Source organism: Streptomyces tsukubensis, from assembly GCF_003932715.1.
Classification (GTDB): domain Bacteria; phylum Actinomycetota; class Actinomycetes; order Streptomycetales; family Streptomycetaceae; genus Streptomyces; species Streptomyces tsukubensis.
The window spans coordinates 1-115,343 of record NZ_CP020700.1; the positions used below are offsets into that span (position 1 = coordinate 1).

General features: G+C 72.9%; 71 protein-coding genes and 1 pseudogene (1 of these 72 running past the window's edge). 29 read left to right on the top strand and 43 right to left on the bottom strand.

Features of this window, described 5'->3' with window-relative positions:
- Positions 1-307 precede the first annotated feature (307 nt).
- Entirely contained in the window at positions 308-1,372 is a 1,065-nt protein-coding gene (locus tag B7R87_RS00005) for a methyltransferase (protein ID WP_078901984.1), read from the bottom strand.
- 1,054 nt (positions 1,373-2,426) lie between these two features.
- Here B7R87_RS00005 and B7R87_RS00010 point away from each other — a divergent pair.
- Complete coding sequence (locus B7R87_RS00010) at positions 2,427-3,269, top strand: DUF11 domain-containing protein (protein WP_006344585.1); 843 nt, start codon at positions 2,427-2,429, stop codon at positions 3,267-3,269.
- Between the two features lie 81 nt (positions 3,270-3,350).
- Positions 3,351-4,190 (top strand): MerR family transcriptional regulator, encoded by an 840-nt coding sequence (locus B7R87_RS00015; RefSeq protein WP_006344586.1) that lies wholly within the window; start codon positions 3,351-3,353, stop codon positions 4,188-4,190.
- 32 nt (positions 4,191-4,222) lie between these two features.
- Here B7R87_RS00015 and B7R87_RS00020 read toward each other — a convergent pair whose 3' ends face one another.
- From B7R87_RS00020 to B7R87_RS00035, 3 genes are all read right to left on the bottom strand, one after another.
- Positions 4,223-4,807 carry a hypothetical protein gene (locus B7R87_RS00020; protein ID WP_006344587.1) on the bottom strand — a complete coding sequence of 195 codons (585 nt, stop codon included), beginning with the start codon at positions 4,805-4,807 and terminating at the stop codon, positions 4,223-4,225.
- A complete protein-coding gene (locus tag B7R87_RS32995; RefSeq protein ID WP_006344588.1) occupies positions 4,804-6,174 on the bottom strand; it encodes a hypothetical protein in 1,371 nt (456 codons plus the stop codon). The genes B7R87_RS00020 and B7R87_RS32995 overlap by 4 nt, the downstream gene beginning before the upstream one ends.
- A 91-nt stretch (positions 6,175-6,265) precedes the next feature.
- Positions 6,266-6,970, bottom strand: a complete 705-nt coding sequence (locus tag B7R87_RS00035; protein ID WP_006344589.1) for a DUF1345 domain-containing protein — start codon at positions 6,968-6,970, stop codon at positions 6,266-6,268.
- A 473-nt stretch (positions 6,971-7,443) separates the two neighbouring features.
- On the opposite strand from B7R87_RS00035, the gene B7R87_RS00040 reads away from it, so the two are divergent.
- The gene (locus B7R87_RS00040; protein ID WP_006344590.1) at positions 7,444-8,367 is read left to right on the top strand and encodes an LLM class F420-dependent oxidoreductase; all 924 of its coding nucleotides are present in this window, start codon (positions 7,444-7,446) and stop codon (positions 8,365-8,367) included.
- Between the two features lie 24 nt (positions 8,368-8,391).
- Here B7R87_RS00040 and B7R87_RS33000 read toward each other — a convergent pair whose 3' ends face one another.
- A complete protein-coding gene (locus B7R87_RS33000) occupies positions 8,392-8,532 on the bottom strand; it encodes a hypothetical protein (RefSeq protein ID WP_187144650.1) in 141 nt (46 codons plus the stop codon).
- Between the two features lie 130 nt (positions 8,533-8,662).
- Between B7R87_RS33000 and B7R87_RS34010 the strand changes: the two genes are divergently transcribed.
- Positions 8,663-8,794, top strand: a complete 132-nt coding sequence (locus tag B7R87_RS34010) for a hypothetical protein (protein ID WP_269847447.1) — start codon at positions 8,663-8,665, stop codon at positions 8,792-8,794.
- A gap of 232 nt (positions 8,795-9,026) precedes the next feature.
- Positions 9,027-9,281: a DUF6332 family protein gene (locus tag B7R87_RS00050; RefSeq protein WP_006344591.1), complete on the top strand. Its 255-nt coding sequence runs from the start codon at positions 9,027-9,029 to the stop codon at positions 9,279-9,281.
- 679 nt (positions 9,282-9,960) lie between these two features.
- Here B7R87_RS00050 and B7R87_RS00055 read toward each other — a convergent pair.
- The 3 genes from B7R87_RS00055 to B7R87_RS00065 all read right to left on the bottom strand — a co-directional run bounded on the left by B7R87_RS00055 (position 9,961) and on the right by B7R87_RS00065 (position 12,214).
- Complete coding sequence (locus B7R87_RS00055; protein WP_006344592.1) at positions 9,961-10,743, bottom strand: ABC transporter permease; 783 nt, start codon at positions 10,741-10,743, stop codon at positions 9,961-9,963.
- Positions 10,740-11,741 (bottom strand): ATP-binding cassette domain-containing protein, encoded by a 1,002-nt coding sequence (locus B7R87_RS00060; RefSeq protein WP_187144511.1) that lies wholly within the window; start codon positions 11,739-11,741, stop codon positions 10,740-10,742. The genes B7R87_RS00055 and B7R87_RS00060 overlap by 4 nt, the downstream gene beginning before the upstream one ends.
- Before the next feature lie 104 nt (positions 11,742-11,845).
- Complete coding sequence (locus tag B7R87_RS00065) at positions 11,846-12,214, bottom strand: DUF1048 domain-containing protein (protein WP_006344594.1); 369 nt, start codon at positions 12,212-12,214, stop codon at positions 11,846-11,848.
- Positions 12,215-13,220: 1,006 nt separating this feature from the next.
- On the opposite strand from B7R87_RS00065, the gene B7R87_RS00070 reads away from it, so the two are divergent.
- The 6 genes from B7R87_RS00070 (at position 13,221) to B7R87_RS00095 (ending at position 30,941) form a co-directional block, all read left to right on the top strand.
- A complete protein-coding gene (locus B7R87_RS00070) occupies positions 13,221-13,469 on the top strand; it encodes a phosphopantetheine-binding protein (protein WP_006344595.1) in 249 nt (82 codons plus the stop codon).
- Complete coding sequence (locus B7R87_RS00075) at positions 13,466-14,716, top strand: cytochrome P450 (protein WP_006344596.1); 1,251 nt, start codon at positions 13,466-13,468, stop codon at positions 14,714-14,716. The genes B7R87_RS00070 and B7R87_RS00075 overlap by 4 nt, the downstream gene beginning before the upstream one ends.
- Positions 14,713-15,450 (top strand): thioesterase II family protein, encoded by a 738-nt coding sequence (locus B7R87_RS00080; RefSeq protein ID WP_006344597.1) that lies wholly within the window; start codon positions 14,713-14,715, stop codon positions 15,448-15,450. The genes B7R87_RS00075 and B7R87_RS00080 overlap by 4 nt, the downstream gene beginning before the upstream one ends.
- A 141-nt stretch (positions 15,451-15,591) precedes the next feature.
- Positions 15,592-24,441 (top strand): type I polyketide synthase, encoded by an 8,850-nt coding sequence (locus B7R87_RS00085; protein ID WP_157997752.1) that lies wholly within the window; start codon positions 15,592-15,594, stop codon positions 24,439-24,441.
- 1 nt (position 24,442) lies between these two features.
- Positions 24,443-27,628 (top strand): type I polyketide synthase, encoded by a 3,186-nt coding sequence (locus B7R87_RS00090; RefSeq protein WP_006344601.1) that lies wholly within the window; start codon positions 24,443-24,445, stop codon positions 27,626-27,628.
- A 97-nt stretch (positions 27,629-27,725) separates the two neighbouring features.
- Positions 27,726-30,941 carry an AMP-binding protein gene (locus tag B7R87_RS00095; protein ID WP_130585361.1) on the top strand — a complete coding sequence of 1,072 codons (3,216 nt, stop codon included), beginning with the start codon at positions 27,726-27,728 and terminating at the stop codon, positions 30,939-30,941.
- A 143-nt stretch (positions 30,942-31,084) separates the two neighbouring features.
- On the opposite strand, the pseudogene B7R87_RS33300 reads toward B7R87_RS00095, so the two are convergent.
- Positions 31,085-31,333, bottom strand: a pseudogene (locus B7R87_RS33300) (phytanoyl-CoA dioxygenase family protein); the annotation flags it as partial.
- 636 nt (positions 31,334-31,969) lie between these two features.
- On the opposite strand from B7R87_RS33300, the gene B7R87_RS00105 reads away from it, so the two are divergent.
- Both B7R87_RS00105 and B7R87_RS00110 read left to right on the top strand, forming a co-directional pair.
- Complete coding sequence (locus tag B7R87_RS00105; RefSeq protein WP_006344604.1) at positions 31,970-33,019, top strand: methyltransferase; 1,050 nt, start codon at positions 31,970-31,972, stop codon at positions 33,017-33,019.
- A 126-nt stretch (positions 33,020-33,145) separates the two neighbouring features.
- Positions 33,146-34,228 carry a prephenate dehydrogenase gene (locus tag B7R87_RS00110; RefSeq protein ID WP_040912648.1) on the top strand — a complete coding sequence of 361 codons (1,083 nt, stop codon included), beginning with the start codon at positions 33,146-33,148 and terminating at the stop codon, positions 34,226-34,228.
- A gap of 100 nt (positions 34,229-34,328) precedes the next feature.
- Here the strand turns inward: B7R87_RS00110 and B7R87_RS00115 are convergent, their stop codons facing one another.
- The 11 genes from B7R87_RS00115 to B7R87_RS00165 form a co-directional block, all read right to left on the bottom strand.
- On the bottom strand, positions 34,329-35,489 hold the full coding sequence (locus tag B7R87_RS00115; protein WP_006344606.1) for an alpha-hydroxy acid oxidase: 1,161 nt from the start codon (positions 35,487-35,489) through the stop codon (positions 34,329-34,331).
- A complete protein-coding gene (gene hppD / locus B7R87_RS00120; protein WP_006344607.1) occupies positions 35,482-36,555 on the bottom strand; it encodes a 4-hydroxyphenylpyruvate dioxygenase in 1,074 nt (357 codons plus the stop codon). The genes B7R87_RS00115 and hppD overlap by 8 nt, the downstream gene beginning before the upstream one ends.
- Before the next feature lie 46 nt (positions 36,556-36,601).
- Positions 36,602-37,948 carry an aminotransferase-like domain-containing protein gene (locus B7R87_RS00125; protein WP_045852696.1) on the bottom strand — a complete coding sequence of 449 codons (1,347 nt, stop codon included), beginning with the start codon at positions 37,946-37,948 and terminating at the stop codon, positions 36,602-36,604.
- A gap of 286 nt (positions 37,949-38,234) precedes the next feature.
- Positions 38,235-38,987 carry a thioesterase II family protein gene (locus B7R87_RS00130; RefSeq protein WP_006344609.1) on the bottom strand — a complete coding sequence of 251 codons (753 nt, stop codon included), beginning with the start codon at positions 38,985-38,987 and terminating at the stop codon, positions 38,235-38,237.
- A 40-nt stretch (positions 38,988-39,027) separates the two neighbouring features.
- The gene (locus B7R87_RS00135; protein ID WP_006344610.1) at positions 39,028-43,995 is read right to left on the bottom strand and encodes a non-ribosomal peptide synthetase; all 4,968 of its coding nucleotides are present in this window, start codon (positions 43,993-43,995) and stop codon (positions 39,028-39,030) included.
- Positions 43,992-51,812 (bottom strand): non-ribosomal peptide synthetase, encoded by a 7,821-nt coding sequence (locus B7R87_RS00140; protein ID WP_006344611.1) that lies wholly within the window; start codon positions 51,810-51,812, stop codon positions 43,992-43,994. The genes B7R87_RS00135 and B7R87_RS00140 overlap by 4 nt, the downstream gene beginning before the upstream one ends.
- Complete coding sequence (locus tag B7R87_RS00145) at positions 51,809-59,593, bottom strand: non-ribosomal peptide synthetase (RefSeq protein ID WP_006344612.1); 7,785 nt, start codon at positions 59,591-59,593, stop codon at positions 51,809-51,811. Before B7R87_RS00145 ends, B7R87_RS00140 begins: the two co-directional genes overlap by 4 nt.
- 42 nt (positions 59,594-59,635) lie before the next feature.
- Complete coding sequence (locus B7R87_RS00150) at positions 59,636-60,823, bottom strand: NAD(P)/FAD-dependent oxidoreductase (RefSeq protein ID WP_040912655.1); 1,188 nt, start codon at positions 60,821-60,823, stop codon at positions 59,636-59,638.
- A gap of 71 nt (positions 60,824-60,894) precedes the next feature.
- On the bottom strand, positions 60,895-61,128 hold the full coding sequence (locus B7R87_RS00155; protein WP_006344614.1) for an acyl carrier protein: 234 nt from the start codon (positions 61,126-61,128) through the stop codon (positions 60,895-60,897).
- Positions 61,125-62,729, bottom strand: a complete 1,605-nt coding sequence (locus B7R87_RS00160) for an amino acid adenylation domain-containing protein (protein ID WP_006344615.1) — start codon at positions 62,727-62,729, stop codon at positions 61,125-61,127. The genes B7R87_RS00155 and B7R87_RS00160 overlap by 4 nt, the downstream gene beginning before the upstream one ends.
- A 118-nt stretch (positions 62,730-62,847) precedes the next feature.
- Positions 62,848-63,063, bottom strand: coding sequence for an MbtH family protein (locus B7R87_RS00165; RefSeq protein WP_130585363.1), 216 nt, complete (start codon positions 63,061-63,063; stop codon positions 62,848-62,850).
- Positions 63,064-63,611: 548 nt separating this feature from the next.
- Here B7R87_RS00165 and B7R87_RS00170 point away from each other — a divergent pair.
- On the top strand, positions 63,612-64,469 hold the full coding sequence (locus B7R87_RS00170; protein WP_233168726.1) for an LmbU family transcriptional regulator: 858 nt from the start codon (positions 63,612-63,614) through the stop codon (positions 64,467-64,469).
- Positions 64,470-64,536: 67 nt separating this feature from the next.
- Here the strand turns inward: B7R87_RS00170 and B7R87_RS00175 are convergent, their stop codons facing one another.
- Positions 64,537-65,181: an FMN-binding negative transcriptional regulator gene (locus B7R87_RS00175; protein ID WP_040912663.1), complete on the bottom strand. Its 645-nt coding sequence runs from the start codon at positions 65,179-65,181 to the stop codon at positions 64,537-64,539.
- Between the two features lie 305 nt (positions 65,182-65,486).
- Here B7R87_RS00175 and B7R87_RS00180 point away from each other — a divergent pair, with 305 nt between their 5' ends.
- Positions 65,487-66,839 carry a lysine N(6)-hydroxylase/L-ornithine N(5)-oxygenase family protein gene (locus B7R87_RS00180; RefSeq protein WP_006344618.1) on the top strand — a complete coding sequence of 451 codons (1,353 nt, stop codon included), beginning with the start codon at positions 65,487-65,489 and terminating at the stop codon, positions 66,837-66,839.
- A 148-nt stretch (positions 66,840-66,987) separates the two neighbouring features.
- The gene (locus B7R87_RS00185) at positions 66,988-67,356 is read left to right on the top strand and encodes a hypothetical protein (protein WP_130585364.1); all 369 of its coding nucleotides are present in this window, start codon (positions 66,988-66,990) and stop codon (positions 67,354-67,356) included.
- A 120-nt stretch (positions 67,357-67,476) separates the two neighbouring features.
- On the opposite strand, the gene ddaH is transcribed toward B7R87_RS00185, so the two are convergent.
- Positions 67,477-68,325, bottom strand: coding sequence for a dimethylargininase (ddaH, locus tag B7R87_RS00190; RefSeq protein WP_006344619.1), 849 nt, complete (start codon positions 68,323-68,325; stop codon positions 67,477-67,479).
- A 289-nt stretch (positions 68,326-68,614) separates the two neighbouring features.
- Complete coding sequence (locus tag B7R87_RS00195) at positions 68,615-69,088, bottom strand: nuclear transport factor 2 family protein (RefSeq protein WP_006344620.1); 474 nt, start codon at positions 69,086-69,088, stop codon at positions 68,615-68,617.
- Between the two features lie 397 nt (positions 69,089-69,485).
- Here B7R87_RS00195 and B7R87_RS00200 point away from each other — a divergent pair, with 397 nt between their 5' ends.
- A complete protein-coding gene (locus tag B7R87_RS00200) occupies positions 69,486-70,238 on the top strand; it encodes a thioesterase II family protein (RefSeq protein ID WP_045852701.1) in 753 nt (250 codons plus the stop codon).
- Positions 70,239-70,258: 20 nt separating this feature from the next.
- Here B7R87_RS00200 and B7R87_RS00205 read toward each other — a convergent pair whose 3' ends face one another.
- The 5 genes from B7R87_RS00205 to B7R87_RS00225 all read right to left on the bottom strand — a co-directional run bounded on the left by B7R87_RS00205 (position 70,259) and on the right by B7R87_RS00225 (position 76,657).
- Complete coding sequence (locus tag B7R87_RS00205; protein WP_006344622.1) at positions 70,259-72,433, bottom strand: condensation domain-containing protein; 2,175 nt, start codon at positions 72,431-72,433, stop codon at positions 70,259-70,261.
- Between the two features lie 442 nt (positions 72,434-72,875).
- Positions 72,876-73,268, bottom strand: a complete 393-nt coding sequence (locus tag B7R87_RS00210; RefSeq protein WP_130585365.1) for a hypothetical protein — start codon at positions 73,266-73,268, stop codon at positions 72,876-72,878.
- Between the two features lie 394 nt (positions 73,269-73,662).
- A complete protein-coding gene (locus tag B7R87_RS00215; protein WP_040912676.1) occupies positions 73,663-74,484 on the bottom strand; it encodes an AfsR/SARP family transcriptional regulator in 822 nt (273 codons plus the stop codon).
- Between the two features lie 404 nt (positions 74,485-74,888).
- Entirely contained in the window at positions 74,889-75,755 is an 867-nt protein-coding gene (locus B7R87_RS00220) for an AfsR/SARP family transcriptional regulator (RefSeq protein WP_040912678.1), read from the bottom strand.
- Positions 75,756-76,018: 263 nt separating this feature from the next.
- Entirely contained in the window at positions 76,019-76,657 is a 639-nt protein-coding gene (locus tag B7R87_RS00225; RefSeq protein ID WP_006344625.1) for a ScbR family autoregulator-binding transcription factor, read from the bottom strand.
- 733 nt (positions 76,658-77,390) lie between these two features.
- Here B7R87_RS00225 and B7R87_RS00230 point away from each other — a divergent pair.
- Complete coding sequence (locus tag B7R87_RS00230; protein WP_130585366.1) at positions 77,391-78,371, top strand: ScbA/BarX family gamma-butyrolactone biosynthesis protein; 981 nt, start codon at positions 77,391-77,393, stop codon at positions 78,369-78,371.
- Positions 78,372-78,446: 75 nt separating this feature from the next.
- On the opposite strand, the gene B7R87_RS00235 is transcribed toward B7R87_RS00230, so the two are convergent.
- Positions 78,447-79,124 (bottom strand): ScbR family autoregulator-binding transcription factor, encoded by a 678-nt coding sequence (locus B7R87_RS00235; protein ID WP_006344626.1) that lies wholly within the window; start codon positions 79,122-79,124, stop codon positions 78,447-78,449.
- Positions 79,125-79,286: 162 nt separating this feature from the next.
- Here B7R87_RS00235 and B7R87_RS00240 point away from each other — a divergent pair, with 162 nt between their 5' ends.
- Positions 79,287-80,306 (top strand): NAD-dependent epimerase/dehydratase family protein, encoded by a 1,020-nt coding sequence (locus tag B7R87_RS00240; RefSeq protein WP_130585367.1) that lies wholly within the window; start codon positions 79,287-79,289, stop codon positions 80,304-80,306.
- 31 nt (positions 80,307-80,337) lie between these two features.
- Here B7R87_RS00240 and B7R87_RS00245 read toward each other — a convergent pair whose 3' ends face one another.
- A complete protein-coding gene (locus B7R87_RS00245) occupies positions 80,338-81,498 on the bottom strand; it encodes a cytochrome P450 family protein (protein WP_006344628.1) in 1,161 nt (386 codons plus the stop codon).
- Positions 81,499-81,855: 357 nt separating this feature from the next.
- Between B7R87_RS00245 and B7R87_RS00250 the strand changes: the two genes are divergently transcribed.
- Positions 81,856-82,875 (top strand): ScbA/BarX family gamma-butyrolactone biosynthesis protein, encoded by a 1,020-nt coding sequence (locus B7R87_RS00250; RefSeq protein ID WP_006344629.1) that lies wholly within the window; start codon positions 81,856-81,858, stop codon positions 82,873-82,875.
- 21 nt (positions 82,876-82,896) lie between these two features.
- On the opposite strand, the gene B7R87_RS00255 is transcribed toward B7R87_RS00250, so the two are convergent.
- The 3 genes from B7R87_RS00255 to B7R87_RS00265 all read right to left on the bottom strand — a co-directional run bounded on the left by B7R87_RS00255 (position 82,897) and on the right by B7R87_RS00265 (position 85,011).
- Positions 82,897-84,129 carry a serine hydrolase domain-containing protein gene (locus B7R87_RS00255; protein ID WP_006344630.1) on the bottom strand — a complete coding sequence of 411 codons (1,233 nt, stop codon included), beginning with the start codon at positions 84,127-84,129 and terminating at the stop codon, positions 82,897-82,899.
- Positions 84,130-84,319: 190 nt separating this feature from the next.
- A complete protein-coding gene (locus B7R87_RS00260; protein ID WP_040912688.1) occupies positions 84,320-84,679 on the bottom strand; it encodes a DUF1048 domain-containing protein in 360 nt (119 codons plus the stop codon).
- Positions 84,680-84,681: 2 nt separating this feature from the next.
- On the bottom strand, positions 84,682-85,011 hold the full coding sequence (locus tag B7R87_RS00265) for a PadR family transcriptional regulator (RefSeq protein WP_006344632.1): 330 nt from the start codon (positions 85,009-85,011) through the stop codon (positions 84,682-84,684).
- Between the two features lie 318 nt (positions 85,012-85,329).
- On the opposite strand from B7R87_RS00265, the gene B7R87_RS00270 reads away from it, so the two are divergent.
- Positions 85,330-85,632: a hypothetical protein gene (locus tag B7R87_RS00270; protein ID WP_006344633.1), complete on the top strand. Its 303-nt coding sequence runs from the start codon at positions 85,330-85,332 to the stop codon at positions 85,630-85,632.
- A 90-nt stretch (positions 85,633-85,722) separates the two neighbouring features.
- On the opposite strand, the gene B7R87_RS00275 is transcribed toward B7R87_RS00270, so the two are convergent.
- Positions 85,723-85,977 carry a hypothetical protein gene (locus B7R87_RS00275; RefSeq protein ID WP_130585368.1) on the bottom strand — a complete coding sequence of 85 codons (255 nt, stop codon included), beginning with the start codon at positions 85,975-85,977 and terminating at the stop codon, positions 85,723-85,725.
- 389 nt (positions 85,978-86,366) lie between these two features.
- The gene (locus B7R87_RS00280) at positions 86,367-87,362 is read right to left on the bottom strand and encodes a WD40/YVTN/BNR-like repeat-containing protein (RefSeq protein ID WP_006344635.1); all 996 of its coding nucleotides are present in this window, start codon (positions 87,360-87,362) and stop codon (positions 86,367-86,369) included.
- A 552-nt stretch (positions 87,363-87,914) separates the two neighbouring features.
- Between B7R87_RS00280 and B7R87_RS00285 the strand changes: the two genes are divergently transcribed.
- The 3 genes from B7R87_RS00285 to B7R87_RS00295 all read left to right on the top strand — a co-directional run bounded on the left by B7R87_RS00285 (position 87,915) and on the right by B7R87_RS00295 (position 93,653).
- Positions 87,915-90,767, top strand: a complete 2,853-nt coding sequence (locus B7R87_RS00285; RefSeq protein ID WP_130585369.1) for a helix-turn-helix transcriptional regulator — start codon at positions 87,915-87,917, stop codon at positions 90,765-90,767.
- 217 nt (positions 90,768-90,984) lie between these two features.
- Positions 90,985-92,340 (top strand): KamA family radical SAM protein, encoded by a 1,356-nt coding sequence (locus B7R87_RS00290; protein ID WP_006344637.1) that lies wholly within the window; start codon positions 90,985-90,987, stop codon positions 92,338-92,340.
- Positions 92,337-93,653, top strand: a complete 1,317-nt coding sequence (locus B7R87_RS00295; RefSeq protein ID WP_006344638.1) for a pyridoxal phosphate-dependent aminotransferase — start codon at positions 92,337-92,339, stop codon at positions 93,651-93,653. The genes B7R87_RS00290 and B7R87_RS00295 overlap by 4 nt, the downstream gene beginning before the upstream one ends.
- A 299-nt stretch (positions 93,654-93,952) precedes the next feature.
- On the opposite strand, the gene B7R87_RS34015 is transcribed toward B7R87_RS00295, so the two are convergent.
- Together B7R87_RS34015 and B7R87_RS00305 are read right to left on the bottom strand one after the other, a co-directional pair.
- On the bottom strand, positions 93,953-104,620 hold the full coding sequence (locus B7R87_RS34015; protein ID WP_130585370.1) for a type I polyketide synthase: 10,668 nt from the start codon (positions 104,618-104,620) through the stop codon (positions 93,953-93,955).
- A gap of 87 nt (positions 104,621-104,707) precedes the next feature.
- Positions 104,708-106,309 carry an AMP-binding protein gene (locus B7R87_RS00305; RefSeq protein ID WP_006344644.1) on the bottom strand — a complete coding sequence of 534 codons (1,602 nt, stop codon included), beginning with the start codon at positions 106,307-106,309 and terminating at the stop codon, positions 104,708-104,710.
- A 222-nt stretch (positions 106,310-106,531) separates the two neighbouring features.
- On the opposite strand from B7R87_RS00305, the gene B7R87_RS00310 reads away from it, so the two are divergent.
- On the top strand, positions 106,532-107,485 hold the full coding sequence (locus tag B7R87_RS00310; RefSeq protein ID WP_006344645.1) for an ACP S-malonyltransferase: 954 nt from the start codon (positions 106,532-106,534) through the stop codon (positions 107,483-107,485).
- Positions 107,486-107,573: 88 nt separating this feature from the next.
- On the opposite strand, the gene B7R87_RS00315 is transcribed toward B7R87_RS00310, so the two are convergent.
- Positions 107,574-107,822 (bottom strand): acyl carrier protein, encoded by a 249-nt coding sequence (locus B7R87_RS00315; RefSeq protein WP_006344646.1) that lies wholly within the window; start codon positions 107,820-107,822, stop codon positions 107,574-107,576.
- A 143-nt stretch (positions 107,823-107,965) separates the two neighbouring features.
- Between B7R87_RS00315 and B7R87_RS00320 the strand changes: the two genes are divergently transcribed.
- From B7R87_RS00320 to B7R87_RS00335, 4 genes are all read left to right on the top strand, one after another.
- Positions 107,966-109,468 carry an amino acid adenylation domain-containing protein gene (locus B7R87_RS00320; RefSeq protein WP_006344647.1) on the top strand — a complete coding sequence of 501 codons (1,503 nt, stop codon included), beginning with the start codon at positions 107,966-107,968 and terminating at the stop codon, positions 109,466-109,468.
- A 165-nt stretch (positions 109,469-109,633) separates the two neighbouring features.
- Positions 109,634-110,563 (top strand): ABC transporter ATP-binding protein, encoded by a 930-nt coding sequence (locus tag B7R87_RS00325; RefSeq protein WP_006344648.1) that lies wholly within the window; start codon positions 109,634-109,636, stop codon positions 110,561-110,563.
- 47 nt (positions 110,564-110,610) lie between these two features.
- Positions 110,611-111,396 (top strand): ABC transporter permease, encoded by a 786-nt coding sequence (locus B7R87_RS00330; protein WP_006344649.1) that lies wholly within the window; start codon positions 110,611-110,613, stop codon positions 111,394-111,396.
- Between the two features lie 24 nt (positions 111,397-111,420).
- On the top strand, positions 111,421-112,671 hold the full coding sequence (locus B7R87_RS00335) for a sensor histidine kinase (protein ID WP_006344650.1): 1,251 nt from the start codon (positions 111,421-111,423) through the stop codon (positions 112,669-112,671).
- A 37-nt stretch (positions 112,672-112,708) separates the two neighbouring features.
- On the opposite strand, the gene B7R87_RS00340 is transcribed toward B7R87_RS00335, so the two are convergent.
- The 5 genes from B7R87_RS00340 to B7R87_RS00360 form a co-directional block, all read right to left on the bottom strand.
- Positions 112,709-113,575 carry a 4'-phosphopantetheinyl transferase family protein gene (locus tag B7R87_RS00340; RefSeq protein WP_006344651.1) on the bottom strand — a complete coding sequence of 289 codons (867 nt, stop codon included), beginning with the start codon at positions 113,573-113,575 and terminating at the stop codon, positions 112,709-112,711.
- Positions 113,576-113,592: 17 nt separating this feature from the next.
- Positions 113,593-114,153, bottom strand: a complete 561-nt coding sequence (locus tag B7R87_RS00345) for an anthrone oxygenase family protein (protein ID WP_006344652.1) — start codon at positions 114,151-114,153, stop codon at positions 113,593-113,595.
- A 199-nt stretch (positions 114,154-114,352) separates the two neighbouring features.
- On the bottom strand, positions 114,353-114,796 hold the full coding sequence (locus B7R87_RS00350) for an acyl-CoA thioesterase (RefSeq protein ID WP_006344653.1): 444 nt from the start codon (positions 114,794-114,796) through the stop codon (positions 114,353-114,355).
- 18 nt (positions 114,797-114,814) lie between these two features.
- The gene (locus B7R87_RS00355; RefSeq protein ID WP_006344654.1) at positions 114,815-115,189 is read right to left on the bottom strand and encodes a YybH family protein; all 375 of its coding nucleotides are present in this window, start codon (positions 115,187-115,189) and stop codon (positions 114,815-114,817) included.
- Positions 115,190-115,233: 44 nt separating this feature from the next.
- Positions 115,234-115,343 carry the final stretch of an FAD-binding protein gene (locus tag B7R87_RS00360; protein ID WP_006344655.1) on the bottom strand. 1,384 nt of this gene lie beyond the right edge of the window, so 110 of the gene's 1,494 nt are visible here — the last part of the coding sequence; the start codon falls outside the window, past its right edge; it ends in the stop codon at positions 115,234-115,236.

The window sequence follows — 115,343 nt, forward strand, 5'->3', positions numbered from 1 at the left end:
TCGGGGTCTCGTAGCTCGGGCACGCCGCCCTGTGCGGTGATACGGCGGAGGCTGTTGTCCGCAGCCACGCTTTGGGGTGGGCGACCGTGAGCCCGGGGCGGCACAGGTGCATGAACGCGGTCTGGGCTGCGTCCTGGGCTTCGGACCATGTCGCGCCTTGGAGTAGCAGGAAGCGGACCAGCGCCGGGTATTGGCTGTCGTGCAGGACTTCGGCGGCGTCCCTGCCCGGCTGCCCGGCGGTGTCCGGTTCCAGAGGCGGGGCGAGGATGCCCGCGCAGGTCAGGGCTGGGCGCCGGCACGGGCTCGGTCAGGGGGTGGGGGTGTCCGAGGCGGTGGCGACCACGATGGACAGCACCGCCGGGGTGGGGACCACTCGGTCGAGGCGTAGTCCGGCTGCGGCGAAGAGGCGGGAGAAGTCGGCCTCGGTGCGTTCCCGGCCGGTCAGTGACGCCATCATCATGAGGTCCAGTGTCTTGGCCTGATGAGGCGTGTCGTCGTCCGGGATCACCGCGTCGATGACGAGGATGCGGCCGCCTGGGGCCAGGGCGGTACGGCAGTTGCGCAGGATGGTCAGGCACTGGTGGTCGTCCCAGTCGTGCAGGATCCGTTTGAGCATGAGGACGTCCCCGGTCGGTACCGAGTGGAAGAAGTCTCCTTCGGTGGTCTGCCAGCGGCCGGCCGGGTCGGCTCCGCCGGGCACGGGGGTGGCCAGTCCGTGGCCTGCCAGGACATGGCCTTGGTCGTGGAGGATGCCGCGCAGTGCGGGCCCGTTGGCCAGGACCTGGCGCAGCAGGCCTCCGTAGCCGCCGCCGATGTCGACGACGGTGGCGTCTTTGGGGAAGTCCCAGCTCTGCGCGATGGGTCCGTTCTCTGCGTCCGACATGGATGCCATGCCGGTGTGGAAGACGGCGGCGGTCCGGGTGTCTCGGGCGAAGTGTGTGAAGAAGTCGGTGCCGAAGATGGTGTCGAAGGCGGAGCCGCCGTCGGTCAGGCATCGTGTCATCTCGCCGGCGGGGCGCCACATGGTCGGATCTGTGAGCATGAGTACCGCGGCGCGGGCGGACAGTTGTGCCTCGGTGCGCAGGGCGTCGCCGTCGGCGGTGAGGCTGAAGCGTCCTGCGTCGTCCTGTTCGAAGAGGCCTCGGGTGGCCAGTAGTCGCAGGACCCGGTGGAGGCTCTGTTCGTCGGTGCCGGTGGCCGCCGCGAGTTCGGCCGGGGTGCGGGGGCCGTCGGTGAGATGGTCCGCGACGCCGACGGCCGCGGCGGCGCGTAGTGCGGCCGGGTAGAGGAATTCGAGGGCCTGCGCCACGATCAGGGCGTTGCTGCGGCGTTCTTCCGGTGTCCCGTCCACCGGGCGTGTGCTGTCTGTCATCCGGTTGCCTCCAGAGCAGTGTTCAGGGGTCGGTGGGTATCGCCGGGCCAGGATGGCAGTGCTCTGTGCCGTGGGGGTTCGGTTCCCGCCACCGGGCGGTGGCTTCGGTGGGCTGGGCCGGTGGGCTCTGGGGTGAACCCTCGGTGAGTCGGGAGAGAGCGTTCCGTGTTGTTCGGGCGGGCGTCCGGGGGACGGGTCGGTGTGGGGCGCGGTGGGGTGGCGGGTCATCCGGGGGTCTGCTGTCGGCGGTGCGGTTCCGGATGGGACACATGTCCTCGGGTTCACGCGGAAGGAGAGGGCTCCTGCTCCGCCCTTGCGGAGAGTTCATTCGTCACACTTCACCCCATGCGGTGGTGGGCAGGGTTTCCCGCTCCCGGCCGGCAGGCCGCCGTGTCCCCCTTCTGGTATCGGAGAGTGACCCATGCTTTCTACCCGCTGGCGCAGAGTCCGGGGCGGTCTTGCCCTGGCCGCTCTCGCCCTTCTCGGACTCGGTACCACGCCCTCCGCGAGCGCCGCTGTTCCCTGCCGCCGCGGGAACGGGCCGCTCCGGGTGTGAGCGGCGATCATATTGCCGGGGTCCGGCTCATCGGCTGCCTGCGGGAAACACGGCGGAGTGACGACGGTGCCGGGGCCGACGAACGGGATGCGAAGCACCGGCCCACGGGCCTGGGGATGCGGCCAGACATAGATGTCATGCGGTCGGTAAGCGGCCCAATCCGATCAATTGTGGAATTCCCTGTTCGAGAGCTGCCGGTCTGCTGTCAGTCTGGCGCGGTCGCCGCAGGCCGGGCTTCTGCCGCGGTGATGAGCGATGCGCGGTCCGTGTTCCGGGTGGTCGGTGATCCCGGCGGGCATGCCGCGCGGGCGTGACCGCACCGCCGCTGGTTGTCGGGGTCCGCCGGGTCCCGCCCGCGGTTGGCGCGCAACCGAGTGAAGGGGACCTTCATGTCCTCGAACACCACCCCGGTACCCCGTACCTGCGGGATGGCGCCGCAGAGCCGGGACCCGCAACCCGGGCGCGGGGCGGGGGCCGCTGCGCCGTCTGCGCCGACGGGTGCCGGCCGCGCTGGCGGCCCTGGCACTGGCGGCCGGAGCGGGACTGGCCGTTCCCCAGGCCGCCCACGCCGTTTCCAGCATCAGCGTCTCCTCCACCACCGTCGCCGCCGGCGACACCTTCACGATCAGCTTCAACGGCACCGCGGACGTCGATACGCCCGGCGCCGGTGAGAACTTCTACGCCGGCTCCTCCACCCTCGGCCGGCTCTCTGATTTCACGACCATCGTTGCGTGCACGGGCAACACCGCCCCCTGCACCAGTACCTTCGGCATCGGCCAGCGCGTACCGCTGGGCGACCTGACGGCGGGCGGCGCGTTCAGCGGAACGATCACCCTCCGGGTCAACCCCGAAACCCCGGCCGGCTCCTTCGTCCTGGGCTACCAGCTCTACGGCAACCGCGGCGGCGAGGCCACCGTGTACGAGCCGGCCATCACCGTCACCGACCCGCCGCCCGCCGACCTCGCCGTCGGCGTGACCGCGCAGCCCCACCTGGGCATCCTGGTCCCCTACCTCACCTACACCCTGACCGCGCACAACACCGGTCCCGACGCGGTCACCTCCGCCACCGTCACCGCCACCCTGCCGCCCGGCGCCTCCGCCACCGGCCTCCCGGCCGGATGCACCACCGGCACCGGAACCGTGACCTGCACCTACGGGACCATCGCCAACGGGGCCGGCGCGGCCAAGTCCTTCCGCGTACCCCTGCACCTGTTCTCCCTGGGCCAGGTCACCGTCACCGGGACACGCACCGCCTCCACCCCGGCGGACCCGAACCCGGCCAACGACACCGACAGCGCCACCTGCACCGTCGTCTCCGTCCTTCTGGCGACCTGCCCGTAGCCCACCCGGGAGGTTCGTTGCACATGCCGTAGCGGCATGTGGTGTTGTCGTGGCACCACAGCACGAAAGGCTCCATCTGCGATGCATCTCCCCGTTACGCCGCCCCGCCAGGTCAAGATCGGTGCTGCTGCCGCTTTCGCCGGGACCACCCCGCGCGCTGTCCGCCACTACCACCAGATCGGTCTGCTGCCGGAACCCGAGCGGGGTGGGGACGGCCGCCGCCTCTACGGCTATGACGACATGGTCCGCCTGTTGTGGATCCGCAGAATGGCGGAGGCCGGTATCGGTCTGGACGATATGCGGGCTGCCTTCGGCGACTCCGCGGATGTCGGGGAGATCCTGGGCCGGCTGGAGGAATCCCTGGCCGTCCGGGAGAGCGAGATCAAGCGTCAGCGTGCGGCTGTCGCGCGTCTGCGGGCCGTGGGCAGCCCGCTGGGTCTGTTGTCCGAGGCGGTGACGGACCGGCTCGGTCATCTGCCTCCCGGTGCTTTGCGTGCCTCTGATCTGGAGGCTCTGCTGGTTACGGAGCGGATCTTCGGGCCGCTCGGCTCCGCCGTACAGGCCGGTGTGTACATCGTGCTGGCCACCCACCCCGGCCTGCGGGCCGAGCAGGACCGTCTCGACGAGGCCGAGGCCGCCCTCGACGACGGCGTCGACCCCCATGACCCGCGCGTCGAGGAACTCGCCGTACAGCAGTACGCCCATCACCGGGCCGTTGTGCAGGCCATGACGGCGGCCGGGCTGGATGCGGCCGATGACGAGCTTTTCGAGACCTATGATGCCGACCCGGCGGAGGAGGAGAGGGAGATGAGTGCTTTGGAGGCCATCACCAAGATGCCGTACGACTTCTCTCCTGCCCGGATGCGTTGTATGGAGCGCTTGGCGGAACTCGTCGGGCAGGACGACTGTGCGGACGGTTGATCGCCTGTGGCCGGCCCGCCGGGACAGCGGTGTCAGGCTCCGATTCCGATGGCGCTGACGTAGGCGTAGGCGGCGAAGTCGGAGTCGAGTTCGGAGATGACGTCGTCCCAGATGTCGTCGAGGGTGTCGAGGTCGTCGGCGGCCCAGGCTCTGATGGCGTCGTCCCAGATGTAGCGGGCCTGGATGGAGCGGTCGGAGAGGGGGCGGCGGTGCTTCTCGGGGACGGTGCTCTGGTCGACGGGGAAGATTTCCATCCGGCGGCCGTGGCCGTTGTTGTCGAGGATGCGTTTCAGTGCGCCGGAGCGGACGATGTTCCGGCGGCGTCTGTTCCTGTAGGCGGTGTCGACGGCTTCGCGTTTGGCTGCGGAGGGGGTGGTGCCGCGTTCCCAGGAGCGCAGCAGGCGGCGGGTGATGCCTTGGGCGGCGAGTTCGGTGCGGCCGGCGGGGCTGTCGAGGTAGCGGAGGCGGGCTTTGAGGCCGCGGGTGGTGGTGACGGGTGAGGTGATGCCTCCGGCGCGGGCGATGCGGTCGATCTCGGCGTGGAGGGCCTGGGCTCCGCGTACCCCTTGGGCGTTGTGTTTCTGCCATTCTCCCCACAGGTCGGATGCGCCGCTCACGCTTCATCCTTTCCGAGGGTGTAGGTGTATTTGGGTTTGACTTGGGAGAGTTCGCGGCCTTGTGCGAAAACTGACTGCCATTCACCGGCGATGTGCAGTTCGTCGGTTCCTGACATTTCCACGACGGTGAGTCCTGCCGTGTGTGCCCTGTGGGCCTTCATCCATAGGTTAGCAAAGGCCTGGGAGCGGATGATGTGCATCCAGTCGGGCCGGCGGATTTCCCGGTTCGCCGTCGATTCTCCGATGGTGGAGACGAACTTGGAGTACATGGCCTTGATGTATTCGAGCGTCAGGTCGTCGCCGGTTTCGATGGCGGTCTTCCGGGCGTCGGCGAGGGCCCGGCGCATTTTTTCCAGCAGTCCTTCGCTGGCTCCGGAGGTCCATGATTCGTGGATCACCGGCATCTCGCACAGGCCCTGCCGGGCGCAGCGCAGGAGGAGTCGGAGGGTGGGTTCGGTGATCCAGAGGGGTCCGGGTTCCTGGCGGGCGCCGAGGGGTGAGGGGAGGTCGGTGAGGGTCCAGTGGGGCGGGGTGATGCGGTGGACTCCGGCGCGTTTGGGGTCGTGTGCGGCGTCCTGCGAATGGGTGAGGCGGCCGATGGGGAGCCAGGTTTTGAGGGCTGCGAGGTAGGCGCCGTTGATGTCGAGGGTGGTGACGTCGAGGTGGATGTGTCCGGCGCGGGCGGCTTGGTGGAGTTCGGTGGAGCGCCATTTGGGGCGGCCTTCCCAGATCTGGTCGGCGCCTTTCTGGGAGCGCTTTTGCAGGATGTCCTGGGTCGGGGGGAATTCGGTGTGTTCGTAGCGGCCGCCGACGCGGGAGGCGGCGAACAGGGTCATGACGTCGGGGATGGCCCGTTTGACGAGTGCGGTGCGGGCGGTGTCGGGGTTTCCGTTCGCGGCGGTCAGGTGCTGGTCGACGGTGGTGCGGATGCGGTCGGTGAGGGGTCCGGCCGGTGGCGGGTGGTGGGGTACGGCGCGGGCGGGGGGCGGTACGGGGGCGGGGATCGGGGGCGGGGCAGTCGGATCCGCTGCCGTGGAAGACGGTGCGGGCGGGGTGGTGTCGGCCGGGGCGGGAGCGGCCTGGGCCACCGGGATGGCGGTCTGGGTTGTGGTGGCTGTGATCCGGTCGGCGGGGAGTGCGGCGGTGGCGTGGGTGGGGCCGGCGAGGAGGTCGAGGACCGGGATGTCCCAGTGGGCGGAGAGGGCGTCGACGTCGCTGAGGGTCCACGCGGTCTTCCCGCTCTGTTTGCGGCTGATCTGGAGCTGGCTGAGGCCGGTCCCGGCGCCGACGTCCGTCTGGCGCTCCCGTGTGAGCTGCATGATCGCGGCCACCGTGAGCCTGAGGGTGGCCTCCGTACTCATCACCATGGGGCAACCCTACCGGTGGGGTAGTCCGTATCTGCATGCGGAACTCTGTTTTTGAATGGCGCATGCTTCCGGTTCGGGTTTCCCGGGGGCTTCAGGCCAGGACGTTCACGGCCCTGGCGATGACGAGTCCCAGGATCATCAGGGAGAGAACGGACTGGACGGTCATGACGATTTTTGCCCAGGGGGCGAGCGGCATGACGTCGGTGGGGCTCAGCGCGGTGGAGTTGGTGAAGGCGAGGTAGAGGTAGTCGACGTAGCGGGGGCGCCAGTGCGGGGCGTTCAGTTCGGGGCTGAGCTGCTGGGGGAAGGCGAGTGCCGGGGTGGGGGGCATGTGGTGGGCGCGGGCGGCCGGTCCGCCGCTGTCGAGTTCGAAGTAGAGGAGTGAGAACGCGAGGACTGTGGAGATCCAGACGCTGCCGCCGACCAGGAGGAGAGCGTCGGCGGAGTTGGTTTCGGCTCCGCCGTGGATGATGTCGTCGATCAGCCGGGCGGTCGACCAGATGGCGCTGCCCGCGAGTACGACGACCAGGACGACGGCGACCGAGCGCAGGATGGCGGAGCGGCGGCTGATCCGGCCGGGGTCGCCCGAGACCAGGGCCACCAGCAGCAGGCCCTCGGCGAGAGGGAGTGCCCAGCGGGGGCCGAGGCGCAGGTCGTCGGGGAGCAGCAGGGTGAGTGCTGCGGAAGCAGCGACCGCCGCGGCCATCGGCCAGCGGCTCTCGGTGCGGGCGGCAGGCTCCGGGCGCGGCTCCGGTGTGTTTCTGCGGTGCGTGTCCGGCGAGTCCCGTCCGGTCACGGATGTTCCTTTCCCGGGTCCGGTGGCGGTTCAGGCCGCATGGCCGTGCCGGGCGTTGGGGATACTGCCGGCTGCGGTAGGTGCCGGGCTCATGTCCCACTCCTCCGGGGTGAAGACGGGCAGGGTGTCCTCTCCGGCAGTTTTCACGGCCCTGCCGGGCCGGGGGCCGGTGCGGGACGGCACGGCGCCGGAGCCCGGATCCACCGTAGACCGGAGTCGTCGGAGGCTGTGGCCGACACGCTTTTTGCGGCGGCTGCGGGTTCGGGGCCGTTCGGGGCCGTTTGCTGTCCGTGCGGCGGGCGGCGGTGGGCGGTCGGGCGGTGAGGGCGGCGGGCATCGGCCCGGTCCGCCACCGGAGCCTGAGGCCCGCGGCGCGGGGCGGGGCGGCGCGGGGCGGCCGCCGTCACACGACTGCAAGGAGACCGTCACACGAGGACCGGAATGCGCGGCCCGGCGGCGCTGGTTTCCCCGGTATGACGACAGGAATAGCGCTCAACGCGGCCGACGCCGGGAATCAGGTCGACGCCTGCGTGCAGCTGGGACACGAGGCCGCGGCCGCCGGGCTGCGGTCGGCCTGGTTCGGCCAGACCTTCGGTGCGGACTCGCCCCTGCTCGCGGCGATCGTCGGGCGGGAAGTGCCCGGCCTGCAGGTGGGAACGTCGGCGATCCCGGTTTTCGGCCGGCACCCGCTGCTCGTCTCCAGTCAGGCGCAGACCGCGCAGGCGGCGACGCACGGCCGCTACCATCTCGGGCTGGCGCTCGGTACCAAGTTCCTGACCGAGACGGGCTTCGGTATCCCGCATGAACGGCCCGTTGCGCGCCTGCGTGAGTTCCTCACCGCGCTGAGGCAGCTGACCGAGACGGGGACCGCCGACTTCCACGGCGAACTGCTCACCGCGACGACCCCGATCCCCGCGCGGGTGCCGGGTGCCGAGGGCGGTGTGCCGCTGCTCGTTGCCGCGATGGGTCCCCAGGCGCTGCGCGCCAGTGGTGAGCTGGCGGACGGGATCCTGCCCTTCCTGGCCGGTCCTCGGGCGCTGGGCGAGCACATCGTTCCTGCGGTCACCGCGGCGGCGGAGGCGGCAGGCCGGCCGGCGCCCCGGATCGTCGCCCTGGTCTACGGTGTGGTCACCGACGATGTCGACTCCGTGCGGGAGAAGGCCGCCGAGCAGCTTGCGTTCTACGAGCAGTTCCCGTCCTACGCACGGGCCATCGGGCTCTCCGGCGGCCGACGGGGCGTCGATGTGGCGGTGATCGGTGACGAGCGGACGGTCGCCGCGGAGGTGCGGCGTTACCGGGATGCCGGGGCGACGGAGGTGGTGTTCTCGGGGACGGACATCGCCGGGGAGTCCGACCGGCGCCGGACCTGGGCGCTGCTGGGGCAGCTGGCGGGCTGACGCGTCGGCGGGCGTGCTCCGGTTTCACGGGCCGCCGTGGTCCGCGGTCGCTGTCCGGCCGGCGGTACGGGTCCGGGCGGTGCCCGGTCGCGGTGGATCCGGCGCCGTCTGCCGGGCTCGTTCCTCCTCGTCGTACGTGTCGTAGGCGGCGGACTGCTGCTCCACCGAGAAGTCTTCGAACGCGCCTTCCGATTCGAGCTCGCGGAGCCGGTCCAGTGCCTCCGGCGCGGACGGCGAGGGGTGGGCCGCGAGGTGGGCCTTCGTCGTCTCCGGTCCGTGGCCGAGGAGGAGTTCGATGTCGATCGAGCACGCCGCGTCGAAGCCGGCTTCCCTTGGCGTTCCAGACGAGGAGGGCGTCGTCGAGGTCGCCGCTGTTGAACAGCTGGACGCAGCAGAGCTTCATCAGTTCGGTGTCGCCCCGCCCTGAGCGCGCCGTTCGCGTTCCGTGTGCTCGCCGAGGAGTCCGCGGATCTCGTCGAGGTGCGCGCGGGCGGGGCGGAGCCGAAGCGGCGCAGGCTCTCCTCGTCGTCCATCGGTGGTCTCACCTGGTCGTCCGGCACCGGCGGTGGCCCACGTCCCTCAAGGGCATCCGGTGCCGGAGGCCCGGCTCTGCGGCCGGGCCGGGCGTCGCGGGCCGGCCGTGATGTGAGACTTGCGGGATGGACATGGGGCGTGAGTCGCGGTGGGAGAAGGATGCAATGACGGTGGAGATTGTTTTCGCCCTGGTGACCGGCGTCGTGCTGGCCGCGGGTGTCTTCGCCGTTGCTGTGGCTCTCGTGTCGGCTTTCGGCGTCCCGGATCCGGTCAGGAAGGACGTGCTGGTGGGGGGTGCGCTGCTCGGGGCGGCGGCCGGGGTGTGGCGTCTGGTGCGGGTGCTGCGGCGGTTCGACCGGCAGCGGCGGTTGGGCCGCTGACCGCGGTCCTCGGGGGTGCGGTGTCAACCGCTCCGGACAGGGGGCGATGTACGGGTCCGGACGGCCTTCGTCACCGGCTCAACGGCGGGACCTTCTGCGGCGGTTCGCAGGAATCGGCACCCCCCATGGTTCACGGTGGCAGCACTACCGAGGGCCCGACGGACCCTGGCCGCGATGCACGGGTCCCGCCGCCGGGTGCCGGCACACACCGTACCGATCGTGCGGGCCCGGTCCGGCTGTCCGGCTGTCCGGGGGGCTGGTCTGCGGCCGGTGGTACCGGCGGCGCTCCGGAGTGCTCGGACGCGAGGCGCTCGATGTCGGCTGCCGGGCCTGTGGGGCCGGGCGTACTGTCCCGGCCGGGTGCCGGTGTCCGTGTCCGTGGGAGGGGTTGTGTGTTCCGGCTCCGGGGGCGGTATGGCGGGGTTCGACCGTGGCGCGAGGGCGGGGCGGGATGCTCGGGGTGTGTTGCGCCGGGCAGGGCCACGAGCCCTCGCGGGGCAGCACATCCGCCCGCCGGCACCCCATGTCCCCCGAGGGTACCGGCGGGCTCTTCGCTGCCCCGCCGGTTTTTCCGCCGGTCCTTCCGGGGCTCTGCTGTGTTTCGGGGCCGGGGACGGCGGCCGGGCGGGGTACGCCGGCAGGGGCCGGTGTACCCCGCCCGGGCGGAGGGTTCGCGGGGTTACTTCGGGTCGCGGTTGAACTGTGCGGTGGACCAGCGGTAGCCGAGGAGGATCAGGCCGGCGCACCAGGCGGTCGCGATCCATCCGTTGCTGCCGATCTCGGTGCCGAGGAGGAGGCCGCGGAGGGTTTCGATGGCGGGGGTGAAGGGCTGGTACTCGGCGATGGGGCGGAACCAGCCGGGCATGGTGTCGGAGGGGATGAAGGCGCTGGAGATCAGCGGGAGGAGGATGAGGGGCTGGGCGCTGTTGGCGGCTGCTTCGGCGTTGGGGCTGGCCATGCCGATGCCGACGGCGATCCAGGTGAAGGCGAGGGCGAAGAGGGCGAGGAGTCCGAAGGCGGCGAGCCATTCGACGGGGGTGGCTTCGGTGCGGAAGCCGATGGCGAAGGCGACGGCGCCGACGAGGACGACGCTGGCGATGCACTGCAGGACGCTGCCGATGACATGTCCGATGATGACGGAGCTGCGGTGGATGGCCATGGTGCGGAAGCGGGCGATGAGGCCTTCGCTCATGTCCATGGAGATGTAGACCGCAGCGCCGATGACGGTGCTGCCGATCGTCATGAGCAGGATGCCGGGGACGATGTAGGCGATGTAGTCGGAGCGGTCGGCGCCGCCGATGCCCTTGCTCATCACGTCGCCGAAGATGTAGACGAACAGCAGCAGCATCATGATCGGTGCGAGCAGCAGGTTCAGTGTCCCCGACGGGTAGCGGCGCGCGTGGAGCAGGTTGCGGCGGAGCATCGTGGTGGAGTCGCGGACGGCGAGGGAGAGGGCGCTCATCGGGCGTTCTCCTTGGGCTGGGTGGGGACGGTTGCGGGGGCGGTGAGGGCGAAGAAGACGTCGTCCAGGTCGGGGGTGTGGACGGTGAGTTCGTCGGCTTCGATGCCGGTGGAGTCGAGCCAGTCGAGGATGGAGCGGAGTTCGCGCTGGCTGCCGTCGCTGGGGATCTGGAGGGCGAGGGCTTCGTCGTCGCGGGCTGCTTCGCGCAGGGCGGCGGCGGCGTTCTTGTAGGTGGTGGGGTCGGTGAAGCGGAGGCGGACGTGTCCGCCGGGCACGAGGCGCTTGAGTTCGTCGGCGGTGCCCTCGGCGGCGATCCGGCCGTCGTTGAGGACGGCGATGCGGTCGGCGAGCTGGTCGGCCTCTTCGAGGTACTGGGTGGTGAGGAAGACGGTGACGCCGTCGGCGACGAGTCCGCGGATGATCTGCCACATGTTGTGGCGGCTGCGGGGGTCGAGGCCGGTGGTGGGTTCGTCGAGGAAGATGATCCGGGGGCTGCCGATGAGGGTCATGGCGATGTCGAGGCGGCGCTTCATGCCGCCGGAGTAGGTGGAGGCGGGCTTCTTGGCGGCTTCCACCAGGTCGAAGCGTTCCAGCAGGGCGGCGGTGATGCGCCGGCCCTCCTTTTTGGTGAGGTGGTGCAGGTCCGCCATGAGGAGCATGTTCTCCTCGCCGGTGATGAGGCCGTCGACGGCGGAGAACTGTCCGGTGACGCCGATGGCGGCGCGGACGGACTGGGCTTCGGCGGTGATGTCGTGGCCGGCGACGTGGGCCCGGCCGCCGTCCGCGGTGATGAGGGTGGAGAGGATCTTCACGGCGGTCGTCTTGCCCGCGCCATTGGGGCCGAGCAGTGCGAAGACGGAGCCTGCCGGGATGTGCAGATCGACGCCGTCGAGAACGGTTTTGTCGCCGTACGATTTGCGCAGGCCGACGGCCGACACACCGGCCGGCGGGGCGCCACCGCCACTCTTTCCGGACGTGGGCATGACAGACGAAGGCATGGAGCCCTCCCACTCGAGGCCTGGGGTAACTGGGGTTAAGTGAACCGGGGACGGCTCCCCGGGAGCCGGTGCCGGCGGGGGCGCGGGCCGCTGGTGGGCGGCCATCAGCGGCCCTTGCCGCCGGCGTCCGCGATGTCGCCGGCCAGCCGCTTGCGCGCCCGGCCGGGGACGTAGCCGCCTTCGGTGTAGTTCCGGGCGAAGGCCTCGGCGAACTCCACCGGGTCCTCCCCCACGACCGCGCCGACCGGGATTCCGTCGGCCGCGGCCTGCTCGAAGAGGTCGGCGAGGTCTTCGAACATCGACGCGTTGCTGTCGGCGTCCACCGGCACGAAGTGCATCAGATAGCGCTCGACCGCTTCGGCCGCCGCGCGGTGGCCGGCGGGGAGTTCCCCGATGCGCGCCCGGTAGGCGCGCCAGCGCTTCTTGGGCCCGATCACCTTGGCCATGAAGCCGCCCGTTTCCGTATCGGACATGACTGCCTGCCCTTCGCGGAGCTGTTCCTGTCGTTCCGTGAGGAAGCTCCACGTCCTCCAGAACCCTTCGGGGCACTCCTGTCACCGGATGTCCGGGGAGTGCGGTGTGCGCGGCGGCCCCTTCTGCCGAGGGGGTTTCCGCACCGGCGGGGCCGTGTGCTCCCCGGCCGTGCGGAGCGCCGCATCTCGCTAGTCGGCGTCGCTGACTACTGGTACACCGTAACACTGACTACCGGTACCTAGCAAGACGGAATAGCAGGTGGCGGGAGCACGTTCCCTCACCGGAGGAAGGCCTCGCCGCCGGCCCCCTTCTCGATGCGGTACGTGCGCAAGGCGCGGGCCTTCGCGAGCGCGCCGGTGTCTCCCGTGTGCTGCGCGGCCTCCCCGTACCAGTCGTGGACCGCGGCGGCGTGCGGGCGCCGGGCGGAGCGGAAATCGGCGAACCGGCGAACCGGCGGAATCCAGGTCGTACGCGTCGATGGGGAGCGCCGCGAGCCTCTGTGACCTGAGCAAGACGGCCCCCTCCTCTTCAGCGGTTCGGTCGTCCGGTGTCCCGGTGGCTTCCGGGCCCTTTTCCCGCAGGTCACCGTAGCTCTTCCGGTATTCGGCGGCGGAAATGCCGAGTCCGTCTGGATTCCGCCTCAAGTGTTTTTCGAGCCGGGCCCGGGCAGATGTTCCGGTCCGGGCTTATCCGCCCCCGCACCGCACGGGGTGAAACCCGTCCGCCGCCGGGCGGGCGGCTGTCCTGCCGGGCGGGACACACGGTGCCCGCCGGTGTGTTCGGTCCGGAATCCCTTGTGCGGGCCTTCTCCGGCCGATTACCTTGGCGTCGCAATGGCCTCCGGGTTGCCGGTAATTCACCGGACGAATTCCCCGGACTCTCTTTTCAGCCATTCGGACGATCCGTCCCGCCGCGGGGCAGCAGAGAAAGGAAGGGCCGGCTATGGAATTGTCACCGCAGGTTTCCCGGCGGTGCCCGGCGGACGGGGCTCCGGAATCCCGGGCCGTGTCCGCGGACGCACCGGATTCACTCGTGCAGGAGGTCGCGGCACTGTGGGCGGAGTATCTCGGTTCCCGTGAAGTCGGTGCGGACGACGACTTCTTCGCGCTCGGCGGCAATTCCCTGACCGGAATAAAGATCATCGAACGGGTGGCCCGGGACTACGGCGTCGAACTGTCCGTGCGGGGCTTCTATCTGGCGCAGACCCCGGCGCGGGTCGCCGGGCTGATACGGCAGCTGAGGGCGGCGGCGTGAGGCTGACGCCGGGCGGCGGGCGGGGTATCGACCCCGGGAGCGTCGACCTGTTCGACCTGGACCTCTACGCCTCCGGCGATCCGCACCCGGTCTGGGACGAGATGCGCGCGAAGGCCCCGCTGCACCACCAGGTCCTCCCCGACGGGCGGGAGTTCTGGTCGGTCACCCGCTACGACGACGTGTGCCGCGTGCTCGGCGACCACCGCGAGTTCACCTCGGAGCGCGGCACCGTGGTCACCCATCTCGGGGTGGACGACGTCGCGGCGGGCACGCTGATGACGTCCACCGATCCGCCCCGGCACACCGAGGTCCGCAGGCCGCTCGGCACCCGGCTCACCGCACGGGCGGTGAAGTCCTGGGAGGACAGGATCCGCGGGACGGTGGTGCGCTTCCTCGAACCGGCGCTCGACGGGGAGGTCTTCGACCTGGCCGAACAGGCGCTGCTCCTCCCGGCGATGGTCACGGGCCCGCTCCTCGGGATCCCGGAGAAGGACTGGGAGGAGCTCGTCCGGCTGACCGCGATGGTGACGGCCCCCTCGGACCCGCACTTCCGGCAGGGCAGCGAGGCCGCGACCCTGGCGATCTCCCACCACGAGCTGCTCGCCTACGTCAAGGAGTGGGCCGGCGCCCGGCGGGCGGACGGGCGGGAGGACGACAGCCTGCTCCACCACCTCATGAGCGTCCGCCCCGGGGGCATGCCGCTGACCGACGAGGAGATCGCCCTCGACGGGTACAGCATCCTGCTGGGCGCCAATGTGACGACGCCGCACACCGTCTCCGGCACGGTGCAGGCCCTCGCCGAGCGGCCCGAGCAGTTCGAGAAGGCCCGGGCGGACCCGTCGCTGATCCCGAACCTGGTGGAGGAGGGGCTGCGCTGGACGTCGGCGGCCTGCAACTTCATGCGGTACGCGGTGGACGACGTGGAGATCGCCGGGGGCACCGTGCCCGCCCGGGGGGCGGTCGTCGCCTGGATCGGGTCGGCCAACCGGGACGCGGCCCGGTTCCCCGACCCCCACCGGTTCGACATCACGCGCAGCGGCGCCAAGCGCCAGATCGCGTTCGGGTTCGGGCCGCACTTCTGCATCGGGGCGCCGCTGGCCCGGATGACCCTGCGGATCTTCTTCGAGGAGCTGACCCGGCGGTTCGGGTCGATCGGTCTCGCCGGTGAACCGCAGCACCTCCGGTCGTACTTCATCGCCGGGATGACGCACCTGCCCATCGTCGCCCAGAAACGAAGGACGCCATGACTTCCGCCGTCACCACCGCCACATCGCCGTGGTTCGTCCGGCCGCGGTCCGCGGACCACCGCGCGCAGCTGTTCTGCTTCCCCTACTCCGGGTCCGGGGCCTCGGCCTTCAGCGCCTGGCCGGCCGCGGTCGGCGGCGCCGAGGTCAGCCCGGTGCAGTTTCCCGGCCGGGAGAACCGGCTGGCGGCACCCCACTACGGCACCTACGAGAACCTCGCCGCGAGCCTGGCCGAAGAGCTGGTGCCGCGCCTGGACCGGCCGTTCGCGTTCTTCGGGCACTGCGCGGGCGCACTCGCCGCGTACGAGACCGCGGTCCGGCTCGCCGAGCGGGGGCTGCCCGGTCCCGCCCGGCTCTTCGTGTCCGGGCAGCCCGCGCCGCACGACGCCTCGCGGGACCGGATGCTGGCGATGACGGAGCCCGAACTCCGTGCCGAGCTGGAGTCGGTCGTGCGCGGCCGGGGCATCGAGCCGCGGCCCGACATGATCGACGTGGGCCTGGCCGTACTGCTGCGCGATCTCGCCGCCGCCGGCGAGTACCGGCGCCGGGAACCGGCCGCGGTGGGGTGTCCCGTGATCGTCCTGCACTGGCGGGACGACCCCGAGGTGAGCCCCGCGCAGCTGAGGGGGTGGAGCGCCTACTCGGATTCGGTCGAGTTCCGGGCGATCGACGGCGGACACCACGACTTCATGAGCGCGCCGGACGCTCTGCAGGAGCTGCTGGGTTCCTGGCACTGACCCGGACCCGCGGGCAGTGCACCGCGGCGGGGCAGGGTCCGGGCCCCGGGGGCCGCGGCGGCAGCGGTGTTCGCGGGCCGGCCGCGGGCGGCCCGCCCGCAGCCATGTCCGTTCTTCGAGGAACTGTTTGGGGAGGCCCTGGTGCAGGACACCGACGACTACCGGTCCGGCTCGCCACGCGTCGCCGGTGACGCACGGACACCGCACGACGGGGTGCAGGAGCCGCAGGACACCGCCCCTGAGCCCGTCGCCGTCGTCGGCCTGTCGTGCCGCCTGCCCGGAGCCCCGGACCCCCTCGCCTTCTGGCGGCTGCTGCGCGAGGGCCGGAGCGGAATCACCGCTCTGCCGGCATCCCGCCGGGAAGCGGCACCGGATCCCGGGGCGGCCGGCCCGGCCGCCCGGGGCGGTTTCCTCGGCGACATCGCCGGTTTCGACGCCGACTTCTTCGGCATCTCCCCGAACGAGGCCGCGATGACTGACCCCCAGCAGCGTCTGATGCTGGAGCTGGGCTGGGAGGCGCTGGAAGACGCCGGCATCGTCCCCGCGGACCTGGCCGGGACCCGTACCGGAGTCTTCGCGGCCGCGATCTGGGACGACTACGCGACCCGGCTCCACCGGCACGGAACCCGGCACCTCAGCCGCCACTCCGTCACCGGGCTGCACCGCGGCATCATCGCCAACCGGCTCTCCTACACCCTCGGCCTCAACGGCCCCAGTCTCACCGTCGATTCGGCCCAGTCCTCGTCGCTGGTGGCGGTGCACCTGGCAGCGGAGAGCCTGCGCTCCGGGGAGTGCACCCTCGCACTCGCGGGCGGGGTCAACCTCGTGGCCGCCCCCGCGAGCACCGTCGCCTCCACCCTGTTCGGCGGCCTGTCACCGGACGGACTGTGCCGGACGTTCGACGCCCGGGCCGGCGGCTACGTGCGCGGTGAGGGCGGCGCCTGCCTGGCCCTGAAGACCCTGTCCCGGGCGGTGGCGGACGGCGACCGGATCCACTGCCTGATCGACGGCAGCGCCGTCAACAACGACGGTGCCACGCCCGGTCTGACGGTGCCCGGCGCACGTACCCAGGAAGAGGTCGTCCGCCGGGCCCACGCACGCGCCGGGACCCGCCCCGGGGACGTCCAGTACGTCGAGCTCCACGGCACCGGGACTCGGGTGGGCGACCCCGTCGAGGCGGCGGCCCTGGGCGCGGCGCTCGGTGCCGGCCGCCCGGCCGGTGATCCGCTGCTCGTGGGGTCGGTGAAGACCAACGTCGGCCATCTGGAGGGCGCGGCGGGCGTCGTCGGCCTGCTGAAGACCATTCTCAGCATCCGCCACCGCGAGCTGCCGCCCAGCCTCAACTTCGAGACGCCCAGCCCCGCCATCGCCTTCGGGGAACTGCGGCTGCGGGTCCAGCAGGACCTCACGCCCTGGCCGCGGCCCGGCCGGCCGCTGGTCGCGGGCGTCAGTTCGTTCGGCATGGGCGGTACCAACTGCCATGTCGTCGTGCGCGAGTGGACGGGTGCCCGCGGGGAGAAGGACGCCGAAGGGGCCGTGGGGGGCGGGCCGGTGGTGGTGACGGACGGGACGCTGCCGTGGCCGCTGTCCGCGAAGACCCCGGCCGCACTGCGGGACCAGGCACGCCGCCTCCTGGACCACCTCGACCGCAACCCCGGGGCGGGTGCGGCCGAGACCGGCCACGCACTGGCAGCCGGACGCTCCGTCTTCGACCACCGGGCCGTCCTCACCGCAACCGGCCCCGACGGCTTCCGCACCGCGCTCCGCGCCCTGGCCGACGGCGAACCCTCACCCCACGCCGTCACCGGCACCGCCCCCGCCCGGACGGGCGGGACGGTGTTCGTCTTCCCGGGGCAGGGGTCGCAGTGGGCGGGCATGGGGGTACGGCTCATGGCCTCCAGCCCGGTGTTCGCCCGCAGCCTGGCCGACTGCACGGCGGCCCTGGAGCCGTACACCGGCTGGGACCTGATCGACGTCCTCCACGAGAGGCACGGCGCACCCGCGCTGGAGGGTGACGATGTGGTGCAGCCCGCGCTGTGGGCAGTGATGGTGTCCCTGGCCCGGCTCTGGGAGCACCTCGGGGTCGTCCCCGACGCGGTGGTGGGCCATTCGCAGGGCGAGATCGCCGCCGCCCATATCGCCGGGGTACTCACCCTGCAGGACGCCGCCCGCATCGTCGCCCTGCGCTCCCGCGCCCTCGCCGAAATCGCGGGAGAAGGCGGCATGGTCTCCCTGCCCCTCTCCCCCGCCGACACCGCACAACTGACACAGCGGTGGGAAGGCCGGCTGGCCGTCGCCACCGTCAACGGACCCTCCGCCACCGTCGTCGCCGGCGACCTCACCGCCGTCGGCGAACTCCTCACCCACTGCGAGAACGAGAACATCCGGGCGCGCCGGGTGCCGATCGACTACGCCTCGCACACCTCTCAGGTGCATCCGCTGCGCGGGCGTCTGCTGGAGGTTCTGGCGCCGGTGCGCCCGCGGGAGGCGGAGACGGCGTTCTACTCGACGGTGGGTGACCGCGCCAAGGGTGCGCTGAGCGACACCACGGTGATGGACGCGGCCTACTGGTACGACAACCTTGCTACGGCGGTGCATTTCGAGGGGGCGGTACGGGCCCTGCTGGACGACGGGCACACCCTGTTCGTCGAGGTCAGCCCCCACCCCGTCCTCACCCACCCGCTCCGGGAGTCCGCCGAACACCACACCAGCAGCACCAGCAGCACGGGCAGTACGGGCGGCGGGGCCCCGGCCACCATCACCGTCACCCCGACCCTGCGCCGCAACGACGACACCTGGCACCGCGTCCTCACCTCCCTCGCCACCACCCACACCCACACCCCCACCAACTGGAAACGCTTCTACCCCACCACCCCACCCACCCACCCCGACCTCCCCACCTACCCCTTCCAACGACAGCGCCACTGGGTCGATCTGCCCGGGGACGGCCCCGCCCCGGCAGACACAGACGCAGCCGCAGCCGCCGGTACGGGCGCCGGGCGGGCCGCGGAGACCGGGCCGGCTGCCGGGCCCGGGGCGCGGACGCCGCTCCTGGAGCGGCTGCGCAGCGCACCGCGTGCACGGCAGGAGCAGCTTCTGACCGACCGGATCCGCGCCGAGGCCGCGGCGGTCACCGGGCGGGCCGCCTGGCAGACGGTCGGCGGCGACCGTACGTTCCGGGACCTCGGCTTCGACTCCTTCGCCGCCGTGGAACTGCAGAACCGTCTCACCGGCCTCACCGGGCTGCCGCTGCCGTCGACGCTGCTCTTCGACCACCCCACCCCCGTGGCCGTGGCCCGCTTCCTGCTCGCCGGGCTCCTGGACTCGGGGCGGCCCGGTGCCGCGGCGGGCTCGTCCGCGCCGGCCGCGGCGGGTGCGGACGAGCCCGTCGCGATCGTGGGGATGGCCTGCCGCTACCCGGGGGACGTCTCAGGCCCGGAGGACCTGTGGCGCCTGGTCAGCGAAGGCACCGACGCCATCACGGGTTTCCCCGCCGACCGGGGCTGGGACACCGGCGGGCTCTTCGACCCGGATCCGGAGCGGCCCGGGACCTCGTACACCGACCGGGGCGGTTTCCTTTCCGGCGCGGGAGCGTTCGACCCCGCGTTCTTCGGGATCAGCCCGCGCGAAGCGACGGCGATGGACCCGCAGCAGCGGCTGCTGCTGGAAACCTCCTGGGAGGCCCTGGAGCGGGCGGGCATCGACCCGGCCGCCCTGCGCGGCAGCGCCACCGGTGTCTTCGTGGGCGCCATGACGCAGGAGTACGGTCCCCGTCTGCACGACGGCGCGGCCGGGCTCGACGGCTATCTGCTGACCGGGAACACCGCGAGCGTCGCCTCGGGCCGTATCGCGTACACCCTCGGTCTGCAGGGTCCGGCCGTGACGGTGGACACGGCCTGTTCCTCCTCCCTGGTCGCGGTGCACCAGGCGGCCGGGGCGCTGCGCGGCGGCGAGTGCGATCTCGCCCTCGCGGGCGGTGTCGCCGTCATGGCGGCGCCGGGCATGTTCGTGGAGTTCAGCCGGCAGCGCGGGCTTGCGGCGGACGGGCGGTGCAAGGCGTTCGCGGAGGCCGCGGACGGTACGGCCTGGGCGGAGGGGGTGGGCCTGCTGCTTCTGGAGCGGCTCTCCGACGCCCGGCGCAACGGGCACCGGGTGCTGGCCCTGGTGCGCGGGTCGGCCGTCAATCAGGACGGTGCCAGCAATGGTCTGACGGCTCCGAGCGGGCCGTCCCAGGAGCGGGTGATCCGGCAGGCCCTGGCCGGTGCGGGTCTGTCGGCGGGGGAGGTCGACGCCGTCGAGGCGCATGGGACCGGGACCGCTCTGGGGGATCCCATCGAGGCGCGGGCGCTGCTCGCCGTGTACGGCCGGGACCGGCCCGGGGACCGGCCGTTGTGGCTGGGGTCGCTGAAGTCCAACATCGGGCATGCGCAGGCCGCGGCGGGGGTGGGCGGGGTCATCAAGATGGTCATGGCGCTGCGGCACGGGGTGTTGCCGAAGACGCTGCATGTGGACCGGCCGTCGTCGCATGTGGACTGGTCGGCGGGTGCGGTGGAGCTGCTGACCGAGGCGCGGGGGTGGCCGGAGTGCGGCCGTCCGCGGCGGGCCGGTGTCTCGTCCTTCGGTATCAGCGGTACCAATGCCCATCTGATCGTCGAGGAGGCGCCCGCGGACGGGGGTGCGGGGGCAGTGGGGGGCGGGCCGGTGGTGGTGACGGACGGGACGCTGCCGTGGCCGCTGTCCGCGAAGACCCCGGGCGCGCTGCGGGACCAGGCACGCCGCCTTCTGGACCATCTCGACCGCAACCCCGGGGCGGGTGCGGCCGAGACCGGCCACGCACTGGCGGCCGGACGCTCCGTCTTCGACCACCGGGCCGTCCTCACCGCAACCGGCCCCGACGGCTTCCGCAGCGCGCTCCGTGCCCTGGCCGACGGCGAGCCGTCACCGCATGCCGTCACCGGCACCGCGCCTGCGCGGACGGGCGGGACGGTGTTCGTCTTCCCGGGGCAGGGGTCGCAGTGGGCGGGGATGGGGGTGGAGCTGATGCGTACGTCGCCGGTGTTCGCGCGTTGTCTGGCGGACTGCGGGGCGGCGCTGGAGCCGTACACCGGCTGGGATCTTCTGGATGTCCTCCGGGGGGTGCCGGGGGCGCCCGGCCTCGACCGGGTGGATGTGGTGCAGCCCGCGCTGTGGGCGGTGATGGTGTCCCTGGCCCGGCTCTGGGAGCACCTCGGGGTCGTTCCCGACGCGGTGGTGGGCCATTCGCAGGGCGAGATCGCCGCCGCCCATATCGCCGGAGTGCTGACCCTGGAGGACGCCGCCCGCATCGTCGCCCTGCGCTCCCGGGCCCTCGCCGGAATAGCCGGACACGGCGGCATGGTCTCCCTGCCCCTCTCCCCCGCCGACACCGCACAACTGACGAAACGGTGGGAAGGACGGCTGGCCGTCGCCACCGTCAACGGACCCTCCGCCACCGTCGTCGCGGGCGACCTCACCGCCGTCGGCGAACTCCTCGCCCACTGCGAGAGGGAGGATGTCCGGGCGCGGAGGATCCCGGTGGACTATGCCTCGCACTCCCCTCATATGGAGGCGCTGCGGGGCGAACTCCTGAGCCTGCTGGCGCCGGTGCGCCCGCGGGAGGCGGAGGTGGCGTTCTACTCGACGGTGGGTGACCGTGCCAAGGGTGCGATGAGCGACACGACGGTGATGGACGCGGCCTACTGGTACGAGAATCTGCGGACCACCGTGGCGTTCGAGGGGGCGGTACGGGCCCTGCTGGACGACGGGCACACCCTGTTCGTCGAGGTCAGCCCCCACCCGGTGCTCACCCACCCGCTGCAGGAGACCGCCGAACACCACACCAGCAGCACCAGCAGCACGGGCAGTACGGGCGGCGGGGCCCCGGCCACCGTCACCGTCACCCCGACCCTGCGCCGCAACGACGACACCTGGCACCGCGTCCTCACCTCCCTCGCCACCACCCACACCCACACCCCCACCGACTGGAAACGCTTCTACCCCACCACCCCACCCACCCACCCCGACCTCCCCACCTACCCCTTCCAACGACAGCACTACTGGATCCGGCAGAGCACCGCGGGCGATCCCCGCTCCCTGGGGCTGCACACCGCCGGGCACGGTCTGCTCGGTGCCGCGGTCGCCCTGGCCGACGGCGGGCAGCTGTTCACCGGCCGGCTGTCGGCGCACAGCCGTCCGTGGCTGGCCGACCATGCGGTCCACGGCACACCTTTGCTGCCCGGTACGGCGTTCGTGGAACTCGCCCTCCACGCGGGCCGGGTCACCGGCACGCCCCGGCTGGAGGACTTCACCCTCGAAGCGCCCCTGGTCGTCCCGGGCACCGGCGGCCGCCTGCTGCAGGTACACGTGGCGGCGGCCGACGGGGACGGCCGGCGGGCCCTCACCGTCCACTCCCGGCCCGACGGCGACACCGCCGGCCCGCCCTGGACCCGTCATGCCGCCGGCACCCTCGCCCCCGGGCCCGCCGCCGTACCGGACCTGGCGCCGTGGGCGGAACCCGCGGCCTGGCCGCCGGCCGGGGCCACCGTCCTGCCCGCCGGTGACCTCTACGACCGGCTCGCCGGCCGCGGCTACCACTACGGGCCCGCCTTCCAGGGCCTGACCGCCGCCTGGCGCCACGGCGACCACCTGTACGCCGAGATCGCCCTCCCCTCCGATGCCGCCGATGCCACCGGCGGCGACGGCAGCGGCGCCGAGTACGGGGTGCACCCCGCGCTCTTCGACGCCGCGCTCCACCCGCTCGTCGGCACCGGCCCCGAACAGGACCCGGACGGGGTGCTGCTGCCGTTCGCCTGGTCGGATGTGCAGCTTCACGCCGTGGGGGCCCGGGCGCTGCGCGTCCGGATCGGCCCGGCCGGTGCGGGGGCCCTGCGGCTGGAGCTGGCCGACCCCGCCGGGCAGCCGGTCGCCGAAGTCGCCTCCCTGGCGCTGCGGCCCATCAGCGCCGGGCAGTTGGCGAACGCCGCGGGCGGGAGCGGGGACGGCCGTCTCTTCCGCCTGGACTGGACGGCCGCACCCGACGCCGGGACGGCAATGCCGGGGCGGGTGGCGTTCCTCGGCGCCGCCGTTCCCCCGGCCCTGGCCGCCTCACTGCCCGAGGGCACCGCGGCCGAATGCCACCCGGGGCCGGCCGCGCTGCTCGCGGACCGTACGGCTCCCCTTCCCGGACTGGTGGTCGCCACCGGCCTGCTGGAGCGTGCCGGGGCGGCGGCCGGGGACGTTCCGCTCGCCGCGCGGGAGGCCGTCGGGTATGCCCTGGACCTGATCCGGTCCTGGGCGGCCGATGAGCGGACGGCGGGCAGCCGGCTGGTGTTCGTCACCGCGGGGGCCGTCGCGGTCCGGGCCGGCGCCGAGTCGCCGGACCCCGCCGCCGCAGCCGTCTGGGGCCTGATCCGTACCGCACAGACCGAACACCCGGGCCGCTTCGCCGTGATCGACCTGCCCCTGCCGGACTCGGACGTTTTCCCCGCCGCGCCGTTCCGCGCGGCACTGGCGCTGGCCGGCGGCGAACCGCAGAGCGCCGTCCGCGGGCACGGCCCGGGGGTGTACGTTCCCCGGCTGGTGCGGGAGACCCCGGCCGCAGGGGCCGCCGGGCGGGGGCCCGCCGCGGGCGGCACGGTTCTGATCACCGGCGGCACGGGTACCCTCGGCGCGCGGTTCGCCCGCCGGTACGCGGCGGCCGGGGCCGCTCATCTGCTGCTGGCCGGCCGGCGCGGCCCGGATGCTCCGGGCGCGCGGGAACTCGCCGCCGAACTGGCCGGGCTGGGGGCGAAGGTCACCGTCGCCGCCTGTGACACCGGTGACCGGGCCGCCCTGGCCGCGCTCCTGGCGTCCGTCCCCGCCGAACACCCCCTGACCTCCGTGGTGCACACCGCCGGTGTCCTGGACGACGGAACCGTCACCTCGCTGACGGCAGAGCAGGTCGAGCGCGTGTTCCGGCCCAAGGCCGACGCCGCCTGGCATCTGCACGAGCTCACCCTCGGGGCGGACCTCGCCGAATTCGTCCTCTTCTCCTCGGTGGCGGGCGTCGTGGGAACTCCGGGGCAGGGCAACTACGCCGCGGCGAACGTCTTCCTGGACGCGCTGGCCGGGCACCGCCGCGCCCTGGGGCTGCCGGCCACCTCCCTGGCCTGGGGACTGTGGGCCGCGGACAGCGGGATGACCGGCCATATGAGCGACGCGGACCGGGCCCGGATGGCCCGCCTCGGGATCACCCCCCTCCTCGCCGAGGAAGGGGCCGCGCTCTTCGAGACCGCCCGTGCCGCGGACACCGCCTGCCCGGTCCCGGCCGGGATCGACCCCGCGCTGCTCCGCCCGCACCAGGAGGCCGGAACGCTTCCCGCGGTGCTGCGGGGCCTGGTGCGCGCCCCGGTCCGCCGGGCCGCTGCGGCTGCGGCCGGCGGGGGTGCCACGTTCCTCGACCGCCTGGCGCGGCTCTCCGCCGAGGAGGCGGAGGACGCCGTCGCCGATCTCGTCCGTACCAGCGCAGCGCACGTCCTGGGCCATGCCACGGCCGACAGCATCGACTTCGACCAGGCGTTCAAGGACATCGGCTTCGACTCGCTGACCTCGGTCGAGCTGCGCAACCAGCTGGCGTCCTCGACCGGACTGCGGCTGACGTCCACCCTCGTCTTCGGCTATCCGACGCCGCGGGAGCTGTGCCGGTATCTGTCCGGACTGGTCCGCCCCGCCCCCGGCCCCGCCGCCGATGACGGTGTCGGTGACGGTGCCGAGGACGCGGCGATCCGGGAAGTGCTGCGGACCGTCCCGATCGGCGCGCTGCGCAGCGCGGGTGTCCTGGAGCTGGTGCTGGCGTGCGCCGGACCGGTACCGGACACCGGTACGGCAGCCGCGGAACCGGGCCCGGACACGGAAACCGGGGCGGGGGCGGGTGCGCTGGCCGCCCTGGACCTGGACGCACTCGTCGATCTGGCGCTGGACGAGAGGGGCAACTGACATGAACGGTTCCGCGGACCGTACGGCGGAGGGCGGGGAGCGGGTCCAGCAGGCGCTGCGTGCGCTGCTGGAGGAACGCGACCGTCTCCGCCGCAGGGTCGGTGCCCTGGAGGCCGGGCGCGGCGAGCCGGTCGCCGTGGTGGCCATGGCGTGCCGCTACCCGGGCGGGGTGTCCTCGCCCGAGGAGCTGTGGGACGTGGTCCGCGGCGGCCGGGACGTGGTGGACGTGTTCCCCGGGGACCGGGGGTGGCCGGACGTCTTCGACCCGGATCCCGACGCGCCGGGCCGCTCGTACGCGCGGCACGGCGGTTTCCTCCGGGACGCGGGCGCTTTCGACGCGGAGTTCTTCGGCATCAGTCCGCGTGAGGCTCTGGCGACCGATCCGCAGCAGCGGCTGCTGCTGGAGACGGCGTGGGAGGTGTTCGAGCGGGCGGGCATCGTTCCGGCCGAGGTCCGCGGGGCCGATGTCGGGGTGTTCTGCGGGGTGATGTTCCCCGAGTACGGGATGCGTTTCCTGGAGGCGCGGGGGAACGAGCTGGAGGGTTTCCTGCTGCAGGGCAGCGCGCCGAGCGTGGCCTCCGGGCGGGTGGCGTACGAGTTCGGGCTGACCGGTCCCGCGGTGACGGTGGACACGGCGTGCTCGTCGTCGCTGGTGTCCGTGCATCTGGCGATGCAGTCGCTGCGTTCGGGGGAATCGTCGCTGGCGCTGGCGGGCGGGGCGGCGCTGATGCCGACGCCCTGGGTGTTCCTGGAGTTCTCGCGGCAGCGGGGGCTGGCGGCGGACGGCCGGTGCAAGTCCTTCTCGGACGCGGCCGACGGGACGGGCTGGGCCGAGGGGGCGGGCGTGCTGCTCCTGGAGAAGCTGTCGGACGCCCGCCGCAACGGGCATCCGGTGCTGGCCGTCCTGCGGGGTTCGGCGGTGAACCAGGACGGGGCCAGCAATGGGCTGACCGCGCCCAACGGCCGGGCCCAGGAGCGGGTGATCCGCAGGGCGCTGGCGAACGCGGGGGTGTCCGCGTCCGAGGTGGACCTCCTGGAGGCGCACGGGACCGGGACGACGCTGGGCGATCCCATCGAGGCGGGGGCCCTGCTGGCGACCTACGGGCAGGGCCGGGCCGAGGGCAGGCCGCTGTGGCTGGGGTCGCTGAAGTCGAACATCGGGCACTCGATGGCCGCGGCGGGGGTGGGCGGGGTGATCAAGGCGGTGATGGCGATGCGGCACCGCTATCTGCCCAAGACCCTGCATGCCGGGGTGCCTTCGCGGCATGTGGACTGGTCGTCCGGTGCGGTCGAGCTGCTGGTGGAGGGGCGTGAGTGGGACCGGGCGGACGGCCCGCGGCGGGCCGCGGTGTCGTCGTTCGGTATCAGTGGCACCAATGCGCACGTCGTCCTGGAGGAGGCGCCGCACGAGGAGCCGGGGGACGGGAACGGGGAGCCGGGGGACGGGAACGGCACGGGGGTGCAGGTGTACGGGGGCGGTCCGGGTACGGGTGGTGTCGCCGGGGGTGTTGTGCCGTGGGTGCTGTCCGGCCGGAGTCCGGGCGCCCTGCGGCAGCAGGCGGCCGCGCTGCACGGCGCGGCCGCCGCCGACCCGGGGTTCGACCTCGCCGCCGCGGGCTGGTCGCTGGTGTCGGGCCGGACCCGGTTCGAGCACCGTGCGGTGGTCCTGGGGCACGGCCGGGACGAGCTGCTGAACGGCCTGGCGGCGCTCGCCGCCGGGGAGGAGTCCGCCGCGGTGGTCCACGGCAGGGCAGGGCCGCTCGGTGCGACGGTCTTCGTGTTCCCCGGGCAGGGGTCGCAGTGGGCCGGTATGGGCCGCGAGCTGTACGGGGCGTTCCCCGTCTTCGCGCGGAGTCTGGACGCGTGCGGGGCGGCGCTGGCCGAGTGGGTCGACTGGTCGCTGCTCGACGTGGTGCACGGGGTGGCGGGGGCACCGGGGCTGGACCGGGTGGACGTGGTGCAGCCCGTGCTGTTCTCGGTGATGGTGTCGCTGGCCGCCCTGTGGCGGTCCTGGGGTGTGGAACCGGATGCGGTGGTGGGGCACAGTCAGGGGGAGATAGCCGCCGCCTGTGTCTGCGGGGCGCTGTCCCTGCGCGATGCGGCCAAGGTCGTGGCGCTGCGCAGCCGGGCTCTGGTGGATCTGACCGGTCACGGCGCGATGGCGTCGGTCGCCCTGTCCGAGGACGCCGTTGCGGAGCGGATCGCCCCGTGGGGCGGGCGGGTGGGTGTCGCCGTCGTCAACGGGCCCCGTTCGGTGGTGGTGTCCGGGGATCCCGGCGCCGTCGACGAGTTCGTGGGGAAGCTGGAGGCCGAGGAGGTGGCGGCCCGGCGGATCAACGTCGGCTACGCGTCCCATTCGCCTCATGTGGCCCGGGTCCAATCCCGGGTGACCGAAGCGCTGTCCGATCTGAGCCCGGGTACGTCGGCGCTGCCCTTCTACTCGACGCTGTACGGCGAAGTCGTCGACACCGCGCGGCTGGACGGCGGCTACTGGTACCGCAATCTGCGGGAGAAGGTCGTCTTCGAGACGGCCGTGCGGCGGCTTGCCGGGGACGGTTTCCGGGTGTTCATCGAGATGAGTCCGCATCCGGTGCTGACCGTCCCGGTGCAGGAGATCACCGAGGACACCGAGGGCGTGGAGGGTGCGGTGGTCCTGTCGTCGGTGCGGCGGGACCGCGGGGAGGCGGAGGCCGTCCTCGGGTCGCTGGCGGCGCTGCACGTCCGGGGCGGGCAGGCCGCCTGGGAAGCCCTGTTCACCACGCGCCGGCGGGTGGATCTGCCGACGTACGCGTTCCAGCGGCGGCGCTACTGGCTGGACTCCGCCCGCCCGGGGGCGGTGCTGGACCTGCCGGCCGCGGAGCCGGAGGCGGGGGTGGGTGGCGGGGAGCTGCTCGCCCTGCCGGAGCTGATCAAAGGTCTCCCGGACGGCGAGGCGGCGGCGCTGGTCCTCGACCACGTCCTGAAGAAGGTCGCCGTCGTCCTGGGGCACTCGGCGGGCGAGATCCTCGACCCCGACCGGGAGTTCAGGGACGCCGGATTCGACTCGCTGCTCGCGGTGCAGCTCAGCAAGAGCCTGGCCGCGGTGACCGGACTGAAGCTGAAGCCGAATCTGGTGCTGCAGCACCCCACGCCGAGGCGGGTCGCCGGGCATCTGCTGGCCTCGATGACCGGTCACGGCCGGCGGTGAACCCCCCGGGTGTGCGGGAGGGCCGGATCCCGTGCACCGACCGGCCGGCGGGCGGCGAGCCCGCCGGCACCCCTGCCGTTCCGGCTCTGCCGAGAGGATGATCTCTGTGCGTTCCTTCGCCGCGTCGTCTGCGCAGGAAGGGTTGTGGCGGGCGCAGGAAATGTTTCCCGACACGCCGAACCATGCGCTGACCCTGTGGGACGTGGACGGTGTGCTCGATCCCGCGGTCATGGAATCCGCGTTCCTGCAGGTGATGGAGGAGGCGGAGGTCCTGCGTGTCACCTTCACCACCACCGGTGATGGTGGCGGGCTGCGCATGGTGCCCCGGGAGGTGGGGGACCTGCGGCCGTTCTTCCTGGACGTCGGCGCGGAGGACGATCCCGAGGGGGCGGCGCGCGAGGCTCTGGCCGGTGTGCTGCGGCAGCCCTTCGATACGGAGCGGGAGCTGCTGCTGCGGCTGGGGGTGATCCGGCTCGCGGCCGGCCGTTCGCTGCTGGTGATCGTCTATCACCATCTCGTATCGGACGGGTACGGCGTGTCCGGGCTGCTGTCGCGGCGTCTCGCCGAGGTGTACACGGCGCTGTCGCAGGGGGCGGAGGTGCCGGAGCCGGCGCATCCGTGGGACGCCGGGTCGTTTGCGGCCGGTGCGGAGGAGTACCGGGCGTCGGGGCGGTTGGACCGGGACAGGGCGTTCTGGCGCGGCTATCTGGCGGACGCGCCCGCGCCCGCGCGGGTACCGCGGGTCGCCCTGTCCGGGGCGGCGCGGGCCGCGCTCGGTGAACCGGCGGGCGGCGCCGACCGGTGGGGGGAGCTGGCCGGGGCCATCGGCATGGTGAGCCGGACCCTGACCGTGCCGCGGGCCGAGGCGGATGCGTGGACCGCGGCCGCACAATCGCTGGGGGTGTGGCTGTCGTCCCTGCTGACCGCGGCCACCGCGGTGTATCTGCGGCACCGCTGCGACCGTGAGGAGTTCCTGCTGTCGCTGGCCGTGGGCAACCGGTCGGGGGCGGCGAGCAGGACGCCCGGTCTTGCGGTGAACGTGGTGCCGGTGCGGGTACGGGTGCCGCTCGGGGCGGCGTTCGCGGAGATCGCGGAGGCGATCGGCGACGAGACGTACGAGATCTTCGACCACGCCGGCTGCCACTACTCGGAGATCCAGCGCGCGAGCGGGACGGCCCTGGGCGACCGCGGCAGCTTCGGCGCCGTCGTGAACGTCGTCGACTTCCCCCGCCGGCTCCGCTTCGCGGGCCGCCCGGCCCGGTTCCTGGCCGGGACGACCGGGACCTTCGAGGAACTGGCGATCGGCGTCTACACCGACGGAAGCGAGGACAGCGACCTGTACCTCCGGCTCGATGCCCCCGCGAGCCTGTACTCGCGCGCGGAACTGCGGTTCATCGGGGAGGATCTGCTCGCCCACATCCGGGCGGTCGTGGCCGCCGGTGACCGGCCGGTCGGTGCGCTGGACACGGCGGGCGGTGCGATACCGGAGCGGGAGCCGGCCGGCGGGGCGGAGCCGGCGGGGCTCACGGTTCCCGAGTTGTTCGCCCGGCAGGCGGCGCGGGCTCCCGACGCCGTTGCGGTGGTGTCCGGGGAGCGTGCGGTCTCCTACCGGGAGCTGGACGAGCTCTCCAGCCGGCTGGCCGGGGCGCTCGCGCGGCGGGGGGTGGGGCGCGAGACGGTCGTCGCGGTGGCGCTGCCCCGGTCGGCCGAACTGGTCGTGGCCCTGCTGGGTGTGGTGAAGGCGGGCGGGGCCTGGCTTCCGGTCGACCCGGGGACGGGGGCGGAGCGGATCGCTGCGGTGGCCGCCGACGCCGCGGTGAGCGCCGTACTGACCGATGCGGCGACCGCCGGGCGGCTCGGGGACGCGCTGGGCGTGCCGGCGCTGGTCCTCGCCGATCTGCTGTCCGGCCCCGGCGGCCCGGATACTGCCGGTGGTGACGCGGCGGCCGGGGGCCGGGGGTACCGGGACGGTCTGTTCGCCGTGGTGTACGGGGAGGGGCGGGACGGGGCGGTCACCGGGGTCGCCGTGACGCACCGGAACATGGAGCGGCTCGCCTCGGACCGGGCCTTCCGGGAGGGCGGTCACGGTACGGCGGGGTGGTGCGCGCCGCCCGGCGGGGACGCGGTGGCGCTGGATGTGTGGGTTCCGCTGCTGAACGGCGGCCGGGTGGTCGTTGCGCCCGAGGGGGAGCCGGATTTCGGGGCGCTCGTGGCGCAGGGTGTGGCGCGGCTGCGGCTGCCTGCGGATGTGTTCTCGGCGGTCGCGGCCGAACGGCCGGGGGTGCTCGCGGGGTTGCGGGAGGTGTGGACCGGTGGCGACCGGGTGTCCGGGGCGGCGGTACGGCGGGTACGGGAGGCGTGCCCCGGGCTGGTGGTGGTGTGCGGCCGGGGTCCGGCGGAGACGGCCGGGTTCGCCGTCGTGGACCGGTGGGCGGCCGGCGGGGATGTGGTGGGCCGGCCGGCGGACCGTACGGTCTTCCATGTGCTGGGGCCGGGGCTGGCGCCGGTCCCCGTGGGGGTGAGCGGGGAGCTGTATGTGGCGGGGCCGGGGGTGGGGCGCGGCTTTCCGGGGCGTCCGGGGGCGACCGCGGAGCGGTTCGTGGCCTGCCCGTCCGGTCCGGCGGGCGGGCTGATGTACCGGACCGGGGAGCGGGTGCGGTGGGCGGACGGCGGTGTCCTGGAGTATGTGGGCCGGGCCGGGGAGACGGTGGAGGTACGGGGCGCGGAGGTCGAGCCGGCCGGGGTGGAGGAGGTGCTGTCCGGGCATCCCGGGGTGGCGCGGGCGGTGGTGTCCGTGCGGAGGGACGGTTCGGGGCAGGGGCGGCTGGTGGCCTATGTGGTTCCGGCGGGCGGTCCTTCGGCGGGTGGTCCTTCGGCCGGGGAGCTGGGCCGGTTCGTTTCGGAGCGGCTGCCGGAGATCCTGGTGCCGCCGGTGTTCGTGGTGCTGGAGCGGCTGCCGCTGACGCCGGGCGGGCGGGTGGACCGGGGGGCGCTGCCGGAACCGGAGTTCGGGGAGGGGGGGTACCGGGCTCCGCGTGACCGTACCGAGCGGGTGCTGGCCGGGGCGTTCGCCGAGGTGCTGGAGCTGGGCCGGGGGGTGGGGATCGACGAGGACTTCTTCGATCTCGGCGGGAACTCGCTGCGGGCGATCAGGCTGGTCGGGCTGATCCGGAGCGGGCTGGAGCAGGAGGTGTCCATCCGGACGCTGTTCGCGGTGCGTACCGTCGCGGGTCTGTCCGGGATGTGGCAGGACCTGGGCCGGTCCGCCAGGCCGGCGCTGCGCAGGAGGACGAGGGAGGGCGAAGTCCTCTGAGATGCGGCCCGCCCGCCCGTGCCGTGGCTGCCGGAGCCTTCCGGGCCGTGGTGCGGGCTGCGGGCTGCGGGCTGCGGGCTGCGGGCTGCGGGCTGCGGGCTGCGGGCTGCGGGCTGCGGCGGCGAACCCTCCCGGGGCGGGGCCGGTTGCGGTGCCCGCGGGGGGTGTTCCGCCCGCTTCCCCTCTCCCTTTCCGGTGGGATCGCCGGTGGCCCACCGCACGCGGGTGCGGTGGGCCGTCCCGGGTGTCGGCGCGGTCATCCGCAGGCAGCCGTTCTCCGTGGTGCTCTCGTCGACGGCCGGCTGCGCCGTCAGTGCGTCCATGGGGCCCGGTGTCCGGTACGCGCCGTCCTGGTGCCACCGCACGGGCTGTCCGTCGTACGGGGCTTGCAGATGCGGTGGGCGGGAGCAGGCCGTTCACGGCCGGGGAGGACGCCGCGGTATCCAGGGCCGGTGACGGGAGACCGGCGGGGCACGGAGGGCGTCATCCGGATCAGCGGGAGTGGAAATACCCGGGATATGGATCCGGATGGCTTCGCATCGGGCAATCGACTTTGGTCCGCACGTCGTCAGAAAGTTCCTGTGGCACCGTGTTGCGTATGCCGGACGATCCCGCTGGGCGTGTTCCGGCGCGGTGCGGCCCATTTTTTCGGGGATGTTTCGTCGTCCCGTCGACGGGACGGCGGTGCGGGCGGCGGCGTTTGCCGGTTATTCTCCGGATTCCTCGCCGCGGTCGGGCCTGGGGGTGTTTCCCGGCGTTACGTCCATTCCGCCGCGGACGGCCGGTCCAAACATCCGGGGCCGGAAGGCTGTTGTTTACCGGGCTCCGGTGGGCCGTATCTGCGGGCCGTCCCGGATACGGCTGCGATCCGGTTTTCCGCCGCCGGCTTCCGGATAGACTCGATTCCGTGACGCAGGGGGCGGGGACGAGTTCATGAACTCGTACGTCTTCTCCCTGCCTGGCGGGCGGTGAAATCGCTTTTGCCGTCCGGACGACTTCGACGAAGTGGGGCGAGTACGCTGACTGAGTTGGAACAGCTGGTGCACGGCGTGCCCGATCCGGTCGTGCGCGAATTCCTGTTGATGGCCGACGACAGCATTGTCGCGGTGCTCCCCTTCACGCTGGCCATCGCCGCACGTCTGGGGGTGGCCGACGCCTGTGCGCCGGAGGGATCGGCGCCCGGGGAACTCGCGGCCGCCGTCGGCTTCGCCGCGGAGCCGCTCACGAGTCTGCTGAACGCCCTGACCGGGGCGGGCTTCTTCACCCGGGACGAACACGGGCGTTTCGCCCCGACGGAGCTGGGTGAGGTGCTCAAGGCCGGTTCGGCCCTGTCGATGCGGGCCACGCTCTCCAACCTGGATTCCTGCCGGGCCTGGCTGCGGGCGGCCGACGCCGCCGCGCAGCTGCGGCCGCTCCCGGCGGCCGCGGGCGAGTCCTTCTTCACGGACCAGGACACCAGGACCACGACCGATGCGGCGTTCAACACCCGGATGAAGGAACGGGCCCGGCGGCTGTACGGCTCGCTGGCCGAACTGCCGGTGTGGGACGGGGCGCACACGGTCATGGACATCGGCGGCGGTACGGGCACGGTGCTGGCGGCGATCCTCACGGCCCGGCCGCAGTTGCGCGGGGTGCTGTTCGACCGCCGTTCGGTGATCGACCTCGCGGCCGTCGACTCCCCGCTCGACCCGGTCCGGGACCGGTGCACGCTGGTGGCCGGCGACTTCTTCGACGGGCTTCCCGGTGGTGCGGACGTCCAGGTGCTGGGCAGTGTGCTGCACGACTGGGACGACGAGAAGGCGGCGGGCATCCTGCGCGCCGGAGTCCGGGCCCTCGCCCCCGGCGGCCGGATCCTGGTCTGCGAACTCGTCGTTCCCGAAACCGCCGAACCGCATCCGGCGCGCTGGAGCGACCTCGGCATGCTGGTCCTCCTCGGCGGCCGGGAGCGCACACTGCCGGAGTTCGACACGGTGTTCGCCGCCGCGGGCCTGGTCCGGACCCGGGTGCTGCCCGTCGGGGAGTCGGGTTTCAGCCTCATCGAGACGAGGCCGGCCGGGCCGGTCCCGGCGGGCGCCTGACGGCCGGTCCGGACGGTTCCGCCGTCGAGCGTCATCCGTTGGCAGGCGCCATCGGTACATCGAGCAGCGCCCGGGTGCGTCCGCAGCATCCGCTCCGTTGCCGGCCCAGGAGTGGACATGCTCTCGCTGAAAGACGCCCTGGTGGTCGGCACCGGTGTGGTGGGAACCTCGGTCGGGCTGGCCCTGCGGGCCCACGGGGTGAGGGTGTATCTGAGGGATGCGGACCCGGCCGCGGCCAAGATCGCGTCCTGTCTCGGCGCCGGCACCGCGGCGGACCCGCCGGGCGCCGTCGACCTGGCCGTGGTGGCCGTCCCGCCGGCGCTGGTGCCCGGTGTCCTGGTACGCCTGCAGGGCGAGGGCGCGGCGCGGCACTACACCGATGTCGCCAGTGTCCGGGCCAGGCCGCAGCAGGAGGCCGCCGCGCTGGCCTGCGACAGCGCCCGCTACGTCGGCGGGCATCCGATGGCGGGCAGTGAGCGCAGCGGGCCGCTCGCCGCGCGGGCGGATCTCTTCGACCGCTGCAACTGGGTGCTGACCCCGACGGCCGACACCCGTACCGACACGTTGAACGCCGCCCTCGAACTCGTGGCGATATGCGGGGCGGTGCCCGTCCTGATGGAGGCCGACGCCCACGACCGGGCGGTCGGCCTCGTCTCGCACGCCCCGCATCTGATGGCGAGTCTGGTCGCCGCCCTGCTGGAACGGGGCGAGGAGCGCATGGTGAGCCTGGCGGGTCCGGGCGTGCGCGATCTGACCCGTACCGCGGCCGGGGATCCGGATCTGTGGGTCGATGTGCTCGGTGCGAATGCGCTGGTGGTGGCCGATCTGCTCGAAGAGCTGTCGGAGGGGTTGGAGGACGCCGTGGCGGGGCTGCGGGCCATGGGGGCCGCCGACGAGGACAAGCGCAGCAGTGGTGCGCGGGTGGTGGGGGATCTGCTGCGGCGCGGCCGGGCGGGGCGGGCCAGGATCCCGGCCGGGCCCGGTGCCGTGCCGAAGCGGTACGAGGAGGTGACGGTCGTGATCGGCGGCCGGCCGGGGGAACTGGCCCGGCTCTTCACCGATGCCTCCCGTGCCGGTGCCGATGTGGAGGACGTCCGCCTGGAGCATGCGGCGGGGCGGCCGGGCGGTCTGGTCCGGCTCAGTGTGCCCGGGGACCGGCGCGAGGTGCTGATGACGGCCCTGCACAACGGCGGGTGGCGGCACCGCTAGGGAATTTCTTCCGGATCGGGCCGGATCGGTGGGCGGGGGTACGCCCCCCGGGGCTGCGGGCGCCCGGGCCCCGTGGACCGGGGCGCCCGCGGCCGCGGGGTTACCGGTGCGGGGCCGAGAGGGCCGGTGTGCCGGGTGCGGTGGCGGGGCGGACGAGTCCGGGGCCGGTGTCGGCGAGGGTGCCCAGGCCCGCGAGGGCCATGGTGTCGGTGAGTTCGGCGAGCAGGATGTTCAGTACGTCCGTCACTCCCCGGCTGCCGTCGGCGGCGAGGCCGTGCAGGACCGGGCGGCCGACGAGGACCGCGTCGGCGCCGAGGGCGAGCGCGGCCAGGACGTCCCGGCCGCGGCGTACTCCCCCGTCGAGGAGGACGGGGATGCGCCCGGCCACCGCCGTCACGATCTCCGGCAGGACGTCGACGGTGGCGGGCACGCCGTCGAGCTGCCGCCCGCCGTGGTTGGACACGATGATGCCGTCCGCCCCCGCGCGGACGGCGCGTACCGCGTCGCTGTCGGTGAGGATGCCCTTGAGCAGGAGCGGCAGCGCGCTGACCGAGCGAAGCCAGTCCACGACCGTCCAGTCGAGTGCGGGGGCGAATTCGGCCCTGGCGTGTGCGGCCGGTACCGCGAAGTCGTGTCCGCCGAGGTTGGCGGGGGCGATTCCGTCGGGGAGGCGGAAGCCGTTGCGCAGGTCCCGCAGCCGGCGTCCCATATGGGGGGTGTCGACGGTCAGGACGAGTGCTTCGAAGCCGGTTTCCTCCGCGCGCTCGATGAGGCGCCGGGTGGTCGAGCGGTCGCGCAGGCAGTAGACCTGGAGCCAGAGGGGGCCGCCGCCGGCGGTGGCGAGTTCTCCGAGGTCGCGCCCGGCGAAGGTGCTGATCACGACCGGTATGCGGGCGGCTGCCGCGGTGCCCTGGACGGTGGCGAGTTCGCCCAGGGGGTGGGCGAGGGTCTGGTAGCCCAGCGGGGCGATCGCCACCGGGGCGTCCCAGGAGCGGCCCAGGACGGTGGCGGTGGTGTCGGGGGTGGCGGCCGTGCCGCGCAGGACCCGTGGCCGCAGCAGCAGCCGTTCGAAGGCCTCGGTGTTGGCCGCGAGGGTCCGTTCCTCGCCCGCGCCGCCTTCAAAGAAGTCCCATACGGCGGGTTCGAGGCGGGATCTCGCGGCTTCCGCGAAGTCGGCGAGGGTCAGTCTCAGCGGGTCGGGCCCGGTGGCCGGAGGCGGGGGGTGGTGTGCGGGGCGGGCTGCGGGGGGTGTGTCAGGCATGGCCGGCCGGTTTGCTGGTCTGCCGGCGGTCCACGGCCTCGTAGAGGGCCTTGATGTTGTTGCTGCCGAAGGTGTGGGCGCCCCGGCGGTCGATCAGTTCGTAGAAGAGGGTGCCCCGGCGGTGCTGTGATTCGGTGAAGATCTGGAGCATGACGCCGGTGTGGTCGCGGTCGGCGAGGACGCCGAGTCCGCGCAGTTCCTCCACCGGGACGCCGATCGGGCCGAGGCGTGGTCCCAGCCGGTCGTAGTAGCCGGACGGTGTGGTCAAAAACCGTACGCCCCGCTCGGCGCTGCGGGGTACGGCGGTCAGGATGTCGCCGGTCAGGAAGGCGATGTGCTGGACTCCGGCGCCGTCGTGGGTGGCGATGAACCGGTCGATCTGGCCGGGGGCGCGGGTGATGTCGGGTTCGATGAGGGTGAGGGTGAGCCGGCCGGAGTCGCTCTGGACGACGGTGGAGTCCATGGCCTGGGAGCCGACGACGATCTGCTCCTCGTAGATCTGGTGGAGGCCGAAGACGTTCTCGTAGGTGTGGACGGTCTCCTTGAGGGTGCCGGCGGGCACGCAGACGGCGAGGTGGTCGATCGCGGTGAACAGCCCGGGGGCGGGGCGGGTCCGGGCGGTCTCCTCGATGAGCGGGGCGAAGGGGCCGCCGGGCCGTTCCCGGGAGACGAAGCGGTGTTCCACGTCGCCGAAGCCGCTCACCGAGGCGAACACGGTCCGGGCTCCCGGGGGGCCGAGGATCTCGGGCGGGGCGACGGGGGCGGCTCCCCGCTCGACGGCCTGGGCGAACGCGGCCTGGGCGTCGTCGACGCGCAGGCCGATCACGCCGACGCCGTCCCCGTGCCGCTCCACGTACTCGGCGGCGCGGTGGCCGGCGCTGGTGGCCGAGGTGACCAGCAGGGTGATGTCGTGCTGGCGCAGCAGCACCGACTCGCAGCCCTGGAGTCCCGTACGGGCTCCGCCGCGGCCGGCGAGGGTGAAGCCGAACAGGTCGCGCAGCCCGAGGGCTGCTTCTTCCGCGTTCTCGGCGAAGAACTCGATGTGATCTATGGACTGTATTTCCACACGCCACCTCCAGGGGGTGCGCACTCGGCCGGGCTCAGCGGCGGGGTTATGCCGCGGCAACTTCGGACTCCACGAAGTCGGACAGCCGTCGGAGTCCCTCTTCCACGTCGTCGTGGGTGAGGTAGCTGGCCGACAGCCGGATGGTGTGATCACCTCCGCCCTCCGGATGGAAGTAGGACATCGGGGTCCAGATGACTCCGAAGTCGCGGGCGGACCGGCCCAGTGCGTCGTCGTCGGCGCGGAAGGGCACGTTCAGGGTCAGGAAGAAGCCCCCGGCGGGTGCGTTCCAGCTCACCCGGAGCCGGGTGCGGCGTTCGGCGGGGAAGGCGTGTTCCAGGGTCCGCAGGGTGTGCCGCAGGGTGTTTCCGTAGTGGGCGGCGGCCTGTTTGCTGTGTTCGGTGAGCCGGCCGCCGGCGGCCAGCAGGGCGCCCGCGACGACCGCCTGGCTGAGGGGGGAGGTGTTCACGGTGACCATGCTTTTGATCTTGGCGAGTTCGGTGGCGAGCAGTCCGGTGGTGCCGTCGGCCCGCAGGACCGTCTGGTCGGCGACGGCGTAGCCCACGCGGGCGCCGGGGAAGAGGGATTTGGCGTAGGAGCCCAGGTGGATGACGCGCCGGTCGCGGTCGATGGCTTTGAGCGTTGGCAGTCGGGGGCCGGGGCTGACCAGCCGGTAGGGGCTGTCCTCCAGGACGAGGAGGTCGAGCCGGGCGGCCAGGGCCAGCAGTTCGTGCCGGGTCTCCAGCGGCATGGTGGTGCCGGAGGGGTTGGAGTGGTCGGGGATGGTGTACAGGGCGCGGGGTCTGCGGCCGCGGCGGCGCTGTTCGAGGACGGCGGCCTCCAGGTCGGCGCAGTCCAGTCCGTCCTGCCGTTCCCTGACGGCGACGGGTTCGGTGTCCAGGAGCCGTGCGGCTCCGGCGATTCCCACGTAGCAGGGGCTGGAGACCATCAGGACGTCGTCGGGGCCGGTGATGAGGGCGCGCAGGGCCAGGAACATCGCTTCCTGGCAGCCGACGGTGATGACGACGGATTCGGCCGGGACGTCGATGCCTTCGTCGGCGCGGAGCGAGTCGGCGACGAGTTCGCGGATCAGTCCGGCGGAGGGGCCGTACTGGAACAGGGTGCTGCGGATGCGGGCGGGGGTGTGTCCCTGGTCGGTGAGGTGGTCGAGGTAGCGGCGGAGGTGGGTGAAGACCTCCTCGGTGTCGAAGAGTTCCTCGTACGGCCGTCCCGGGGCGAAGGAGATCGCTTCGGGATGGTCCAGGGTGATTTCGTTGAGGAAGTTCATCGTGTCCATCACCGGGTCCGCGACGCCGGGGTGGAGGTCCCCGGGGCGCAGGACCACTCCCCCGCCCGGGTGGGCGGGGGGTCTCGTTGCGCGGCGGGCAGGGCTCATCGCGGTCGCCTTCCGGAGTGTCGCTGGTTCGGTGCCCCCGGAACACGCTGCGGTCGGGGGTGGGGGGCGGGGCCGTCGCCGCCGCCCCGGGGGAATGCGCCGGGCGGTGTGCGCGACCCGGTGTCGGGGCCGCGGTCGGTCCGGGGAGCCGTCCCGGGCCCCGGGATGCCCGGCGCCCGGGATGCGTGAGCGCTCCCTGCCCGGCGTCCGGGCCGGGGGTCCGGCAGGCCGGCGGTTCGTCTGCGCAGCCTGGCGGCCGGCTGTGTGCGACGGTTCGGGCGCGGCATCAGTCCGGCGCAGGGCCCGGGCGTTTGCCGGTGGATTCCCTCTCGATCAGGTGGAGAATTTCCTGGGCGCAATCCACCAGATACATGTGATCACCGGGGAATTCTGTATAGCTGAACTCTTCCGTCGTTGCCTTCTTCCATTCCCTTGCCTGATCCGGTCCGACCAGGCCGTCGGAGTCGCCGCGGATCGAGCAGATCGGGACTTGCAACGGTTCTCCGGTGCTCGGAAGGTAGTTCTCGTGCATTTCGCAATCGGCCTGCAGGGTGGGGAGGATGAGCTCGCGCATCTCAGGATGGTCCAGGGCCTCGTGCCTGAAGCCTGCGAACTCCTCGACCCGGGCGAGAAACTCGTCGCCCGAAAGTCCGGTGGCCCGTCTCTCCCGCTGTGTCCACGGGCCGGGTGAACCGCTGACGAACAGCCGCTCCACATGTATGCCGCGGGCGCTCAGCAGGGGTGCCAGTTCGTAGGCGAGGACCGCGCCCAGGCTGTGTCCGAATATCATGGTCCGCGCCCGGTCGCCGAGGTCCGCGACGATGTCGTCGACCGAATTCTCAACCGCTTCTGCGACGTTCCGGTACGGTGTCTCCAGAATCCGCCGTTCCCTCCCCGGCAGCTCGACCGGGACGATCCGCCACCGGCCGGCGGACAGTCTCCGCCACGGGTGGAAGAACGACGGTCCCGCGCCTGCGAACGGCAGGCACAGCAGCGTGTCCGGGACCCCGTCCTTCGCGGAGTTGCCCGATTCCTTCACGTCGTCCGCCTCCTGTCGTCCGTACGCCGCCGCCGGGCGGTCACGCCGCCAGCTTCCGGGTGATGATCTTCATGATGTGTCGCACCGATTCCGGCATGTGCAGGTCGTGGTGTGTGGCGTCCACGTCGTGCTCTTCGAGCGAACCGAGGACGAACGCCCGCCAGTCGGGGCCCCACGATTTCTCCTTGTCCTTCGTTGCATTGAAGAACAGCAGGTCACCGCGGAAGACCGGTGATTCGAACAGGGCCATTTTGTTGAGGTTGCTGGAGCCCACCCTCGAAATCCTGTCCAGGAAGGCGTCCATTTTCTCGGTGTTCATGAACTGGCCGAAGACTCCTTCGATGTCTCCGCGGTAGAGCTCCTTCGTCCGGCCGGCTACCTCCGGCAGCCTGAATCCGCTGCCGGCACACGCCGGCTGGGAGTCCAGTACGGCCAGGAGGGCGACTTCGTGCCCGCGGCGGTCGAGCGCCTCCGCGACGGCGTGCGCCAGCGGGCCGCCGTAGGACCAGCCGATCAGGCTGAAGGGCCCTTCGGGCTGGATCTCGATTATCCGGTTGAGGTAGTCCTCGACCATGTCCTCCACCGATTCCGCCAGTGGGTCCGTGCCGTTGAAGCCACGGGACTGGAGGCAGTAGGCAGGCCGGTCCAGGTGGGGCGCGAAGGTGAAGTAGGCCCAGCCGAAGCCTCCGCCGCCGTGGAAGAACCACACCGGTGGCTTCCCCGTACCGGGATCGCGGTTCAGTGGCAGAAGGACCTCGAACGCGTCACCGTGGTCGCCGGGTGCACTGCCGGTGAGCACCAGCGCGGCGAGCTCGGCAACGGTGGGGAACTGGACGATCGTCCTCAGGGGCATGTCGAGGTTGAAGTGCTTGCGGATTCTCGCGCTGAGCCGGGTGGCCAGAAGCGAATGGCCACCGAGCGCGAAGAAGTCGTCGTCGATACCGACCTTCTCCACGCCGAGCAGCTCACCGAAGAAGGAGCAGAGCATCTCTTCGTGGGAGTTGCGCGGTCCTCCGCCACGCGCGGCGGCCGTCTGCTCGACCGGCAGTGCACGCCGGTCGAGCTTGCCCGCCGGGGTCAACGGAAGCTCTGACAGCGGCACGATGACCGCGGGGACCATGTAGTCCGGAAGACGTCCGCGCAGATACCCGGGCAGTTCGGCCAGGAGCGGGCCGATCGACGTGGCCAGAGCCGGGGTGTTCGCCCGGGTGCGCCCGGCACCGGGTCCGGGAACGAAGCCTCCGCAGACGGTGCGCCGGGGGCTCCGCAAGGCGGGCAGGAGGATCGCGTCAAAAGCGTGGACGGCCCGGCCCGACCAGGTGAGGACGGCGTCCAGGCCCTGTTGCCGTGCCAGGGCGGCAAGGTCTTCCGGGTCGAGGGTCTTGCCGGAGCGGGTGTCCCTGCCGGTGACCCCTGCGGCCTCCGCCGCCAGTCGCGCGTTCGGTATTCCGGTCACCCGTACCGGGCCGCCCGCCCGCTCCACCAGGCCCCTCAGGCCGTCCGGACCGGTCGTGTCCCGGTCCCACGGCACTGCGGGCACACCGGTCAGGTCCAGTACGCGTTCAGGATCCTTGTGGAGGACGACCTCGTAGCGGTGTCGGGTGAGCTCATTGTGCGTCTGCCCCGCCTTCAGCCGGATGTCGACCCCGACGGAGCGCTCCTGTGCCCACTCGGCGAACCATTCCGGTGCGACCACCAGCTCCCGCTCGGCGAGGAGCGCCTGCTCCACCAGCGCCCGTATCTCCTCGTGGGTGGCGTAGGGCCGCGCCGTGCGCTTCCCCGCGGTCAGCAGCAGTCGGAGCGTCGCGGCGTTGCGGACGTCACCGACGATCAGGCGGCCGCCCGGCGCGAGGAGTTCCATCGCCCGGTCCAGCACGTGGTCGAGGTACTCGGCGCTCGGGAAGTACTGCACCACGGAGTTGAGCACCACGGTGTCGAACCCGCCCCGGGGCAGCCCCGACACATCGTCGGCCGCCTGGGCGGTCAGCCGTACCCGGTCGGCCCAGCCGGCCTGATCGGCCTGGGTGCGGACCCGGTCCACGACCGTGGGCGAGATGTCGGTGCCCCAGTACTCCTCCACCTCGCCGACGATCTTCGCGAGGAGCAGGCCGGATCCCACACCGATCTCCAGCACCCTGCGCGGTGCGAACTGCATGACCTGCGCAACCGCCGCGTCCCGCCACTCCGCCATCTGTTCCTGCGGGATGGGCTCCCCGTCGTACGACGACGTCCACGGTTCGAAGTCCTCGCCCCATTCCGTGTCGCCGGAGTCGGCGTAGGTCTCGTCGTACACCTGGCGCCACTCGTCCACCTGATCGCCGGTTTCCGCCGCCGCGGCACCCGGATCGGGCACCACGTACCCCACGAGCCGGTTGTCGCCCGGCTGTTTCTCCCGCGCCACGACGACGGCCTGGGCCACCCCGGGATGCCCGGTCAGTACGTTCTCGATCTCTTCCAGCTCGATGCGGAAGCCCCGGACCTTCACCTGGAAGTCCGCCCGCCCGAGGTACTCGACCTGGTCGTCCTTGTTCCACCGCACGATGTCCCCGGTGCGGTACATCCGGGTCCCGGGTGCGCCGAAGGGGCATGCCACGAACCGGTGCGCGGTCAGCGCGGTCTGTCCCAGATATCCCCTGGCGAGCCCGGCACCGGCCAGGTACAGCTCACCGGCCGTTCCGGGCGCCACCGGGCGCAGGAACGCATCCAGCACGTACACCTGCGTGTTCCACACCGGCGCGCCGATCGGCACCCGGTCCGCACCGGGCACGTGCTGCCAGGCTGTGACCTCAACCGACGCCTCGGTCGGCCCGTAGAGGTTGTGCACACCGCAGCCGGGCAGCAGGCCGGCGGTCCTGTTGGCCAGCTCCGGCGGGAATGCCTCGCCCGCGACCTCCATCCAGCGCAGGCTGGTGCAGTCCTTCGCGGCCGGCTCGGCGACGAACGCCTCCAGCAAGGAGGGGACGAAGTCCGCTCCGGTCACCTGTTCCCGCCGGATCAGCTCGGCCAGCCGGGCAGGTTCCCGGCGCGCGTCCGGAGCGGCGATGACCACGGCGGCACCCACCTGCAACGGCGCGAACAGCTCCGGGACCGACACATCGAAACTCGCCGATGTGCTCAGCAGCACCCGGTCGTCGGCGCCCACCTCGAAGTGCGCCAGCCCCCACGCCAGCCGGTTCATGATCGACCGGTGGGAGACCTGCACTCCCTTGGGTCCGCCGGTGGAACCGGAGGTGTAGATGACGTACGCGGCATGGTCCGGCAACAGCGTCCGCCGCGGATTGTCCTGCGGATAGCCGGACAGGTCCGGAAGTGTCCCGTCGAGGACCAGCAGGGGGTCCGCGCTCTCCAGCAACTGCCGCACCCGGTCATCGGGCAGCTCGGTGTCGACCGGCAGATAGGCTCCGCCCGCCTTGACCACCGCGTACAGCGCCACCATCAGATCCACGGAGCGCGGGATACGCACCGCCACCAGCCGCTCGGGGCCCACTCCCTGCTCCACCAGCCAGTGCGCCAGTCGGTTGGCGCGCCGGTTGAACTCGCCGTACGTCAGCGTCGCTCCGTCGGCGATCAGTGCGGGGCGGTCGGGGTCGCGGTCGACCTGGGCTTCGAAAGCGCCCGGCAGCGTTGTGGCGGGGAGCGGCTGCCCGGTGTCGTTGACACCCCTCACCAGCCGGTCGCGCTCCTCCGCCGACAGCACCTCGACGGAGCTGATCAGGATCTCGGGGTCGGCGGCCACCTGCTCCAGCACCCGCACGAACCGGGCGGCGACGGCCTCGGCCGTGTCCCGGTCGAACAGCTCGGTCGCGTACTGGAGGTCGCACTGCAGCGCCCCCGACTCGTCCACTGCCATGCTGAAGAAGAGATCGAACATGGCTGTGGAGGTGGTGTGCTGTTCGAACTTCACCTCCAGCCCGGGGAGCTCGAAGTTCCCTCGTTCCCAGTTGTGCCAGGCGAGCATCACCTGGAACAGCGGCTGGTACGCCGCGGAGCGGTCGGGGTTGATCAGCTCGACCAGTGTCTCGAAGGGCACGTCCTGGTGCTCGTAGGCCGCCAGTGTCTTCTCCCGCACCTGTGCGAGCAGGCGGGTGAACGGCGGGTCCCCGGCGAGATCGACCCGCAGCACCTGTGTGTTGACGAAGAACCCGACCAGCTCGGCCAGTGCGTCGTCCGTCCGCCCGGCGATCGGTCCGCCGATCGGCACGTCGTCCCCGCCGCCGAGTTTGCTCAGCAGCACGGCCAGCGCCGCCTGCACGACCATGGCCAGGGTCATGCCGTACTCATCGGCCAGCTTCTGCAGCCCGGCCCCCACGTCCGGTTCCGCCCCGAAGGCGACCATGCCGCCCTGCGAGCTGCGTTGCGCGGGCCGCGGACGGTCCAGCGGCAGACTCAGCGGCTGCGGCACTCCGGCCAGTTCCTTGCGCCAGTAGTCGGCCTGTGCCGCGGCCAGACTGCCGGGGTCGTTCACATCGCCGAGGAGTTCGCGCTGCCACAGTGCGTAGTCCTTGTACTGCACGGACAGCGGGTGCCACTGCGGGGTCCGGCCGGCGGTGCGGGCGGTGTAGGCGGTGGCGATGTCCCGGGCGATCAGCCCGCCCGAGACGCCGTCCGAGGCGATGTGGTGGATGAGCAGGACCAGGAGGTGGTCTTCGGGTGAGCAGCGGAAGAGGGCTGCCCGGAGGGGGATCTCCGCCGCCAGGTCGAAGCGGTGGGTGATGAATGCGTCGACCGCGCCCGGCAGACCGTCGGGCGCCACCTCGACCACCGGCACCTGCACCCGGGCCGCTTCGGGGGAGAGGATCTGCTGGTAGGGCTCGTCCTGGTCGTCCGTCACATATGTGGTGCGCAGGATCTCGTGCCGGTCGACGAGATCACCGATGGCTGCGGTGAGAGCGGTCCGGTCCAGTACGCCGGTCAGCCGGAACGCCGGGGACATGTTGTAGGTCTGGGCCCCGTCTTCCAGTTGGTGCGTCAGCCACATGCGGCGCTGTGCGAACGAAAGCGGAATCACTGGTTCTGCTCCTCTGTGATCATCCTGCGGAGTCGGGGGCGAAGGGGTACAGCGGTGTCCTCCGTCCATGCGGCGAGCGCCGATACCGTGGGCAGGTCGAAGACGGTGCGGATGGGGATCTCGATGCCGAGGTCGAGACGGGCGCGGTTGATCAGCCGGGTGGCGAGCAGGGAGTGTCCGCCGAGTTCGAAGAAGCCGTCGTCGACGCCGACCTTTTCCAGGCCGAGGACCTCGGCGAAGAGGGTGGCCAGGGTCTCCTCGCGCGGGGTGCGGGGGGCGCGGAAGGCGGTGGTGGGGGTGAGGTCGGCGGCGGGCAGGGCCTTGAGGTCGAGTTTGCCGTTGGGGGTCAGCGGGAGCCGGTCGAGCGGGACGCAGGCGGTGGGGATCATGTAGTCGGGGAGCCTGCCGGTCAGGTGGGAGCGGACTTCGCCGGGGGGCGGGGCGTCCGTGCCGGGTTCGGGGACGAGGTAGGCGACGAGGCCGGGGGTGGTGTCGCCGTGGTGCTGGACCACGACGGCGGCCCGGGCGATGCGGGGATGGGAGGTGAGGGCGGCTTCGATCTCGCCGGGTTCGACGCGGTAGCCGCGGATCTTGACCTGGGTGTCGGTGCGGCCCAGGTGGAGGAGTTCGCCGTCCGGGGTGAGGCGGGCGATGTCGCCGGTGCGGTACATCCGGGCGCCGGGGAGGCCGTAGGGGTCGGGGACGAAGCGTTCGGCGGTCATGGCGGGCTGGTTGTGGTAGCCGCGGCCGGCTCCGGCCAGATAGAGCTCGCCGGGGGTGCCCCAGGGCAGCAGGTTCAGGTGGGGGCCGAGGACGTAGGCACGGACGCCGGGGAAGGGGCGGCCGATGGGGACGCCGTCGGGGTAGGGCCGGTGGGGGTCGAGGAGGTGGGCGGTGGCGTAGAAGGTTTCGCTGGGGCCGTAGCCGTTGGTGACCCGGGCCTCGGGCCAGAGTTCGCGGATCCGCCGGGCCAGGGCCGGGGTGAGTGCCTCTCCGGCCATGTTGAGTGCCGTGGGGGTGATGCGGTCGCCGAGCTGGTCGACGAGTTCGGCGAAGGCCGACGGTACGGAGCAGACGAGGTCGATGTCCCAGCTGTCGCGTTCGGTCAGGGCGAGGATGTCGCGGACGATTTCGACGCTGCCGCCCCGGGTGAGGGCGGCGAAGAGTTCGAAGGCGGCGACGTCGAAGCCGAAGGAGGTGGCGAGCAGGACGCGCCGGCCGGGCTCGGCCGCGGCCTGGGCGACCATGGTGTCGACGGCGTTGACGATGGTGGTGTGGGTGACGCCGGCGCCTTTGGGTACTCCGGTGGAGCCGGAGGTGTAGATGACGTAGGCGAGGTTGTCGGGGCGGGCCCGGCGCCGTGCCGTGGTGGTTGCTGCGGGGCCGGTGGCGGCCGGGTCCGGGGTGAGGTCGCCGAGGAGGACGAGGGGGATGTCGGTGGGCGGGACGAGGGTGTGGTGGGCGGTGTCGGTGAGGAGCAGGTGGGGGCGGGCGGTGGGGAGGATGTGCGGGAGGCGGGCGGCGGCGTAGGCCGGGTCGACGGGCAGATAGGCGGCGCCGGTCTTGAGGACGGCCAGGAGGGCGGCGACGGTGTCCGCGGTGCGCGGCAGGACCAGGCCGATGACGGTTTCGGGGCCTGCTCCGCGCCGGGCGAGTGCGGTGGCGAGGTGTTCGGCGCGGGCGTCGAGTTCGGCGTAGGTGAGTGTCTCGTCGCCGGCGACGACGGCCGGGGCGTGGGGGGTGGCGGCGGCCTGGGCTTCGAAGAGTTCGGTGAGGGTGGTGCGGCGGGCCGGTCCCGAGGTGGCGGTGGTGTCGTTGAGGGCGGTCAGCATCCGGTCGCGTTCGGCGTCGGTGAGGGAGTGGATCCGTGCGGTGGGCAGGTCGGGGGTGGTGGCGATCCGGGTGAGGAGGCGGACGAGGCGGGCCGCGTACGTCTCGACGGTGTCCCGGTCGAAGGCTCCGGGCGCGTACTGGATGATGCCTTCGAGGTCGGGGCCCGCGGCGGCCATCAGGCACAGGGGGTAGTGGTTTCCGGCGGAGGGGCGGAAGCCGTCGTAGCCGATGCCGCCCTCGGTGGAGGCGGCGGCGCTGAGGCCGTCGTCGTCGACGGGGAACGATTCGAAGACGACGAGGGTGTCGAAGAGGGTTTTCAGGCCGGCGGTGCGCTGGATCTCGGTGAGGCCGTGGTGGTGGTGTTCGGCGAGTTCGCTCTGCCGGTGCTGGAGGCGGCTGAGGAGGCCGGCGAGGGTTTCGGCGGGGTTCTGGGCGACCCGGACGGGGACGGTGTTGATGAGCATGCCGACCATGGACTCGATGCCGGTGACGGCGGGCGGCCGGCCGGAGACGGTGGCGCCGAAGACGACGTCCCGGCGGCCGGTGAGTTCGGCAAGCAGCAGTCCCCAGGCCGCCTGGACCAGGGTGTTCATGGTGATGCCCAGGTCGGCCGTCAGTCGGGTCAGGCGCCGGGCGACGTCGGGCGGGATGGTGAGGTCGACCTGGCCGTGGCCTTCGTCGTCGGCGGCGGCGAAACCGGGCGCGAGGAGGGTGGGCTCACGGAATCCGTCGAGTTCCGCGGCCCAGGCCCGGGCGGATTCCGCCTCGTCGCGGCCGGTGAGCCAGGTGAGGAAGTCGCCGTAGTCGCGGGGGGCGGGCAGCCCGGCGGGATCGCCGCCGGAGGCGTAGAGCAGCAGCAGGTCCTGCAGGAGCAGGGGGGCCGACCAGCCGTCGTAGAGGACGTGGTGGGCGGTCAGGACGAGTTCGGTGCGGCCCGGTTCGAGGGCGGCGAGGGCCATCCGGATCAGCGGGGGGCTGTCGGTGTCGAAGTAGGTGGTGCGGTCCTGTTCGAGGAACTCCTCGAAGGCCTCGGTCCGCGCGGCCGGGCCGGCGGCGGTGAGGTCGAGGTGCCGCCAGGGCAGGGTCACCGCTTCCGGTACCACCTGGACCGTGGCGCCGTCCGCCCGGCTGACGAATCCGGCGCGCAGGACGGGGTAGCGGTCCAGCAGGGCCTGTCCGGCGCGGCGCATGCGCTCCGGGTCGGCCTCGCCGGTGAGATGGAAGACGAGTTGCATGTGGTACGGGTCGAACGATGCCCCGGCCAGGCTTGCCTGGAAGGCGATCCCCGACTGGGCGGGGGTCGCGGGCCAGATCCGGGCCAGCTTGCCGAAGCGGGCCTCCCAGGTGTCGATCTCGTCCTGGTGCACGTCGACGAGGGGGGCGTCGCCGGGGGTCAGTCCGCCGGCGCCGGGGGTGGTGGTGTGCCGGGCCAGGGCGGTCAGTGCCTCGGCCCACAAGGCGGCGATTTCGCCGGCTTCGGCGCGGGAGAGCACGCCGGTGGCGAAGGCGAAGTAGGCGGTCAGCTCCTCGCCGTCGGCGGTGTCGGCGGCCACCGCGCTGATCTCCAGGGCCGAGAGCACCGGAAGGTCCTGGTCCGGTGCGGCCATCAGGTCCTGGTGGGTGGTGTCCAGGGCCCAGCCCAGTCCGCGCAGTTCGGCGGGGATGTCGGTGCCGGAGTACTTGCCGAGGTAGTTGAAGCCGATACGGGGACTGCGCAGCCCGGCCAGGGCGGGGCCGGTGGCGGGGTTGAGGTGGCGCAGCAGTCCGTAGCCGATGCCGTGGTCCGGTATCGCCCGCAGCTGTTCCTTGACGGCTTTGACGGCTCGTCCCGCGGCCGGGCCGCCGGCGAAGGCGTCGGCGAGGTCGATGCCGGTGATGTCCAGGCGGACCGGGTACATCGCGGTGAACCAGCCGACCGTGTCCGACAGGTCGGCGCCGGGCACCAGGTGTTCGGTGCGGCCGTGTCCTTCGAGGCGGACGAGTGCCGTGGTGCCGGGGGCGGACCGGGTCTCGCGCCAGCGGGCGAGGGCGAGGGCGAGGCCGGTGAGGAGTCCGTCGTCGACGCCGCCGTTGAACACCGCGGGCAGTGCGGTGAGGAGGGTGGTGGTGACGTCGGCGGGGATCTTGATGCGGACGGTGTCCACGGTGGCGGTGGTGTCGCGTGCGGGATCCACTTCCCGGCTGCCGAGCAGCGGGTCGTCTGCGGCCAGGGTGTTCTGCCACAGGGGCAGTTCCGCCTCGCGGGCCGGGGTGGCTGCTTCTTCGGCGAGGGCGTGGGCCCAGCGCCGCAGCGAGGTGCCGGTGGGGGCGGGCCGCGGGGGCAGGCCGTCGCGGGCCTGCTGCCAGGCCGCGGCCAGGTCCGGGAGGAGGATGCGCCAGGACACGCCGTCGACGACCAGGTGGTGGAGCACGATCATCAGCCGGCCCGGGTCGCCGGGTGTCCGGGGGGTGAACCAGACGAACTGGGCCATCACGCCCGCGGCCGGGTCGAGCCGGTCGGCGGCGGCGTCGAGTTCGGCGTACACGGTGGTGGGGTTGTAGGGGGTCTGCCGCAGCAGGACGGCGGCCTGCAGGCTGCCGGGCGGCTGCATCACCAGGCCGGGGTTGACCCGGTCGAGGCGGGAGCGCAGGACGTCGTGCCGGTCCAGTACGGCCTGGAGGGTGGCGAGCAGGGCGGTGCGGCCGGTGTCGTGGGGCAGGGTCAGCATGGCGGACATGCTGAGCCGGTCGATGCCGCCGCCGAGGGTGAGGAAGTGGGCGGCGGTGGGCGGCAGCGGGGCCCAGCCGACTGCGCCGCCCGGCAGTTCGGCCAGGGTGACGCGTCCGGTTTCGGCCCGCTGGGCGGCGAGTTCCGCGAGCCGGGCGGCCGTGCGGTGTTCGAACACCTCGCGGGTGGTGACGGTGACGCCGCGGGTCCTGGCGCGGGCGACGACCTGGATGGAGCGGATGCTGTCTCCGCCGGAGGTGAAGAAGTCGTCGTCGATGCCGAGGGTTTCGGTGCCCAGGACGTCGGCGAAGACCTCGGTCAGGATCCGCTCGGCCTCGGTGCGCGGCGCCCGGTGGGCGGGGCCGGTGAACTCGGGGGCGGGCAGTGCGGCGCGGTCCGGTTTTCCGCTCGGGGTCAGCGGCAGCCGGTCGAGGACGGCGAGATGGGCGGGGATCATGTAGTCCGGCAGCTGTTCGGCGGCGAACCGCCGCAGCTCCGCCACCGACAGCCCCGCACCCGCACTGTCACCGGTGCCGGTGCCGGTGGAGTCGTCGGGGCCGGTGGCCGGTGCGACGTAGCCGACGAGCCGCGGGGTGCCGGTGCGGTCCGCGCGGACGGTGACCGCTGCCCGGCCGACCGCGGGATGCCGGGCGAGGACCGCTTCGATTTCGGTGGGCTCGATGCGGATGCCGTTGATCTTGACCTGGCCGTCGGCGCGCCCCTGGTAGACGAGCCGGCCGTCGGCGTCCCGGCGGGCCAGGTCGCCGGTGCGGTACATCCGGGTGCCGGGCGGTCCGAAGGGGCAGGCCACGAAGCGTTCGGCGGTCCCCGGGCCCTGGTGGTGGTAGCCGCGGGCGAGGAGGCCTGCGACGTACAGTTCCCCGGTCGCGCCGGGCGCGACGGGCGCCAGCCCGGGGCCCAGGACATGGGCGCGCATATTGGCGAGCGGCCGGCCGATGGGCACGGCGCCGGTGCCGGTCCACGGCTCGGGGAGGGTGAAGGTGGTGGCGTAGAAGCTCTCGGTCTGTCCGTAGGCGTTGACGACCCGTACTCCGGGGAGCGTCTGCCGGATCCTGCGGGCCAGGTCGGCGGGGAGTGCCTCGCCGGCGAGGATCACGGTTTCGACGTCGAGCCGGGGGGCGCCGGATCCTCCGGGGCTGTCGGCGGTGAGCAGGTCGAGGAGGGTGGAGAAGACTGCCGGTACGGCGCTGAGGGTGGTGCCCGACCAGCCGCCGCGTTCGGCGAGTTCGAGGACGTCCCGGACGATTTCGACGCGTGCTCCGGCGGTGAGCGCGGTGAAGATCTCGAACACGGAGACGTCGAAGTTGACGGAGGTCGCGGCGAGCATCGTCGAGTCCGGCCCGACCCGGGTCACCCGGCGCAGGTCCCGTACGCCGTTGACCACGGCGGCGTGGGTGACGGCGACGCCCTTGGGGGTTCCGGTCGATCCGGAGGTGAACATCACGTAGGCCAGGTGGTCCGGGCGGCTGCGGGCTTCGGGGGCGGGGCGGCCGTCGGTGTCGAGGTCGAGGTCGTCGAGGTGGAGGACCGGCGGTCCGCTGCCGGCCGCGGTGGGGTCGGTGGCGCGGTCGGTGAGGACGAGCAGGGGCCGGGCGGTTTCGAGGAGGAGGGCGGTGCGGGCGGCGGGGAAGGCGGGGTCGAGGGGGAGGTAGGCGCCGCCGGCCTTGAGGACGCCGAGGAGGGCCACGGCCAGGTCCGCCGACCGGGGCAGTGCCACGGCCACGGGGGTGTCCGGTCCGACGCCGTGGTCGCGCAGTGCTGCGGCGAGCCGGCCGGCGCGCAGGTCGAGTTCCCGGTAGGTCAGTGAGGTGGTTCCGCAGACCACGGCGGTTGCCCGGGGGGTGCGCCGGGCCTGGGCGGTGACCAGTTCGGGGACGGTGGCGGCCGGGAGGGCTTCGGCCGTGTCGTTGAGCTCCGTCAGCCGGTCCCGTTCGGCGGGGGTGAGGGCGTCCGCCTCGGCCAGCCGGGTGCCGGGGTCGGCGACGACCTGCCGCAGGATCCGCAGATAGCAGTCGACGAGGCGTTCGGCGGTGGAGTGGTCGAAGAGTTCCGCCGCGTACTCCAGCCGCCCGTGGGCGCCCTGGACGGGGTCGGGGACGAAGTTGAAGAACAGGTCGAACTTGGCGGTGCCGGTGCCCAGCGGGAGGGGGGTGACCTTCAGGTCCGGCAGGTCGATTCCGGACCAGGGGAACTGCCAGGCCAGCATGGTCTGGAACAGCGGCGGGTAGGCGGTGGAGCGCTCCGGTGCCAGCAGTTCCACCAGGCGCTCGAAGGGGAGGTCCTGGTGGTCGTAGGCGGCCAGGGCCCTGAGGCGGACCTGTTCCAGCAGTTCGCCGAAGGACGGGTTTCCCGACAGGTCGACGCGGAGCACCCAGGTGTTGACGAAGAACCCGATCAGTTCGTCGAGCTGTTCGTCGGGGCGTCCTTCGATGGGGCTGCCGATGGTGAGGTCGTGGCCGGCGCCGAAGTGGTGCAGGACCACGGCGAGTACGGCCTGGGCGACCATGGGTGCGGTGGCGCCGCTGCCGGCGGCGAGCTTCCCGATGCCGGTGAAGAGGTCGGGTTCCAGGGTGAAGTCGACGTGGCCGCCGCGGTGGCCGGAGACCGGGGGCCGCGGCCGGTCCAGCGGCAGCCGCACCGGCTGCGGTACGCCGGCCAGTTCGCGCTGCCAGTAGCCGCGCTGGATCGCGGTGATGCTGTCCGGGTCGGCCGCGTCCCCCAGGAGCTGCCGCTGCCACAGGGTGTAGTCCTTGTACTGCACCGGCAGCGGGGTCGGGTCGGGTGCCCGCTGTTCGCGGCGGGCGGTGTAGGCCGTCACCAGGTCGCGCAGGAAGGGTCCCATCGACGCTCCGTCGGCGGCGATGTGGTGGAACACGAGGGCCAGGATGTGCTCCTGCTCGGTGAGGCGCAGGACGGTGGCCCGCAGCGGGAGCTCGGTCTCCAGGTCGAACGGTTCGCAGGCGGCGGCGTGCAGGGTGGCGTCGGCCGCGTCCGGGACCACGTCCACGAGCCGGACCGGGACGGTGGCCTCGCCGGGGGGCAGGATCCGCTGCTCGGGGGTGCCGTCCTCGTTCTCCGCGATCAGGGTGCGCAGGCTCTCGTGCCGGGTGACGACGTCGCGGACGGCGGCGGCCAGGGCCGCGGTGTCCAGCGGGCCTTCCAGGCGCAGTACGAGCGGGCCGTTGTAGGTGGCGGAGGGGCCTTCCAGCCGGTGGAGGAACCACATCCGGCTCTGGGCGTAGGACAGGGGGATCATCGGAGGTTCTCCTCAACGGTCATCCGGCGCAGCCGGGGCCGGGCGGGGGCGGCCTGTTCGCCGATCCGGTCGGCCAGTTGGGCGACCGTGGGGTGGGTGAAGACCGTGGTGACTTTCACGTCGAGGCCGAGTTCGCTGCGGATGCGGCCGGTGAGGCGGGTGGCCAGCAGGGAGTGTCCTCCGAGGTCGAAGAAGCCGGTGTCGATGCCGACGGAGTCGACGCCGAGGAGTTCGGCGAAGAGCCGGCACAGGGCTTTCTCCCTGTCGTTGCGCGGGCCGCGTCCGGCGGTGGCCTCGGCGTAGTCGGGTGCGGGGAGGGCGGCCCGGTCGAGTTTTCCGGTCAGGGTGGTGGGGAGCCGGTCCAGCGGCACGATCGCGGAGGGGACCATGTAGGGGGGCAGTTGTTCCTGGAGCAGGGCGGTGAGGCCGGCGGGGTCGGCCGGGCCGGTGCCGGGTTGGGGTACCACGTAGGCGAGGAGCCGCTGGTCGCCGGCGCGGTCTTCGCGTACGACGGCGACGGCGGTGCCGATGCCGGGTTGGGCGGTCAGGGCGGTCTCGATTTCGCCGAGCTCGATACGGCGGCCGCGGATCTTGACCTGGAAGTCGGTGCGGTCGAGGTATTCGAGGCGGCCGTGGCCGTCCCAGCGCGCCAGGTCGCCGGTGCGGTACATCCGGGTGCCGGGTTCGCCGTAGGGGCAGGCGGTGAACCGGTGGGCGGTCAGTGCGGGCTGTCGGAGGTAGCCCCTGGCCAGGGGGGTGCCGGCGATGTAGAGCTCGCCGGGGATGCCGGGTGGGACGGGGCGCAGTGCCGTGTCCAGGACGTAGACCCGGGTGTTGCGCAGGGGTGTGCCGATGGGGAGTTCGGCTGCTCCGGGCGTGTGCTGCCAGGTGGTGACTTCGACGGTGGCCTCGGTGGGGCCGTAGAGGTTGTGGACGGTGCAGTTCGGCAGCAGTTCGGCGAACCGGTTGGCGAGGGCGGCGGGGAAGGGTTCGGCGCCGACTTCGGCCCAGCGCAGGCTGGTGCAGTGGCGGGCGGCGGGTTCGTCGGTGAAGGCGGCCAGCTGGGAGGAGACGAAGACGGCGCCGGTGACCTGTTCGCGCTGGATGAGGCCGGCGAGGTAGGCGGGGTCGCGGCGGCCGTCGGGGTGGGCGAGGACCACGGCGGCCCCGGTCTGCAGGGGTGCGAACATCTCCGGTATCGAGGCGTCGAAGCCGGGTGCGGTGCTGAAGAGGATGCGGTCGTCGGCGGTGACGGCGAAGTGGTCGAGGCCCCATTCGATGCGGTTCATGATGGAGCGGTGGGAGACCAGGACGCCTTTGGGGCCGCCGGTGGAGCCCGAGGTGTGGATGATGTACGCGGTGTGGTCGGGCAGCAGGGTGCGCCGCGGGTTGGTGTCGGGCCGGCCGGAGACGTCGGGCAGGGTCTGGTCGAGGGTGAGCAGGGGGCGGGCGGTGTCGAGCATGTGCCGTACCCGGTCGGGGGGCAGTTCGGGGTCGACGGGCAGATAGGCGGCGCCTGCTTTGGTGACGGCGAAGGCGGCGACCATCAGGTCGACCGAGCGGGGGATGCGGACGGCGACGGGCCGGTCGGGTCCGGCGCCCTGTTCGGTGAGCCAGTGGGCGAGCCGGTTGGCGCGCCGGTTGAACTCGCGGTAGGTGAGGGTTTCGTCCTCGCCGATGACGGCGGTGCGGTGGGGGGTGCGTTCGGCCTGGGCCTCGAAGGCGTCGGGCAGGGTGCTGTCGGGCAGCGGGTGGGCGGTGTCGTTGACGGTGTGCAGGAGGTGGTCGCGCTCGGCCGGGGAGAGGACGTCGATGGTGGCGGCGGGTGCGTGGGGGTCGGCGAGGATCCGGTCCAGGATCCGTACGAGGCGGGCGCCGACGGCTTCGGCCTCGTGGAGGGTGTAGAGGTCTTTCCGGTAGTCGAGGGAGAGCCGCAGATAGGGGTCGGCTGCGGCGAGGGCGAGGGCGTAGTGTGCGCCGGCGATGGGCCGGATGGCGTCGATGGTGAGCCCGGCGGAGGTGTGGGCGTCGGCGATGCCCTCGCGGTCCATGGGGTAGTTCTCGAAGCCGATGAAGGTGTCGAAGAGGGCGGGCAGTCCGCTGGCGCGCTGGATGTCGGCGAGGCCGTAGTGGTGGTGGTCCAGGAGGGCGGTCTGCCGGTCCTGGAGGCGGGTGACGATATCGGCGAGGGTGTCGCCGGGCTGCCAGAACACCCTGATGGGGAGGGTGTTGATGAAGAGGCCGACCATGTCGTCGGATCCGGGCAGGTCGGCGGGGCGGCCGTTGACGGCGGCGCCGAACACCACGTCGCGCCGTCCGGTGAGCTTGGACAGCAGGATGGCCCAGGCGCCCTGGAGGAGGGTGTTGAGGGTGATGCCGAGTTCGGCGGCGCGGCGGGCGAGTTCGCGTCCCTTGTCGATGGACAGGGGTACTTCGACCTTTCCGATGGCGGACGCGCCCTGTCGGGCCGTGGTGTCGGGGGCCACGAGGGTGGGCTGGTCGAAGCCGGTGAGCTCGGCGGTCCAGCGGGCGGCGGAGGCCTGCTGGTCGTGGGTGGACAGCCAGGTCAGGTAGTCGCCGTAGCTGCGGACCGGGGGGAGGTCGCCGGTGCCTGCGTAGAGGCGGATCAGGTCCCTGATGACCAGGGGTGAGGACCAGCCGTCGAAGACGGTGTGGTGGGCGGTGATGATCAGTTTGGCCCGGTCGGGGCCGCAGGTGAGCAGGCCCAGGCGGAACAGCGGGGGGCGGGTGGGGTCGAGCCGGGCGGCCCGGTCCTCGCCGAGGAAGGTGTCGAGTGCGGTGTCCTGTGCGGTCTCGTCCCGGCCGGTCACGTCGGTGTGCCGCCAGGGCAGGGTGACGTGCTCGGGGACGATCTGGACGGGGTCGCCGCCGGCCGCGTGGTGGAAGGCGGCGCGCAGGTTGGGGTAGCGCTCCAGGAGGGCCTGTCCGGCGGCCCGCATCCGGTCGGGGTCGATGGTCCCGGAGAGGTGGAGCACGAGTTGCATGTGGTAGACGTCGTAGGAGTCCTCGGCGATCGCCGCCTGGAACTGGATGCCGGACTGTCCCGGGGCTTGGGGCCAGATCTCGGTCAGGGGGCCGTAGCGGGTCTCCCAGGCTTCGATCTCGTCCTGGCGGACGGTGGTGAGCGGCGCGTCGGAGGGGGTGAGTCCGCCGGCCCGGGGGTGGGCGGCGTGTGCGGCCATGGTGTGCAGGGTCTCGGTCCAGATCCGGGCGAGCTCGGTGACCTGCGGGCGGGTGAGGATTCCGGTGGGGAACATGAAGGCGGTGGTGAGCCGGGTGCCGTCGGGGGTGTCGGTGGCGACGGAGTTGACTTCCAGTGCGGACAGTGCGGGCAGGTCCGGGTCGAGGGCGGGGATCAGCTCGGCGGACCAGGGGGCGGGGCCCCAGCCCTGTGCGCGCAGGTGTTCGGGGACGTCGGTGCCGGAGATCCGGCCGAGGTAGTTGAATCCGATCTGCGGTTCGGGGTGGGGGGCGAGTTCCGTGGCCGTGCGGGGGTTGAGGTGGCGCAGCAGTCCGTAGCCGATGCCCTTGCCGGGGATGCCGCGGAGCTGTTCCTTGACCTGTTTGATCGCGGTTGCGGCGGTGGGGGCGCCGGTGGCCGGGCAGGCGGGGCCGGTGGTGCGCACGTCGATGCGGGCGGGGTGCATGCTGGTGAACCAGCCGACGGTGCGGGAGAGGTCGGCGCCGGGGGCGAGGTCCTCTTCGCGGCCGTGCCCTTCGAGGCGGACCAGGAGCGGACGGTCGGTGCCCTGCCACTGGTTGACGGCGAGGGCGAGTGCGGCGAGCAGGACGTCGGTGGGGGTGCTGCGGTAGGCCGCGGGCAGGGTGGTCAGCAGGGCGTCGGTGGTGTCGGCGGGGAGCTGGATCCGTACGGTGTCGACGGTGGACATGGTGTCGACGGCGGGGTCGGGGAGGCGGCTGCCCAGTGGGGGGTTCGGGGTGGTGAGCAGGGAGCGCCAGTAGGGCAGTTCGGCTTCCCTCTGCGGGGTGAGGGCGTCGGCCTGCAGGGCCTGGGCCCAGCGGCGGGCGGAGGTGCCGGTGGGGGGCAGTGCGGGGGTGGTGCCGGTGCGGATCTGCTGCCAGGCCTCGGCGAGGTCGGACATGAGGATCCGCCAGGAGACGCCGTCGACGACCAGGTGGTGGAGGACGACGAGCAGTCTGCCGGTGCCGGAGTCGGCGGCGTACCAGACGAACTGGGCCATGGTCCCGGCGTGCGGGTCGAGGCGTCCGGCGGCCTCGTCGAGTTCCGTGCGGGCGTTGTCGAGGGCGGTGTCCTGTGCGGTCTCGTCCCAGCGGCCGTCGCAGGGGATGCGGTGGAGGTGGTCGGCGGCCCGGACGGTGCCGGGCGGGCGGATGTCCAGGTGGGGGTCGTCGCCGGGGGCGCCGGGGACCAGCCGGGCGCGCAGCAGGTCGTGCCGGTCGAGTACGGCGTCCAGGGTGGCGGTCAGCCCGGCCCGGTCGATGTCCCGGGGCAGTTCCAGGGCCATGGCCATGGCGAACCGGTCGATGCGGCCGCCGTGCCGGAAGATGTGGCGGGCGACCGGCTGGAGCGGCATGGGGCCGATGCCGCCGTCGGCGTCTTCGGCGAGGGCGGGGGTGAGGTCGGGGCGGGCGTCGGCCGCCTCGGCCAGCCGGGCCGCGGTGCGGCATTCGAAGATCTCCCGGGTGGTCAGTTTCAGTCCCCGGGCCCGGGCCCGGGCGACGACCTGGATGGAGCGCAGGCTGTCGCCGCCGACGGCGAAGAAGTCGTCGTCGATGCCGACGCGTTCCACCCCGAGGACGTCGATGTAGGCGGCGACGATGACCGCTTCGGTGTCGGTACGGGGCTTGCGGTAGGCCTCGCCGGTGAATTCGGGTTCCGGCAGGGCGGAGCGGTCGAGTTTGCCGGTCGGTCCCAGCGGCATGCGGCCGACGGTGACGAAGGCTGCGGGGACCATGTAGTCGGGCAGCCGTCCGGCGACGAATCTGCGCAGTTCGGCGGCCGATGCTCCGGCCATGGTGTTGACGTCGCCGACGCCGCCGGCTCCGTCGTCGGGGACGGCTCCGTCGCCTTCGTGGACGACGTAGGCGACGAGCCGGTGTCCGCCGCCCAGGGGGGCCTTGCGGCTGATGACGACGGCTTCGCGGATGCCGGGGTAGAGCTCGCACACGGCCTGGACCTCGGCGGGGTCGATGCGGAAGCCGCGTACCTTGACCTGGCCGTCGCTCCGGCCGAGGCATTCCAGTTCGCCGTGGGTGTTCCAGCGGGCCAGATCGCCCGTACGGTACATCCGCTCCCCCGCCGGTTCGAAGGGGTTGGCGATGTAGCGTTCCGCGGTCATGCCGGGGCGGGCGTGGTAGCCGCGGCCCAGGCAGGTGCCGGCGACGTACAGTTCGCCGATCACGCCCTGCGGTACGGGGGTGAGTGAGGGGCCCAGGACGTAGGCGCGCATATTGCCCAGGGGGGTGCCGATGGGGGCGATGTCGCCCTCGGCGGGTTCCGGGGCGGGCGGGAGGCAGGAGGCGGTGGCGTAGAAGCTTTCGCTCTGTCCGTAGGAGTTGACGATCCGTACGCCGGGCAGGGCTTCGCGGACCTGGCGGACCAGGCGGGTGGGGAGGATGTCGCCGGCGAAGACGACGGTGGTGACGCCATGGGTTTTCGGCAGGTGTTCGACCAGTTCGCCCAGGACGGAGGGGACCGCGCTGATGACCTGGCCGTCCCAGCGGTCGCGTTCGCCCAGGACCAGTGCGTCGGGGACCAGGTCGACGGTGCCGCCGGTGGAGAGGGCGGAGAGCAGTTCGAAGACGGAGACGTCGAAGTTGACGGAGGTGCCGGCCAGGATCCGCCAGCCGGGCGGGGGGTCCAGGGTGCGGACGAGTTGCCGGATGCCGTTGACGACGCTGCGGTGGGTGATGGCCGCGCCCTTGGGGGTGCCCGTGGAGCCGGAGGTGTACATGACGTAGGCGAGGTTGTCGGGGTCCGGCGGGGCGGTCCGGCCGGTGCCGTCGGGGGTGTCGGGCCCGTACGGGAGGTCGAGGTTGACGGTCGAGATGCCGTGCTGCGGCAGGTCGCGTCCGGTGCGGGTGTCGGTGACCGCGAACCGGGGGGCTGCTTCGGCGAGTACCTGGTGGGACCGTCCGCTGTGGTGCTGCGGGTCCATCGGCAGATAGGCGGCGCCGGATTTGAGGATGCCGAGGAGGCCGACGGCGAGGTTCTCGGTGCGGGGCAGTGCGAGGGCCACCAGGTCTTCCGGTCCGGCGCCGCGGCGGACGAGTTCCCGGGCGAGCCGGTCGGCGCGTTCGTCGAGTTCCCGGTAGGTCAGGGTGCGGTCGTCGCAGACGACGGCCGGTGCGTCGGGGGTCCGGGCCGCCTGGTCCTCGAAGAGCCGGGGGACCGTCAGGGCGGGGACGGTCGTGGCGGTGTCGTTGAAGCGGGTGAGGAGCCGGTCCCGTTCGGGGGTGTCGAGGACGTCGATGCGGCCGACCGGGCGGCCGGGGTCGGCGGTGAGCCGGTCCAGTACCCGGACGAAGCGGCGGGCGAGGTCTTCGGCGGTGGAGCGGTCGAACAGGTCGGTGGCGTACTCCAGGCGGCAGTCCGCGCCGCCGGAGCCGGTGGGGATCAGATTGAAGAACAGGTCGAACTTGGCGGTCCCGGTGTCGAGTTTGTCGACCCGGACATCGAGGCCGGGGAACTCCGTCTCCGGTACGGCCTCCTGCCAGGCGAGCATCACCTGGAAGAACGGGTGGTAGGCGGTGGACCGTTCGGGGTTGAGGAGTTCCACCAGCCGTTCGAAGGGCATGTCCTGGTGGTCGTAGGCGGCGAGGGCCCGCTCCCGTACCCGCTGCAGTAGCTGGTGGAAGGTCGGGGTGCCGGACAGGTCGACGCGGAGTACCCAGGTGTTGACGAAGAATCCGACGAGGTCGCGCAGTTCGTCGTCGGTGCGGCCGGCGATCGGTGCGCCGATGGGGATGTCGTCGCCGCTGCCGAGGTGGTGCAGGAGGACTCCGAGGGCGGAGTGCATGACCATGGAGACGGTGGTGTCGGCGCGGGCGGCCAGCTCCCCGACCTGGTGCAGCAGGCCGGCGCCGAGGGTGAAGGGGACGGTGTCGCCGTGGTGGCCCGTCGTCTTGGGGCGGGGGCGGTCGGTGGGCAGGGCCAGCGGCTGCGGCAGGCCGGCCAGGGTCCGGCGCCAGTACTCCAGCTGCCGGGCCGCGAGGCTTTCGGGGTCGGACTCCTCGCCCAGGACGTCGCGCTGCCACAGGGTGTAGTCCGCGTACTGCACGGGCAGCGGCTCCCATGCCGGGGCTCCCCCGCCGGTCCGGGCGGTGTAGGCGGTGTGGAGGTCGCGGAAGAGCGGGCCGAAGGACTCCCCGTCCACGGCGATGTGGTGCAGCACCAGCACCAGGGTGTGGTCCCGGGGGCCGGATCGCACCAGCGTGGCGCGGAGGGGGATGTCGGCGGCGAGGTCGAAGGTGCGGGTGGCGAGGTCGCCGACCGCCGCCGTCCGCTCCTGCTCCGTCGTGGCCGCGACGACCGGCAGGGCGAACCCTGCCCGGCCGGCGGGCAGGACCTGCTGGTGGGGAACGCCGTCGTCGTCCTCGACGATCACCGTGCGCAGGATCTCGTGCCTGTCCAGGAGATCGCGGAGCGCGGACTCCAGCGCACTCACGCTCAGCTCACCGGTCAGCCGCAGGGCGAAGGCGCCGTTGTAGGTGGCGGAGGGGCCTTCGAACCGGTCCACGAACCACAGCCGGCGCTGCGCGAACGACAACGGGATCATTGAGTCTCCAAATCGGCAGTTCCGTCGGGGAGGATCCGCCGGTCAGCCCTGGTCGAGTACGGTCAGCAGTTCGTTGTTGTAGAAGTCGTCGAAGGAGTAGGCGCCGGACACGGTCGAGAAGTAGCGGTCGATCAGGTCCTGGTGGCCGACGAGCTTCTGCACCATTTCCGTGTGGCGTTCGGGCTTGAGCTCGGCCACGTTGAGGGCGCCCTGGTAGAAGCTGTAGAACGTGCTGTCCAGGTCCTTCTCGTAGCGGCGGAGCGCGGTGGCGAGCGCGGTGTCGTCGTGGAGGTCCTGGCCGATGTGGCCGGTGAGGGCCTGGGCCTGGAGGAAGGCGTCGGTGATACCGCGGGCGGTGATGGAGTCCTTGTGGTGCACGGCGTCGCCGAGCAGGACCCATCCGGGGCCGTGGGCCTTGCGGAAGTAGTTCTCCTGGGCCCCGGTGCCGTACATCTGCTCGACGCGTTTGCCCGCGGACATCCGCTCGTACAGTTCGGGGGCGGTGGTGCGGACGGCTTCGAGGTAGGAGTCCTCGACATGGGTGCGGACGTCGGCGAACTCGCTCTGCGGGAAGTAGGTCATGATCAGCGTGAGGCCGTCGTTGGTGGGGGCGAGGGCGATCCACCGTCCCGGCCGTTCGTAGAGCTCGAAGTGGGCGGGGACCTGCTCCCAGTAGCTGTAGTAGGTGCAGGTCATCCGGGGGCGCTCGACGACCTTGGGGGCGCCGGTCCGGCGGGCCACCAGGGACCGCATGCCGTCGGCGCCGACGACCAGCCGGGCGTGTTCGGTGGCCGGGGTGCCGCCGGGGGTGGTGTACCGCACTCCGGTGACCCGGTCGCCGGTGTGGAGCAGATCGGTGACGGTGCAGGACTGGCGGAAGTCCACTCCGGCGGCCACGGCGCCGCGGGCGAGGATCGGGTCGAGGACGAACCGCCGGGGTGCGTACGTGGTGCGGTGGCCGCCGACCGGCAGGGAGAAGCCCTCCAGGCGGACGCCGAGCGCCTCGTAGCTCTGGCGGTCGATCGGCCGGCAGCCCGCGCTGCGGAGTTCGCCGAGCAGTCCCCAGCGGTCGAGCAGTGCCACGCCCGGCTGGTGAATATAGTGCGAGGACAGGGTGTCCTGCGGAAAGGTTGCCTTTTCCAGCAGCAGGACGCGGTATCCCTGCCGGGCGAACAGCATGGCCGCCGGCGAACCCGCACATCGGGCACCGATGACAATCACATCATACATGGGCGCCTCTCTTGCCAAAGGGGGAATTCATGGGTTTCAACGGCCGGATCCGGAGGGGTCGTTCACGGACGCTATCGGGCAACCCGGTTCATGGATTCAACGATATGGGCGGAAATCGAAGCGACCGTCGAGTGGAGATACATCTGGTCCATGGGGACCTCGACGCCCAGCTCGTCGAGGAATGCGATCTGAATCTTCGTCATGGTCACGGACTGTCCGCCGAGGGCGAAGAAGTCGTCGTCGACCGATATATCGTCGCGCTGGAGTTCCCGGCACCATATGGCGCGCACCCTGTCGGAAATCATCGCGGTCCTTCCGTTGTTCCGTCTGTCGTCGGGGCGGCGGACCGGCCGCGGAATGCGCCGGCCAGTGCCGTGCGGTCCACTTTTCCGTGCGGGCTCAGCGGAAGCCGCGGGATGGTGACGAAATGGGCGGGGACCATATTCCGCGGCAGTGTTTCGAGGAGGCCGGTGCGCAGGCCGTTCTCGTCGAGCCCGCCGGGGGATCGGACGAGATAGGCGACCAGTTCGGTCTCCCCCGTGCCGCGGTCGCCGGGCACGACGGCGGCTTCCCGGACCCCGGGCAGTCTCTCCAGCGTGCGTTCGATGTCGGCCGGGTCGATGCGCATGCCCCGCACCTTCACCTGGGAGTCGATCCGGCCGAGGACGACGAGGTCACCGGCGGGGGTCACCCGGCCGCGGTCGCCGGTGCGGTAGAGCCCGCGCGGTGCGCCGTCGACCAGGACGGTCGTGAACTTCCCGGATTCGGGGCCGGTGGCGCCCAGATAGCCCGCGCCGACGCCGGTCCCGGAGATGCAGATCTCGCCCGCCTCCCCCGCGGCAACGGGGTTCAGGTCCTCGTCGACGAGGTGGATCGCGGTGTTGTACGCCGGTCTGCCGACCGGTGCGATCCCCCGGTCGCCGCCGCGGTGGCCGGAGAGGTCGTACGAGGTTGCGACATCGGTGCACTCGGCGACGCCGTACTGGTGCAACAGGGTGCAGGTGGTGCCCTCGCGGCGGGCCCAGGCGGTGATCCGTTCGGTCTTCAGCGGCTCCCCGCCGAAGAGCACGTAGTCCAGCCGGGCCAGCGCGTCGCCGCCGCGCGCCGTCTCCCAGTCCACCAGCAGATAGAGCGTGCTGGAGGCGCAGTGGACGATGCGTATGTCGTGGTCGGCCAGCATCCGGTACGCCAGCATGGCGTCGAAGTTCCGGCTCGCCATCAGGTACTGGGTGGCGCCGCAGAACAGCGGTGTCATCAGGCTGCGCTGGGAGAGGTCGAACCCGAAGGCGCTGACGACCAGGTTGCCCGATCCGCTGTGCAGGCCGTATTCGGCCGTCAGCCAGTGCATCAGGTTGAACCAGCCCTCGTGCCGTACGGCGGCCAGTTTCGGGGTCCCGGTCGAGCCGGAGGTGAAGACGGCGTAGCAGATGTCGTCCCCGGTGACGGTCGTGTCCGGGCGGGCCGCCGGGAGGCCGTCCAGACGGTCGGAGAGCCGCTCGGGGGCGAGGATCTCGGCGCCCGCCGCCGCGACCGGGCCGGCGGTCGCCGGGGAGGCCACGATCAGGGCGAGACCGGGCACCCGGCCCGCCAGCAGGGCGAGCCGGGCCGCCGGATAGGCCGGGTCGAGCGGCACATAGGCCGCGCCCGCCTTCAGCGTGCCGAGGACGGCGACGAGCAGGTCGGCCGAGTAGTCGAGACAGATGCCGACCTTCGCGCCCCGGCCGTGTCCGCGCGCGAGGAGGAAGTGGGCGAACCGGTTCGCCTCGGCGTCCAGCTCGGCGTACGTCAGCTGCGCGCCGTCGTGCACGACGGCCACCGCGTCGGGGGTGGCTGCCGCGTGCTCCTCGAACCGCCGGTGGACGACGGGCTCCGGGGGCAGGGCGACCCGCCTTCCCTGAAGGATCATCAACTGACTCCGATGTGAGGGGGTGTGCGGTCGGGCGGGCCGCGGGGGTGCCGCGGGCGGAACGGGCCGGCACCCTGCCCGGGCACCGCCCGGCGGCCGGTGGCGGGCGGGGCGGCGGTCAGTCCGCCGCCATGGCCTCCCGCAGGCTGCGGGGGCGCAGGTCGGTCCAGTTCTTCTCGACGTACTCCAGGCACTCGGCCCTGGACGCCTCGCCGAAGGCGACGCGCCAGCCCTCGGGCACCTCGGCGAACACCGGCCACAGGGAGTGCTGCTCCTCGTCGTTGACCACGATGTAGAAGCGGCCGTCCTCGTCATCGAAGGGGTTCGCGCTCAACTGGCACCGTCCTTAACCGTCATGGGGTGAGCGGGGGTGGGGATGCGCCGGGCCGGGTGCGGGAGATGGAGCGGGCACCGGGCGCGGGCCGCCGGCCGGGCGCTGTCCGGTCGACGGGACGGCGTCCGGCACCGCATGGCGGCTCCGGCACTGCCACGTCACCGTAGGAACCCGGCTTCCGGCGCTACAAGGGCGGCGGGGACCCGGGCCGCGGGCCGGGCGGGCAGGCCCGCACCTCGACCGGGTTCTCTGTACCCCGGGGGCACCGGTGTGCCAGGATGCCGCGCCGCGCGGCCGCGCACGGGCCGCCGGACGCGGGCGGGTGACGGTGCGGGCGGCGGGGTCCGGGGGCCGCCCGCTCCCCTCGGGGCGGAGCGCCGGACGGGCGGGGGCGGCCGGGGGCGCGGGCCCGCCGGATACGGCCGCCGCGCCCCGGCGCCGTACCGCAGAGATGTTCTCCGTACACGTTTTCGAGTGCCGCTCCGGTGGCGCTTCAGTTCCTGCCGCGAGACTTCGGTGCGGTTGCAGGCACCCCAACTCGTGGAGGCATGATGGCGCGTCAGGCCGGGCGTACCCCGGGTCCGCAGGGCGGCCCGGCACCCGCCCTCCCCCAGCCCCCGTCGCGCCGGCCGCCCGCCGCGGGGGCCGCGCCGGGCCGGGGCCAGGTGCTGACGACCAAGGTGGGGCTGCAGATGCCGGCGCAGCTGGCGTACGACGAGTGGGAGCGGTCCGGGCGTCAGCTCGCCGGGGTCCTCGACTCGTCCTCCTGGTGGCTGGGCGACTGGCTGGTCTACGGCAAGGACCACTACACCGACCGGTACCAGCGCGGGATACGCGCCGTCGGCCTCTCCTACCAGACCCTGCGCAACTACGCCTGGGTCGCCCGGCGTTTCGACCTCACCCGGCGCCGGTCCGCCCTGAGCTTCCAGCACCATGCCGAGCTGGCGTCGATGCCGGTCGAGGAGCAGGACTTCTGGCTGGACCGGGCCGAGCAGCGGCAGTGGACCACCAAGCAGCTGCGCGGTGCGCTGCGGGCCGCGCGCCGGGGCGAGGAGCCGCCGAAGGCTCCCGCCGGGCCGAGCCGCCGTCTGGAGGTGCCGGGCAACCGTCTTCAGTGGTGGCACCGGGCCGCCGAGCAGTCGGGGATCGCGTTCGACCAGTGGGTGATGACCACGCTGGACAGCGCCGCCGCACACGCCCTGGAGGAGCCCGGCGGGCCGCAGGAGCCGCGGGAGCCGCGGGAGATCCCCGGCCGCGGGGAGACCGGAGGCCCGGCAGGACCGGACGGGGGTGTGCCGGACACGGCTGTTGCGGGTGCGGATGCGCCGGACGCGGGCGGGTACGGGGTGAGCGCCCGGACCGCGGGGCTCGCCGGACAGGCCCCGCCGGCGGTCGTCGGCGCCTGAACCCCTCTCCCCCGGCCCCCGCGTCCACGGGCTCCCGGCTGTTCCGGCTGTTCCGGGGACGGGCCGGTTACGGCAGCCGGCTCATCAGCCCGGCGGTCTCCCGCCGGTACCGGCAGGCGCTCTGCCCGAACGACTCGCGGACCCGCCGCCGCACGTCGCCCGGTTGCTCCTGGCTGAGCTTGAACATGCCTTCGGCCCCGGTCACCGTGAGCCGGAAGGCACCCACGGCGGGGGCGATCCTGCGGAAGTAGCCCAGGGATTCGGTCATGTCCCAGCCGTTGCCGAACGCCCCCTCGAAGGCGCGCACGGTGGACTGCACCACGTCCAGGCTCTCCTCCAGCGAGGAGATCTTCTCCACCACACCGCGGACGTGCACCGCGGTGAAGTTCCAGGTCGGGGCGGCCGGTGTGACCCCGTACACCGAGGGCGACACATAGGAGTTCGGGCCGGTGAACGTGAGGAGCAGGACACTGCCCGTCTCCAGCGCCGCCCAGTGCGGATTCGCCCGGTTCATATGCCCCAGGAGCGTGGTGCCCGGCAGTTCGCCGGCCGGGTCGGCGGAGGTCTCCGGGTCGAAGACGACCGGCAGATGAGTGGCGAACGGGCCGTTCTCCGGGCTGCCGTTCGCCACCGCGAGCGCCAGCGGATTCTCACGGATCAGATTCACCATCCACGAACTGTCCGGCGCTCGGTACATGCTGGGCACAAACATCCGTTCCACCCTTTCAGGAAATCGCGATGCGGGGCAGGGCCGCGGCCCGGTTCTCGGCTGATCGCGCCGTCCGGAACGGAAGGGCCGCCGGGCCGTGCCGTGCAGAGGTTCTGGGAATCCGCGCCGACCGTATCCCCGTCCCGCCGACAGGACAACACTTCCGGATGTCGAGTGGATCGGAAGGAGTTCCCGAAGAGACCTCATGGCGTTCTCCAGTTGCCTTCGAGTCGTTCTCCCGAGCACACTGCGAATCGGGCTCTCGGGCCACCGCCAGAATTTTCCATACGCCTAGCGGGAGAATTTTCATGGGTATAACGGGCAGGGGTAAACACGAGGTCCTGGACCTGGTCGGCATCGGGTTCGGCCCGTCGAACCTGGCGCTCGCGATCGCCTTGGACGAGCACGGGGCGAGCGCTCCGCAGCATCCGGTCACCTCTCATTTTTTCGAACGGCAGCCCGCGTTCGGCTGGCACCGGAACATGCTGCTGCCTTCGACGACGATGCAGATCTCATTCCTCAAGGACCTGGCGACGTTCAGGAATCCGATGTCCCGGTTCAGTTTTGTGTCGTATCTGCATGCCTCGAACCGGCTGGTGCAGTTCGTGAACAACCAGGACTTCTACCCGACCCGGCAGGAATTCCATCAGTATCTGGAGTGGGCGGCCGCCGCCCTCGGCGACCGGGTCACCTACGGTGCCGAGGTCGCGTCGATCCGGCCCCGCACCGGGCCCGGATCGCGGACGGCGGACCTCCTGGAGATCGAGGTGCGCCGCGGCGACGGCACCACCGGGACCGTCACCGCGCGGAACGTGGCCATCTCGACGGGGCTGGTACCGCGTCTGCCGAAGGGCGTGACGTCCGGGCCGCGGGTCTGGCACAGCTCGGAGTTCCTGGGCAGGTTCGGCGCGCAGACCCCGGCGGACCTCCGGCACGTGGCCGTGGTCGGGGCCGGCCAGAGCGCTGCCGAGATCACCCGCTTCCTCCACGACTCGCTGCCGCACGCCCAGGTCTCCGCGGTCATCCCGTCCTACGGCTACTCCATCGCCGACGACACCCCCTTCGCCAACCAGGTGTTCGACCCCGGCGCGGTCGACGAGTACTACTACGGCACCCAGCGGGCGCGGGACGCCTTCTGGCGCTACCACGGCAACACCAACTACTCGGTGGTGGACGCCGACGTGATCCGGGACCTGTACCGGCGCTCGTACGACGAGGAGGTCCGCGGCGGCCGAAGGCTGCACTTCCGCAACCTCACCCGGGTCGTGGAGGTCGAGGGGTCCGCGAGCGGGGCGTGGGTGATGCTGCGCTCCCTGCTGGACGACCGCAGGGAGGAACTGGCCGTCGACGCGCTGGTGTTCGCCACCGGCTACGACGGGATGGACCCGGCCCGGCTGCTCGGCGACTTCGACCGGCACTTCCAGCGCGACGCGGCGGGCAGGCACCGGCTGGAACGGGACTACCGTCTGGTGTCCGCGTCCGGGCTGACCTGCGGCGTCTATCTTCAGGGCGGCACCGAGCACAGTCATGGACTGTCGTCGTCGCTGCTGTCGAACACCGCGGTACGCAGCGGTGAGATCGCCGATTCGATCGTGATGCGGCGCACCCGGCAGGAGCTGGGCCGCAGCCGCTCGGTGGCGGAATCGCCCTCGGCCGCCTGAGGCGGCGCACCGTGAGGTGCCCCGGCCACCTCACCCGAGCGCCGGGCGGCCGCGCCGGGCCCGTATCCCGGCATCCGGCATCCGGCATCCGGCATCCGGCATCCGGCATCCGAATGGTGATACCCGAGCGAAGGAGAGGGCAGTGCCCGTGACACACACCACGCCGCCGTCCGGTGCGGCGGACCGTCACGTCCGGGGACCGGCAGGTCCCGTCCGGTCCGCCCCGCCGAACGGCCCGCCCCGCGCACCGCGCGGTCTGATCCGCCTGCGGTTCGCCGACCCGGCCGCACTGGAGCGCGCCGCCGCCGCTTTCGGCGCCGCCCGGCCGGGCGCGGGCCTGGGCGAGGCGCTGAGCGAGCCCGCGACGCTCACCCTCCGCATTCCCGGACCCGCCGGTGTCGAGGCCCTGCGGGCCGTGCTCGCGGTCCTCGACGCGGCGGAAGCCGCGGTCGATTCGCTCACGGTCCACACCGGTGAACTGGACGACGTCTTCGCCGCGTTCACCGCCCTGCCCTGATCCCGCACGGCGGGCCGGGAGGCGGCCGCCGCCGCCCGTGTGCGGGTGCGCCGGGGCCGCCCCCGCGCCGGCCGTCCTCCGCGGTGCTGCCGGGGAGACGGCCGGTGCGGGGGCCGCGGGTCACGACAGTACGAGGGTGCAGCACTTCACGCTGCCGCCCGCTTTGAGGAGCTCCCCCAGGCTCACCCCGATCGGGTTGAAGCCGCGCTCCTTGAGCCGGGCGATCAGCCCGGTGGCCGCCTGGGGCAGCACCACGTTGAGGCCGTCGGAGAAGGCGTTGAGGCCGAACACCGCGGCGTCCTGGTCCGTGGCGAGGACCGCGTCGGGGAACATCTCCCGCAGCACCGCCCGGCTGCCCGGGCTGAACGCCGCCGGGTAGTACATGATCTCGTCCGGCGCGAGCACCGAGAGCGCGGTGTCCAGATGGTAGAAGTCGGGGTCGACCAGGGTCAGACCGGTCACGGGGAGGCCGAAGAACTCCTGGGCCTCGGCGTGCGAGCGGGAGTCGGTGCGGAATCCGGTGCCGGCCAGGATCCGGCGGCCCACGCGCAGATAGTCGCCTTCGCCCTCGTTGATGTGTTCCGGCCACAGCAGTTCGCGGAAGCCGTGGCCGGCGAACCAGTCGAGGTAGGCGGGCCCCTCCGCGGTCCGCTCCCGGTGCCGGAACCGGGCGCCGAAGACCTTGCCGTCCACCACGGTGGCGCCGTTGGCGGCGAACACCATGTCCGGGAGGCCCGGGACCGGTTCGACCACCTCGACCGTGTGCCCGAGTGAGAGATAGAGCTCGCGGAGCTGTTCCCATTGCAGCAGGGCGGTCGCGGCGTCCGTCGGCTTCTTCGGGTTCATCCACGGGTTGATGCTGTAGGTCACGTCGAAGTACTGCGGACGGCACATGAGCAGACGGTGCGCGACCGCCTTCCGTTCCGCCCGGGCTGCCGGTTCGCCGGCTGCGGCGCCGTTTCGGGGCATGGCGGGTTCCTCCTGGTGTTCTTCGTGGGGAGAGAAGGGTGCGTGCCCGGCGCGGCGGGGTGCGCGGCGCGGGATCCGGTCCTGCCGGGCGTATGCGAAGACCTCCTCCCTGAGGGCGTCGACGCGCCCGCCCTCGTCGGAAGGGGACGGCGGGCGGGCGCGGACAGGGAGGGATGTGCACGGTCACTCTAGGCACGGGCCGGGCCGGTGGGGCCGCGGCTCCGCGGAACCTCCAGCTCAGCTGCAGCGGCCTTCCACCGCGCACCGCCCCGGGGCCGACCGGGCCGGGTCAGGCCAGATCGTCACGGGTCACCCGGCGGTGCGCGGTGCGCCATCCGCCGCGGGTAGCGACCAGGACGTCCTCCATCACGCATACGTACAGGACCCTCGCCCCGCCCGGGCCGGGGGTGCCGCCGTGGACCAGGGCCGAACAGCGGGTGTGCAGCGACCCGTCGGCGCGGGGCCGGACGTCGAGCCGGCCGACCCAGTGGTCGAGGCGGCCGGCGGCCCGCCGGTGGCGTTCGGCTCCGGCGCGTACATAGTGGGCGAGCCCGGTGCGGGCGGGCACCGGACCGGGCAGAAAGGGCAGTTCGAGGACGGCGTCCTCGGTGAAGGTGCCCGCCCAGCGTTCGGTGGCGTGGGTGGCTTGGGTGTTGAGGATGTGCATCTGGTGGGCGTAGAACTGCTGCGCCTGCGCGTACAGGGCGGCGAACCCCTGGCCCCGGGGCGTGCGTCGGGCGGTGCCCACCGGCTCGGCGGTCATGGTTCCGGCCTTCTTTCGTCGTGTCCTTCGGTGTGCCGCGGTGCCCGCCGGCGGGGCCTACCGGGCCCCGGGCGGCTTCCGGCCGGGCTCCGGACACTGTCCGGGGCCCGGGTGGAGCGGTCTTCGCGTGGCCCTTGAGGGGTGTTCCCGGGCGTCCGGCACCGGGGGCCGCCCGGTGCGGATCGGCTTGCGGACCGGTTCCGGACCGTTGCTGGACCGGTTCTCCAGCGGGCCTCGGCGGGTGGATGCGACCATGCGTGTCGAGCGGTGCAGAGCCCCGCTGTTCCGTACGAGCGGCCCCGGCGGCCGGGACACGGCGGCCGTCCGGCCCGCCGCCCGGGCGGGGTCGGCGGGCCGGACGGGGCCGGACACCGGAGACGTCGTCGAGGGAACGGTCATGCACAAGTCACCAGAGCCGGGACTGCGTCTGTTCGTGTTCCACCACTCCGGTGGTTCCCGGCTGACGTACCGCGACTGGCCCGCCCACTTCCCGGCGGACTGGGAGGTGCGGACTCCCGACGCGCCGGGCCGCGGGCCGCGTGACGAGCGTCCCGCACTCGCGGACGCCGGTGCCCTGATCGAATATTTTCTCCGTACGCTGGAGCCCCGGCTCACGGGCCCCTTCGCGTTCTTCGGGCACAGCCTGGGCGGGCTCGTGGCCTACGAACTGACCCGCCGGCTCGTCGATTCGGGCCGTACCGCACCGGTGTGGCTCGGCATCTCCGCACGCGGCACCCTCCAGCCCGGCGGGGACCGGCCGCAGCGCCATCTGCTGTCCGATGCGGAGCTGCGCCGGGAGCTGGCGGCGATGGGCGGTACGGCGCCGTCCGCGCTGAACCATCCGGAGCTGTGGGAGCTGTTCGCGCCGACCATCCGCGCGGATCTGCGCCTGGGCGAGACCTGGTGCTCCGAGCCGCTGGCCGCGCCGCTCCCGGTACCGCTTTCGGTGTTCGGCGGCACCGCGGACCATGTGGCCCCGCCGCACCGCCTGGACGGCTGGGCGGCCGCCTCGGAGCACTACTTCGGTCTGCGTCTCTTCGACGGCGGCCACTTCTACTTCCAGGGCCGGCTCCCGGACGTCGCCCGCCGGATCCGGGAGGACGTCCGGCGCGCCCTGCTCCTGTCCTCCGGGCTCCGCACGGTGCGGTGAGCCCCCCCGGCCAAGTCCGGTCAGTCCGCCGCCGCCTGCCGCAGCGCCCTGGCCAGCTCGCGTACTCCGTCGCCGTCCGCACCGCCGAGGACCACCAGGGGCGGGGTACGGCCCGCCGCCGCCAGACGCCGGGCGATCTCGTAGGCGATGGCGCCCGCTCCGGAGAAGCCGCCCAGCACCAGTCGGCTGCCGGGGCCGGTGACCGGTGCGAGGGCGGCCGCGCCGCGGGGCACGTCCGCCGGGGTGCGCAGGACGAACATCGCCTCGGGGCCGTCGTAGGCATGCAGCAGTGCGCGGCACCAGTCGGCGGGTGCGCCCGGGGCGGCGACGAGGCAGATCACGGCCCGGCCGGCCGGTGCGGCCGGGCGCAGCGGGACGAGGAGGCTCGCCGGGGCGGGGCGGTCGTGCATCCGGGGCAGGTCCGTTCCGTCGAGTGAGCCGATCACTTCGGCGACGGTGGTGCCCGGTCCCGCGGTGCGGGGCAGGGTGCGCAGCAGGCGGGCGGTGTGCGCGAGTACGGCCCGGGTCCGGTCGTCGGCCAGGCGTTCGCGGTCGTGGACGGCGGACAGCACCAGGCTGCCCTGTCCGTCGTGGTGGGCGACGAGGGACAGGGCCGTCGCGGTACGGGCCGGGGCGGGGACGGGGTGCTCGACGCGTACGCCGTGGGCGGCGAGGGCGGCGGTGAGCCGGTCGTCGCGGCGGGGGGTGTGCGCGAAGGCGAGCTGCGTTTCGGGGAGTTCGGGGAGTTCAGTGGGTTCAGTGGGTTCGGGGGGTTGAGTGGGTTCGGTGGGTTCGGTGCCGGGGCGGGCGAGCCATTCGTGGATGCGGCCGGCCGGGGTCCATTCGTAGGCGGCCATGTCCAGTACGCGGTCGCGCAGGGTGCGCAGCAGTCGTTCGACGGGGGCCGCGGGGTCGACCTCGACGGTCAGGGGCAGCGGGTTGGCGAGCGGGCCGGGGATCCTTTCGATGTCGTCGAGGAGGCCGCCGCGGCCGGAGAAGGAGACGCCGAAGCCGATGGGGACGGGGCCGCGCAGCGGGCCGGAGGCCCGGTAGAGCAGCATGGCCCACACCGTGTGCAGGGCGCTGGACTCGGTGGCGCCGTGGCGGGCCGCCCAGTGGAGGAGGCGGGTCGTCTCGGTTCCGGAGAGGCGGGTGGAGGTGTGTCCGGCGCCGTGGTGGCCGGTGTGTTCGCCCGGGGTGGCGCGCGGCAGTGGTGCGGGGGCGGCGTGCGGGGTGGTGCGGCGCCAGAAGTCGCGGGCGGGCCCGGGGTCCTGGCGGTCCAGCCAGCGGGTGTAGTCGCGCAGGTCGGGGCGGCGTTCCCCGCCGGGCAGGGTGCCGCCGGCGAGGTAGGCGCGGTAGAACTCGCGGACCAGGACGCGTGCGCTCCAGTCGTCGAGGAGGGCGCGGTGGTAGGTGAGGACGATGTCGGTGGAGGGCTCTTCGCCGGGGGTGCGCGGCGGCGGGCCGTCGAGGAGGGCGATGCGCAGCGGGCCGGGGCGGCGCAGGTCGAAGCCGTGGGAGCGTTCGGTGTTCCGGAGGTGTTCGCGGTCGGTGAAGGTGCCGTGGGTGTGGTGGGTGACCACGTCGGGTCCGGGGTGGTCGAAGAGGACGGTGCGGGGGTGCGGGTCCCAGACGAAGGCGGACCTCAGGACGGTTTCGCAGGTGGACACCGCCTGCCATGCGGTGGTGAAGCGGGTGAGGTCCAGCGGTCCGTGCCAGCGCCACAGGAGTTGCTCGACCTGGTGGTCGGGGCCGCGGCTCGCGTCGGTGAGGAGTTCGTGCTGCAGCGGGGTCACGGCGAAGGTCTGCGGCAGGGGCCCGCGGGTGGCGGACCCGGCTGTTTCCCCGCCGGAGGCGGTGTCCGGCGGGGGGCCGGGGGTGTCCCCGGGGGCGGCGGGCAGGGCGGGGGTGCTGGTGATCAGGTCGGCCAGAAGTCCGGCCGGGCAGGGGGCCGGATCGCCGGTCGCGGAGGGCAGTTCGAGGCTGTGGTGGTCGGGTCCGTGCCGGTGCAGGCGGAGCCGGCCGGTGAGCGGGGCGGGGTGGCCGGCGGCGATCCGGTCGAGGGCGGCCAGGAACAGGGCGGGGTCGAGGCGGCCCCGCAGTTCCAGCACCGGCCGGGGCTCCTGGGTGCGGTGGTGGTGTCCGGGGTCGAGGACCACGGTCATGGTCGGTGCCGGCGAGCGGTCGGTCGGCATCGGTCTTCCTCCTCTCCTGCCTCACGGGGGTTCGGGTTCGCGGACTGCCGTGCCACGGGGCCGGCCGGGGAACGGGCCGGGCCGGCAGCGGGTGGGGGCGGCGGGCGGGCGGGGCGGTTGCGGCCGGTGGGCCGGGGGAACCGGCCGGGCGGCCCGGGTGCCGCCGGTGCGGGGACGGCCGGGGCGCGGGAGGCCGGTGCCGGTGTACGGGGGCCGGTGCGGGCGGGCCGGTCCGGGGGCCGGTGGCGTACCGTCTGCGCCGGGGTGGGGTACGGGTCCACCGGCACCGGGGGCGGTTGGTCGTGCCCTGCACTCGCCGGGGTCCGGGCGGTGGACGGTTCGCGCAGGGTGGTGTGCCGTTCGTCCACGGCCGGCTCCTCCCACTCGACACCGGTCACGGTAGCGGCGCGGGCGGGGCTGCCCCGTTTCCTCCGGTACTCCCCTAGCGTTCCGCAAGCCCCTGCGGGCGGCGCGGGGCGGGAGGAAGGGGGTGATGGTCGGTCACGGCGGGCGGACCGGCGTCCGCCCGGGGGGTGGTGTGGTGCTCGGTGATGCGGCCCTCGCCGTCGAAGCGGAACTCCGCGAACAGACACCGGGCGGCGGTGCCGGTGGTCGCGGTCAGGCGCAGGGCGACGTGGTCGCCGTCGGCGAGGACGCTGTCGCAGACCAGCAGCGGACGGTCGGGGGCGAAGAGGGCGGTGAGGAGGCAGGGTTCGCCCCGGTTGGCGGACTCGACCAGGGCGAGGGCGAGGGCCTTGTTGCGTTCCTGCACGGTGTGGCGGGTCAGGAAGGCATGCAGGGTCCCGCTCAGCGGGTCGGTCAGGGTCAGGCGCATGGCCGGGCCTTTCGTGTCGTGGGGGACACTCGCCGGGTCGGAGCAGCGGCCTTCTGCGCTGCGGATGCCGGGGCCGCCGACGGCGGGGGTGGGCGTTGCGGCAGAGGGCGGCACCGCCGGCGGGCTCGTGCTCCGCGGGCGTCCCGGGGGCCGGGGTGTTCGTCCGCCGAGGATCACCGGCCGCCCTGGAGAAACACCTGAGGCCCGGTCGGGCGGGCCCGGCGGCGGGGGCGGGAGGGAGAGCGGCCCGGGGAGAGGGCGCCGGGGCACGGGCCGGTGCCGTGTGCGTCCGTACGGCGTGCAACCGCCGGGCCCGGCACGCGGGTGACCGCGCTCGCCCCGCGGTGGGCGGTGGACGAGCGGTCCACCGCCGCCCGCGCCGGGGAAGCGGGGGTCAGGCGGCGAAGAGGTCGAAGGTCGAGGTGCGCCGCGCTCCCGCCACCACGTCCAGCTGCGGGTCGACGGAGAGCATGGCCTGGTGCAGCCGCTGCAGCTGCGGCGAGGGCTCCACGCCGAGTTCGTCGATCAGGCGCATCCGCAGCCTGCGGTAGGCCTCCAGGGCCCCGGCCTGCCGCCCCGACCGGTACAGCGCCACCATCATCTGCGCGTGCAGGCCCTCGTGCTGGGGGTGGCGGGCCGTCAGGTCGGTCAGTTCGGGGATGAGTTCGGTGTGCCGGCCGAGTTTGAGGTCGGCGTCGATACGGCGTTCGACGACGGCCAGCCGGCTCTCCTCCAGGCGTCTGACCTCGATGTCGAGGATCGGTCCGACGCGTATGTCGACGAGGGCCGGTCCCTTCCACAGGTCGAGAGCGGCCCGCAGCCGCCGCGCCGACACCTCGTTGTCCCCCGTTTCGAAAGCGGTCTGTCCCTGGCGTGCCAGACGCTCGTACTCGTGGACGTCGACGCTGGCTTCGGGGATCTGCAGCAGATATCCCCCGTGCCGGGTGGCCAGTACCTCCTTGGCTCCGCCCGGTGCGCTCGGGCCCATCGCGGTGTCCAGTCTTCTGCGGAGCTGGAGGATGTAGGTCTGCAGGGTGGTGAGGGCGCTCTGCGGCGGCGCGGTCCCCCAGATCTCTTCCATGAGCATCGGGACGGGCAGGACACGCCCCGGATAGAGCGCCATCAGGGACAGGATCTGCCGCGGCTTGGCCGCGGTGGGAACGATGGATCCCCCGTTGACCTCGGCACTCAACGGCCCCAGAACCTGAATTCTCACGGTACCCCCTCTTCCGTAGTGGTCGAGCTCTCTGTCCGGATTCCTTCCGCCGGCCGGGATCGGTGCCGCGTTCCACGCTAGCCGGGCCCGTCCGGGGCGAGCGGGACGGTGTAGCGGCCCTCGACCGGGCCTCCAACTGCCGTGCCCGGTACCTGAGTGAGGGCGTCGGGGCGCAGGCCGGCGGTGTTGCGGCCGGTACGGGGGTACGGGGTGCGGCGCCCCGGCTTCGCATCGCCACCCGGGCGGATGGCGCGCCGCCGGTGCGAGCGGCGGGGGCGGGTGGCCGGGGCCGTGCCGTCCCGTGGTTCCCGGCCCGCGGCGGTGATACGGAACGCGGCCCGTTCCGGGGGGAAACACGCGGGTGCTGCTCCCCGGAACGGGCCGCGGACGGCGGGCGGGCGTTTTCACACCTGCGCCATGCGGCCCCTGCCGGATCCGGTGGGCGGTCCGGCGGGCGGGGGCGCCGGGTGTTCCATGGACAGCGGGGTCTCGGGGGCGGCCACCAGGATCGACTGCTGCAGCCGGCGCAGCCGCGCCGAGGGCTCCAGGCCGAGGTCCCGTACGAGGGTGCCGCGCAGCCGGTGGTAGACGCCGAGCGCCTCGCTGCGCCGGCCGGAGCGGTGCAGGGCCAGCATGAACTGGGCGTGCAGATTCTCATGAGTGCGGTAGCGGCTGGTCAGCACGGTGAGTTCGGCCAGGAGTTCGCGGTGCCGGCCGAGCCGCAGATCGGCCTCGATGCGCTGGTCGAGAGCGCACAGACGGCTCTCCTCCAGCCGTCTGGCCTCCATCTGCAGCTGGGTTCCGGTGTGGACATCGGCGAACGCGGCCCCGGTCCACAGGCCGAGGGCGTCCCGGAGCTTGCGGGCGGCTCCGGGGAAGTCACCGGCGTCCATGGCCCGGTATCCGGCGCCCGCCAGCCGCTCGAACTCCCGCACGTCGCTGGTGCCGCCACCGGTGACCAGGAGATAGCCGCCGGGCGAGGTGACCAGTACGTCCTTCGCGCTGCGCCGTGGCACACCCTCGACGGGTACGTCCTTCTCCAGTGCGGCGGAGATGAGTTCGCGCAGCTGCAGCACGTACGTCTGCAGGGTGGTGCGGGCGCTGCGCGGCGGAGTGCCGCCCCACAGCTCCTCGATCAGCCCGCCGACGGGCACCACCTGGTCGGCGTGGAGGGCCAGGCAGGCAAGAACCTGCCGTGGCTTCGGCGCCGTCGGGGTGACCGAAACCCCGTTTTCCCTGGCGCCCAGCGTGCCCAGCACATCAATATCCACACCGACTCCCCATGTCGTGGCTCCTGGGACGGTCTCCGGCCCATACCAAGTAAAAAACAGCACGAACGGTCTGTCAATATCAAACCGACCAAGCTGTTTCATTCATTGAAGCTCGACCGGTCCACCACTCCTCATCGACCTTCCGGGCTGGGGCAACACCCTGAAGCCGACGGCATCCCCCTGAAACGCCACGGAGCCCCGGGCGCCGGTCCGGCAAGCGCCGCGCGCCGTCCGTCACCCGTGGAACAAACCGTGCGCCCTGTTCAGGAGGGGCCGGGTGCCGCGCCCGGGGAGCCGCCGGGCAGCAGCCGGCCGAGGGTGCCGGCCGCCGCCAGCCGCGGCAGCAGCAGACCCCAGAACCGTACGAGCACGGCAGGGGCCGCCCATGCCCGGTCGCCGGCGCCGAGCACTTCGAAGCCCACCGTCGCCGCGACCACGGCGACCGAGGCGTCGGCGGCGGACACGCCCTCGGCGAGAGCGCCTTCGCGCTCCGCCTCCCGGAGCACCTCCTCGACCCAGGCCTGCCACTGCCGGCGCAGGTCGACGGCACCGCTCCGGCGCGGCAGTCCGCAGCCGAGCTCGAACCCCGCCCGGACCACGACGTCCCGGTCCAGCCTCGCCGCCAGAGCATGGGTGGCGTCGATGAGCCGCTGCAGCGGGCCGGGCCCGCCGGCCGGGGCGGGCCCGGCGATGACCCGGACCGCGGCGGCCGCCTCGTCCTCCACGGCCCGGGCCAGGACCCGCTTGTTCTCGAAGTGGAAGTGCAGCGCACCGCTGCTGACCCCGGCCTTCCGGCTGATGGAGCCGAGCGACGCCATCGCGAAACCGTCCTGCGCGAACACCTCGGCGGCCGCTCGCACCAGGGCCTGCCGCGTGCGCAGGGCACGCTCCTGCTTCACCATGCCGGGTTCTCCTGACTGGGGCGGCAGGCGGCTTCACCGGCCGGCCCCGGGCTCGTTCTCCTGATACGGCGGCTCACCGCAGGGCAGAACACCCCGCCGCTCACCGGAAGAAGGGGCAGTCCGGCCCGGGGCGGAACCGGGGCCGGACCCCGGGAGAATCCGCCACGGGAGCGGGCCCGGGCTCCGGCGCGGCCGTCCGGGCCACCGGAAGACCGCCGGACCCGGCCCGGACGGCGCCGCCGTCATCGCCACGCCACGCCCCTTCCCGGGACGGAGCCGAGGAGACCCGGCCCGGCCCCCCATCTTAACAAACCGCTTGGACGGTTTATATAGAGTGTTCACAAGAACCCCGTTCCACCCGTCTCCTGACCGGAAATCGCGCGGGTACCCCAGCCGCTTCCCCGGCGGCCGGAGCACCTTCCGCCGTAGCCGGGGCGGCCCTGCGCCGCACCGGCTACGGCGCAGGGCACGGTGATACCAGGGCCCGCCCCGGGGCCGCCCGGGACACGGGGCAGCCGGGACCCGGCGGCCCCGGCGGCGCAAGGGGCCCCGGGGCGCGGACCGCCCGGCAGGCCGGACCGCTCACCTCCGGATCCGGGAACGGCCCGTTCCCTTTTCCCGCCCGGCCGCAGGGCCATATTTCTTCTAGAAATTAAACCGGGTGGTATGTATCTTCGGGCTTACCGGGGGGAGAGCACCCCTGGTGCAGGCCACTACGGCTCAGGGGGATTCCATGTCCGCGAGCACGTTCCGCACCGACCGCGCACTACCCGGCACGGCAGGCACACCGGGCAGCGCGGCAGTACCTCCGGGGGCGAGGCCGGCGCCCGACCGGCCGCTGACCAGCATCGTCCCGAAGGAACTCGTCCACCGCACGGGCGTCGCCGAGGTCATGCTCACCGGCTGGGAGCGGGTGGAAGGCGACCACTTCACGGTGACCGCCCAGTGGCCCCGCGGCCACAGCCTCTTCACCACCGGGGGCCGTTATCACCCGCTGATTGCCGCAGAAACGATCCGCCAGGCGGGGATCCTGCTGGCCCACACCGAGTACGGCGTACCGCTGGACGGGCCGCTGCCGGTGGAGGAGATCCGGGTGAGCACCCGCCCCGGGCTCTTCGGCATCGGCTGGACACCCGCCACGCTCGAACTCCGGGTCACCGTCCGGCCGCGGCACGCGGACGACGGGACCCTGACGGGGCTGCGCGCCGAGACCGAGATCCGCCGCGACGGCCGTACGGCCGCGACCGGTCTGAGCGCCGTCGCCTGCGTCACGGCGCCCGAGGACGAGCGGCCGCCCTCCCGCCGCCCGGCCCTGCGGGACGGGCTTCCGGCCGCCGCACCGCAGGCCCCCCTTGCGCCGCAGGCCGTCGGACGCCTCTCTCCCCTGGACGTCGTCCTGTCCCCCACCCCGCGGCCGGACCGCTGGCTGCTGCGCACCGACACCGGGCATCCCGTCTTCACCGGCCGCGGCGGCCGGATCCCGGACATGGTGCTGCTCGAAGCGGCCTGTCAGGCCACGGCCATGACCCTGGGACGCCCCTGCACACCGCTGGACATCGCCGCCGGGTTCGGGCCCGGCACCGTACCGGCCGGCCCGTGCGTGATCGGGGCGCGCCGTCTGCCCGCCGCCGGGGGAACGGAGTCGGTGCTGGTGACGGGCCGTCTCCACGGCGAACCGGTGTTCCACTCCACGGTGACCGCGGCCGCCGGCTGAACCACCGGGCGGGGCGGGGCCGCGCGGCCGTGACCGGGCGGCACGGCAACCGGGGGGCAGGGCACGGCCGGCCGGTCAGCCCGCCGCGACCGGCTCCCCGGCGAGCGCCTCCCGGCCCCGCGCCTCGCTTCTGACGCCGAGTTCCATCGCCCGCGCGGTGGTGATCTCCAGGCTCGCCAGGACGGCGGGAACCGCGATACCGGGCAGCAGATGCCCGAAGAGCGACACCACCCGCGCCTCCAGGTCCTCCCGCTGCGCCAGGATCTGCGAATAGACCTGCACGCCGGTCCAGGACGCCGAGAACAGCCAGGCGGTCTCGGACGGCACCACGTGCGGGAGGAGTTCGCCCTGCTTCTTGGCCTCCTCCAGCAGCAGGGCGCTCGCGCCGATCCACTGCGTGATGGCCTCGGTGCCGAACTGGGCCCGCACATCCTGCTCCAGGCTGAGCCGGGCGACCGCGCTCACCAGCGGATCCCGGCGCATGCGGTAGGCCACGGTGAGCCCCGTGTCCACCAGTTCCTGCAGCTTGGAGGCGCTGGGCTCCACCGAGACCGTACTGAACTGCTGGCTCAGCACCCCTTCCGCCAGAGCCGCCTTGGACGGGAAGTGAAAGTAGAGCGCGCCCTTGGTCACACCGGCCCTGGCCAGGATCTCGCCGATGGTCGCGCGCTCGTAGCCGCACTCGTCGAACACAGAAGCAGCGGCCGTCACGATCGCCAGCTTCGTCCGGATCGCACGCTCCTGCTGCGCCATGAAGGCCCTCCCTGGTCATTGCTGGGTACGGCACCAGGTCAGGTGTCCGTTCTCTACCAGAACCAAACCAGGTAGTCCGTATTTTCACAAGCCACCACCGGACCGTACCTGCACATTTCGCCGCTGCCTTCACCCCGGTCCGGTACCCCGAGGAGTCCCCACATGCCGAAAAACATCCTGGTCACCGGCGCAAACGGCTTTATCGGCCGCCATGTGGTCCATGCCGCGCTGACAAAACCGGCCGCGCGGGTTCGGCTGAACCAGCGCAGCCCCCGCGCTGCTGCCCCGCACTCCGGATCCGCCGCCGAGACGGTCCACGCCGATCTCACCGACCCCGCCTCGCTCACCGGCCTCTGCCGGGACACCGACGCCGTCATCCACTGCGCCTCCCTCGTCGGCGGCGACCACGACAGCCTCCGTGCCGTCAACGACCTCGGCACCCGCGCCCTGGTCGACGAAGCGCAGCGCCAGGGGGTCCGCCGTATCGTCTACATCAGCACCGCCGCCGTCTACGGCCGCGGTCCTTTCCGCGGCGCCGGACCCGCCGGGCTCCCCCAGGCCCCCGCCTCGGCCGCCAGCCGTACCCGGGCCGCGGCCGAACGCCATGTGCTCGCCGCGGGCGGCACCGTCCTGCGCCCCCATCTCGTCTACGGCACCGGGGACCGCTGGGTCCTGCCCGGGCTCGCCCAGCTCCTGCGCCATCTGGGCACCGGTATCGACTGCCCCACGCTGCACTCCGCCGTCGACGTCGGCGCACTCGCCGGTCTCGCCGTCGCCGCCGCCCTCCACGAGGACCCGCTGCCCGCCGTCCTCCACGCCAACCACCCCCGCCCCATCAGCACCTCGGCCCTCGTCCGTCTGGTGCAGGGCCACCTCGGCCTCCCCCGGCGCGCTCCCCTTTCCCTGCGCCGCGCCACCGAGCTGGCCCGCAACTCGCCCCGGGCCCTGCACCACCTCGCCATGCTCGGGACGGACCACTGGTTCGACAGCGATCCGGTCTGGCGGGCCCTCGGGTGCAGCCCGGGTCCCGCCCCCGCCGACGGTCTCGTCCGGCACACCGGGTGGTACGGCCCGCTGCTGCGGACCGCACCGCACCGGCCGCACCGCACCGGCCCGCAGCGGAGCCGGAACCGGGCGGCCGGGGCGGGCCTGCACAGCGCCGGGGCCTGTCTCCGGCCCTGACCTGCGGCGCGCTCCGGTGCGCCGCGGGCGGCTACCGCGTTCCCGTGTCCGGTCCGGTGAACGGTCCCAGTTCCACGGGCAGTTCGCGGTGTCCGTTGGAGATGAACGACTCCAGGGGCCGCAGGCTCTGCGGCGGCACCGCGAGCCGCAGTGCGGGGAACTGTGTGAACAGGCCGCTCAGCGCGATCTCCGCCTCCATCCGGGCCAGCGAGGCGCCCAGGCAGTAGTGCGGGCCGTGGCCGAAGGAGAGATGTTCGCGCCGGGCGGCGCGCCGTACGTCGAACTCCCCCGCGTTCTCGCCGTGCACGGCCGGATCGCGGCCCGCGGCGGCGTACGAGATCACCACCGCGTCGCCCCGGGCCAGCACCACCCCGCCCACTTCCACGTCCTCCACCGCGTACCGCAGGATCGCGTTCGCCCCCGGTGCCTCCACCCGCAGAGCCTCCTCGACCGCATCGCCCCACGCAGCCCGTCCCGACCGCACCAGGGCAAGCTCGTCCGGGTTCGCCAGCAGCAGCGCCACCGCGTTGCCGAGCAGGTTGACCGTCGTCTCGTACCCCGCCGTGTAGAGCAGGATCAGATTGTCGACGAGTTCCTTCTCCGTGAGCCGTGAACCGTCCTCGTCGCGCACGGCGATCAGCGCACTCGTCAGGTCCTCCCCGGGCATGTCGCGTCTGAGGGCCAGCAGTTCGTTCATCGTCAGATACAGATCGGCGCCGTTCGCCCGTGCCTCCTCCACCGACGCGGAGGTCCTGAAGAATCCCGCGATGATGCGGCGCAGCCTCACCCGCAGCTCGCCGGGGATCCCGAACAGCTCGGCCAGCACCCGCATCGGCAGCAGGTGGGTGAACTCCTGCCGCAGATCGACCGGCGCGCCGGCCGGCAGCCCGGCCAGCCGGACCAGCAGGTCCTGTGCGATCTCCGCCACCCGGGGCCGCAGCAGCGCCACCCGGCGTGCCGTGAACGCGGCCGCCACCAGTTTCCGCAGCCGCCGGTGCTCCTCCCCGTAGGCGGTCACCATGTTCTGCACGGACACCCAGATCGCCAGCGGCCAGGATCCCGCGATGTCCCCGTCCGTCCACGCGGGCCAGTGGCGGTAGGCGTCCTTGGAGATCCGCGGATCCGTCAGCAGCGCCCGGATCTCCCGCTGCCCCGTCACCGCCCACGCGCCCACACCACCGGGCAGAACCACCCGTGCCACCGCCCCGCGCTCCCGTAACCGGGCGGCTTCCCCCTGCACATCACGCCCCGACGGATCGAAGGCAAACGGGCACTGCTGTTCCACGGACATGAACCCCTCCGGTCGGCCGAGCGGGCCCGCCGATCGCCGGGCCCGCACCCATAGGAAACCGTACAGGCGGTATGTTCACACTCCAAGTGTGACTATCACGGTGATCCCGCCCCTGCGATCACCAGGCTCTTAACGGAAGACTAACGCCCAGCATTCCGCAGTTGGCTTGAAAACAAAACCGGTTAGTCCGTATCTTACGTGGTCCGAGCCACCCCCCTCCCTGCCTGCCGCGCCGCGGCAGAGAAACGGAGAGCGCGCGTGACCATCCGGACGCACCACACCGCCGCACCGGCCGCCGGCTGCCAGACCGTCACCCGCACCGCCTGCCCGGTCGTGCCCCGCCCCCGTACGGCCCCGGGTCCGGCCGGTGCGGCGCGCGCCCGTACCGCGCCGTGTGTCGCGCCCGTACCGCGGCTGACGACGACCGTCCCCCGCGAGTACGTCCACCGCGCCAGCCATGCGGAGGTCTTCCTCACCGGGTCCCGGAGGCTCGCCGACCACCAGTTCGCCCTCACCGCCGAATGGCCCCACAGACATCCGTTCTTCACCACCCCCGACGGCCGTCACCACCATCCGCTCCAGGCCGCGGAGACCATTCGCCAGACCGGGCTGCTGCTCGCCCACACCCAGTACGGCATCCCCCTCGACCACCATTTCCTCCTCACCCAGCTGCATCTCGCGGTTCATCCCCGGCAGATGGCCACCGCCCCCGGCCCGACCGAACTCGCCGTCACCGCCACCACCACCGACACCACCCACCGCGGCAAGCGGCTGACGCACTTCGCGATGGACATCGTCATCCACCGCAACGGGCACCCCTGTGCGACCGGCGGCGGGCATTTCGCCACCATCCCGCGGGCCGTCTACCGGCGCCTGCGCGGCACCACCGCTCCGCCGCCCCGGACCCGCACCAGCCCCGGCCGCACCCTGAGCCCGGCCGCCACCCTGAAGAACTCCGCCGCCGATGTCGTCCTCGCCGAAACCGGCCGGCCCCGGGACTACCTCCTGGACCCCGACCCCGCCCATCCCACGCTCTTCGAGCACACCAGCGACCACTACCCCGGCATGGTCCTGCTCGAAGCCGCCTTCCAGGCCGCCGTCCACACCCGCCCCGGCCGCCCCGTGCCCACCGGGCTCCGCGCCCACTTCCACCACTACGCCGAATACACCGCCCCCGTCCGCATCGGCGCCGATACCGGCGGCGGGGACGGCATCACGCACATCACCGCACACCAGGAGGGCCGGACCCCGTTCACCGCGACCCTCACCCACACCTGAAGCAGCGCACCGGCGGGCGGATCAGTCGTCGACCGCCTGGTAGAGGGTGGTCCAGAAGTCGTGGAGGGCGCGGGCCGAATCCGGGGTGGACATCCCGGTCTGGGTGAGCAGGATGCCGACGATCCGGTGGTGCGGGTCGGCGTACACGGTGGTGCCGGCTCCGCCGTCCCAGCCGAACTGGCCGACGGGCGCGTAGTCCCCGCGGTAGGTGCGGACCGCCATCCCGAAGCCCCAGCCGCCGTGCTGCCCCTGACCGTGCGACAGATGGACGACGCTGCGGGCCCAGTCCTCCCGGGCGGCCAGCTGTCCGGGCGTGAGCCGGTTGGTCGTCATCAGTTCCACGGCGGGCCGGGACAGGATCCGCCGGGTGCCGTGCATTCCGTGGCCGAGCAGCATGCGGAAGTAGGCGTGGTAGTCGTCGACGGTGGAGTCGAGTCCGCCGCCGCCGGAGGGGAACGCGGGAGGCCGGCTGTAGTGTCCCCCCGCGGCCTCGTCGGCCACGTGGAACTCCCCGGTCCGCGGGTCGGGGGCGTACAGGGGCGGCAGCCGGTCGATCTTGCCGGCCGGTACGTGGAAGCCGGTGTCCTTCATGCCCAGCGGGCCGAAGATGCGTTCGTGCAGGAACGCCTCGAACGGCCGGCCGGTGACCCTGGCCACCAGTACGCCGAGCACATCGTCGCTGACGTGGTACAGCCAGCGCTCTCCGGGCTGGTGCAGCAGCGGGAGGGTGCCCAGGCGGCGCATCCACTCGTCCGGGCCGGGCGCCGGCAGCAGCCACTGCGTGCCGTAGATCCCCCGTTCGAAGAACTCCCTCATCATCGGGGAGTCCTTCGCCGTCATGTCCAGTCCGAGCCCGCAGGTGGAGGTGAGCAGGTCCCGCACGGTGACCGGGCGCCGGGCCGGCACGGTGTCGCCGAGCGGTCCGCCGGGCCGTACGAGCACCCTGCGTCCGGCGAGTTCGGGCAGCCACCGGTCCACCGGGTCGTCCAGCCGCAGCCGGCACTCGTCCAGCAGGACCATCGTCGCGGCGACCGCGACGGGCTTGGTCGTGGACGCCATCCGGAAGATGGTGTCCCGGCGCATCGGCGCGCCGCCGTCGTGGCACATCGTCCCGACCGCTTCGACGTGGGTCTCCTCGCCGCGGCCGACCAGGGCGACGAGCCCGGGAATCCGCCCGGACTCCACATGCCGTTCCAGTACTTCGCGCAGTCTGCGCAGCCCTGCCGCGGTGAAGCCGCCGGTGCCGTTGCCCATCACGAGTCTCCTTGTGCGCAGTGCCCGGTACCGGCGCCGCCGCCGGCGGGCAGGGGGGGGCTGCCGCGGGCATGCCTCCCCGTGACCACATGGTGCGGTCAGGCGCCGGCGGCGGCGGTGGACGTGGCGCTCGCCCGGGGGGCAGTGCGCTGCGGCGCGATCGGGCCGCCTTGTCTTCTTCCGCGGTGTCTCAGCCCGCGGCGCGCTCGATGTCGGCGGTCAGCTGCTTCCGCGCCCGGGCGGGGACGTAGCCGCCCTCCGAGTAGTTCCGGGCGAAGGTGTCGACGAACTCCGCCGGATCGTCCCCGACGATGCCGCGGACCGGCGTTCCGTCCGCCGCGGCCTGCTCGAAGAGGTCGGCGAGGTCTTCGAACATCAGGACGTTGCTGTCCCCGTCGATCGGCACGAAGTGCATCAGGTACCGCTCGACGGCCTCGACCGCCGTACGGTAGTTCCCGGGGAGCTCCGCGACGCGCGCCCGGTACGCCCTCCAGCGCTTCTTGGGCCCGATCATCCTGGCGACGAAACCGCTCTTCTCTGCATCGGACATGGTCACTTGCCCCCTTCGCGAAGCTGTTCCAGTCGTTCCGTGAGGAAGCTCCAGGTCCTCCAGAACTCTTCGAGGTACTCCCGTCCCTGCGCGTTGAGGGAGTGCACCTTGCGCGGCGGCCCCTTCTGGGAGGGGACCTTCTCCACGTCGACGAGGCCGCGTTTCTCCATCCGGAGGAGCAGCGCGTAGATGGTCCCTTCGGCGATATCGGAGAAACCCTGCTGCCGCAGGCGTGCCGTGATCTCGTAGCCGTAGGCGGGCCGGCCCGCCAGGGACGCCAGGATGATGCCCTCCAGCGTGCCTTTGAGCATCTCGGTCTCCAGCTTGGTCATGGAACACCTCCTTCCTGCACTAGTCAGTGCTGTCGAGTACCAGTACACAGTAACACTGACTACTGGTACTCAGCAAGACGGAATAGCGGAGGGGCCGGGGCGGGCCGTCAGGGGTCGCCGTGTTTCCGGTTTCCGGGTTTTCCACCCTGACAAGGCTCTTGTCGGCAATTGCCTCGCATGGGCGACTTGCGCTCTAAACGCGGGCCGGTGCGGGCAGCTCACCCTCAGTTGCTTCATACGGAAGCGGATCTGTCGCCGGATTTTTACGGACAGGCCGGCCGGACAGGGGCCGCGGCCGTCGAGTGAGAGGCGGAAGTCATGAGCATGATCCAGACCGGCAGGCTGCAGCTGAACTCCAACAGCGCCACGGAACTGACCGGCAGAGACACCTCGACATTCACCCAGGTCACGTTCCCCTCACCGTTCCCGGACAACGCGGCGGTGATCGTCGTACCGTTCGTCCAGACGTTCAACGGCCCCGACACTCCGGGCCTGCGCATCGCCGACGTCACCACCACCGGCTTCAAGATCCGGCTCAATGAACTCGTGGGCACCGGCCGGGCCCTGTCCGACGGGCCCCACACCACCGAGACCGTCGGCTGGATCGCCGGCACCGTGTAGCGGCCGGGCAGCCGCCACGGCCGGGCCGGGGCCTCCGGCCCGGCCGTGGCGAGGACGCGTGTGCGGCGGTGCGGGCTGATCCGGGTGCGGCTACTTCCAGCCGTAGAGCATGTACGGCGCATACGGGTCGCAGTAGAACTCGGGGATCAGCCAGATGGAGACCAGGTACTGGCCGGTGGCGTTACAGGCCCCGTACGACGAATGCGTCCCCATCGGGACCCATCCGGAGGCCGCCGCAGCGGCCGGGGCGGCGCCGGCGGCCTGGGCGGCCGGAGCCGTCAGCAGCGCGGCGGCCGTCAGGGCCACCGCAGCACCGGCGGCGGAGAGCTTTCTGGTCAAAGACATGACGAAGCGCACTCCTTCTTGTCTTGGATTCCGGGCGGACCGGGGCCGTCCGCCCCGGTGTCCGGCCCGAGTGTGGCGGCCCGCCGGGCGCGGGGCAACGGGAAGTGCGCATTCCCGTTGGGCTTCCCCGCGCACGGCGGGCGGCGGGGCCGGGGGCGGCCCGGTGCGGGACCCGGATGCCGGGTGCCGGGCGGCGGGACCCCGGTTGGCGGATGCCGGGTGGCGGTGTGCCGGGTACCGGGACCCGGTTGGCGGAACCCGGGTGCCGGATGCCGGAACCCGGGTGCCGGGCGGCGGGTGCCGGGACCCGGTTGGCGGATGCCGGGCGGCGGGTTGCGGGTTGCGGGTTGCGGGTTGCGGGTTGCGGGTTGCGGGTTGCGGGTTGCGGGTCAGTAGAACCGGCGGTGCCACCGGCCGTCGGCGAGGCCGAATTCCGAGTACGCGGCCTCGCCGGAGGTCTCGGTGACGTAGATACGGCCCTCGCCCTCGGCGAGGGACCACGCGACGAGGTCGTCGCGCAGTGTCCCGGCGCCCTCGGACGTCACCTCCAGGACTCCGCTCCGCCCCGCGGTGAGGAAGAGCCGGCCGCCGGTGCGGGCGATGCCGGTGGCCGGTACTCCGTAGCGGCCGAGCACGGAGAAGCCCCGCGCCGCGGACCCGCACAGGACCCGCCCGCCCCGAGACTTGCCGCAGACGTACACCTCCCCGGTGCCGCCGAACGCGATGCCCGTCAGCACGTCGTTGGTACCGGGGCCGTCGGGGTCGGCGACCGGTGTCCAGGTACCGCCGTCGAAGTGCAGCAGGGTGCTGCCGTAGCCGGCCGCGTAGACGTCGTCGGCGGCACGGCCGCGGATCACCCCGATCGGCCTGCCCGCACCGGAGTGGAACTGCGTCCAGCGGCGGCCGTCGAAGTGGTAGAGGACACCGCCGAAGGTGGCGAGGTGGACATCGTCGTCGGAGGTCCCCCAGATCGCCGTCGGATTGGGCCGGGCCCCGTTGTGCTCCTGCACCGGCAGCGCGGTGTGATGCCACGTCACACCGCCCTCCGGGGCGTCGAATTCGAGATCCGGTGCCACGGCCCCGGGCCAGGACACCGGGGCGCTCGTCCACACCAGGCCCGTGCTGCTCGCCGTCCACACCCGGCCGGCCGGTGAGCACCACAGCTCGCGGAGCGTGTCGTTGGTGGCCAGGATGTTCTCGGCGGGCCCGTCGCGGCCGGCGGGGCGCCGGAAGACGTACCCCGCCGCGTTGCCCGATGCGCCGGGCGGATAGGCGATCAGCAGGAAATGCACCGTACCGCCGGACTCGTGGACGGCGACGATGTCCTCGGCGAAGCCGCCGGGGTCATCGCCGGTGCCCGGCACCGCGGTTCCTTCCCTCTCCATGACCGCCACCGTAGCCGCCGGCACCGACACACCCCCTGCCCCGCTCCCGGCACCCGGCCGCCGCGGGCCGGGACGCCCCCGGTGGCGGAAGGGGGAGCCGGCGGCGGACCGGGGCATAGGGGTGACCGTAGGGGTGGCCGGGTGGCGGGTCCGTAGGGGAGGGCACCGGACCGCGGAGGGGGGCGCACCACGGCGGGTGGGCGGGCCCCGCGGCCCGCCGGTGCACGGTGTCCCTGAGCTCCCGGGGGCGCGCCGGGCAGCCCCTACCGGTTAAGGGTTGCCACCCCTAGGGGCACCCGCGCACGGCCCCGGCACGCCCTTTGCTCCGTTGCGCTCTTGGCGGAGCCTTGGTCAAATCGTGACTGCCCAAAGCACTTCCGGGACTACGGGGGTGTCCGTGTGCTGCGGTCGTGTGCGGAGCCTTTTCCGCCTACACGTGTCGACGGTCCGTCACGGACTCCCCCGCCACAACCGGTCCCGTCCCGGTCCGGCCGACGCCGGGAACGGGACCGGGCTGCCTGGTGTACGTACCGACAGGGGGACACAGTGTTGGTGGAGCGTTCGGAGATACTCGAAGAACTCGGTGATCTGCTGGCCCGGTCGGCACGCGGCAGGGGCGCCATCGCCTCGGTCAGCGGGTCGACCGCCATGGGCAAGACCGCGGTCCTCAACGTCCTGGCGGACCGGGCTTCCTTAGCGGGCAGCACGGTGCTCGGTGTGGTGAGCACACCGGACGAGCGCGACCATCCGTTCAGCGGGCTGGCCCAGCTGTTCCACGCACTGCACACGCACGCCCCGCAGACGGGGCCCAAGGACATCGTCCTCCCCGGCGGTGTCCTCCCCGGCGGTGTCCGGCTCGGCGGGCCGGGCGAGGCGGTCGTCTCACCGGCGCCCGGGGTGACCCACGACGAACTGGTCGCCCTCGCCCGGCAGACGCACCGGTCCGTCGCCGAACTCGCGGCCCGGGGACCTCTGCTGATCACGGTGGACGATGTCCAGCACACCGACGCGGCCACCCTCTTCTGCCTGCGCTATCTGGCGCAGCGGCTGCCGCAGCTGCCCGTCACGCTGGTGCTGACACGGGGCACCATGCTGCTGGACGAGCAGTCGCCGCGGATCCTGGACGACCTCGTCTACAAGACGAGCGTACGGCGGTTCCATCTGGGGCCGCTCTCCCGCGACGGGGTGCGGGAGCTGGCCGCGAGCCTCTCCCCCGCCCCTCCTTCGGACCGCCTCGTCGCGGAGCTGCACCGGCTGAGCATGGGCAATCCGCTGCTCGTACAGGCGCTGGTGGAGGACCGGCTGCGGGCCGCCGCGGAGTCCGAGACGGCTCAGGTCCTGGCCGCGGCCGACGATCCCGCCCTGCGGCCGGCCCCCGCGGACGGCCCGGTGGCCGGGCACGTCTTCCAGCAGGTGGTGCTCACCTGTCTGCACCGGCTGGGGCCGCACGCCGAACGGGTGGCCCGCTGCGCGGCGCTGCTGGACCGGGCGGCCACCACCCAGCTGCTGAGCCGGCTGAGCGGAATCGACGCCGAGCTGGTGCGGCGCTGTCTGCGGCTGCTCACGGGGATCGGTGTGCTGGACGGCACCCGGCTGCGGCATCCGAGCATGCGGCAGGCGCTGCTGCGCGAGATGCCCCATGACGAGGTGACGGAGCTGCGGCACCGGGCGGCCGGTCTGCTGTACGACGACGGGGCCCCGCCCCGGGAGGTGGCCGCGCATCTGCTGAACTCCAGCCCGCTGCACGAGGGATGGGTGGTTCCGGTCCTTCAGGAAGCCGCCCGCCAGGCGCTGGCGGACGGTGACGCGGCGCAGGGGCTGAGGTGTCTGGAGCTGGCCCGGGACTGCTGCTCGGAGGAGGCGGAGCGGCTGTCGGTGATGTCGCAGTACGCCCACGGCCAGTGGCAGCTCAGGCCCGCCCACGCGGCCCAGCACTTCCTCACGCTGAAGAACCCGATCACGGCGGGGAAGCTGGCGAGCGGTGACGCGCTGCGGGTGGCCGAGGGCATGATGTTCTACCTCCACTTCGACGAGGCGCTGAAGGTCGTGGACCACCAGAACGGCGACGAGGGGGCGGTGACGGCGCTCAACGGTACGCGGCTGCTGATGTCCTCGGAGTTCCTGGGGCTGCTCGACCGGCCGTGCCGGCCGCTGCCGAAGATGCAGCTGTCGGCGACGTCGACGTCGGAGGTGCGCGCCCGCTACGCCCTGGCCCGGGCGCTGGCGCGGGGCGCGGACGAGGACGCCGTCGCCATGGCCGAGCAGGTGCTGCAGGGCAGTCACTCCCCGGAGCCCTGGAAGCTGGACGGGTTCCAGGCCGCGCTGATGGCGCTCTGCTACGCCGACCGGCTGGAGTCCGCCCGTAAGTGGTACGAGGTTCTGGTGGCCGATGCCGGGCGGAACGCGGCGCCGGGGTGGCAGGGGATGCTGGAGGGCACCGGGGCGCTGATCTCGCTGCGGCGCGGCCAGCTGGCCGATGCGGTGCGCCAGGCGGAGACGGCGCGGGCGCGGCTGTCGGGGCGCAGCTGGAATGTGGGCAGTGCGTCGGCGCTGGCGGTGCTGGTGGAGGCGCTGACCGCGATGGGCGATCACGAGGCGGTGGTGAAGCTGCTGGCCGAGGAGCCGCCGCAGGCGCTGTTCCTGACCCGGGCCGGGCTGCACTATCTGTATGCGCGGGGCCGTCACCATCTGGCGACGGGGAAGCTGAACATGGCGCTGACGGACTTCCTGGGCTGCGGCACGCTGATGCAGCGCTGGAACGTCGATACGCCGGCGCTGGCGCCGTGGCGGCTGGGGGCGGCGGAGGTGTGGATGCGGCTGGGTGACCGGGAGCGGGCGGCGCGGCTCGTCGAGGCGCAGCTCGCGGCGCCGGAGGCGGGGCTGGCGCGGTCCCGGGGGATGGTGCTGCACAGTCTGGCGCTGCTGCAGCCGGCGGTGAAGCAGCCGCCGATCCTGCTGGACGCGTTCGACCGGCTGGACAGCAGCGGCGCGTGGTACGAGGCCGCCGGGGTGCTCGTGGATCTGAGCCGGGCCTATCAGCAGCTGGGTGAGACGGCGGTGGCGCGGCAGACGGCACGGCGGGCGTGGCGGCTGGCGAGGAGCTGCCGGGCGGAGTCGCTGTGCCAGTCGCTGCTGCCGACGAAGGCGTCCCGGGTCGCCGATACGAGGAAGGCGGCGGGTCCGGTGGGAGGTCTGGGCGGGGATCAGTTCAGTTTCGACCGGCTGAGCGAGTCGGAGCGGCGGGTCGCCGTGCTCGCCACGCAGGGGTATGCCAACCGGGAGATCGCCGACCGGCTGTTCATCACGGTCAGCACGGTGGAGCAGCATCTGACCCGGGTCTACCGGAAGCTGGGTATCCGCAACCGGGAGCAGCTGCTGGACGGGGATCACGCGGTCGCCTGCTAGGGGCGGGACGGTGCGGGCAGGACCTAGGGGGCTCTACGGGTGGCTTGCGGCGGGCGGCGGGACGGACGATCGCCTCTGTAGTCAAGTCGGCCGCCCACGGCGCTCTTCGAGCGCGTGACGAGGAAGCACTGGCCACCATGCCGCGTTGTCGCTGTCGCCGTACGGAGCCCTTTGCCGTCATTCCGTTTCCGCCGGAGTCTCACGGAAGAGATTGGTCATGATGCCGCCGCCGGGCCCCTCCCCCGTCCAGAGCGAACGCTTCCGCGCGTTCGGTGTCCGGCAGGTCGACGCCGTCGCCGCGCGTTACCCCCTCACCCCGGAGCAGGTGGAGACGGTCCGGCTGATTTCGCAGGTGCTGCCGTTCCGGGTCAACGAGTACACGCTGTCGGAGCTGATCGACTGGGACCGGGTGCCCGACGACCCGATGTTCCGGATGGTGTTTCCCCAGCGCGGCATGCTGTCGCCGGGGGACGAGCAGTTGCTGACGGTGGCGACGGCGACCGGGGACCGGCAGGCGGTCGCGGCGGCGGTCAAGGAGATCCGGGGGCGTCTGAACCCGCATCCGTCGGGCCAGCAGGAGCTGAACGTGCCGCGGATCGACGGTTCGCCCGCGCCGGGGCTGCAGCACAAGTACCGGGAGACGGTGCTCTACTTCCCCAGTCAGGGGCAGTCCTGTCATTCGTACTGCACCTACTGTTTCCGGTGGGCGCAGTTCGTCGGGGACGCCGATCTGCGGTTCGCCACGCCTCGTCCGGATGTCCTCGTCCGCTATCTGCGGGAGCATCCCGAGGTGTCCGATGTGCTGGTCACCGGCGGCGATCCGATGATCATGGGTACGGACCGGCTCAGGGACCATCTGGAGCCGCTGCTGGAGGTCGGTTCGGTCCGTACGGTCCGGATCGGCACGAAGTCGCTCGCGTACTGGCCGCAGCGGTTCGTCACCGACCAGGACGCGGACGATGTGCTGCGCCTGTTCGAGCGGGTGACGGCGAGCGGGCGGACGCTGGCCGTGATGGCGCACTTCACCCATCCCCGGGAGCTGGGCACCGATGTGGTGGCGAGGGCGCTGTCCCGGATCCGTGCCACCGGTGCCGTGGTGTACTGCCAGGCGCCGCTGATCGGGCGGATCAACGACGATCCGCTGGTGTGGAGTTCGCTGTGGCGGGCGGAGCTGGCGGCCGGGGCCGTGCCGTACTACATGTTCGTCGAGCGTGACACGGGTCCGTACGACTATTTCAAGGTGCCGCTGGCGAAGGCCGCCGAGGTGTTCCGTTCGGCCTACCGGACGCTTCCGGGGCTGGCCAGGACGGTACGGGGTCCGGTGATGTCGGCCACTCCGGGCAAGGTGGTGGTGGACGGGGTCGAGGAGACCGCCCGGGGCCGGTTCTTCCAGCTGCGGATGCTCCAGGCGCGGGATCCCGCGCTGGTGGGGCGTCCGTTCAGGGCCCGTTACTGCGCGAGCGCGGCGTGGCTGGACGAGTTGGAGCCGGCCGAGGACACTGCGCCGGACATCGCCGCCGCGGTCTGGGGCGGCGCCCCGGGCCGGGCCCGAACCGAAGGGATCCTGCCGTGACCGTCGCGGTGCACCCGGACCGTCCGACGCCCGCCGCGCCCGAGCCCCGGGCCGTGCCGGTGTCCCGGCCGATGTCGCCGAATCTGGCGCTCAATCAGGAGGTCGCCGAGCGGCGGGCCGCGGGCGAGGACATTGTCCATCTGGGGTTCGGCGAGTCGCGTCTGCCGGCCTTCGGGCCGCTGGTGGAGAGCCTGGTCGCGGGGGCGAAGCGCAATGCGTACGGCCCCGTGCAGGGCGATGCCGCCGTACGGGAGGCCGTGGCCGGGTACTTCACCCGCCGGCGGATGCCGACCGGTCCGGACCAGGTGGTGGTCGGTCCCGGCAGCAAACCGCTGCTGATGGCGCTCAATCTGGTGCTGCCGGGTGATGTCGTGATTCCCCGGCCGGCCTGGAACACGTATGCGCCGCAGGCGGCCCTGGCGGGCCGGCGGGCCGTCGGGGTACCGATTCCCGCCGGGGCGGGCGGTGTTCCCGACCCGGATGAGCTGTGCCGGGTCATCGGCGCCGAGCGGCGCGCGGGCCGTGACCCGCGGACGGTGGTGCTGACGCTGCCCGACAACCCCACCGGCAGCCTCGCGCCGCCCGCGCTGGTGCGGGAGATCTGCGAGATCGCCGAGCGGGAGGACCTCACCGTCGTCTCCGACGAGATCTACCGGGACGTCGTCCACGACCCGGCGACGCCCTTCCTCAGCCCGTGCGAGGTGATCCCCCACCGGACGGTGGTGACCAGCGGGCTGTCCAAGAGCCTGGCGCTCGGCGGCTGGCGCATCGGGGTGGCCCGCTTCCCCGGCGACGGGCCGGGGCGGATGCTGCGGGACCAGGTGCTCTCGGTCGCCAGTGAGATGTGGTCCACGCTGGCGGGGCCGATGCAGGAGGTCGCCGCGTACGCGTTCGCCGAGCCCCCGGAGCTGCGGGGGCATCTCGCGGCGAGCGCCCGGCTCCACGGCTCCGTGGCGCGGGCGGTGCACGCCGTCCTCATCGGGGCGGGTGCGGTGTGCCGTCCCCCGGCCGGGGGTTTCTACGTCTATCCCGACTTCGAGCCGCTGCGGCCGGTCCTGGCCGCCAAGGGCGTCGTCGACTCCCCCACTCTGGCGCGCCGGCTGCTGGACCACGGCGGTCTGGCCGTCCTGGCCGGGCATCTGCTGGGCGACGACGCCGGTGCGCTGCGCTTCAAGGCCGCCACCAGCATGCTGTACGGGGATACGCCCGTGCTGCAGTGGCAGGCGCTGCACTCCGATACTCCGCTGGCGCTGCCGCATGTCGCGGCGGGGATCCGCAGGATCGAAGAGGGCATCGGCCGTCTGGTGTCCTGAGCAGGGGTGCGGGGCGGCTTCGCCGTCTTCCCGACCGTCCCGGCCCGCCGGTTTCTTCCGGCGGGCCTTCGGCGTTCCGGGCGGCGGCGCGGACGGCGGCGCGGTGCGGTTGGGTGTCGTGTGCGGTGGGTGTCGTGTTGGGGAGAGGGGCGGCGGGCAGGGGTCCGCCGCCCGGTTTCGGTGGTCCCGGGCGGCGGAGGGCAGGGGCGGTTCGGTCCCCTTGTTGCGGATATCCGGCCGTACCGGATATCCGGCTGTTCAGGTTGCTCTGGTTTTTCAGGTTGCTCTGGTTGCTCTGGTTATTCCGGCTGTTGCGGGTCGACGGGGCGGCGGGCGGCCCGCAGCAGGTCGTCCAGGCTCATTCCCTCGATCTCCGCCGCCCGGTCCGCGAATCCCTTCCCGTCGTCCGCGGCCGGGGGCGCGCCGGTTTCCCCGTCCGGGTCCTGGCCGGTGAATCCCATCTCCTCCAGCAGATGCCGGGTGAGGTCGACCGGGTTGGGGTGGTCGAAGACCAGGGTCGCGGGGAGGCGTTCGCCGACTTCCTCGCCGAGGCTGTTGCGGAGCCGGACGGCGGCGAGGGAGTCGAAGCCCATATCGCGGAAGGACTGTCCGGGGTCGACGTCCGCCGGGCCGGCGTAGCCGAGGGTGGAGGCCGCGTGGGTACGGACCAGTTCCAGCAGGGTCTGTTCGCGGCGGGCCGGGCGCAGGCGGGCCAGCCGTTCGCGGATGCTCTCGGCGGGCTCGGGAGGTGCGGCGGCGGTGTCGACGGTCCGGCGGGCCGGGCCGCGTACCAGATCGCGCAGAAGGTAGGGCAGGTCGGGGCGGCCGATTCCGGTGAGGTCGAGCAGGATCGGCACGGCGAGCGGGAGGTCGAGTGCGCCGGCGGCGTCCATCAGGGCCAGGGCCTGGCCGGTGGGCAGGGGCAGGACGCCGTCGCGGCGCTGGGCGGACAGGTCGGCGGCGTTGAGGGTGCCGGTCATGCCGCTGGCCTGTTCCCACATGCCCCAGGCCAGTGACTGTGCGGGCAGTCCGCGGGCGCGCCGGTGTGCGGCCAGGCCGTCCAGGAAGGTGTTGGCGGCGGCGTAGTTGCCCTGGCCGCCGCCGCCGGTGACGCCGGCGGCGGAGGAGAAGAGGACGAAGGCGGTGAGGGGGTGGCCTGCGGTGAGGTCGTGGAGGTTGACGGCGGCGTCGACCTTGGGCCGCAGGACGGCGGCCATGCGTTCGCCGGTGAGGGAGGCGAGGGTGCCGTCGTCGAGGACGCCCGCGGTGTGGACGACTCCGGTGAGGGTGCGGCCGGTGAGGGTGGCGGCCAGTGCGGCGCGGTCGGAGGCGTCGCCGGCGAGTACTTCGACGCCGGCGCCGTGTGCGGCGAGTTCGGCGGCGAGGGCGGCGGTTCCGGTGGCTTCGGGGCCGCGGCGGCTGGTGAGCAGCAGGTCGGTGACGTTGTGGGTGGTGGCGAGGTGGCGGGCGACGAGTCCGCCGAGGGTGCCGGTGCCGCCGGTGATCAGGACGGTGCCGGGCCGCTCGCCGAAGGCGGGGGCGGCCGTGGTGGGCCGGTCGGTGGTGACGCGGGACAGGCGGGGGCGGTGGGGGGTGTGGGAGCGGATCGCGATCTGGGGTTCGCCGGTGGCGAGGGCCGGGGCGAGGAGGGGGTCGGTGCCGGTCGGGCCGGGTCCGGGTGCGGGGCCGTCGGGGTCCAGGTCGATCAGGACGATCCGGCCGGGGTTCTCGGTCTGGGCGCTGCGGGCCAGGCCCCAGACGGCGGCGCCGGCGAGGTCGGTGATGTCTTCGCCGGTCACGGACACGGCGCCGCGGGTGACGATGGTGAGGGTGGCGGTGTCGGGCTGGTCGTCCGCGAGCCAGGACTGGAGGCGGGCGAGGGCGGCGGCGGTCTGGGTGTGGACCGCGGCCGCGGTCGTACCGCCGGTGCAGTGGTGGACGGTGGTGTGCGAGGGGCTGGGTGCGGGGGTGTTGCCGGGGGCGGCGGGGATCCATTCGAGGGCGAAGAGGGCGTCGTGGGTGGTGGGGGCAGGCCGGCCTGCGGTGGGGGCGAGGGGGCGCAGGACGAGGGAGTCGACGGAGGCGACGGGGCGGCCGTGGGTGTCGGCGAGGTGCAGGGTGACCTCGTTGTCGCCGCGGCGGGTCATGCGCAGTCTGAGGGCGGCGGCGCCGGAGGCGTGGAGGTCGACGCCGGTCCAGGCGAAGGGGAGGGTGGTGGGGCCGGGGGTGGTGTCGAAGAGTGCGGTGGCGTGGAGGGCCGCGTCGAGGGCGGCGGGGTGCAGGGCGAACTGCGGGGCCTGGGCGGCCGTGGGGTCGGGGAGGGCGATGTCGGCGTAGACGGTGTCGGGGCCGGAGCGCCAGGCTGCGCGCAGTCCCCGGAACGCGGGTCCGTAGGCGAGGTGCTGGTCGGTGAGGCGGTCGTAGAAGCCGGTGAGGTCGACCGGTTGGGCGCCGGGCGGGGGCCAGGTGGTGGTTTCGGGGGCGGGTTCGGGGCGGGTGTCGGTGAGGGTGCCTTCGGCGTGGCGGGTCCAGGGGGCGTTGGCGGGGGCGCCGTCGGGCCGGGAGTGGATCTCGATGGTGCGCAGATCGGCGGCGATATGGACCTGGACGGCGGCGGCGGCGCCTGCCGGGAGGACGAGGGGGGTGTGGAGGGTGAGGTCCTGGACGGCTCCGCGGCCGGCTTCGTCGCCGGCCCGGACGGCGAGTTCGAGGAAGCCGGTGCCGGGGAAGACGATGTTGCCGTCGACGACGTGGTCGGCGAGCCAGGGCTGGTCGGAGGCCGACAGGCGGCCGGTGAGCAGGAGGGTGCCGGTGCCGGCGACGGGGACGGCGGCGCCGAGGAGGGGGTGGCGGGTGGCGGTCTGTCCGTTGCGGGAGGCGTCGCCGGCGGGCTTTTGGGCGGTGAGCCAGTAGGGGCGGCGCTGGAAGGGGTAGGTGGGCAGGTCGGTGTGGCGGGCGCCGGTGCCGGTGAGGTGGGTGGTCCAGTCGACGGGGGCGTTGTGGGTGTAGGCCTCGGCGAGGGAGGTGAGGAAGGTGCGGGGGCCGCCGGAGTTGCGGCGCAGGGTGCCGACGAGGGCGGCGGGGGTGCCGGCTGCTTCGGCGGTTTCGCCGAGTCCGACGAGCATGCCGGGGTGCGGGCTGGTTTCGATGAAGAGGCCGTAGCCGTCGGTGAGGAGGGCGCGGGTGGTCTCTTCGAAGCGGACGGTCCGGCGCAGGTTGGTGTACCAGTACTCGGCGTCGAGGCCGGTGGTGTCGAGGGGGCCTGCGGTGACGGTGGAGTAGAAGGGGATGTCGGAGGTGCGGGGGGTGAGGCCGGTGAGTTCGGTGAGGATGCGGTCGCGGGCTTCGGTGACGAAGGCGGAGTGGGAGGCGTAGTCGACGGGGATGCGGCGGGTCTGGATGCCGTCGGCGTCGAGGCGGGTGCGGAGGGTTTCGAGGGCGTCGGGGGCGCCGGAGACGACGACGGAGCGGGGGCTGTTGACGGCGGCGAGGTGGAGCAGGCCGTCGGGGGCGGCGTCGAGGTGTTCGCGGATGCGGTCGGCGGGCAGGGCGACGGAGAGCATGCCGCCGTGGCCGGCGAGGTGGTCGCGGATGGCCTGGCTGCGGCGGGCGACGACGAGGGCGCCCTGGTCCAGGGTGAGGGCTCCGGCGACGCAGGCGGCGGCGATCTCGCCCTGGGAGTGGCCGATGACGGCGGCCGGTTCGACGCCGGCGGCGCGCCAGGCTTCGGCGAGGGAGACCATGACGGCCCACAGGGCGGGCTGGACGGTGTCGACGTCGTCGAGGGGCGGGGTGCCCGGGGTGCCGTGCAGGACGTCGAGGAGGTTCCAGCCGGTGTGGGGTTCGAGGGCCCGGGCGCATGCGGTGAGCCGGTCGGCGAACGCGGGCGAGTGCTGGAGGAGTTCGGTGCCCATGCCGGGCCACTGGGAGCCCTGTCCGGGGAAGACGAAGACGGGGCGTCCGTCGCCGCGGGCTTCGCCGGTGGTGACGGCGGCGGAGGCGGTGGTGGTGGCCAGTGCGTCGAGGCCGGCGAGGAGGGCGGTGCGGTCGGTGTCGACGACGACGGCGCGGTGTTTGAGGGCGGCGCGGCCCCGGGCCAGGCCGGCGGCGATGTCGAGTTCGTCGGTGCCGGGGTGGTCGCGCAGATGGGCGGCGAGCCGGGTGGCCTGGGCGGTGAGGGCGGCGGGGGTGTCGGCCGACAGGGGCAGGGCGAGGGCGGGGGGCCGGGGGCCGCGGGGGGGTTCGGGGGTGGTGGGCGGTTCTTCGATGACGACGTGGGCGTTGGTGCCGCTGACGCCGAAGGAGGAGATGCCGGCCCGGCGGGGCCTCTCGCCGGTGGTCCAGGTCCGGGCCTGGTCGAGGAGGCGGACGTTGCCCTCGGTCCAGTCGATGTGGGGGGAGGGGGTGTCGGCGTGGAGGGTGCGGGGCAGGGTGGCGTTCCGCATCGCCATCACCATTTTGATGACGCCGGCGACTCCGGCGGCGGCCTGGGTGTGTCCGAGGTTGGATTTGACGGACCCGAGCCACAGCGGGGTGTCGTCGGGGCGGTCCTGGCCGTAGGTGGCCATCAGGGCCTGGGCTTCGATGGGGTCGCCGAGGGTGGTGCCGGTGCCGTGGCCTTCGACGACGTCGACGTCGGCCGGGGTGAGGCCGGCGTGGGTCAGGGCCTGCCGGATGACGCGCTGCTGGGCGGGGCCGTTGGGGGCGGTGAGGCCGTTGGAGGCGCCGTCCTGGTTGACGGCGCTGCCGCGGATGACGGCGAGGACGGGGTGGTTGTTGCGGCGGGCGTCGGAGAGGCGTTCCAGGAGCAGCAGTCCGGCGCCTTCGGCCCAGCCGGTGCCGTCGGCTCCGGCGCCGAAGGCCTTGCAGCGGCCGTCGGGGGCCAGTCCGCGCTGGAGGCTCATCTCGATGAAGGTTTCGGGGGTGGCCATGACGGTGACGCCGCCGGCGAGGGCGAGGGTGCATTCGCCGGAGCGCAGGGCCTGGGCCGCCCAGTGGAGGGCGACCAGCGATGACGAGCAGGCGGTGTCGACGGTGACGGCGGGGCCTTCGAGGCCGAGGGTGTAGGAGACGCGGCCGGAGGCGACGCTGCCCATGCCGCCGCGGCCGGCGAAGCCGGCGAGGTCTTCGGGGACGTCGGCGGTGCGGGGGGCCCAGTCGTGGTACATGACGCCGGTGAAGACGCCGGTGTCGCTGCCTTTGAGGGAGTGCGGGTCGATGGCGCCGCGTTCGAGGGTTTCCCAGGCGAGTTCCAGCAGGAGGCGCTGCTGGGGGTCCATGACCTGGGCTTCTTTGGGGCTGATGTTGAAGAAGGCGGGGTCGAATGCGGCGGCGTCGTGGAGGAAGCCGCCGTGGTGGGTGGAGGTGCGGCCGTGGCGGCCGGGTTCGGGGTCGTAGATCTCGTCGGTGGGCCAGCCCCGGTCGGTGGGGAAGGGGGTGATGGCGTCGGTGCCTTCGGCGACGAGCTGCCACAGTTCCTGGGGGGTGGTGATGCCTCCGGGGTAGCGGCAGGCCATGGCCACAATGGCGATGGGGTCATCGGTGCCGTCGGTGCTGCCGTCGGCGGGGCGGGCGGCGGGGCGGGGCGGGGTGGCGGGGCCGGTGCCGCGGGCGGTGTCGAGGAGGTGGCGGGCGAGTGCCTGGGGGGTGGGGTGGTCGAAGACGAGGGTGGAGGTGAGGCGGAGTCCGGTGGCCGGGCCGAGTGCGGTGCGCAGTTCGACGGCGGCCAGGGAGTCGAAGCCGAGTTCGGTGAAGGCGGTGCGGGGGTCGATGGCGGTGGCGTCGTCGTGGCCGAGGACGGCCGCGATCCGGCTGCGTACCAGGGTCAGGACGATGCGTTCCTGTTCGGCGTCGGGCCGTCCGGCCAGTTGCTGTGCGAGGGTGCCTGCGGTGGCGGGGCCGGTGGTGGTGCGGTGGGCGGGCGGGCGGACGAGGCCGTGCAGGAGGGGTGGGATGCCCTGGGGGCGGGCGCGGAGTGCGGGGGCGTCGATGTGCAGGGGTATCAGGGTGGGGGTGGTGGTGGTGAGGGCCTGGTCGAGGAGGGCGAGGTTGTCCTCGGCGGTCAGGGCGGGGAGTCCGGAGCGGGCGGTGCGGCGGAGGGTGAGTTCGTCGAGGCGGGCGCCCATGCCGGCGTTGCCGGCCCACAGGTTCCAGGCCAGGGAGGTGGCGGGCAGCCCGTGGGCGGCGCGGTGTTCGGCGAGGGCGTCGAGGAAGGCGTTGGCGGCGGCGTAGTTGCCCTGTCCGGCGGCTTCCAGGGTTCCGGCGGCGGAGGAGAAGAGGAGGAATGCGGCGAGCGGGCGGTCGCGGGTGAGTTCGTGCAGGTGCCAGGCGCCGTCGGCTTTGCCGTGGAAGACGGTGTGGATCTGTTGGGGGGTGAGGGTGGTGGTGAGTCCGTCGTCGACGACGCCCGCGGTGTGGACGACGGCGGTGAGGGGGTGGGCGGCGGGGACGGTGTCCAGCAGGGTGGCGAGGGCGGTGCGGTCGGCGGCGTCGCAGGCGGTGATGGTCGTCGCCGTGCCGTGGGCGGCGAGTTCGGCGGCCAGGTGTGCGGCGCCGGGGGTGTCGGCGCCGCGGCGGCCGGTGAGCTGCAGGTGCCGGACGCCGTGGCGGGTCGCGAGGTGCCGGGCGACGAGGCCGCCGAGGCCGCCGGTGCCGCCGGTGATCAGTACGGTGCCCTGCGGGTCGAAGGGGGCGGGGGGTGTCGGGCCGGGGGTGGGGGCCGGGGCGAGGCGGGGGGCGCAGAGGGTGTTGCCGCGCAGGGAAATATGGGGTTCGTTGCAGGCCAGGGCGGTGCGCAGATCGGGTTCGGGCCGTTCGTGGTCGGTGTCGAGGAGGGTGAACCGGCCGGGGTGTTCGGCCTGGGCGGCGCGGATCAGGGCGTGGGCGGCGGCGGTTGCGGGGTCGCCGGCGGGGTCGCGGGTGACGAGGGCGAGGAGGGGGGTTTCGTCGCGCAGGGCGTTCTGGACGAGTTCCAGGGCGTGGAGGGTGGCGGCGCGGGCGGCCTCGGGGGGTGTGCCGGGGAAGGCGGGGAGGTGTGCCAGGACATGGGTGCCGGGGTCGGGCTGGGGCGGGGGCTGGATTTCGGTGCGGGTGAGGTGGAGCAGGGTGCCGGCCCGCTTGCGGGTGGCGGGCAGGCCGGTGCGGGGTACGGGCCGCTGGACGAGGGAGCGGACGGTGGCGACCGGGGCGCCGTCGGGGTCGGTGAGGCGGATGGTGAGGGTGTCGGGGCCGGCGGGGGTGATGTGGGCGCGGACCTCGGTGGCACCGGAGGCGTGGAGTTCGACCCCGAGCCAGGCGAAGGGGAGCCGTACCGCGGTGACGGCGTCGTCGGCGTCGGGGGCGGGGACGGCGTGCAGGGCGGCGTCGAGGAGGGCGGGGTGGAGGCCGAAGCGTTCGGCCGCCGCAGCACCCGTGAGGTCTGTGGGGTCGGTGGTGACGTCGGCGAAGACTTCGTCGCCCAGGCGCCAGGCGGCGCGGACGCGGCGGAACGCGGGCCCGTAGGCGTATCCCTGGGCGGCCTGCTGTTCGTAGAGGTCGTCGATGTCGACGGGGAGGGCGCCGGGCGGGGGCCAGGAGGTGTGGGCGGCCGGGGCGGGTGCGGGTGCGGTCGCCGCGGTGGCGGTGAGGAGGCCGGTGGCGTGCCGTTCCCAGGGGGTTTCGCCGCCGGTGGGGCGGGCGTGGATGTCCACCGGGCGGCGGCCGGTCTCGTCGGGGGGTCCGACGGTGACCTGGATGTCGGTGGATTCGCCGGTGAGCGGCAGGGGGGCTTGGAGGGTGAGTTCCTCCAGCACACTGCAGCCCGCTTCGTCGCCGGCGCGGACGGCGAGTTCGACCAGGGCGGTGCCGGGCAGGAGCACGGTGCCGGCGATGACGTGGTCGGCCAGCCAGGGGTGGGAGCGGGTGGAGAGCCGGCCGGTGAGGACCAGGGCCCCGGTGCCGGCGAGGCCGACGGTGGTGTCGAGCAGGGGGTGGCTGCCGGTGGTGGGGGCGGGTTCGGGGTTCAGCCAGTACCGCTTGCGCTGGAAGGGGTAGGTGGGCAGGGCGGTGCGGCGGGCTCCGCGTCCGGCGAAGAAGCGTTCCCAGTCGACGGTGGTGCCGCGGGCGTGGGCCAGGCCGAGGGCGGTGACGGTCTGCCGCTCCTCGCCGTGGCCGTCGCGCAGCAGGGGGGCGAACGCGGTGTCGGCGTCCTGGTCGGTGAGGCAGGAGCGGCCGGCCGCGGACAGGACGGCGTCGGGCCCGAGTTCCAGGTAGGTGGTGGTGCCGAGGGCTTCCAGGCGGCGTACGGCGTCGGCGAAGCGTACGGGGCGGCGGACGTGGCGTACCCAGTGGTCGGCGTCGAAGGCGGTGACGGTTTCGCCGGTGAGGGTGGAGACGACGGGGATCCGCGGCGGGGTGTGGTCGAGGGTTTCGGCGACGCGGCGGAAGGCGTCGAGCATGGGGTCCATCAGCGGGGAGTGGAAGGCGTGCGAGACGTTGAGGCGCCGGGTTTTGCGGCCCTGTGCGGCGAAGTGGGCGGCGAGGGCGGTGACGGCGTCGGTGTCGCCGGAGACCACGGCGGCGGTGGGGCCGTTGACGGCGGCGAGGGCGACCCGGTCGGTGAGGAGCGGGGTGATTTCGTCCTCGGTGGCCTGGACGGCGGCCATCGCGCCGGTGGTGGGGAGTTCGTGCATCAGGGTGCCGCGGGCGCCGACGAGGAGGGCCGCGTCGGCGAGGGTGAGGGCGCCCGCGGCGTGGGCGGCGGCGATTTCGCCGACGGAGTGTCCGGTGAGGAGGCCGGGGGTGACGCCCCAGGAGGTGAGGAGCCGGAAGAGGGCGGTTTCGAGGGCGAAGAGCGCGGCCTGGGCGTAGTGGGTGTGGTGCAGGAGTGCGGCCCGGGGTGAGCCGGGTTCGGCGAACAGGACGTCGCCCAGGGGGTGTTCGAGGTGGAGGTCGAGGTGGTCGGCGGCTTCCTGGAGGGCTTCGGCGAAGACGGGGAAGGCGCGGGCGAGTTCGCGGCCGGTGCCGGGGCGCTGGCTGCCCTGGCCGGTGAAGAGGAAGGCGGTGCGGCCGGTGGCCAGGGTGGTTCCGCGGGCCGTTGCGGGGGTGGGGGTGCCGTCGGCGAGGGCGGTGAGGGCGTGGACGAGTTCGGTGCGGTCGGCGGCGACGACGGTGGCGCGTTCGCGCAGGGCGGCGCGGCTGGTGGCGGTGGAGTAGGCGAGGTCCAGGGGGGTGGTGCCGGCCGCGGTGGCGGCGAGGCGGCGGGCCTGTTCGGCCAGGGCCGGGCCGGTGCGGGCCGACAGGACGACGGGCAGGGGGCGGCCGGGGGCCGGGGGTTCGGGGTGCGGGGCGGGGGCGGGGGGTTCTTCGATGATGACGTGGGCGTTGGTGCCGCTGACGCCGAAGGAGGAGATCCCGGCGCGGCGGGGCCTCTCCCCCGGCTGCCAGGGGACGGGTTCGGTGGTGAGCCGTACGGTGCCGGCGGACCAGTCGACGTGCGGGGTGGGCTCGTCGACGTGCAGGGTGCGGGGCAGGGTGGCGTTCCGCATCGCCATCACCATTTTGATGATGCCCGCGGCGCCCGCGGCGGCGCCGGTGTGGCCGATGTTGGATTTCACCGAGCCCAGCCACAGGGGGGTGTCGGGTGAGTGTCCGGGCCCGTAGGCGGCGATCAGGGCCCGGCCTTCGATGGGGTCGCCGAGGGTGGTGCCGGTGCCGTGTGCCTCGACCGCGTCGACCTCGGCGGGGGTGAGGCGGGCGTCGGCGAGGGCCTGGTGGATGACGCGCTGCTGGGCGAGGCCGCTGGGTGCGGCCAGTCCGTTGGACGCGCCGTCCTGGTTGACCGCGCTGCCGCGGATCACGGCGAGCACGGGCCGGCCGTCGCGCAGTGCGTCGGAGAGGCGGGCCAGGACGAACACGCCGGCGCCTTCGGCGAAGCTGGTGCCGTCGGCCGCGGCGGCGAAGGCCTTGATCCGTCCGTCGGGTGCCAGTCCGCGCTGCCGGCTGAAGGTGGTGAACGTTCCGGGGCTGGAGATGACGGTGACACCGCCGGCCAGGGCGAGCGGGCATTCGCCGCGCTGCAGGGAGCGCACCGCCAGGTGCAGGGCGGTCAGGGAGCCGGAGCAGGCGGTGTCGACGGTGAGTGCGGGGCCCTGGAGGCCGAGGGTGTAGGCGACGCGGCCGGAGACGACGCTGGGCAGATTGCCCAGGAGTACGTAGCCGTCGGCGCCGTCCGGGGCGAGATGGGTGCGGGGCCCGTACTCGTGGGGTTCGACGCCGATGAACACGCCGGAGCCGGTGCCGTGCAGCCGGGCCGGGTCGATGCCGGCGCGTTCGACGGCCTCCCAGCAGGTTTCCAGCAGCAGCCGCTGCTGGGGGTCCATGGCGTGGGCTTCCTTGGGGCTGATGCCGAAGAAGTCGGCGTCGAAGTCGGCGGCGTCGGGGAGGAATCCGCCGTGCCGTACATAGCTGGTGCCGGGGGTCGCGGGGTCGGGGTCGTAGAGGCGCTCCAGGTCCCAGCCCCGGTCGTCGGGGAAGCCGGAGAGGGTGTGGACCTCCTCGGCGAGCAGGCGCCACAGGTCCTCGGGCGAGGTGACGCCGCCGGGGTAGCGGCAGCCGATGCCGAGGATCGCGACCGGTTCGTCGTACGTCCCGGGCCCGGGCGGGGCGGGCTGGGCGGGCTGGTTTTCGGGGTGGGCGGGCCGGTCGCCGGGGGTGCCGTCCTGGAGGAGGCGGGCCAGATGTGCGGCCAGGGCCTCGGGGGTGGGGTGGTCGAAGCCGACGGTGACGGGCAGTTCGACGCCCAGTGCGGCGGTGAGCCGCCGGTGCAGCTGGACCAGTCCCAGGGAGTCCAGGCCCATGGCGAGGAAGGGACGGTCGGCCGGCATGCCGGTGATCGTGTCCGGGTGGGCGTCGGGGTCGACGGCGCGCAGGACCTCGGCGGTCTGCGTCAGCACCAGTTCCAGCATCGCGGCCCTGGAGTGCTCGGTCATGGGCGTACTCCCTAGCGAGGGCGTGCGGTGTGGGTGAAGGAGGTGAGGCGGTAGAGCAGGCAAAGGCAGCAAAGGGGCAAGGGGGGGTCAGGACGGTACGAGGGCGCTCAGCGCCGCCCGGTCGACCTTGCCGTTGGGGGTCAGCGGGAACGCGTCCACCGGGTGCAGGTGGTGCGGGACCATGTAGGCGGGCAGCGCGGCGCGGACGAAGGCGGCGATCTCCTTGGGGTCCGGTGCCGGGCTGCCGGGGGCCGGGGTGACGAAGACATGGAGCCGCGGTTCGCCGTCCTGGTGCGGCAGGACGGCGGCGACGGCGCCGGTGATACCGGGGAAGGCGGCGATGCGCCCTTCCACCTCGCCGAGTTCGACCCGGTTGCCGCGGATCTGTACCTGGGAGTCGGCGCGGCCGTGGAAGTACAGGTCACCGTCCGGTCCGTGGGACGCCAGGTCGCCGGTCTTCAGGACCAGCCGTCCCGATGCGCGGTCGAGCGGGTCGGGGACGAGGGCGGCGGCGGTGGTCTGCGGGTCGTTCCAGTAGCCGCTGAACAGCGAGGTGCTGCGGACGTGGATCTCGCCGATCCGGCCGGGCTCGTCGACGATGCGGCCGTCGGGGCCGATCAGGGTCATCTCGGCGCCGGGGACCGCGGTGCCGATCGACAGGCGTTCGGCACCGGCGGGCAGCGGGTTCGGCAGCCGGGTGACGGAGATCGCCATCACCTCGGTGGGGCCGTACAGATTGATGAAGTCCGCGCCGGGCAGCAGTTTCTGGAGGTGGCGCAGTTCGGCCGGGGGGAACGCCTCTCCCGAGAAGAGGACGCCGCGGACGGTGCCGCTCTCCCCCAGTTCGGCCAGCATCCCGGGCTCGTGGCGCAGGACCGGCCGCCACAGCGAGGGCACGGCGTCGATCTGTGTCGCCCCGGTCTCGCGGAGGAAGGACAGGAAGCGGCGCGGCCAGCTCAGCCGGTCGCGGGGTACGGGGACCAGCGCGGCGCCGTGGCCGAGGGCGAACCCGATGTCGAAGAGGGCGAAGTCGAACTGGAGCGGTGCGGTGCTCGCGACCCGGTCCCGGGGGGTGAGGAAGCCCGAGGCCTGCACACCGCGCAGGAAGGAGACGACGCCGCGGTGGCTCATGGTGACGCCCTTGGGCCGGCCGGTGGTGCCGGAGGTGAAGATGATGTAGGCGGTGTCGACGGGTGTCACGGTACGGCGGCGGCGGGGTCCGCGCGGTGCGGGGGCGCGTTCCAGGGTCGGGCCGTGGGGGCCGAACCGGCCCGTGCCGACCGGTTCGGGGATCCCGGTGCGCCGGCCGTCTTCCGCCTGGAGGTAGAGCGCGGGTCCGGCGCCGTCGATGACCGCGCGCAGGCGCTCGTCCGGCAGCCCGGGGCTGACGGGGACGAAGGGCAGTCCCAGGGTGGCGCAGGCCAGGAGGGTGGCGACGGCGTCGGCGCTGGTGTCCGACTCGATGACGACCCGGTCGCCGACGTCGAGCCCGAGGTCGTCGAGGGCGTCGGCGCAGCGGTCGGTGCGCGCGGCGAGTTCGCCGTAGGTGACGGTTTCCAGGCCGCCGCCGGGGGCGGCCTGGATCACGGCGGGCCGGTGGGGGGCCGTCCGGGCTCCGTCGAGGAGATGGGTCCGGAGGTTGTCCACGGAGGCGTGCGCGCGGGGCGGACGCGGTCCGAACGGGCTCATGCGCCACCCTTCCGATTGCCGATACCGAATAGCGGACTGTTTCTAACAGAGCGCATTTGCTCACGACAAGAACCGCCGATCACCCGGCGGCCGGTTAGGGGGCCTTAGGGGTTATGCCTCGGGAGGGGCGGCCACAAGACTATCCGGAAATTGACAGCATACGGATCGGTCCGCTGTATTCACCGAAATGCGCGGGAGAGTTCGGCTAACCCGGGAGGCAGAATGTCGGAGGGAAAGTCGGCGATTGTCTTTCCCGGAATCGGGCCGGTTCGGCTGGCCGATTCGGCGCGTTTCCTGACGGCCCATCCGGTGGCGCGCAGGCTGGTCGCCGAGGCGGACCGGGTGCTGGGGTATCCCCTGATCGACCGGTACCGGGAGGCGGAGGCCCGCGGTGCGGGGGGCGCGTTCCCCGAGCCGGCGCGGATCGCGTATCTCGTGGGCTGTCTGGCGCTGGCCGAGTGGGCCGTCACCGAGCGCGGTGTGCAGCCGGCCGTCTGCGCGGGGGCCAGTTTCGGGGGGACGCCGGCCGCGGTGCAGTGCGGGGCGCTGTCGTTTGGGGACGCGGTGCTCGTGACCGCGGAGTGGGGCCGCCGTGCGGAGGCCTACTTCGCCCGGGAGCACCGTGATGTCGTCACGCAGTCCTTCGCCCGGGTGCCGGCCGAGGTGCTGGCGGAGATCCGCGGGGAGCTGGACGCGCGCGGCGAGTGGAACGAGGTGGCCTGCCAGGTCGACCACGACTTCCACATGCTGTCGGTGCGCGAGGGCGTGCTGGACCGGCTCCAGGGCAGGCTGCGGGCGGCCGGCGGGCTGCCGCTGTACGTGATGCGGCCGCCGATGCACTCGCCGCTGTTCGGTGCGCTGCGGGAGGAGATGGCGGCCGAGGTGATGGCGGGGGTCCCGTTCGGTGATCCGCGGGTGCCGCTGGTGTCCGACCACGACGGTTCGCTGGTGGAGACGGCGGCGGGGGTCAGGGAGCTGCTGCTGGACGCGGCGGTGCGGCCGGTGCGGTGGCCGATGGTGGTCGACACGCTCCGGTCGCTGGGGGTCCGGCAGGCTCATGTCACCGGCGAGGACGCGCTGTGGGGCCGGGTGGAGATCATGACCGGGGCGTTCGAAGTGGTCGCCGTGAAGCCGCAGACGGCCATGCGGCCGCGGCGGCGTTCCGTGTTCGTCTGAGCCCGGCCGGGTTCGGCCGGGCCGTCCGAGTGCGGCCGAGTGCGGCTGAGTGCTACTGGGTTCGTCCGGCCCGCGGCCGCCGCGGGGGTCAGCCGGCGGGGGTGCGCATGGCGCGGAGCGTGTCCCACAGGATCTCGGGGGTGGCGAAGTTGTCGATGTGCAGGGCGTCGTCGACGAAGCGCACACCGTACGTCCGCTCCAGCGAGGACAGCAGCTCGACCACGCCCATGGAATCGAGGCCGAAATCCCTCAGGCTGGTTTCGGCGGTGAGGACGTCGTCCGCCTCCAGCAGGGAAAGGTGCTTGCGGAGCAGAACCTCGAACGGCTCGTCCCACATCAGGGATCCCCCTTTATCGTTCCGTTTTTCCTCTGCATTTTCACGGCATTGTTCACATCACAGGCGGCTTCGCGGCAAACGTAATGCGCCCCGGTGCCGCCGGGCACCCCTAGCCACCCCATTCTTCCGCGGAGACCAGGAAAATGACCGAGACACCCACGGCCGGACACGGTCTGCACGAGCGGTTCCTGCGCGGCCTGGCGCTGGCGCCGGGCCGGACGGCGGTGTGCGTGGACGGCGAGAGCCTGACCTACGAGGCACTGCACGAGCTGGCGCTGCGCCGGGCGGGGGCGCTGGCGGCCCGGGCCGGGCAGGAGCGGCAGACGGTGGCCGTGCTGGCGGACAAGGGCGTGACCGCGTACGCCGGGATCCTGGCGGCGCTGTATGCGGGGGCGGCGGTGGTGCCGCTGAACCCCCGGTTCCCCGCCGGGCGCACCCGTTCCATGCTGCGGGCGGCCGGGGCCGCGACGGTGATCGCGGACGGGGCGGGGCGGGCCGCCCTGGAGGCGGCCGGGGTGGATCTGCCGGTGCTGGACGACAGCGCCGCGGCGCCCGCGCTGGATGCGCCCGCCGCGGTTGCGCCGTCCGACACCGCCTACGTCCTGTTCACTTCCGGTTCGACCGGCCGCCCCAAGGGGGTGCCGGTGACCCACGGCGCCAACGGGCACTACTTCCGTCTGCTGGACGAGCGTTACGACTTCGGTCCGGACGATGTGTTCTCCCAGTACTTCGGGCTCGGTTTCGACTGTGCGATGTTCGAGCTGTTCGGTGCCTGGGGCAGCGGGGCGGCCCTGCACGAGGTGCCGCCGGCGGCCCACCGGGATCTGCCGGCGTTCGTCGCCGAGCGGGGGATGACGGTGTGGTTCTCCGTTCCCGGTGCCATCGCGTTCACCCGGCGCATGGGCGGTCTGGCGCCGGGTGCGATGCCGACGCTGCGGTGGAGCCTGTTCGCCGGAGAGGCGCTGCTGTGCCCGGACGCCGCCGCCTGGCAGGAGGCCGCGCCCGGGTCCCGGGTGGAGAACCTGTACGGGCCGACCGAGCTGACCATCACCATCACCGGGCACCGCTGGTCGCCCGGGGCCTCGGCGCGCCGGGCGGTGAACGGTGTGGTGCCGATCGGCCGGCTGCACGCCGGGCACGAGCTGCTGCTGCTCGACGGGGAGCAGGAGTCGGCGGCCGAGGGTGATCTGTGCATCAGCGGGCCGCAGCTGACGCCCGGTTATCTCGACCCCGGGGACGGCGCGGACCGCTTCTTCGAACGTCACGGCCGGCGCTGGTACCGGACGGGTGACCGGGTACGGCGCCTGGACGACGGCGAGCTGGTCTATCTCGGCCGGATGGACGCCCAGGTGCAGATCCAGGGCTTCCGGGTCGAGCTGGCCGAGGTCGATCACGCCGTACGGCAGTGCACCGGGGTGGGGAACGCGGCGGCGGTGACCCGTCCGGCTCCGGCCGGGGGGCTGGAGCTGGTCGTCTACTACACCGGGGAGCGCAGGCCCGCGGCGGCGCTGCGCCGGGAGCTGTCGGAGCGGCTGCCGGAGGCGGTCCTGCCCAAGGTGTTCCGGCATGTCGCGGAGTTCCCCCTGAACGCCAACCGCAAGATCGACCGGAAGCGGCTGGCCGCCGAGGCGGCCGGGTCCCTCTGAGCCGTACCGCCGCTGCCGGACCCGGGCCCGGCAGCGGGTACGGGCCCGGTGCGGCGGGGCGCGGGGCCGGTCCCGCGGGTCGTACCGCGATCAACCGATCGGCTGATTCCGCTTCTGGCGCGATGGGCGATGCGGCGGGGGGACGGCCCGCGGGAAGCTCTTTTCATGACCACAACGCACCTGCCGAGGACGGGCCGCGGGCCCATCGTCGAAGTCAGCGACCTCCGCAAGGCCTACGGCGGCCGGACCGTCGTCGACGGCCTCTCCTTCACCGTCGAGGAGGGCGAGATCTTCGGGATCCTCGGCCTGAACGGCGCCGGCAAGACCACCTCGGTCGAGTGCATCGAGGGCCTGCGGGTCCCCGACTCCGGCACCATCCGGGTCGCGGGATTCGACCCGATCGCCGACCGTGCCGAGGTCACCCAGGTCCTCGGCGCCCAGCTCCAGGAGAGCGCGCTCCAGGCCAAGCTGACCGTGCGCGAGGCGCTCCAGCTGTACTCCGCTTTCTACCCGCGCCCGCTGGACTGGCGGCCGCTGGCCGAGCGTCTGGGCCTGACGGCGAAGCTGAACACCCGCTTCGGCATGCTGTCCGGCGGGCAGAAGCAGCGGCTGTTCATCGCGCTCGCCCTGCTCGGCTCCCCCCGTGTCGTGATCCTCGACGAGCTGACCACCGGCCTGGACCCGCGGGCCCGCCGCGACACCTGGTCGCTGATCGAAGACGTCCGCGACAGCGGCGTCACCGTCATCCTCGTCACGCACTTCATGGAGGAGGCCCAGCGGCTGTGCGACCGGATCGCCGTGATCAACAAGGGGCGGGTCGGCGCGCTGGACACCCCTGAAGGTCTGATCGGCCGCTCGGCGGGGTCGACGGTCATCTCCTTCACTCCGTCGCAGCCGATCAACGAGGAGATCCTGGCCGCGCTGCCCGGGCAGGCGACCTTCGACAGCAAGGACGGCCGGGTCACCCTCAGCGGAACGGACGAGACCGTCAACGCGGTCATCTCGCTTCTCGCCCAGAGCCATATCTGGGCGTATCAGCTCCGGGTCACCGACGCCACGCTGGACGACGCCTTCATCGACCTGACGAAGGCGTGACCGGCAGTGCCCCGCCGACCGTTCCACCCCCCGACAGGAGCAGTTTCATGATCGACCAGGCAACGACCACGGCCCCGGCGACCGTCACCGGCGGGCCCTCCGCGCGGGTCGCCGTGCTGCGGGCCGAGTTCACGCTCTACCGGCGCGATCTCTCCAACATCATCTCCATCGTCTTCCCGCCCGTCCTGCTGGTGGTCCTCGGCCTGGTGCCGATGTTCCGGGAGGTCAACGAGGATCTCGACGGGCTGCGGGTCATCGACCTGTATGTGCCGGTGGTGGTCCTGATCTCGCTGATCACGGCCGCCCTGCAGATCTTCCCGCCGATCCTGACCAGCTACCGCGAACTCGGCATCCTGCGGCGCATGTCGACGACCCCGGTGCGGCCCTCGACCCTGCTGTCCACGCAGATGTGGCTGAACGGTGTGATGGCGCTGCTGTCGGCGGTGCTGTGTCTGATCGCCGGCCGGGTCGTCTACGACGTGGCGTTCCCGAAGGCGGTCGCGGGGTACGTGCTGGCGCTGCTGCTGGCCGCCGCGGCCAGTCTCGCCATGGGTGCCCTGGTGGCGGCCCTGGCCAAGACCGCCAAGCATGCGACCGGTATCGGTACCGCGGTGTACTTCCCCGCGCTGTTCTGCACCGGGCTGTGGATTCCGGTCCGGTCCATGCCGGACGCCCTGGCCAACATTGTCGAGTTCACGCCCTTCGGTGCCGCGGCCAGCGCCCTGGACCAGGCCGCCGCGGGCGACTGGCCCGCCTGGTCGCATCTGATCGTGCTCACCGTGTGGGCCGTGGTCACCTCGGCCGCCGCCGTCCGCTGGTTCCGGTGGGAGTAGGACGCAACCGTGCACACTGGGACCATGACGACGGCGGACACCGATCTCGACCGGCACTGGGCGACCGTCCTGAAGTGGCATCCGTACTGGCTGCTCGCCACCGGGACCCTGCTGTCGGTGGCGAGGCCGGAGCTGACGCCGGCCGGCGGTGAACGCATCGCCACGGTTGTGCTGATCGTCGCGGCTCTCGTACTGCAACTGTGGTGGGGAAGGGCCCGTCGTCTGCGGACGGGTCCCGACGCCGTTTCGGCCGCCTACTTCGCCCTGCGCTGGACGCTGAGCGTGGTGCTCACCTGGCTGAATCCGTTCTTCGCGTTCTACGCGGCGACGGGCTACATCGACAACAACGAGCTGATCGCCGACCGGCGGTGGCGCAGGGCCGGGGCGTTCGCGTCCTCCCTGCCGCTGGCCGCGGCCCAGGCCGGCGGGGTGCCCTTCGCGCGCGCCGAGCAGTGGGCGCTGTTCGCCGGGCTGCTGCTGGTCAACAACGCGCTGCTGACGATGGTCGGTTACTTCGTCCAGCACGAGGAGGAGCGGTCCGCGGCCCGGGCCGCGACCATCGGGGAGCTGGAGCGCACCAACACCGCCCTGCAGAAGGCGCACGACGAGAACGCCGCGCTCCAGGCGCAGCTTCTTCTCCAGGCGCGGGAGGCGGGCATCGTGGAGGAGCGGCGGCGGCTGGCGGCGGAGATCCACGACACCATCGCCCAGGGGATGACGGGCATCATCGCCCAGCTCCAGGTGGTGTCGGGCACCGCGGATCCGGCGACGGCGCACGAGCACGTCGAGCGGGCCGCGGCCCTGGCCCGGCACAGTCTGGGCGAGGCGCGCCGTTCGGTGCAGAATCTGGCGCCGGTGGGCCTGGTCCACGACACCCTCCCGCAGGCGCTGCGGAAGTCGGTGGCCCAGTGGGCCGACCAGCACGGTGTGTACGCCGACTTCACCCTGGCCGGGGAGGCCCTGGAGCTGCACAGCGAACTCTCCGCCACGCTGCTGCGGATCACGCAGGAGGCCCTGACGAACGCGGCCAAGCACGCGGGGGCGTCCCGGGTCGGTGTCACGCTGTCCTATATGGACAGCGAGGTGACGCTGGACGTCCGCGACAACGGGCGGGGTTTCGACCCGCTGCGGCTGCCGAAGCGGACCGGGACGGGTGGTTTCGGGCTCGAAGGGATGCGGTCGCGTGCCGAGCGGGTCGCCGGTTCCCTCACGGTCGAGTCGGAGCCCGGCTACGGCACGGCGGTCTCGACCCGGCTGCCCCTGGTCCGCCCCTGACCCGCAGGCCTCTCTTCCCCGGTGCCCGGTCCGGGTGTCACCGGCCGGCGGCGGGGCGGGCCGTGCAGAGCGCCATGCGGAAACCCTCCGGGGCGGGCGGCGCGTAGCAGTCCCACCGGCCGGGGTCGGGTATGCGGGCGGAGGGCTGCAGCGCGATGCCGGTCGGGCCGCCGGGGCGGAAGGCGATCTCGCCGAAGGGCAGCCGCAGCCCGAGCCCCACGGCCTTGGCGTAGGCCTCTTTCAGCGTCCACAGCTGTACGACGGCGTCCCGCCGCCGCCGGCCGGTCAGGTGTGCCATACCGGCGCGTTCGGGGGGCGAGAGGCTGTTTCTGACGAGGCGTCCGACGCTCTCCGGCCCGTCCAGGGCGGCGCAGTGCTGGATATCGGCGCCGACCGGCCGGCCGCGGGTGAGGGCGATCAGGCACAGGCCGCCCGAGTGCGACAGGCTGAACTCGATGTCGGATCCGAACCGGGGGTGGATCGCGGGCTTGCCGTGGGGGGAGAGGGTGAACTCCCAGTCCCGGGGGGCGACGGGGGCGAGGCGGGAGAGGGCGGTGCGGAGCAGCCACCGGGCGTGCTGGAACTGGCGGCGGTCCGTGGCGAGCCGGTAGGTGGCGGCCCGCTGCAGTTCGGCGGGTGACATGACGGCCCGCCAGATGTCCTCGGCGGGTGCGCCGGTGCCGTCGGGCCGGTGGGCGCGGCCGGTCAGGGCCGTCAGTCCGGGCAGGTGCAGGGTGGTGAGCGGGTGTCCGTCACCGGCCGGAGGAACGGCCGGAACTACGGCCGGGGAGGCAGCCGGGGAGGCAGCCGGGGAGGCAGCCGGGGAGGCGGCCGGGCCGGGGTCCGTGGCGGGCGGGGCGATGGCGCCCCGCCCGGTTCCGTTCTCCTGGTCGGGTGCTTCCACGGCGGGCCGGGTCCGGTTCAGACGGTCAGGGAGGCGGGTGCGGCGGACTGCTGCGCGCTCTCGGTGCTGCCGCTGTCCTGCGACCGGTGGGTGCCGTAGCCGATCAGCGCCCAGAGCAGGCAGACGAAGGCGGCGGTGTGCAGGACGGCGCGGACGGTGTTCCAGGCCACCCATTTGTCCTCGAAGTCGGCGCGGACCTGGTCGAGTTGGGTGATCTTCGCGGGGTCGCCCGCGTCGTCGAGCTGGATGTTCAGGGGGACGTGGACGGCGGCGGTGACCGCGAGGGCGGCCAGGTAGAGGGCGAGTGCGGCGATCAGCCAGGGCAGTACGGACCGGCCCTCTCCCCGCCAGGCCAGATAGACGGCCACGCCGAGGAGGGGGATGGAGCCGACGAAGGGGAGGATGAAGAAGGGGTTGAGAATGGCGATATTGATGCCCTGCATCGTCTCGATGAGGGTGCGGTCGGAGGACCGGGCCAGACCGGGCATGACCGCATAGGACACGGCCGCGAACAGTCCGGCCATCAGTCCGGTGGAGAGGGTGGCGGCGAGCAGCATGCCGGTCTGCAGGTTTCTCATGCTGCGTTCCTTTCGGGCCGGACGCCGGCAGTGGCGGTGGCTTAGGTGGCGGTGGTGCGGGGCCGGTCGGCCGCCGCCCGGTCTTCGAGCATGGCAGTGGGCTTCGGTGTTTGCGGAAAGGTGCGGGAAAGGTTCGGCCACGGCTTCGCCGTGCCCGGCCGGGGGGCGGATGGGCGGGACGGGCAGGGTGGGCGGGGTGTCACTCCTTTTCTGCTGGGGTGTCGAGACCGAGTACGGCGGGCTGCTTGGCCAGTTCGCGCAGGGTGGCGCGGGGGTCGGGGAGGAGCCGGCGGGTGGCCAGGTCGAGCAGTCCGATCACACCGTCGACGCGGGCGACCGGGATCTTGCCGGGGGTGAGGAAGGGCTGGGTGAGTTCGACGAGTTTGCCGCGTCCGCCGCTGATGGTGCAGCCCACGTCGACCTCGTCACCGGCGAGCAGTTCGCGCTGGAACCGTACGGTGGCCTTCAGCAGTACCGGGCCGATGCCGGCTTCGGCCAGGACGTCCGGGGTGAGTCCGGCGGCCTGCAGGAACTGCCAGCGGGCGTGTTCCGCGTACTGCATGTAGACGGCTTGGTTGAGATGGCCCTGCCGGTCGACCTCGTAGGCGCGGGTTCGGATGCGGACGCTGAACGGTGTCTCCATGGCGGTGCCCCCTGCTCTTCAGGCCCCGACCGGATCGTCGAAGACGATCCGCCAGGTTCCGTCGGGCTGCCGGCGGGAGACCACGGTGCCCTTGCCGCGCAGGTCGATGGGTTTGCCGGTCTCGTCGGTTCCCATGAGGTGCCAGTCGGCGTGGGTCATGGCGATATCGCCGGACCGCAGGGCGCTGGTCATGGTGATGTCGGCGGCCGTGATGGCGGCGAACATCGGCTTGAGGGCTTCGGCGACGGCTTCGAGTCCCTGTTCCTGGGCGCCGTGCGGCGGGGTGACGAGGATGCCGTCGGGCTCGTAGAGGTCGAGCATGGCCTGCGGGTCGTTGGTGTTGAAGGCCGCGGCGATGAGGCCGGGGATGTCTTCCGGGCGTGGTGCCGTCATGGCGGGGTCTCCTTGCTCAAGGGGGCAGGGGCCGGGCGGGCGGGTCAGGTGAAGATGCCCTGGCCCGGGGTGAGGATTCCGGCGGGGTCGTACCAGCGCTTGAGGGCGCTGAGCGCGATCCAGCGCATCCCGTAGTGGGCCCGCCAGTCGGCGC

What these genes read in the sequence shown, in the direction of transcription:
- B7R87_RS00240 (WP_130585367.1), top strand. Translation starts at nt 79,287, where the DNA reads ATGCCGAAAAACATCCTGGTCACCGGCGCAAACGGCTTTATCGGCCGC.
- B7R87_RS00345 (WP_006344652.1), bottom strand. Translation starts at nt 114,153, where the DNA reads ATGAGAAACCTGCAGACCGGCATGCTGCTCGCCGCCACCCTCTCCACC.
- B7R87_RS00080 (WP_006344597.1), top strand. Translation starts at nt 14,713, where the DNA reads ATGACTTCCGCCGTCACCACCGCCACATCGCCGTGGTTCGTCCGGCCG.
- B7R87_RS00260 (WP_040912688.1), bottom strand. Translation starts at nt 84,679, where the DNA reads ATGTCCGATGCAGAGAAGAGCGGTTTCGTCGCCAGGATGATCGGGCCC.
- B7R87_RS00265 (WP_006344632.1), bottom strand. Translation starts at nt 85,011, where the DNA reads ATGACCAAGCTGGAGACCGAGATGCTCAAAGGCACGCTGGAGGGCATC.
- B7R87_RS00115 (WP_006344606.1), bottom strand. Translation starts at nt 35,489, where the DNA reads ATGCCTGACACACCCCCCGCAGCCCGCCCCGCACACCACCCCCCGCCT.
- B7R87_RS00155 (WP_006344614.1), bottom strand. Translation starts at nt 61,128, where the DNA reads ATGATTTCCGACAGGGTGCGCGCCATATGGTGCCGGGAACTCCAGCGC.
- B7R87_RS32995 (WP_006344588.1), bottom strand. Translation starts at nt 6,174, where the DNA reads ATGGTGATGAGTACGGAGGCCACCCTCAGGCTCACGGTGGCCGCGATC.
- B7R87_RS00170 (WP_233168726.1), top strand. Translation starts at nt 63,612, where the DNA reads ATGATGGCGCGTCAGGCCGGGCGTACCCCGGGTCCGCAGGGCGGCCCG.
- B7R87_RS00050 (WP_006344591.1), top strand. Translation starts at nt 9,027, where the DNA reads ATGGACATGGGGCGTGAGTCGCGGTGGGAGAAGGATGCAATGACGGTG.
- B7R87_RS00270 (WP_006344633.1), top strand. Translation starts at nt 85,330, where the DNA reads ATGAGCATGATCCAGACCGGCAGGCTGCAGCTGAACTCCAACAGCGCC.
- B7R87_RS00125 (WP_045852696.1), bottom strand. Translation starts at nt 37,948, where the DNA reads ATGAGCCCTGCCCGCCGCGCAACGAGACCCCCCGCCCACCCGGGCGGG.
- B7R87_RS00325 (WP_006344648.1), top strand. Translation starts at nt 109,634, where the DNA reads ATGACCACAACGCACCTGCCGAGGACGGGCCGCGGGCCCATCGTCGAA.
- B7R87_RS00225 (WP_006344625.1), bottom strand. Translation starts at nt 76,657, where the DNA reads ATGGTGAAGCAGGAGCGTGCCCTGCGCACGCGGCAGGCCCTGGTGCGA.
- B7R87_RS00095 (WP_130585361.1), top strand. Translation starts at nt 27,726, where the DNA reads ATGATCTCTGTGCGTTCCTTCGCCGCGTCGTCTGCGCAGGAAGGGTTG.
- B7R87_RS00255 (WP_006344630.1), bottom strand. Translation starts at nt 84,129, where the DNA reads ATGGGCAACGGCACCGGCGGCTTCACCGCGGCAGGGCTGCGCAGACTG.
- B7R87_RS00200 (WP_045852701.1), top strand. Translation starts at nt 69,486, where the DNA reads ATGCACAAGTCACCAGAGCCGGGACTGCGTCTGTTCGTGTTCCACCAC.
- B7R87_RS00210 (WP_130585365.1), bottom strand. Translation starts at nt 73,268, where the DNA reads ATGCGCCTGACCCTGACCGACCCGCTGAGCGGGACCCTGCATGCCTTC.
- ddaH (WP_006344619.1), bottom strand. Translation starts at nt 68,325, where the DNA reads ATGCCCCGAAACGGCGCCGCAGCCGGCGAACCGGCAGCCCGGGCGGAA.
- B7R87_RS00305 (WP_006344644.1), bottom strand. Translation starts at nt 106,309, where the DNA reads ATGAGCCCGTTCGGACCGCGTCCGCCCCGCGCGCACGCCTCCGTGGAC.
- B7R87_RS00275 (WP_130585368.1), bottom strand. Translation starts at nt 85,977, where the DNA reads ATGTCTTTGACCAGAAAGCTCTCCGCCGCCGGTGCTGCGGTGGCCCTG.
- B7R87_RS00060 (WP_187144511.1), bottom strand. Translation starts at nt 11,741, where the DNA reads ATGCCTTCGTCTGTCATGCCCACGTCCGGAAAGAGTGGCGGTGGCGCC.
- B7R87_RS34015 (WP_130585370.1), bottom strand. Translation starts at nt 104,620, where the DNA reads ATGACCGAGCACTCCAGGGCCGCGATGCTGGAACTGGTGCTGACGCAG.
- B7R87_RS00235 (WP_006344626.1), bottom strand. Translation starts at nt 79,124, where the DNA reads ATGGCGCAGCAGGAGCGTGCGATCCGGACGAAGCTGGCGATCGTGACG.
- B7R87_RS00315 (WP_006344646.1), bottom strand. Translation starts at nt 107,822, where the DNA reads ATGTGGGACGAGCCGTTCGAGGTTCTGCTCCGCAAGCACCTTTCCCTG.
- B7R87_RS00090 (WP_006344601.1), top strand. Translation starts at nt 24,443, where the DNA reads ATGAACGGTTCCGCGGACCGTACGGCGGAGGGCGGGGAGCGGGTCCAG.
- B7R87_RS00040 (WP_006344590.1), top strand. Translation starts at nt 7,444, where the DNA reads ATGACGACAGGAATAGCGCTCAACGCGGCCGACGCCGGGAATCAGGTC.
- B7R87_RS00310 (WP_006344645.1), top strand. Translation starts at nt 106,532, where the DNA reads ATGTCGGAGGGAAAGTCGGCGATTGTCTTTCCCGGAATCGGGCCGGTT.
- B7R87_RS00150 (WP_040912655.1), bottom strand. Translation starts at nt 60,823, where the DNA reads ATGTATGATGTGATTGTCATCGGTGCCCGATGTGCGGGTTCGCCGGCG.
- B7R87_RS34010 (WP_269847447.1), top strand. Translation starts at nt 8,663, where the DNA reads ATGTCGATCGAGCACGCCGCGTCGAAGCCGGCTTCCCTTGGCGTTCCA.
- B7R87_RS00015 (WP_006344586.1), top strand. Translation starts at nt 3,351, where the DNA reads ATGCATCTCCCCGTTACGCCGCCCCGCCAGGTCAAGATCGGTGCTGCT.
- B7R87_RS00330 (WP_006344649.1), top strand. Translation starts at nt 110,611, where the DNA reads ATGATCGACCAGGCAACGACCACGGCCCCGGCGACCGTCACCGGCGGG.
- B7R87_RS00350 (WP_006344653.1), bottom strand. Translation starts at nt 114,796, where the DNA reads ATGGAGACACCGTTCAGCGTCCGCATCCGAACCCGCGCCTACGAGGTC.
- B7R87_RS00160 (WP_006344615.1), bottom strand. Translation starts at nt 62,729, where the DNA reads ATGATCCTTCAGGGAAGGCGGGTCGCCCTGCCCCCGGAGCCCGTCGTC.
- B7R87_RS00230 (WP_130585366.1), top strand. Translation starts at nt 77,391, where the DNA reads ATGTCCGCGAGCACGTTCCGCACCGACCGCGCACTACCCGGCACGGCA.
- B7R87_RS00055 (WP_006344592.1), bottom strand. Translation starts at nt 10,743, where the DNA reads ATGAGCGCCCTCTCCCTCGCCGTCCGCGACTCCACCACGATGCTCCGC.
- B7R87_RS00175 (WP_040912663.1), bottom strand. Translation starts at nt 65,181, where the DNA reads ATGTTTGTGCCCAGCATGTACCGAGCGCCGGACAGTTCGTGGATGGTG.
- B7R87_RS00205 (WP_006344622.1), bottom strand. Translation starts at nt 72,433, where the DNA reads ATGCCGACCGACCGCTCGCCGGCACCGACCATGACCGTGGTCCTCGAC.
- B7R87_RS00335 (WP_006344650.1), top strand. Translation starts at nt 111,421, where the DNA reads ATGACGACGGCGGACACCGATCTCGACCGGCACTGGGCGACCGTCCTG.
- B7R87_RS00005 (WP_078901984.1), bottom strand. Translation starts at nt 1,372, where the DNA reads ATGACAGACAGCACACGCCCGGTGGACGGGACACCGGAAGAACGCCGC.
- B7R87_RS00320 (WP_006344647.1), top strand. Translation starts at nt 107,966, where the DNA reads ATGACCGAGACACCCACGGCCGGACACGGTCTGCACGAGCGGTTCCTG.
- B7R87_RS00195 (WP_006344620.1), bottom strand. Translation starts at nt 69,088, where the DNA reads ATGACCGCCGAGCCGGTGGGCACCGCCCGACGCACGCCCCGGGGCCAG.
- B7R87_RS00065 (WP_006344594.1), bottom strand. Translation starts at nt 12,214, where the DNA reads ATGTCCGATACGGAAACGGGCGGCTTCATGGCCAAGGTGATCGGGCCC.
- B7R87_RS00355 (WP_006344654.1), bottom strand. Translation starts at nt 115,189, where the DNA reads ATGACGGCACCACGCCCGGAAGACATCCCCGGCCTCATCGCCGCGGCC.
- B7R87_RS00145 (WP_006344612.1), bottom strand. Translation starts at nt 59,593, where the DNA reads ATGATCCCGTTGTCGTTCGCGCAGCGCCGGCTGTGGTTCGTGGACCGG.
- B7R87_RS00290 (WP_006344637.1), top strand. Translation starts at nt 90,985, where the DNA reads ATGATGCCGCCGCCGGGCCCCTCCCCCGTCCAGAGCGAACGCTTCCGC.
- B7R87_RS00280 (WP_006344635.1), bottom strand. Translation starts at nt 87,362, where the DNA reads ATGGAGAGGGAAGGAACCGCGGTGCCGGGCACCGGCGATGACCCCGGC.
- B7R87_RS00140 (WP_006344611.1), bottom strand. Translation starts at nt 51,812, where the DNA reads ATGATCCCCCTGTCCTACGCCCAGAGCCGGATGTGGTTCCTCCACCGG.
- B7R87_RS00180 (WP_006344618.1), top strand. Translation starts at nt 65,487, where the DNA reads ATGGGTATAACGGGCAGGGGTAAACACGAGGTCCTGGACCTGGTCGGC.